Source organism: Pseudomonas izuensis, assembly GCF_009861505.1.
Classification (GTDB): domain Bacteria; phylum Pseudomonadota; class Gammaproteobacteria; order Pseudomonadales; family Pseudomonadaceae; genus Aquipseudomonas; species Aquipseudomonas izuensis.
The window spans coordinates 1-97,644 of sequence record NZ_WTFT01000050.1; the positions used below are offsets into that span (position 1 = coordinate 1).

91 protein-coding genes, 2 tRNA genes, 3 pseudogenes and 1 riboswitch are annotated in these 97,644 nt (G+C 59.4%); of the genes and pseudogenes, 50 read left to right on the forward strand and 46 right to left on the reverse strand.

The window, feature by feature from the left end; all coding sequences use genetic code 11:
• The first annotated feature begins 119 nt into the window (after positions 1-119).
• From GPL81_RS29125 to GPL81_RS29135, 3 genes are read left to right on the forward strand one after another with little or no spacing between them, the layout of a single operon-like run.
• Positions 120-779: a paraquat-inducible protein A gene (locus tag GPL81_RS29125; RefSeq protein WP_160109543.1), complete on the forward strand. Its 660-nt coding sequence runs from the start codon at positions 120-122 to the stop codon at positions 777-779.
• Complete coding sequence (locus GPL81_RS29130; protein WP_096515193.1) at positions 766-1,389, forward strand: paraquat-inducible protein A; 624 nt, start codon at positions 766-768, stop codon at positions 1,387-1,389. Before GPL81_RS29125 ends, GPL81_RS29130 begins: the two co-directional genes overlap by 14 nt.
• Positions 1,382-3,685 carry a PqiB family protein gene (locus tag GPL81_RS29135; protein WP_160109544.1) on the forward strand — a complete coding sequence of 768 codons (2,304 nt, stop codon included), beginning with the start codon at positions 1,382-1,384 and terminating at the stop codon, positions 3,683-3,685. The genes GPL81_RS29130 and GPL81_RS29135 overlap by 8 nt, the downstream gene beginning before the upstream one ends.
• Positions 3,686-3,899: 214 nt before the next feature.
• On the opposite strand, the gene mksF is transcribed toward GPL81_RS29135, so the two are convergent.
• The 3 genes from mksF to mksB are packed head-to-tail and all read right to left on the reverse strand — an operon-like array spanning position 3,900 to position 8,705.
• On the reverse strand, positions 3,900-6,740 hold the full coding sequence (mksF, locus tag GPL81_RS29140; RefSeq protein WP_160109545.1) for an Mks condensin complex protein MksF: 2,841 nt from the start codon (positions 6,738-6,740) through the stop codon (positions 3,900-3,902).
• On the reverse strand, positions 6,737-7,438 hold the full coding sequence (gene mksE, locus GPL81_RS29145; RefSeq protein WP_137803715.1) for an Mks condensin complex protein MksE: 702 nt from the start codon (positions 7,436-7,438) through the stop codon (positions 6,737-6,739). The genes mksF and mksE overlap by 4 nt, the downstream gene beginning before the upstream one ends.
• Positions 7,428-8,705 (reverse strand): Mks condensin complex protein MksB, encoded by a 1,278-nt coding sequence (gene mksB, locus GPL81_RS29150; protein WP_178122636.1) that lies wholly within the window; start codon positions 8,703-8,705, stop codon positions 7,428-7,430. Before mksB ends, mksE begins: the two co-directional genes overlap by 11 nt.
• Positions 8,706-8,924: 219 nt before the next feature.
• Here mksB and GPL81_RS29155 point away from each other — a divergent pair, with 219 nt between their 5' ends.
• Together GPL81_RS29155 and rimI are read left to right on the forward strand one after the other, a co-directional pair.
• Positions 8,925-9,671 carry a P-loop NTPase family protein gene (locus tag GPL81_RS29155; RefSeq protein ID WP_160109609.1) on the forward strand — a complete coding sequence of 249 codons (747 nt, stop codon included), beginning with the start codon at positions 8,925-8,927 and terminating at the stop codon, positions 9,669-9,671.
• Positions 9,664-10,116 (forward strand): ribosomal protein S18-alanine N-acetyltransferase, encoded by a 453-nt coding sequence (gene rimI / locus GPL81_RS29160; protein WP_007978046.1) that lies wholly within the window; start codon positions 9,664-9,666, stop codon positions 10,114-10,116. The genes GPL81_RS29155 and rimI overlap by 8 nt, the downstream gene beginning before the upstream one ends.
• A 110-nt stretch (positions 10,117-10,226) precedes the next feature.
• On the opposite strand, the gene GPL81_RS29165 is transcribed toward rimI, so the two are convergent.
• A complete protein-coding gene (locus tag GPL81_RS29165; RefSeq protein ID WP_160109547.1) occupies positions 10,227-10,631 on the reverse strand; it encodes a serine kinase/phosphatase in 405 nt (134 codons plus the stop codon).
• 155 nt (positions 10,632-10,786) lie between these two features.
• On the opposite strand from GPL81_RS29165, the gene can reads away from it, so the two are divergent.
• Positions 10,787-11,431 (forward strand): carbonate dehydratase, encoded by a 645-nt coding sequence (gene can, locus GPL81_RS29170; RefSeq protein ID WP_096509071.1) that lies wholly within the window; start codon positions 10,787-10,789, stop codon positions 11,429-11,431.
• Positions 11,432-11,522: 91 nt separating this feature from the next.
• On the opposite strand, the gene GPL81_RS29175 is transcribed toward can, so the two are convergent.
• The 3 genes from GPL81_RS29175 to GPL81_RS29185 all read right to left on the reverse strand — a co-directional run bounded on the left by GPL81_RS29175 (position 11,523) and on the right by GPL81_RS29185 (position 14,870).
• Positions 11,523-12,038 (reverse strand): SET domain-containing protein-lysine N-methyltransferase, encoded by a 516-nt coding sequence (locus GPL81_RS29175; RefSeq protein ID WP_160109548.1) that lies wholly within the window; start codon positions 12,036-12,038, stop codon positions 11,523-11,525.
• Positions 12,039-12,182: 144 nt separating this feature from the next.
• A complete protein-coding gene (locus tag GPL81_RS29180) occupies positions 12,183-13,355 on the reverse strand; it encodes a hypothetical protein (protein ID WP_160109549.1) in 1,173 nt (390 codons plus the stop codon).
• Positions 13,356-13,451: 96 nt separating this feature from the next.
• Positions 13,452-14,870: a short-chain fatty acid transporter gene (locus GPL81_RS29185; RefSeq protein WP_160109550.1), complete on the reverse strand. Its 1,419-nt coding sequence runs from the start codon at positions 14,868-14,870 to the stop codon at positions 13,452-13,454.
• A gap of 200 nt (positions 14,871-15,070) precedes the next feature.
• Between GPL81_RS29185 and GPL81_RS29190 the strand changes: the two genes are divergently transcribed.
• The 6 genes and pseudogenes from GPL81_RS29190 (at position 15,071) to GPL81_RS29210 (ending at position 20,247) form a co-directional block, all read left to right on the forward strand.
• Positions 15,071-16,384: an MFS transporter gene (locus tag GPL81_RS29190; RefSeq protein ID WP_160109551.1), complete on the forward strand. Its 1,314-nt coding sequence runs from the start codon at positions 15,071-15,073 to the stop codon at positions 16,382-16,384.
• Positions 16,385-16,604: 220 nt separating this feature from the next.
• A pseudogene (locus GPL81_RS32110) lies at positions 16,605-17,243 on the forward strand (PAS domain-containing protein); the annotation flags it as partial.
• Positions 17,244-17,396: 153 nt separating this feature from the next.
• Positions 17,397-17,831: pseudogene (locus GPL81_RS32115) on the forward strand (methyl-accepting chemotaxis protein); the annotation flags it as partial.
• A gap of 160 nt (positions 17,832-17,991) precedes the next feature.
• Positions 17,992-18,591, forward strand: coding sequence for a flavin reductase family protein (locus tag GPL81_RS29200; RefSeq protein WP_160109553.1), 600 nt, complete (start codon positions 17,992-17,994; stop codon positions 18,589-18,591).
• Positions 18,592-18,638: 47 nt separating this feature from the next.
• Positions 18,639-19,733 carry a D-alanine--D-alanine ligase gene (gene ddlA, locus GPL81_RS29205; RefSeq protein WP_160109554.1) on the forward strand — a complete coding sequence of 365 codons (1,095 nt, stop codon included), beginning with the start codon at positions 18,639-18,641 and terminating at the stop codon, positions 19,731-19,733.
• An 85-nt stretch (positions 19,734-19,818) separates the two neighbouring features.
• Positions 19,819-20,247 carry a TOBE domain-containing protein gene (locus tag GPL81_RS29210; protein WP_096509079.1) on the forward strand — a complete coding sequence of 143 codons (429 nt, stop codon included), beginning with the start codon at positions 19,819-19,821 and terminating at the stop codon, positions 20,245-20,247.
• Positions 20,248-20,271: 24 nt separating this feature from the next.
• On the opposite strand, the gene GPL81_RS29215 is transcribed toward GPL81_RS29210, so the two are convergent.
• Both GPL81_RS29215 and ggt read right to left on the reverse strand, forming a co-directional pair.
• On the reverse strand, positions 20,272-20,643 hold the full coding sequence (locus GPL81_RS29215) for a helix-turn-helix domain-containing protein (protein WP_160109555.1): 372 nt from the start codon (positions 20,641-20,643) through the stop codon (positions 20,272-20,274).
• A 231-nt stretch (positions 20,644-20,874) separates the two neighbouring features.
• On the reverse strand, positions 20,875-22,719 hold the full coding sequence (ggt, locus tag GPL81_RS29220; RefSeq protein ID WP_160109556.1) for a gamma-glutamyltransferase: 1,845 nt from the start codon (positions 22,717-22,719) through the stop codon (positions 20,875-20,877).
• A gap of 166 nt (positions 22,720-22,885) precedes the next feature.
• On the opposite strand from ggt, the gene GPL81_RS29225 reads away from it, so the two are divergent.
• Complete coding sequence (locus GPL81_RS29225; RefSeq protein WP_160109557.1) at positions 22,886-23,995, forward strand: DUF2817 domain-containing protein; 1,110 nt, start codon at positions 22,886-22,888, stop codon at positions 23,993-23,995.
• Between the two features lie 168 nt (positions 23,996-24,163).
• Here GPL81_RS29225 and GPL81_RS29230 read toward each other — a convergent pair.
• The 6 genes from GPL81_RS29230 to GPL81_RS29255 form a co-directional block, all read right to left on the reverse strand.
• Positions 24,164-24,240, reverse strand: a tRNA-Met gene (locus tag GPL81_RS29230).
• An 80-nt stretch (positions 24,241-24,320) separates the two neighbouring features.
• Positions 24,321-25,781, reverse strand: a complete 1,461-nt coding sequence (locus GPL81_RS29235; protein WP_160109558.1) for an amidase — start codon at positions 25,779-25,781, stop codon at positions 24,321-24,323.
• Between the two features lie 60 nt (positions 25,782-25,841).
• The gene (locus tag GPL81_RS29240) at positions 25,842-26,876 is read right to left on the reverse strand and encodes an ABC transporter substrate-binding protein (protein WP_160109559.1); all 1,035 of its coding nucleotides are present in this window, start codon (positions 26,874-26,876) and stop codon (positions 25,842-25,844) included.
• A 27-nt stretch (positions 26,877-26,903) separates the two neighbouring features.
• Entirely contained in the window at positions 26,904-27,713 is an 810-nt protein-coding gene (locus GPL81_RS29245) for an ABC transporter permease (RefSeq protein ID WP_160109560.1), read from the reverse strand.
• Complete coding sequence (locus GPL81_RS29250) at positions 27,710-28,630, reverse strand: ABC transporter permease (RefSeq protein WP_160109561.1); 921 nt, start codon at positions 28,628-28,630, stop codon at positions 27,710-27,712. The genes GPL81_RS29245 and GPL81_RS29250 overlap by 4 nt, the downstream gene beginning before the upstream one ends.
• A 15-nt stretch (positions 28,631-28,645) precedes the next feature.
• A complete protein-coding gene (locus GPL81_RS29255) occupies positions 28,646-29,764 on the reverse strand; it encodes an ABC transporter ATP-binding protein (RefSeq protein ID WP_160109562.1) in 1,119 nt (372 codons plus the stop codon).
• Positions 29,765-29,990: 226 nt separating this feature from the next.
• On the opposite strand from GPL81_RS29255, the gene GPL81_RS29260 reads away from it, so the two are divergent.
• Positions 29,991-30,890: a LysR substrate-binding domain-containing protein gene (locus tag GPL81_RS29260; protein ID WP_160109563.1), complete on the forward strand. Its 900-nt coding sequence runs from the start codon at positions 29,991-29,993 to the stop codon at positions 30,888-30,890.
• 167 nt (positions 30,891-31,057) lie between these two features.
• Here GPL81_RS29260 and GPL81_RS29265 read toward each other — a convergent pair whose 3' ends face one another.
• Complete coding sequence (locus GPL81_RS29265) at positions 31,058-33,115, reverse strand: methyl-accepting chemotaxis protein (RefSeq protein ID WP_160109564.1); 2,058 nt, start codon at positions 33,113-33,115, stop codon at positions 31,058-31,060.
• A gap of 334 nt (positions 33,116-33,449) precedes the next feature.
• Here GPL81_RS29265 and GPL81_RS29270 point away from each other — a divergent pair, with 334 nt between their 5' ends.
• Complete coding sequence (locus GPL81_RS29270; protein ID WP_160109565.1) at positions 33,450-34,655, forward strand: MFS transporter; 1,206 nt, start codon at positions 33,450-33,452, stop codon at positions 34,653-34,655.
• Positions 34,656-34,845: 190 nt separating this feature from the next.
• Here GPL81_RS29270 and ychF read toward each other — a convergent pair whose 3' ends face one another.
• The 8 genes from ychF to GPL81_RS29310 form a co-directional block, all read right to left on the reverse strand.
• Positions 34,846-35,946, reverse strand: coding sequence for a redox-regulated ATPase YchF (ychF, locus tag GPL81_RS29275; protein WP_160109566.1), 1,101 nt, complete (start codon positions 35,944-35,946; stop codon positions 34,846-34,848).
• A gap of 22 nt (positions 35,947-35,968) precedes the next feature.
• On the reverse strand, positions 35,969-36,553 hold the full coding sequence (gene pth, locus GPL81_RS29280) for an aminoacyl-tRNA hydrolase (protein ID WP_007973893.1): 585 nt from the start codon (positions 36,551-36,553) through the stop codon (positions 35,969-35,971).
• Between the two features lie 169 nt (positions 36,554-36,722).
• On the reverse strand, positions 36,723-37,322 hold the full coding sequence (locus tag GPL81_RS29285) for a 50S ribosomal protein L25/general stress protein Ctc (RefSeq protein WP_160109567.1): 600 nt from the start codon (positions 37,320-37,322) through the stop codon (positions 36,723-36,725).
• A gap of 141 nt (positions 37,323-37,463) precedes the next feature.
• Positions 37,464-38,405: a ribose-phosphate pyrophosphokinase gene (locus GPL81_RS29290; protein ID WP_003171603.1), complete on the reverse strand. Its 942-nt coding sequence runs from the start codon at positions 38,403-38,405 to the stop codon at positions 37,464-37,466.
• Positions 38,406-38,451: 46 nt separating this feature from the next.
• Positions 38,452-38,526: transfer RNA gene (locus GPL81_RS29295), tRNA-Gln, on the reverse strand.
• A gap of 36 nt (positions 38,527-38,562) precedes the next feature.
• On the reverse strand, positions 38,563-39,414 hold the full coding sequence (gene ispE, locus GPL81_RS29300) for a 4-(cytidine 5'-diphospho)-2-C-methyl-D-erythritol kinase (RefSeq protein WP_160109568.1): 852 nt from the start codon (positions 39,412-39,414) through the stop codon (positions 38,563-38,565).
• 1 nt (position 39,415) lies between these two features.
• Positions 39,416-40,033, reverse strand: a complete 618-nt coding sequence (gene lolB, locus GPL81_RS29305; RefSeq protein ID WP_160109569.1) for a lipoprotein insertase outer membrane protein LolB — start codon at positions 40,031-40,033, stop codon at positions 39,416-39,418.
• 4 nt (positions 40,034-40,037) lie between these two features.
• A complete protein-coding gene (locus tag GPL81_RS29310) occupies positions 40,038-41,762 on the reverse strand; it encodes a tetratricopeptide repeat protein (RefSeq protein ID WP_160109570.1) in 1,725 nt (574 codons plus the stop codon).
• A gap of 326 nt (positions 41,763-42,088) precedes the next feature.
• Between GPL81_RS29310 and hemA the strand changes: the two genes are divergently transcribed.
• The 6 genes from hemA (at position 42,089) to GPL81_RS29340 (ending at position 47,460) form a co-directional block, all read left to right on the forward strand.
• Entirely contained in the window at positions 42,089-43,378 is a 1,290-nt protein-coding gene (gene hemA, locus GPL81_RS29315) for a glutamyl-tRNA reductase (protein ID WP_160109571.1), read from the forward strand.
• Positions 43,375-44,457 (forward strand): peptide chain release factor 1, encoded by a 1,083-nt coding sequence (prfA, locus tag GPL81_RS29320; RefSeq protein WP_090325132.1) that lies wholly within the window; start codon positions 43,375-43,377, stop codon positions 44,455-44,457. Before hemA ends, prfA begins: the two co-directional genes overlap by 4 nt.
• A complete protein-coding gene (gene prmC, locus GPL81_RS29325; protein ID WP_160109572.1) occupies positions 44,458-45,288 on the forward strand; it encodes a peptide chain release factor N(5)-glutamine methyltransferase in 831 nt (276 codons plus the stop codon).
• Entirely contained in the window at positions 45,282-46,037 is a 756-nt protein-coding gene (locus tag GPL81_RS29330; RefSeq protein ID WP_160109573.1) for a molybdopterin-synthase adenylyltransferase MoeB, read from the forward strand. Before prmC ends, GPL81_RS29330 begins: the two co-directional genes overlap by 7 nt.
• Positions 46,030-46,821: a glutamate racemase gene (gene murI / locus GPL81_RS29335; protein WP_160109574.1), complete on the forward strand. Its 792-nt coding sequence runs from the start codon at positions 46,030-46,032 to the stop codon at positions 46,819-46,821. Before GPL81_RS29330 ends, murI begins: the two co-directional genes overlap by 8 nt.
• 120 nt (positions 46,822-46,941) lie before the next feature.
• A complete protein-coding gene (locus GPL81_RS29340; protein WP_160109575.1) occupies positions 46,942-47,460 on the forward strand; it encodes an acyloxyacyl hydrolase in 519 nt (172 codons plus the stop codon).
• 121 nt (positions 47,461-47,581) lie between these two features.
• Here the strand turns inward: GPL81_RS29340 and GPL81_RS29345 are convergent, their stop codons facing one another.
• From GPL81_RS29345 to GPL81_RS29370, 6 genes are all read right to left on the reverse strand, one after another.
• Positions 47,582-47,887 (reverse strand): YkgJ family cysteine cluster protein, encoded by a 306-nt coding sequence (locus tag GPL81_RS29345; RefSeq protein WP_096509102.1) that lies wholly within the window; start codon positions 47,885-47,887, stop codon positions 47,582-47,584.
• A 106-nt stretch (positions 47,888-47,993) separates the two neighbouring features.
• Positions 47,994-48,770, reverse strand: a complete 777-nt coding sequence (locus tag GPL81_RS29350) for an SDR family NAD(P)-dependent oxidoreductase (RefSeq protein ID WP_160109576.1) — start codon at positions 48,768-48,770, stop codon at positions 47,994-47,996.
• A gap of 42 nt (positions 48,771-48,812) precedes the next feature.
• Positions 48,813-50,258 carry a deoxyribodipyrimidine photo-lyase gene (gene phrB / locus GPL81_RS29355; RefSeq protein WP_160109577.1) on the reverse strand — a complete coding sequence of 482 codons (1,446 nt, stop codon included), beginning with the start codon at positions 50,256-50,258 and terminating at the stop codon, positions 48,813-48,815.
• An 11-nt stretch (positions 50,259-50,269) separates the two neighbouring features.
• Entirely contained in the window at positions 50,270-51,211 is a 942-nt protein-coding gene (locus GPL81_RS29360; RefSeq protein ID WP_160109578.1) for a MerR family transcriptional regulator, read from the reverse strand.
• Complete coding sequence (locus GPL81_RS29365) at positions 51,211-52,170, reverse strand: YbgA family protein (protein WP_160109579.1); 960 nt, start codon at positions 52,168-52,170, stop codon at positions 51,211-51,213. Before GPL81_RS29365 ends, GPL81_RS29360 begins: the two co-directional genes overlap by 1 nt.
• Positions 52,171-52,351: 181 nt before the next feature.
• Positions 52,352-53,338 carry an NAD(P)/FAD-dependent oxidoreductase gene (locus GPL81_RS29370; protein WP_096509106.1) on the reverse strand — a complete coding sequence of 329 codons (987 nt, stop codon included), beginning with the start codon at positions 53,336-53,338 and terminating at the stop codon, positions 52,352-52,354.
• 197 nt (positions 53,339-53,535) lie between these two features.
• Here GPL81_RS29370 and GPL81_RS29375 point away from each other — a divergent pair, with 197 nt between their 5' ends.
• Both GPL81_RS29375 and hemH read left to right on the forward strand, forming a co-directional pair.
• Positions 53,536-54,438 carry a TIGR01777 family oxidoreductase gene (locus GPL81_RS29375; protein WP_160109580.1) on the forward strand — a complete coding sequence of 301 codons (903 nt, stop codon included), beginning with the start codon at positions 53,536-53,538 and terminating at the stop codon, positions 54,436-54,438.
• A 13-nt stretch (positions 54,439-54,451) separates the two neighbouring features.
• Entirely contained in the window at positions 54,452-55,474 is a 1,023-nt protein-coding gene (gene hemH / locus GPL81_RS29380) for a ferrochelatase (RefSeq protein WP_160109581.1), read from the forward strand.
• 142 nt (positions 55,475-55,616) lie between these two features.
• On the opposite strand, the gene GPL81_RS29385 is transcribed toward hemH, so the two are convergent.
• Both GPL81_RS29385 and upp read right to left on the reverse strand, forming a co-directional pair.
• Positions 55,617-56,891, reverse strand: a complete 1,275-nt coding sequence (locus GPL81_RS29385; protein ID WP_160109582.1) for a uracil-xanthine permease family protein — start codon at positions 56,889-56,891, stop codon at positions 55,617-55,619.
• Positions 56,892-56,893: 2 nt separating this feature from the next.
• Positions 56,894-57,532 carry a uracil phosphoribosyltransferase gene (gene upp / locus GPL81_RS29390; protein ID WP_096509110.1) on the reverse strand — a complete coding sequence of 213 codons (639 nt, stop codon included), beginning with the start codon at positions 57,530-57,532 and terminating at the stop codon, positions 56,894-56,896.
• A 165-nt stretch (positions 57,533-57,697) separates the two neighbouring features.
• Here upp and GPL81_RS29395 point away from each other — a divergent pair, with 165 nt between their 5' ends.
• The 3 genes from GPL81_RS29395 to GPL81_RS29405 all read left to right on the forward strand — a co-directional run bounded on the left by GPL81_RS29395 (position 57,698) and on the right by GPL81_RS29405 (position 59,243).
• Positions 57,698-58,255 (forward strand): hypoxanthine-guanine phosphoribosyltransferase, encoded by a 558-nt coding sequence (locus GPL81_RS29395; RefSeq protein ID WP_095192937.1) that lies wholly within the window; start codon positions 57,698-57,700, stop codon positions 58,253-58,255.
• Between the two features lie 151 nt (positions 58,256-58,406).
• Positions 58,407-58,892 carry a hypothetical protein gene (locus tag GPL81_RS29400; RefSeq protein WP_160109583.1) on the forward strand — a complete coding sequence of 162 codons (486 nt, stop codon included), beginning with the start codon at positions 58,407-58,409 and terminating at the stop codon, positions 58,890-58,892.
• A gap of 63 nt (positions 58,893-58,955) precedes the next feature.
• Positions 58,956-59,243, forward strand: coding sequence for a PA4642 family protein (locus GPL81_RS29405; RefSeq protein ID WP_160109584.1), 288 nt, complete (start codon positions 58,956-58,958; stop codon positions 59,241-59,243).
• A gap of 136 nt (positions 59,244-59,379) precedes the next feature.
• Here the strand turns inward: GPL81_RS29405 and mqo are convergent, their stop codons facing one another.
• Both mqo and GPL81_RS29415 read right to left on the reverse strand, forming a co-directional pair.
• Complete coding sequence (gene mqo / locus GPL81_RS29410) at positions 59,380-60,888, reverse strand: malate dehydrogenase (quinone) (RefSeq protein ID WP_160109585.1); 1,509 nt, start codon at positions 60,886-60,888, stop codon at positions 59,380-59,382.
• Between the two features lie 736 nt (positions 60,889-61,624).
• The gene (locus GPL81_RS29415) at positions 61,625-61,864 is read right to left on the reverse strand and encodes a hypothetical protein (RefSeq protein ID WP_096509115.1); all 240 of its coding nucleotides are present in this window, start codon (positions 61,862-61,864) and stop codon (positions 61,625-61,627) included.
• Between the two features lie 204 nt (positions 61,865-62,068).
• On the opposite strand from GPL81_RS29415, the gene GPL81_RS29420 reads away from it, so the two are divergent.
• Entirely contained in the window at positions 62,069-62,653 is a 585-nt protein-coding gene (locus GPL81_RS29420; RefSeq protein ID WP_160109586.1) for a YajG family lipoprotein, read from the forward strand.
• 180 nt (positions 62,654-62,833) lie between these two features.
• On the opposite strand, the gene GPL81_RS29425 is transcribed toward GPL81_RS29420, so the two are convergent.
• Positions 62,834-63,040 (reverse strand): hypothetical protein, encoded by a 207-nt coding sequence (locus GPL81_RS29425; protein ID WP_160109587.1) that lies wholly within the window; start codon positions 63,038-63,040, stop codon positions 62,834-62,836.
• A 193-nt stretch (positions 63,041-63,233) separates the two neighbouring features.
• Between GPL81_RS29425 and GPL81_RS29430 the strand changes: the two genes are divergently transcribed.
• The gene (locus GPL81_RS29430) at positions 63,234-63,512 is read left to right on the forward strand and encodes a hypothetical protein (RefSeq protein WP_096509118.1); all 279 of its coding nucleotides are present in this window, start codon (positions 63,234-63,236) and stop codon (positions 63,510-63,512) included.
• Between the two features lie 120 nt (positions 63,513-63,632).
• Here the strand turns inward: GPL81_RS29430 and GPL81_RS29435 are convergent, their stop codons facing one another.
• Positions 63,633-64,799, reverse strand: a complete 1,167-nt coding sequence (locus GPL81_RS29435; protein WP_160109588.1) for a 1-acyl-sn-glycerol-3-phosphate acyltransferase — start codon at positions 64,797-64,799, stop codon at positions 63,633-63,635.
• A 138-nt stretch (positions 64,800-64,937) separates the two neighbouring features.
• Here GPL81_RS29435 and GPL81_RS29440 point away from each other — a divergent pair, with 138 nt between their 5' ends.
• From GPL81_RS29440 to GPL81_RS29450, 3 genes are read left to right on the forward strand one after another with little or no spacing between them, the layout of a single operon-like run.
• A complete protein-coding gene (locus GPL81_RS29440; protein WP_096509120.1) occupies positions 64,938-65,120 on the forward strand; it encodes a CPXCG motif-containing cysteine-rich protein in 183 nt (60 codons plus the stop codon).
• Positions 65,121-65,128: 8 nt separating this feature from the next.
• On the forward strand, positions 65,129-65,389 hold the full coding sequence (locus GPL81_RS29445; protein ID WP_096509121.1) for a putative signal transducing protein: 261 nt from the start codon (positions 65,129-65,131) through the stop codon (positions 65,387-65,389).
• A 36-nt stretch (positions 65,390-65,425) separates the two neighbouring features.
• Entirely contained in the window at positions 65,426-66,049 is a 624-nt protein-coding gene (locus GPL81_RS29450) for an SOS response-associated peptidase (protein WP_160109589.1), read from the forward strand.
• A 136-nt stretch (positions 66,050-66,185) separates the two neighbouring features.
• Here GPL81_RS29450 and GPL81_RS32120 read toward each other — a convergent pair whose 3' ends face one another.
• Together GPL81_RS32120 and GPL81_RS32125 are read right to left on the reverse strand one after the other, a co-directional pair.
• Positions 66,186-67,028 carry a methyl-accepting chemotaxis protein gene (locus GPL81_RS32120; protein ID WP_372237753.1) on the reverse strand — a complete coding sequence of 281 codons (843 nt, stop codon included), beginning with the start codon at positions 67,026-67,028 and terminating at the stop codon, positions 66,186-66,188.
• A gap of 15 nt (positions 67,029-67,043) precedes the next feature.
• Positions 67,044-68,327 (reverse strand): annotated as a pseudogene (locus GPL81_RS32125) (methyl-accepting chemotaxis protein); the annotation flags it as partial.
• Between the two features lie 271 nt (positions 68,328-68,598).
• On the opposite strand from GPL81_RS32125, the gene GPL81_RS29460 reads away from it, so the two are divergent.
• Positions 68,599-69,414, forward strand: a complete 816-nt coding sequence (locus GPL81_RS29460) for a M48 family metallopeptidase (protein ID WP_160109591.1) — start codon at positions 68,599-68,601, stop codon at positions 69,412-69,414.
• A gap of 120 nt (positions 69,415-69,534) precedes the next feature.
• On the opposite strand, the gene GPL81_RS29465 is transcribed toward GPL81_RS29460, so the two are convergent.
• The 3 genes from GPL81_RS29465 to GPL81_RS29475 form a co-directional block, all read right to left on the reverse strand.
• Complete coding sequence (locus GPL81_RS29465; RefSeq protein ID WP_160109592.1) at positions 69,535-70,119, reverse strand: TMEM165/GDT1 family protein; 585 nt, start codon at positions 70,117-70,119, stop codon at positions 69,535-69,537.
• Positions 70,120-70,208: 89 nt separating this feature from the next.
• Positions 70,209-70,333, reverse strand: a riboswitch (yybP-ykoY riboswitch).
• A 39-nt stretch (positions 70,334-70,372) separates the two neighbouring features.
• Positions 70,373-71,371 (reverse strand): methyltransferase, encoded by a 999-nt coding sequence (locus GPL81_RS29470; protein ID WP_160109593.1) that lies wholly within the window; start codon positions 71,369-71,371, stop codon positions 70,373-70,375.
• Positions 71,372-71,403: 32 nt separating this feature from the next.
• Positions 71,404-72,369 carry a 2-hydroxyacid dehydrogenase gene (locus GPL81_RS29475; RefSeq protein WP_160109594.1) on the reverse strand — a complete coding sequence of 322 codons (966 nt, stop codon included), beginning with the start codon at positions 72,367-72,369 and terminating at the stop codon, positions 71,404-71,406.
• A 91-nt stretch (positions 72,370-72,460) separates the two neighbouring features.
• Between GPL81_RS29475 and GPL81_RS29480 the strand changes: the two genes are divergently transcribed.
• Positions 72,461-73,090 (forward strand): LysE family translocator, encoded by a 630-nt coding sequence (locus tag GPL81_RS29480; RefSeq protein WP_160109595.1) that lies wholly within the window; start codon positions 72,461-72,463, stop codon positions 73,088-73,090.
• A 49-nt stretch (positions 73,091-73,139) separates the two neighbouring features.
• Here the strand turns inward: GPL81_RS29480 and GPL81_RS29485 are convergent, their stop codons facing one another.
• On the reverse strand, positions 73,140-73,778 hold the full coding sequence (locus GPL81_RS29485) for a CatB-related O-acetyltransferase (protein ID WP_160109596.1): 639 nt from the start codon (positions 73,776-73,778) through the stop codon (positions 73,140-73,142).
• Positions 73,779-73,817: 39 nt separating this feature from the next.
• Positions 73,818-74,711 (reverse strand): glycosyltransferase family 2 protein, encoded by an 894-nt coding sequence (locus GPL81_RS29490; RefSeq protein ID WP_160109597.1) that lies wholly within the window; start codon positions 74,709-74,711, stop codon positions 73,818-73,820.
• Positions 74,712-75,070: 359 nt separating this feature from the next.
• Between GPL81_RS29490 and GPL81_RS29495 the strand changes: the two genes are divergently transcribed.
• From GPL81_RS29495 to GPL81_RS29520, 6 genes are all read left to right on the forward strand, one after another.
• Complete coding sequence (locus tag GPL81_RS29495; protein WP_160109598.1) at positions 75,071-76,753, forward strand: fatty acid--CoA ligase; 1,683 nt, start codon at positions 75,071-75,073, stop codon at positions 76,751-76,753.
• Between the two features lie 340 nt (positions 76,754-77,093).
• Positions 77,094-78,980, forward strand: coding sequence for a DUF1302 domain-containing protein (locus GPL81_RS29500; RefSeq protein ID WP_160109599.1), 1,887 nt, complete (start codon positions 77,094-77,096; stop codon positions 78,978-78,980).
• Positions 78,981-79,008: 28 nt separating this feature from the next.
• The gene (locus GPL81_RS29505) at positions 79,009-80,373 is read left to right on the forward strand and encodes a DUF1329 domain-containing protein (protein ID WP_160109600.1); all 1,365 of its coding nucleotides are present in this window, start codon (positions 79,009-79,011) and stop codon (positions 80,371-80,373) included.
• A gap of 300 nt (positions 80,374-80,673) precedes the next feature.
• Positions 80,674-83,412, forward strand: coding sequence for a winged helix-turn-helix domain-containing protein (locus tag GPL81_RS29510; protein WP_160109601.1), 2,739 nt, complete (start codon positions 80,674-80,676; stop codon positions 83,410-83,412).
• An 86-nt stretch (positions 83,413-83,498) separates the two neighbouring features.
• Complete coding sequence (locus tag GPL81_RS29515; RefSeq protein ID WP_160109602.1) at positions 83,499-84,140, forward strand: MBL fold metallo-hydrolase; 642 nt, start codon at positions 83,499-83,501, stop codon at positions 84,138-84,140.
• Between the two features lie 104 nt (positions 84,141-84,244).
• On the forward strand, positions 84,245-84,958 hold the full coding sequence (locus tag GPL81_RS29520) for a YiaD family glycine zipper/OmpA-like lipoprotein (RefSeq protein ID WP_096509134.1): 714 nt from the start codon (positions 84,245-84,247) through the stop codon (positions 84,956-84,958).
• Positions 84,959-85,069: 111 nt separating this feature from the next.
• On the opposite strand, the gene GPL81_RS29525 is transcribed toward GPL81_RS29520, so the two are convergent.
• Positions 85,070-85,504, reverse strand: a complete 435-nt coding sequence (locus GPL81_RS29525) for a Z-ring associated ZapG family protein (protein WP_096509135.1) — start codon at positions 85,502-85,504, stop codon at positions 85,070-85,072.
• Between the two features lie 144 nt (positions 85,505-85,648).
• Between GPL81_RS29525 and GPL81_RS29530 the strand changes: the two genes are divergently transcribed.
• The 3 genes from GPL81_RS29530 to zapE all read left to right on the forward strand — a co-directional run bounded on the left by GPL81_RS29530 (position 85,649) and on the right by zapE (position 88,843).
• A complete protein-coding gene (locus GPL81_RS29530; RefSeq protein WP_160109603.1) occupies positions 85,649-86,278 on the forward strand; it encodes an alpha/beta hydrolase in 630 nt (209 codons plus the stop codon).
• A gap of 24 nt (positions 86,279-86,302) precedes the next feature.
• Positions 86,303-87,658, forward strand: coding sequence for a tryptophan--tRNA ligase (locus GPL81_RS29535; RefSeq protein WP_160109604.1), 1,356 nt, complete (start codon positions 86,303-86,305; stop codon positions 87,656-87,658).
• Between the two features lie 90 nt (positions 87,659-87,748).
• Positions 87,749-88,843: a cell division protein ZapE gene (gene zapE, locus GPL81_RS29540; RefSeq protein ID WP_160109605.1), complete on the forward strand. Its 1,095-nt coding sequence runs from the start codon at positions 87,749-87,751 to the stop codon at positions 88,841-88,843.
• A gap of 178 nt (positions 88,844-89,021) precedes the next feature.
• On the opposite strand, the gene GPL81_RS29545 is transcribed toward zapE, so the two are convergent.
• Complete coding sequence (locus GPL81_RS29545; protein ID WP_172901650.1) at positions 89,022-89,942, reverse strand: GlxA family transcriptional regulator; 921 nt, start codon at positions 89,940-89,942, stop codon at positions 89,022-89,024.
• A 220-nt stretch (positions 89,943-90,162) separates the two neighbouring features.
• Here GPL81_RS29545 and GPL81_RS29550 point away from each other — a divergent pair, with 220 nt between their 5' ends.
• Positions 90,163-91,299: an acyl-CoA dehydrogenase family protein gene (locus GPL81_RS29550; protein WP_096509140.1), complete on the forward strand. Its 1,137-nt coding sequence runs from the start codon at positions 90,163-90,165 to the stop codon at positions 91,297-91,299.
• Positions 91,300-91,402: 103 nt separating this feature from the next.
• Here GPL81_RS29550 and GPL81_RS29555 read toward each other — a convergent pair whose 3' ends face one another.
• Positions 91,403-92,443 carry an NADP(H)-dependent aldo-keto reductase gene (locus GPL81_RS29555; protein WP_160109606.1) on the reverse strand — a complete coding sequence of 347 codons (1,041 nt, stop codon included), beginning with the start codon at positions 92,441-92,443 and terminating at the stop codon, positions 91,403-91,405.
• A gap of 246 nt (positions 92,444-92,689) precedes the next feature.
• Here GPL81_RS29555 and rplM point away from each other — a divergent pair, with 246 nt between their 5' ends.
• The 7 genes from rplM to GPL81_RS29590 all read left to right on the forward strand — a co-directional run bounded on the left by rplM (position 92,690) and on the right by GPL81_RS29590 (position 97,576).
• Positions 92,690-93,118: a 50S ribosomal protein L13 gene (rplM, locus tag GPL81_RS29560; RefSeq protein ID WP_003228062.1), complete on the forward strand. Its 429-nt coding sequence runs from the start codon at positions 92,690-92,692 to the stop codon at positions 93,116-93,118.
• Positions 93,119-93,132: 14 nt separating this feature from the next.
• Positions 93,133-93,525 carry a 30S ribosomal protein S9 gene (gene rpsI / locus GPL81_RS29565; RefSeq protein WP_003228056.1) on the forward strand — a complete coding sequence of 131 codons (393 nt, stop codon included), beginning with the start codon at positions 93,133-93,135 and terminating at the stop codon, positions 93,523-93,525.
• A gap of 267 nt (positions 93,526-93,792) precedes the next feature.
• Positions 93,793-94,386, forward strand: a complete 594-nt coding sequence (gene petA, locus GPL81_RS29570; protein WP_096509142.1) for a ubiquinol-cytochrome c reductase iron-sulfur subunit — start codon at positions 93,793-93,795, stop codon at positions 94,384-94,386.
• Positions 94,386-95,597 (forward strand): cytochrome b, encoded by a 1,212-nt coding sequence (locus GPL81_RS29575; protein ID WP_160109607.1) that lies wholly within the window; start codon positions 94,386-94,388, stop codon positions 95,595-95,597. The genes petA and GPL81_RS29575 overlap by 1 nt, the downstream gene beginning before the upstream one ends.
• The gene (locus tag GPL81_RS29580) at positions 95,597-96,379 is read left to right on the forward strand and encodes a cytochrome c1 (RefSeq protein ID WP_160109608.1); all 783 of its coding nucleotides are present in this window, start codon (positions 95,597-95,599) and stop codon (positions 96,377-96,379) included. The genes GPL81_RS29575 and GPL81_RS29580 overlap by 1 nt, the downstream gene beginning before the upstream one ends.
• Before the next feature lie 149 nt (positions 96,380-96,528).
• Entirely contained in the window at positions 96,529-97,146 is a 618-nt protein-coding gene (locus GPL81_RS29585) for a glutathione S-transferase N-terminal domain-containing protein (protein ID WP_007989864.1), read from the forward strand.
• Between the two features lie 16 nt (positions 97,147-97,162).
• On the forward strand, positions 97,163-97,576 hold the full coding sequence (locus GPL81_RS29590; RefSeq protein ID WP_096509145.1) for a ClpXP protease specificity-enhancing factor: 414 nt from the start codon (positions 97,163-97,165) through the stop codon (positions 97,574-97,576).
• Positions 97,577-97,644 lie beyond the last annotated feature (68 nt).

The window sequence follows — 97,644 nt, forward strand, 5'->3', positions numbered from 1 at the left end:
CAGGTAGGGGTTTTGTTTTGCGCGCTAGAAAAGCACGATGTAGCTACGGACAAATTTGCACAGTTATTTTCGATTCAGGACACTAGAATAGGTCCAACTTTTTCGGAGCCAGAGCCTTTATGCCAGATCCGGTTGACACCCCTGGGCTGTCAGAATTACCACTGGACGATTTGGTGGCGTGTCACGAGTGCGACTTGCTGATGAGCAAGCCCGTGCTCGCCCATGGCGAGAAAGCTCTATGTCCGCGCTGCGGTTACGAGCTCTATGCCCATCGATACAATGTCGTGCAGCGCAGTCTCGCCTTAGTGATTGCGGCACTCTTGTTGTATGTGCCGGCGAACTTTTTACCCATCATGCAGCTCAATCTACTCGGGCAGTCATCACAAGATACTGTCTGGAGCGGTGTTGTCGGTCTTTTCAATTCGGACATGCAAAGCGTTTCCGTGATTGTGTTCCTGTGCAGCATGGGCATCCCGTTGCTCAAACTGCTCTGCCAACTCGTCGTCCTGCTGAGTATCCGTTTTGATATTGGACGCAGCTACGGCTTGCTGCTCTACCGTATTTATCACCATTTGCGAGACTGGGGGATGCTTGAGGTTTACCTCATGGGCGTACTGGTGGCGATCGTCAAACTGGCCGATATGGCAGCCATGACCGTAGGCCTCGGGCTGGCCTGCTTCATAGGATTGTTATTGGTTCAGGTATTGCTGGAGGTTGTGATGTCGCCTCACCAGATCTGGCAGGCATTATCAGGAGAGGATGTCCATGCGGGCGATTGATGCGGGCATTCTGATTTGTACGGAATGCCATGAGTTGAACAGGCAGGAAGCCGATACCGACGAGCAGGTCTGCACTCGCTGTGGGGCACTGGTCCATGCCCGCCGCCCAAACAGTCTGATACGCACCTGGGCGTTGCTGATCACCGCGGCGATTCTCTACATACCGGCTAATGTGCTGCCGATCATGACGGTGAGCTCCCTGGGCAAAGGTGATCCGAGCACCATTATGTCCGGAGTGATTCAGCTGGTTCAGCACGGCATGTTTCCCATTGCGGCCGTGGTGTTCATCGCCAGTATCCTGGTGCCCACCTTCAAACTGGTAGGCATCGCACTGTTGTTGTATTCCGTGCAGCGTCGCCAGCCACTCTCGGCCCGGCAGCGCATCTGGATGTACCGCTTTATCGAGTTCATCGGCCGTTGGTCGATGCTCGATATCTTTGTGATCGCCATCCTGGTGGCGGTCGTGAATTTTGGACGGCTCGCCAGTGTCGAAGCCGATCTGGGTGCCATTGCGTTTGCCAGTGTGGTGATTTTGACGATGCTTGCCGCAGTAACTTTCGATCCCCGACTGATTTGGGATAACACGGAGTCGGACGACGACCATGACTGATTTGCCTGTAGCGAAAACCCGACCGGCCTCGAACTGGTCTGCCATCTGGGTGTTGCCCCTGATCGCGTTGATCATCGGCGGCTGGCTTGGCTGGCGTGCATACAACGAGACCGGCATCGAAATTCAAGTGCGCTTCGAAAGCGGCGAAGGCATTCAGGCCAACAAGACCGAAGTGGTCTACAAAGGCATGTCAGTTGGCAAGGTGAAGGCGCTCAAGTTGGATGACGAAGGCGCCTCCAAAGGTGTGATTGCGACCATCGAAATGAACAAGGATGTGGAGCAGTACCTACGCACCAGCACGCGTTTCTGGCTGGTCAAGCCGAGCGTGAGCCTGGCCGGTATCACGGGGCTGGAGACGCTGGTCTCGGGCAACTACGTGGCGATCAGTCCGGGCGAAGGCGAGCCTACCCGCAAGTTCAAAGCGCTCGCTCAAGAACCTCCACTGTCCGACGCCCAGCCCGGTCTGCACCTGACGATCAAAGCCGATCGACTGGGTTCGCTCAACCGTGGCAGCCCGGTGTTCTACAAGCAAATCAAGGTCGGCCAGATCAAGAGCTACGTGCTGTCCGAGGACCAAAGCACTGTTGAGCTCAAGGTGTTCATCGAGCCGACCTACGCCAAATTGGTGCGCAAGCACACGCGTTTCTGGAACGCCAGCGGCATCAGCATCGATGCCAATCTGTCAGGCGTGAAAGTCCGCAGTGAGTCCCTGGCGAGTATCGTTGCCGGGGGTATTGCGTTCGCCACACCGGAAAACCGCAAGGACAGTCCGCCCACCGACCCGAGCCTGCCGTTCCGACTTTACGAAGACTTCGATGCGGCCGCCGCCGGGATCAAGGTCAAGGTCAAGCTCAGTGACTTCGAAGGCTTGCAGGCTGGTCGCACACCGGTGATGTACAAAGGCATCCAGGTGGGTACGCTCAAGGCGCTCAAGATCGACCCGGATCTATCCGCCGCCAGTGCGGAGTTGACGCTGGACCCGCTGGCCGAAGACTACCTGGTCGAGGGCACCCAGTTCTGGGTGGTCAAACCTTCGATCTCCCTTGCCGGCATTACGGGTCTTGAGGCGCTGGTCAAAGGTAACTACATCGCCGTGCGTCCCGGAGACAAAGGCGCAGCGCCGCAACGGGAATTCGTGGCACGGCCCAAGGCGCCACCGTTGGATCTGCGCTCGCCGGGCCTGCACCTGGTGTTGTTCACCGAAAACCTCGGCTCGTTGGAGGTCGGCAGCCCGGTTCTCTACAAGCAGGTCAAGGTGGGCTCGGTTCAGAGCTATCAGTTTTCGCGCAAGAGAAACCAATTGGTCATCGGTGTTCACATCGAGAAGGAATACGAAAACCTGGTCAACGCCTCGACACGGTTTTGGAACGCCAGCGGCATCACGCTGACAGGTGGGCTGACCGGCGGGATTCAAGTCAAGAGTGAGTCGTTGCAAAGCCTGATGGCGGGTGGCATTGCTTTCGAGACACCAGAAGCCAAGGCACCCTTGCAAAAGCGCATTCCTCGTTTCCGGTTGTTCGCCAGCCATGAAGACGCCACACAAAAAGGCGCAGTGATCACGATCAAGGTTGATCGCGCTGACGGCTTGCGCGCCGGAACGCCGATTCGCTTCAAGGGGTTGGATGTCGGCAAGATTGAAAACGTGGATCTCAGCGATGACTTGCAATCGGTACTGCTGACAGCACGCATCACTGAAGTGCCTGAGCGTATTGCGCGGGTCGGCAGCGAGTTCTGGGTGGTCAAGCCGGAGTTGGGGCTGATCAAGACGTCGAACCTTGAGACATTGGTGACCGGGCAATACATCGAAGTGCAGCCCGCATCGAAGAACCTGGGGCCGCAGAAGAACTTTGTCGCGCTGGCCAATCCTCCAGAAGCTGCAAAACAGGAAGCCGGGTTGAGCCTGGTCTTGAGCGCTCCCCGCCGGGGCTCACTGAAGGCCGGGGTGCCGGTAACCTATCGCGAAATCACCGTGGGCAAGGTGACCGGATATGAGCTGGGCCAGACCGCGGACCGGGTGTTGATCCGCATTTTGATCGAACCGAAATATGCGCCCCTGGTGCGTAGCGGTACCCGCTTCTGGAACACCAGTGGTTTTGACTTTGATGTCGGCCTGTTCAAGGGCGCGACGATGCGTACCGAATCGCTGGAAACCATGATTCAGGGCGGCGTAGCGTTTGCCACACCGGACGGCGATCGCATGGGCAGTGCGGCACGGCCGGAGCAGACGTTCCCGTTGTTCGACAAGTTCGAAGAGGAATGGCTGACCTGGGCGCCGAAGATCTCCCTGGGTAAATAGCCGGACATTGAGGCTGTCTGTGACGACGCCTTCGCGGGCAAGCCAGCTCCCACAGTGATCTGGGTGAATCACAGTCTTGTGATCAACCTGGAACCCTGTGGGAGCGAGCTTGCCCGCGAATGGGCCATTCAACTCACTGAAAATCTAAAGCCCACAAAAAAGGCCGCGATCCCTATTGGATCGCGGCCTTTTTGTTGCCATCAACTAAAGCCAATCAAACCGCATCCAGCTCCGGTTCGTCCGCTTCGACATTGACCGTCGCCTTCACCAGGTCGTGACGACGAATGTACTTCCAGTCTGCTTCGTCGATGTAGATGCCGGCCGGGCCGCTGCCGCCTTCCAGGTCGATGGCGACACTGGCGCAGACTTGCGGCTTCACACTGGCCAGGATCGGCACGAAGCCCAGTTGAAGACTGGTTTCCAGCAGGGCTGCCTGGTTCTTTTCGTCGATGTCCGCCGCTTCGTCGAGGTAGTACGGCAAGCGCACACGCCCGGCCAGGTCGCGATCCATCAAGTGCAGCAACAAGTACATGTTGGTCAGTGCCTTGATGGTCATGGTGGTGCCGTTGGACGCCGCGCCATCAATGTCGGTATGGATCACCGGCTGACCGTTGACCTTGGTGATCTCGAACGCCAGTTCGAACAAGTCCTTGAGGCCGAGCTGGTTGTGGTTGGCGGCCACCAGCCGCGCCAGATATTCCTTGGCCTCTTCGTTCTTGTTGTCCTGCTCCGCGCTCTGACTCAGGTCGAACACCGACAGGGTTTCGCCTTCCTCGTACTGGCCGGCGCTGTGGATGATCTGGTCGATGTGCTTGAGCGCTTCCTTGTTCGGTGCAAGGACGATGCGGAAACTCTGCAGGTTGGACACCTGACGCTTGTTGATCTCGCGGTTGAACAGCGCCAGTTGGTGTTCGAGGCTGTCGTAGTCGCTGCGGATGTTGCGCAGGGTCCGGGCGATGTCGGTCACGGCCGCACGACGGGCCTTGCCCAGGGTCAGGGCTTCATCGGTACGGTGTGCGTAAGCGTTGATCAGCAGTTGCAGGCGACGCTCCATGTCGTCTTCGCTGTCGAACTTGGCTACGCCCTTGAGGCGCACCTGTACGTACAGCGCTTCGATCTGGCCGTCGGCACGCAGCAGGCCTTGCCAGCTGTCCTGATAGTCGTTGAGCAGCGGCAGCAGGTTGTCCATGGAGTCGTCGACCGGGTCCATGAACGGCGTGCCGAACGGCAGGTCCGCCGGCAGCAGTTGACGGCGGCGCAGGGCGTCGTCGAGGGTGCGTTGCTTGGCTTCCATGTCGGCGATCTGCCGGCCGACCAGTTGCAGTTTGGCCGACAGTTGCTGGACGCGCTCGGTGAACGCATCGCTGGAACGCTTCAATTCTTCCTGCGCGGCTTCGATCTGCGCTAATTGTTCCAGCTTGTCGCCTTCCTCGGCGCTCAATGTTTGCGTGCGACGGAAATCCTCCAGCGCCTTCTGTGCATCCAGCACTTGTTGGTACAGCGCTTCAGTCTGGGTCTTGCTCGCGGCGCGGTCGGCGGCGACGGCTTGCTGGGTTTTCAGTTGCTTGAGTTCTTTGTCCAGACGCTCTTTCTGATCGCGCAACGCCGCACGATCAGCCAAGGCTTGCAGGGCTGGCGGTTCGATGTGCGAGAGGTCGATGGACAGGCCCGGCACTTCGAAGCGCTCGCCCTTGAAGCCGTCGAGAATCAGCTCCACGGATTTGACCCAGTCGCCGTTGTCGTCCAGCGCGATGCCATGCTCGCCCAGGGGCAGGCTGAACAGCGCGCTGTTGAACAGGCGCATCAGGCGCTCGACGTCCTGCTGCGAGAACTCTTCGCGCAAACGGGCATAGCTGTTGTTGTCGGCGTGATCGAGTTGCTGCTTGACCGACTTCAGGCGTTTTTCCAAGTCCCGCAGGCGCTCTTCGAGGTCTTCGGCGCTGAACTGGCGCGACTGGGCCAAGGCACCGGCCAGTTCATCGTGGGCGTCCTTGGCGGCAAGCAGTTGTTGCTCCAGCACCTTGACGTCATCGACCAGGGCGAAACGATGCTTGAGCACCGACAACTCGCCGAGCCAGCGCTGAATGCCGGTGATTTCCCGCTCCAGGCGCATCAGTTCCTGGGTGCCGCCACGCTGATCGTTTTGCAGGTCGTCCTGCTCGCGACGGTAGTGTTCGGCCTGAATGGTCAGCTCTTCCTTGCGTGCACTGGCGTAGTCTGACCAGGTGCCGAGCAGCGAGTCGAGCAGCGGCGACAGGCGATGCAGCTTGCCGCGCAGTACGTCACGTTGCTTCACGCCGTTGGCCAGTGCTTCGACCAATGGGCCGGCAGCGACCAGCGAGTTGTAGTCCTGCTCCATGCGTCGTACGTCACGGAAGGCTTCTTCGCACGCGGCGATGTAATCCACGCTACCGGAACGCAGGCTGTGCTCGAACGCATCGAGGAACAGCTGCTTGAGTTTGGCTGCGGTGATCTCGCGCATGTGCAACAGGTTGATGAACAACGCGCGGAAGGTTTTCAGGCTCTGTTCGCTGGTGGAGCGCAGCGGGATCAGCGTCAGGTCCAGCGGAATCGAGGTGTGACCACCGACCAGCAGGCGGCGTAGTTCGTCCGGCTTCAGTTCATAGGCTTTCAGGCCTTCGCGTTCGAGATTGGTGAACAACTCTTTCTGGCGCAGGCAGGTGTCGTTTTTCTGGTAGTGGGCCAGGTCCAGTTTGCCGGCGTAGGCAAAGAACTGGTGACCGAAGCCGCCGCCGGGGCCGCGACCGACCACGCCGATCACGTGTGGGCCGTGAGGCAGCGAGACCTCCACCAGGATGTAGCTGGTGTCCGAGGCAAAGTAGAAACGCCGGGATTGCTCCAGGCTGTACTTGCCGAAGCTCATGTCCGACATGCGTGCCAGGATCGGGAACTGCAAGGCGTTGATCGAAGCGGATTTACCGAGGTTGTTCGCGCCGTAGACCGACAGTGGTTCTTCAAGCGGGAACAGGCCGAGGCTGTAGCCGGCGGTGTTCAATAGGGCAAAGCGGCGGATGCCGTAGCGTTCCTTGCTCATGCGTCGAGCTCCTGTTCTTCGGCAATGGCACGGGCCAGGGCGTCTTCTTCGCTTTCACCTTCAAATTCACTCAGGTCCAGCGGGTCGTCGGTCTGCAGCAGTTTTTCGTCGCTGTCCTCGTCGATCAGCACCGGCGCCGGTAGCGGCAAGACGCTGTGCAGGCTGGCGGCGAGGTCGCGGTCCTGCTGAACCGACAGGCAGACATCGAGGAAGCGGTGCATCGGCGGCAGGAAGCGGTAGACGCCGTTTTCCTCGCTGGCAAAACCGAGCTGGGTCATGCGGCGCATGATCTTTTCTTCCAACTCATCCTGGGTCTGCACTTCGGCCTGGATGAACAGGTCGCGGTACTTTTCCAGCAGCGACGGCAACTCATCGCGACCAAGGCTGCCACCGTCCAGCACTGCAATTGGGTCGCGGCCCTGGTCGGCCAGATGCTCGACGAGGATGAAGGTGAACAGTGCCAGGCGCTGGGCAGTTTTGTTCACTGCGGCCGCAGCGAGGTCCGGCACGAAGTAGTAGAAACCACGGGTGTCGCATACCAGTTCAAAGCCCAAGGCTTTGAACAACGTGCGGTATTGGTCCTGAAAGTTCGACAACTGTGCGTACAGCTCCGGATCACGGCGGCTGACGTGGTAACCCTTGAACAGCTCGCGAAAGATCGGTGCCAGCTGGGACAGTTCGGATAGATCAAGATGCATGTGGTGTGCTCGCAGAATTCTCGGTGGCGTCATCGCCGGCCGAGAGCAGGGCGAAGGAGCGCAGGCTGACCTGGTGCTCGTGTGTGAAGTAGTCGCGACGTTCCAGGCGCTCGCGCTTGAAGCGTTTTTCCCGGGACAGGCGCGAGAACCAGTACAGCAATTCGTCGGTGGCGCCGTCCGGCTCCTGTTCCAGCAGCCAGGTCATCAGGTCTGGCATCGGCAGGGCGTCTTCGCAACGGTCGAGCATCTCCCGCACCGTGCGTGGCGCGCGCGGGGCTTCGCCTTTCTGGGTCTTGTGGGCCTTGGGGAAGCGTGCCGGTTTCGGTTCGAAACGGGCCAGGGCGTAAACGTAGGCCTCGACCTGACTGGCACTGCCGAGAAAGGTGCTTTGCGGCCGGGTGAACATGGGCATGGCCGCCTGTGGTACGGCATCGATGCCCTTGCGACGAATCATCGACAGCGCCAGCGCCGCACCACGAGTCACGGCGTTGTGCCGGCGCGCTTCTTCACGCAGCGGCAGCAGCAGTTCGCGGGCGTGACGCAGGGTCAGTTGGGCGCTGGTCTGCATCTCAAGGATGCGCGCGTGGGTGCGCAACAGCATGTCGTCATCGACCAGATGGCCGAGGCGCTGTTGTTCGCTGAGCATCTTCAGCAGTACCGTTTCGACCTTGCGCACGCCTTGCTCGAAGGCGCCGTCGGCGTTGACCAGGTCAATCATCGGTTCGACGTATTCATCCCAGGTCGCCAACACTTCAGCGTAACGCTGGCGCAAGGGGATCTGCCGGTCGCTGGTCTTGGCCCGTTCGGCCACGGCCACCAGCGCCTGTTCGTCATTATCGAGTTTTTTCAGTACGTCACGTACGCGCATGTCGAGCAGGCGCAACTGGCGGGCCAGATCGTTGCCGTCGCGGATATCGAACGCGTCCTGGATATAACCGGCCAAGCGCTCGAGATGGCGCAGGTAGGCTTCGATTTCCAGGCACAGGCCCAAGCGGTGTTCACGGCGCAGATAGGCGAGGAAGTCGTGAATCTGCGCATTGAGCTCGAAACGGTTCGGGCTTTTCGCCACGGGAACCAGAATGTCGAGGCGAATCCACACGTCAAGCAGGCTGGTGATGTCCTGTGGCGTACTGTCCAGTTGCTGGGCGGCCAACTGTGAACGCAATTCGTTGAGGCTCAGGGTGCCTTGGTCGAAGTGCTCGCACAGAGGCTCCAGAAGTGCCCAGTGTTCAGCGAGGGCGCGCAAGACGCGCTTGGGTTCGATCATCGGAATGGCCGGCTGGTTGGCGATTAAAAGCCGCGATTGTACTGCATCACGCAGGATGCGATTCACTCTCGGGACGGGCAGTCGCTTTTCTTTAGGTCAAGTCTATCGATCAACAGCGGGCGATCTTGAGCGAAGGGCGGTAGAATCTCCGCACTTTAGTTATCCACAAGTGGCTGACCTTTGCTTATCGAGTCCCGTCGCCGCGCCTATCTGAGCGCCATGCAGGTAGTCAACTGGCTGCCGCGCACCGAATTGCCCTTTGCTGCGCCGTCGCGGCCCGAGCTGCTGGAGCCGCCCGAGCCCTTGGTCGTCGCACCGGTGGCCCCGGCGCCTGTGGTCGATGCACCCGTGCAACCGGTGGTCAAGCCGACCGAACGGGTGAAGGTCGAGGTGCCGCGGCCATCGCTGGCAAGCACGCGTACTGGCGCCAAGCCTGCGGATGAGGCCGAAGAGGCACCGGTCGTCGCCAGGGTCGCACCGGTGCCACCACCGCGTTTTGCCTTGCAATTGCTGCGCGCCGGGCGTTGCCTGGTGCTGGTGGAGTTACCCACAGGCGAAGCCTTCCAGACCCGCGATCCCGCTTATTTACTGCTCAAGGACATGTTGCGCACCGCCGGTCTGCCGGACAGCCCGCAAATTGTCGGCGAGCCGGTGCGCTGGCCGCTGCTGGTCCGAGGCACCATGGATCAAGGTCCGGAAGCCGCCCGCGACTTCGTGCAGGGATTTCTCTCGGCCCGGCTGGAAGATGCGCCGTGCGTCTGCCTGTGGCTGATCGGCCTGCCGGCGGTGCGTTTTGCCGGTGAGGCAAATGCCGAATCGTTTAATCGCGAACTCCAGGTCGAAGGCCTGGGTTCGGTCTGGGCCTTGCCGGGCCTGGAATTATTAATGGAAGAGCCACAGCGTAAAGCTGATGTCTGGCAAGCCATGCGTCGGCTGATGGCGCGCTGGAAAGAATCGAATGAGTGACGCTGTATCGTTCCGCCCGATGACCGAGGCGGACCTGGAAACCGTACTGAAAATCGAATACGCCGCCTATAGCCACCCCTGGACCCGCGGAATTTTTCTCGATGGCCTGGGCAAGTACCAGATCTGGTTGATGTTCGAAGGCCAGCAGCAGGTCGGTCACGGCGTGGTTCAGATTATTCTCGATGAAGCACATCTGCTGAACATCACCGTGAAACCGGAAAATCAGGGCCGTGGCCTGGGTCTAACGCTGTTGGAGCATTTGATGTCGATTGCCTATAAGGCCGATGCCCGGGAGTGTTTCCTGGAAGTGCGCGACAGCAATACCGCAGCGTTCAAGCTGTATGAGCGCTATGGCTTTAATGAGATCGGCCGGCGACGGGATTACTACCCGGCGGTGGGTGGGCGTGAAGATGCGGTGGTCATGGCCTGCACCTTGGTGGATTGAGGCCAAAAAGCTTCGCGGGCAAGCCCCGCTCCTACAGGGTTTTGTCGTACATACGTGTTGTGTTCGACACCAATCCTGTAGGCGCGAGGCTTGCCCGCGAAGGACGACAATCAACGCTTTTTGTCGAGAGGATCGCGCTGCGCCAGTTCCGCTTCATCCAGCCCCTTGCCGCCTCCGATATCCTCTTCATCGACAATGCTCAGGTCCCAGTCAGCCCGACTGTCCGCACCGGCTTCATGGGCATCCCGTGCACCATCCTCACGGATCAGGGTTTCAGGGCTCATATCGTCGTCAGTGGATTCATGGTCAGCCGTTGAACCACCGGTCATGCCCGCTTTACGAACACGCTCACGCGGCATCAATTGTTTGCGTTCATGCTTGGGCAGCTCATCGCCGATTTTTGCGCCGGGCTGTTCGTCGTCGAAATCCAGCTCATGCACCGAACCCATGCGGTCTTCGTTATCATCGATGGGCTCCGGTTGCACCGCATCGTATGGGCGTCGTGAATCAGTCATGGCCATTCCTCATGCTGTAGGCCTCATACTGTGGGCCTTACTACAGTGGACCCACCGGGCACACGAGAATTCCAACAAAGGCACCTGCGATTCTTTGGTGACCCCGACGGGCGGTTGTCTGTCAAAGCAGCGAATCATTCTTGAGGCTTCCCAGCATGCACGACTTACAAGACCTGATTGATAACAACGAACGTTGGGCTGACGCGATCACCAAGGAAGATCCGGACTTCTTCGCCAAGCTGGCACGCCAACAGACGCCGGAGTACTTGTGGATCGGCTGTTCCGATGCGCGGGTGCCGGCCAACGAAATCGTCGGCATGTTGCCGGGCGACCTGTTCGTACACCGCAACGTGGCCAACGTGGTGCTGCACACTGACCTCAACTGCCTGTCAGTGATTCAGTACGCGGTCGACGTGCTCAAGGTCAAACATATCCTTGTCACCGGCCACTATGGCTGCGGCGGTGTGCGCGCCTCGATGCAGGATCGCCAGTTCGGCCTGATCGATGGCTGGCTGCGGTCGATTCGCGATCTTTATTACGAAAAACGCGAAGAACTCGCCCTGTTGGCCACCGAAGAAGAGCGGGTCGACCGCCTCTGCGAACTCAACGTGATCCAGCAAGTGGCTAACGTCGGCCACACCAGCATTGTGCAAAACGCCTGGCATCGCGGGCAGAGCCTCTCGATTCATGGCTGCATCTACGGCATCAAGGACGGCCGCTGGAAAAGCCTGAACACCACCATCAGCGGCTTTGAACAATTGCCGCCGCAGTATCGCTTGCGTCCGTTCGAGCCGTTGTAAGGCTTGTAGGCGCTGAGCGTGCTCGCGATAGCGGTCAACCATTCACTGGATAGGGTGATAGAGCGTCCGCCATCGCGAGCTAGCTTTGCTCCTACAGTCGACGCCAGTGTTGTAAAAAACGCTGGCCGTCGGCGTTCGGGGGTTCATCGTGGCCGGTGATCCAGCCCCGGCAGTTGTGCGAGCCGCAGCGACAGGCGAACTGACGCAGCAGTTTGTCTTCGCTGACGGTGTAATCCATTGTCAGCCGGTCGCCTTTCTGAATGTCTTTCAGCGCCCATAAACACAGATCGCCGAAATCGAGGTAGACATTGGGGTCGCAGGAATGCCACAGCAATCCGCAGAAATTCGGGTCGTAGGCGTGTACGCCGGGCGCGAGTTGCCGGGTATGTCGGCAGCGATAAGTCAACAAATGCCCTGAAACCCGACAGATTCGGCTGATTCGGGGAAACTCCCGTCGCGCTATGACAGCTACCGGCGTGCCCTCGTTGTTCGTGAGGATCTCGAAGTCGGCGAGGGAGGGAAATCCGCGCTGAAGAGACAATCGGGCAAAGGGATAAACACCCGCAGGTGGTGCAGCAAGAGGCTTGCGCCATGCATTGGCTTTCATAACGATCCTTGTCGGCTGGGTGCTGCGACGTCCATCGGCTGACGATCCTGTCAGCGCTGCAGCACATGGGGGCAGTACAAGCCTCTCGCAGATGGAACGGGTGGTCCACTGTCATATTTGACAGTACGACACCCGTTCATCGTTTTATAGCGGTGGCACGGGAGTCGCGGTGGCAGGTGCTGGCGCCTTCAGTTGTTTGAGCTGGGGCGCGATCGCCGCTGACGCGCATTTGCCCACGGCCTGTGCGGGCGTCAGGTTGCGGATCGAGGTGTAGAACAGCTCGCAGGTTTTCTCTTTCTGGGCAACTTGCCAGGTTTGCGTGCAAGTCTTCAGCTCAATGTCGGGATTGCTGTCCGGTTGACGGCCCATGGCGGCCTGCCAGCAGGCGACACTCAAGTCCTGACCCATGACTTTCAGGCCCGCAGAATCGGCCTTGGCTTTTGCATCGTTGCCGGAATAGTTGGCCGGATCGGCGGCGTACCAGATGTAGCTCGGATGGTTGGAGCCCAGCACTGGCACTTTTACCCCGGCATCAGGGCTGATGTTGACCAGGCTCAACACATTCACGGTCGGCCCGTATTGCCGTTTGACCCAGTCACGCACCGGTGCACCGAAAGCGACCATCGGCAACGCATCACCACTGGCCGTCAGACTGACGTTCTTGACCATGGCGGTCTGGTAGTCCTTGAAGTAGTCGTAGACACCTTCCAGGTCCTTGCCGGCGTTGGACGGGGCGGCAATCGGGGCGATGTCGATGATCGTCTGGTAGCCCGGCGTCTGTTCGGCCGGGATGCCGTTGACGGTCAGCAGCGAGGCCCAGCGATCGGTCGTGGCGGACCTCAGGTAATCCTGGGCCTGGGTCAACGAATAGTCTGGCGGGAAGTGCAGCAGCTCGACGCTTTTACGGTTCTCCAGCGCCATGCCCAGCGGCAGGAACAGGTACCAGCTAAAGGCCCATTTGCCATCGGCATTCAGTTTGCTGGCGCCGTTGTAGGCCAGATCGCCCGCATCGAGCAGCGCGACCAGCGGCTTTTCATAACCGTTGGGCACCCCGCTAATTTTCGTGAAGAGCTGGCCGTTATCGGTTTTGACCAGCACCTTCGCATCGCTGTAGCCGTCGCGCTGCACGCTTTGGGTCAGGTAATGCTCGACGGTTTGCTCCAGCGTCCAGTTGCGAAAGCAAATCACGTTGCAGTTGTTCGGATAGGAAAACAGGCGGGTGAGGCGTTCAGTGTTGCCCAGCACCAGGCTGACGTCCGCATGGGCAGTGGCACTCAGGGTAAGGGCCGCGAGGGCAAGTCCAGCAAGTTTGAGCATGCTCAGGTCCTTTTCAGCGTGTAGGTCCAATACCTATTGAAGCAGACATGATCAGACAACGAGTGGGGCCGATAAAAATATCGGCCCCTTTTGGTTCTACGGCATCACCGGTGCCGTATAGGCGAGTGTCGTCCCCAGTGCCCACAGCAAGAACAGCACCACTGGCGTATGCACCAGCAGTTGCACGAACGAAAATCCGATCAAGTCCCGCGCCTTCAGCCCCAGCACGCCCAGCAGCGGCAGCATGTAGAACGGGTTGATCAGGTTGGGCAAGGCTTCGGCGGCGTTATAGATCTGCACGGCCCAACCCAGGTGATATTTCAGGTCGTTGGCCACTTGCATCACGTACGGTGCTTCGATGATCCACTTGCCGCCACCGGACGGAATGAAGAAGCCGAGAATCGCCGAATACACACCCATCAACAGCGCATAGGTGTCGTGGGAGGCGATGCTGACGAAAAAGGTGGATATGTGATGGGCCAGGGTCTGCGCATCGGCGCCTTTGACCGTGGTCATCAACGCGGCGATCGAGCCATACAGCGGGAACTGGATCAGCACGCCAGTGGTAGTCGGTACTGCACGGGCCACGGCATCGAGGAAGCTGCGCGGACGCCAGTGCAGCAAAGCTCCGAGCATGATGAACAGGAAGTTGTAGGTGTTCAGGCCGGAAATCGCGCTGATCGCCGGTTTGGTCGAGAACTCATGGAACAGCCATCCGGCAGCCAGCAGCACCAGCAGGATGATCAGTAGCGGGCTGTGCTCCAGCCACTCGCCGGGACGGGTGCGCGGTTGCAAGGGTGGCAGGTTAAAACTCGGGTCGACACCGCAAGCCTTGGCATCTCGTGCCGAATTCGGGCCCGGGGCGGTGGCGTAGGCAATGATCAGTGAGATAACGATCAATGCCAGCAACATCGCACCGGACTGCCAGAGAAAGATCGTCTGGGTGAACGGAATCACCCCGGTGATCGACAGAATCGACGGTGGCAGACTCGCCGGGTTGGCCTGCAATTGTGCCGCCGACGACGACAGGCCCAACGCCCACACCGCCCCCAGCCCAAGGTAAGCCGCTGCGCCAGCAGCGCGGTAATCCATCTTCAGATCGGTACGGCGGGCGAGGGCGCGCACCAGCAAACCGCCGAAAACCAGCGACAAGCCCCAGTTCAGCAGCGACGCGACCATGGAAATCAACGCGACCCAGGCCACGGCGGAGCGGCCGTTTTTCGGCAGTTTCGCCAAGCGATCGATCAGCTTCACCGCCGGTGGCGAGCTGGCGACCACATAACCGCCGATCACCACGAAAGCCATCTGCATGGTGAACGGGATCAGGCTCCAGAAACCATCCCCAAACGCCATGGCGGCATCGGTGGGTTTGGCGCCCATGACCATGGTAGCCACGGCGACGATAATCACCGCCAGGGCGGCAAACACCCAGGAGTCGGGGAACCAGCGTTCGGCAAAGTTTGAACAGCGCAGGGCAAAGCGGGCGGAGCGGCTATCTTCGATATCAGCGGCCACGGGACTACCTCGAATTTTTATGTTTGTTGTGGTCTTCGGGGCGGCAGAGGCCCGTCTGGACAGGCGTTAACAGTAAATCAAGCGGAGGTTTTTTGCGGGGCTGTTTTGCGGCTATGGGACTTTGGTCTAACGGGTTGTCCGCAGGCGCGTTTGCGTAGACCATGGGCGCCTTGGTTTTTGCCTGTGCCAGAGTTCTTTTCATGACTGTCGATATCGATTCGCGCCCGGCGCCGTTCAGCCGCTCGGACTACAAGACCCTCGGGCTCGCGGCCCTCGGCGGGGCGCTGGAAATCTACGATTTCATCATTTTCGTATTTTTTGCGCTGACCTTGAGCCAGCTGTTCTTCCCGCCGGAAATGCCCGAATGGCTTCGATTGTTGCAAAGCTTCGGCATCTTCGTCACCGGATACCTGGCGCGACCGCTTGGCGGAATCCTGATGGCGCATTTCGCTGACAGGCTGGGGCGCAAGAGAGTCTTCAGCCTGAGCATCCTGATGATGGCACTGCCGTGTCTGCTGATCGGGATCATGCCGACCTACGCGCAGATCGGCTATTTCGCACCGCTGTTGCTGTTGCTGCTGCGCGTCCTGCAGGGCGCGGCGGTAGGCGGCGAGGTGCCGAGCGCCTGGGTATTCGTTGCCGAGCATGCGCCGGTGGGGCATCGCGGTTACGCCCTGGGCTTTTTGCAGGCGGGATTGACCTTTGGCTACCTGCTCGGTGCCTTGACGGCAACGTTCCTCGCCCAGGCCTTTACCCCGGCGGAAATCCTCGATTACGCCTGGCGTTACCCGTTCCTGCTGGGCGGTGTGTTCGGTGTGATTGGCGTCTGGCTGCGTCGCTGGCTCAGCGAAACCCCGGTGTTCATGGCCATGCAGGCCCGACGCGAGGAGGCGGTCGAGTTGCCACTGCGGGCGGTCTTGCGTGAACATCGGCTGGCCATGCTGCCGGCGATGATTCTGACCTGCGTGCTGACCTCGGCGGTGGTGGTATTCGTGGTCATCACGCCGACCATGATGCAGAAAACCTTCGGCATGACCGCCAGCCACACGTTTGCCTTGAGTGCACTGGGTATCGTGTTTCTGAACATTGGCTGCGTACTCGCCGGATTGCTGGTCGACCGCATCGGCGCCTGGCGCACTGTCATGCTGTACAGCCTGTTGCTGCCGCTGGGAGTTGGCGTGCTCTATGCCTGCCTGATCGGTGGCGGTAACTGGATCGGCCTGGCCTATTCTGTGGCCGGCCTCGCCTGTGGTGTAGTCGGCGCGGTGCCGTCGGTGATGGTCAGTTTGTTCCCGGCGCGGATTCGCGTTTCGGGCATTTCCTTTACCTACAACATTGCCTACGCCGCCTGGGCGAGTATCACACCGTTGCTGTTGATCGGTCTGATGCCGTGGAGCCCCTGGATCTGCGTGATGTTCTGCGCGGTGATGGGCGCGGTGGGCGTCACCAGCGCGGCATATTTCGGCGCGCGGATGCCGAGAATGGCCAATTGCTCGGCTGCTGGCGCGATGTAAGCAAAAGGGGCCCGCTGGCGCGCCGCAATTATTTTTGTAGGACAAAGCTGAAAGGCTCTTCAGAAAAGACTCAAGGGGCCGATGGTTAGGCTGCATATCGCTTTCTATCCCAGCCCATCGGTGCGTCCCCATGTTCAATAAACGCTTGAAGCAAGAGCTGTCGGCTCTTCGCGAAGAACTTTCCAGCCTTCAGCAAGTGAAGGAAAGTCTGGAAAGCGAGATGCTCGTGCTGACCCTTGATGCTGATGGGCGGGTTCAATCGGTCAATCAGAACTTTCTCAGCGAGATGCACTACAAGAGCAACGAGCTGATCGGACGGCACATCGAAGACATCGTCCCGGATCATGTGAAAACGGACGAATTCCAGCTGCGTTTCAAAACTGCAATGAATCGTGGCGAGCACTTTGCGGGTGCTTTACGCCTGTTGCGGGGCACAGGTCAGGAGGCATGGTTGCGCTCGATCTTGCAGCCTGTGCGCTCGGCAGACGGCCGGATCAAGCAATTCTCGATTTTCTCCAGCGACCTGACCCGTACCATCGAAGCCTCCCGCGAACATGAAAACCTGATCGGTGCCCTGGTGCGCTCGACCGCGGTTATCGAATTCGACCTCAATGGCAACGTACTGACCGCCAATGATCGCTTTCTCTCAGGCATGGGTTACAGCCTGGCGCAGATCAAGGGCAAGCATCACCGCACCTTCTGCCTGCCGGAAGAGGCCAACAGTGCCGAGTACCAGAATTTCTGGCGCCGTCTGAACGCGGGTGAGTACGTGGCCGACCGTTTCAAACGTATCGATAGCCATGGTCGTACGGTTTGGCTGGAGGCTTCCTACAACCCGGTACTCGATGCCAACAACAAACTCTACAAAGTGGTGAAGTTCGCCACGGTGATCACCGATCAGGTCAATCAGGAACAAGCCGTTGCCGAAGCGGCGAATATCGCCTACGGCACTTCCCAGCAGACCGACCAAAGCGCCCAGCGTGGCAATGCCGTGGTGACGCAGGCGGTGGATGTGATGCGAAATCTGGCCAAGCACATGCAAACCGCCGGGGATGGCATCGAAGCCCTGAACGAGCAGTCGCTGGTGATCGGTACCATTGTCAAAACCATTAGCGGCATTGCCGAACAAACCAATCTGCTGGCGCTGAACGCCGCCATCGAAGCGGCCCGCGCCGGTGAGCAGGGGCGGGGTTTTGCCGTGGTGGCGGACGAGGTCCGGCAGCTGGCCTCGCGCACCAGCCAGGCTACCGATGAGATCGTGTTGGTGGTGCGTCAAAACCAGGACATGGCCCGCAATGCCGTGGCCCTGATGACCGACGGCAAGCTCCAGGCCGAACAGGGCCTGGCGCTCGCGGCGGAGGCGGGCACGGTCATCGTCGAGATCCAGGACGGTGCCCAGAAGGTGGTGAACGCCGTGGGACAATTCGCCAACCAGCTATCGACCTGAGGCGCTCCCCTGTAGGCGCGAGCTTGCTCGCGATGGTCTTCAACGATAACGCGAGCGGCCTGGATGCCCGCGTACTCCAAACGCCTATCGCGAGCAAGCATCGCTCCTACAGGTGGAAGGACCCGCTACAATCGGCTCCTTTCCCCAGGAGCAGACACCCATGAGCGTTTCCCACCGCCGTCCGGTCCCGTTGCCCAAGGCTTATCGTTTGCTCAATCACGGGCCGACCGTGCTGGTCAGCGCAGCCCATGGTGGCGAGCGCAATATCATGGCAGCGGCCTGGGCCATGCCGCTGGATTTCGAACCGCCGAAAATCGCCGTGGTACTGGATAAGTCCACCTGGACCCGGCAACTGCTGGAAGCCTCGGGCACCTTCGTGCTGAACGTTCCCTGTGTCGCGCAGGCCGATATCGTGCAAACCGTCGGTACGACGTCCGGGCTGGAACTGACTCGGGAACAGGGGCGTGACAAGTTCCAGATCTATGGCCTGCCGACCTTCGATGCCGAGTTGATCGACGCACCGATGCTCGATGGCTGCGTCGCCTGGCTGGAATGTCGATTGCTGCCGGAGCCCGATAACCATCAACAGTACGACCTGTTTTTGGCTGAAGTGATTGCCGCCCAGGCCGACGAGCGCGTGTTCAGTGATGGGCGTTGGCACTTCGAAGGCCAGGACGCGTTGCGCACCTTGCATCATGTGGCGGGTGGGCACTTTTTAACCATCGGCGAGCCGGTGGACGGCAAGACCTTGCAGCCGTAAGGTGGCGACTACGCGAGCCATAAGCACATTCACATTGGGGCCAGGCAATGAGCAAATTGCGTGTAGGAATTATCTTTGGGGGCCGTTCGGCAGAGCATGAAGTGTCGCTGCAGTCGGCGAAAAACATCGTCGATGCCCTGGATCGTTCGCGTTTCGAACCGGTGCTGATCGGCATCGACAAACAAGGCCACTGGCACCTTAACGACCCTTCGAATTTCCTGTTGAACCAGGAAAATCCGGCCCTGATCGCGCTCAATCAATCCAATCGCGAGTTGGCGGTCGTGCCGGGCAAGGCCAGCCAGCAGTTAGTGGAAACCTCCAGTCAGGAGCTGTTGGGACATGTCGATGTCATTTTCCCGATTGTCCACGGCACTCTCGGTGAGGACGGTTGCCTGCAAGGCCTGTTGCGCATGGCGGATCTGCCGTTTGTCGGTTCCGATGTGCTCGGATCGGCAGTGTGCATGGACAAGGACATCAGCAAGCGCCTGCTGAGGGATGCGGGGCTGGCGGTCACGCCGTTCGTAACCCTGACCCGCACCAGCGCGGCGCGCAGCCGGTTCGACGAAGTGGTGGGGAAATTGGGATTGCCACTCTTCGTCAAACCGGCGAACCAGGGTTCATCCGTAGGTGTAAGCAAAGTCACCGACGAAGCCGAATACTTGGCAGCGATCGAGCTGGCACTGGGGTTCGATGAAAAAGTCCTGGTCGAGTCCGCCGTCAGTGGCCGCGAGATCGAATGCGCGGTGCTCGGCAATGACAGCGCCATTGCCAGTGGTTGTGGCGAGATCGTGGTGCACAGCGGGTTTTATTCCTACGACAGCAAGTACATCGATGACAAGGCCGCTGAGGTGGTGGTGCCGGCCAACATCAGCGTCGAGGCCAGCGAGCGCATCCGTGCCATGGCGGTCGAAGCGTTTCAGGTGCTGGGGTGTTCCGGTCTGGCACGAGTCGATGTGTTTCTGACCGACAGTGGCGAAGTGCTGATCAACGAAATCAACTCCCTGCCGGGGTTCACCCGCATCAGCATGTACCCGAAACTGTGGCAAGCCACCGGAATGACCTACAGTGAACTGGTCACGCGGCTGATCGAACTGGCCTTGGAAAAACACCAGGCTCGACGGGCGCTGAAAATCAGTCGATAGGCGGGTGCGACATTGCGTCATGCCCGCTCGGACAGAATGATGCTGTAGGTTGTATACAAAAATAACCATCAGAGGCTACAAACCAATGAAAGTCAGCGCCCGCAACGTGTTCAAAGGCACCATCAGCCAAGTGCAGTCCGGTGCCGTCAACGCGGAAATATCCCTGAAACTGCCCGGTGGCAATGAACTGGTGGCGGTGGTCACGATGGAAAGTGTGAAGAACCTTGGCCTGGCGGTCGGCAAGGAAGCGGTCGCGCTGGTCAAGGCACCTTGGGTCATGCTGATGACCGATTCCAGCGACATTCGCCTGTCGGCGCGCAACTGCCTTGAAGGCAAGGTCACCCACGTCACCGATGGCGCGGTGAACGCCGAGGTTGTCATCCAGCTCGACGGCGGCACCGAGGTCTACTCGATCGTCACCCGCGATGCCGTGGCTGAACTGGGCCTGGCTCCCGGCGTGAGTGCAACGGCGGTGATCAAGGCGTCGCACATCATTTTGGGTGTGCCGGCCTGATTTCAAAAGTCAGCGGGCACCTGATCAGGCCTGTTTCATAGGCTTGATCAGGCTTTGCGCCGGTATGCCAAATAGCTCATGGAGTTTCCAGATCATCGGCAGGGTTAATGCGCGTTTGCCATTGAGTACTTCATAGACTCGATTGGTACGACCAATAGCCGGCGCAAGATCAGCAGCAGACAGCCCGGATTGCTCCATCCGAAATTTTATCGCGTCGATCGGATTGGGCAGGTCCACCGGAAAATGTTTCGATTCATACGCTTCGATAAGCGTAATCATTATTTCGAAGTAGTCACCTTCAGGGGTGCCGGGTTCGGGTTCGTTGTCGAACTGCGCTGACACATTTTTCAGGGCTTCACGGTAGTCCTCGTCGGTGCGAATCGGACGAATGTCCATGGGTTACTCCATCTCGACGGTGTCAGCGTCGATTGCGTCGTATTGATGCTCAATAGATTCCGACAGCAGACTTGACGGGTTAAAGCTATCAGTGATTGCGAGTGGCAAACTCTACATAAATTGCTATGTCTTGCGGGTAGGACCGGGCTGGGTTTGAGAGCGATCAGGATCTGATGTTCATAAAAAAAGGGCCTACCTCCCGGTAAGCCCTTTCTCACGCTTGCGTACGACTCAATCCCCCAGCGCTTCCCCCTCGCGCCGAGGGTCCGCGCCGCCAGCCAATGACGCTTTGCCCTGCGCATCCTTGACCCGAACGATTGCCTGGGTACCGCTGGTCATGTCGATCTCGCTCACGCTGTGCCCCTTGTCCTTCAACGCCTGGATCAGTGCCGGGCTGAACTGCCCTCGTTCCAGTTCGGTGGGGCCGTTGCGGCTGCCGAAATTCGGCAGGTTGATGGCCGCTTGCGCATCCAGGTCCCAGTCGAGCAGGCCGACGGTGGTTTTGGCGACGTATTCGATGATTTGCGAGCCGCCGGGTGAGCCGACGCTGGCGACGAATTCACCGCTTTGGCGGTCGAAGATCAGCGTGGGGGCCATGGATGAGCGTGGGCGCTTGCCCGGCTCGACGCGATTGGCCACTTTTTTCCCGTTCTCTTCGGGGATGAACGAGAAGTCGGTCATCTCGTTATTGAGCAGGAAGCCCTGAACCATCAGATGCGAGCCGAAGGCGGATTCGATGGTGGTGGTCATGGACACGGCGCCACCCTGGTCATCGACAGCCACCACTTGCGAGGTAGAGATTCGCAGCGGTGAACGATCCGTCGCGTAAGCCACCTGAATGCCCGGTGGCGTACCCGGTTGGGCCGTGCCCATGCTGCGCTTTCCGATCAGGGCGGCGCGGCTGGCCAGGTAGGCCGGATCCACCAGGCCTTTGACGGGCACAGGCACGAAGTCCGTATCGGCCACGTATTGGGCGCGGTCGGCATAGGCCAGGCGTTCGGCTTCCGAAATCAGGTGCACAGCGTCGGGAGACGGTTCGATGCCGGCGGGGGCGTTGGTCTTGACCGGTTTCATCGGCGCCAGGGCAAAGCGTTTGTCGCGTGTTTCCAGGGCCTGCAGGGTACCGAGGATCTGCGCCACGGCAATCCCGCCCGATGAGGGTGGCGGCATGCCGCAAACCTGCCAGCGTTTGTAGTCGGTGCACAGGGGCGCGCGCTCCTTGGCGCTATAGCCGGCAAGGTCGTTCACCGACAGGCTGCCCGGGTTGGCGTGGCCCTGGACCTTGGCCACGATCTCTTGGGCGATGGCGCCTTTGTACAGGGCATCCGGCCCTTCTTTGGCGATGCGCTGGAACACCGCAGCCAGCGCCGGGTTCTTCAGGCGTGTGCCAATGGCTTTCGGGCTGCCATCGGCATTCAGGAAGTACGCGGCCATGTCGGGTGAAGTGCGCAAGGAAGAATCCGAGGCGATCAACCCATACAGGCGCGGCGAAATGGCGAAGCCTTGCGAGGCGAGTTCGATGGCCGGTTCGAACAGTTGCGCCCAAGGCAGGCGTCCGTGCTTTTGATGGGCCAGCTCAAGGGCGCGCAATACGCCTGGCGTCCCCACCGAGCGCCCGCCAATCTGCGCCTGGGTGAATGGCATCGGTTGCCCGTCGGCTTGCAGGAAAAGTCGCTCGGTGGCGCCGGCCGGTGCCGTTTCTCGACCATCGTACGTGCGCACGGACTTGCCATCCCAGAGCACGATCAACGCGCCACCACCGATGCCCGAGGATTGCGGCTCGACCAGCGTCAGCACCGCCTGCATCGCAATCGCCGCATCGATGGCCGAGCCGCCGCGCCGCAGCATCTCCCGTCCGGCCTCAGCCGCCAGTGGGTTGGCGGCAGCCGCCATGTGTTGCGTGGCGTGTCGGGTCTGCAGATCGGTGCGATAACCGGAAGCGCTTTCCGGTGCGAGCGGCAGCGTCGACTGCGAAGGTGAAGAGGGCGGGGCGTTGCAGGCAGCCAACGTCAAGGCAGTGGCGATCAGCGACAACGCTGTCAGGCGAAAGCGGCTCAAGTGGAAGGCTGAAAGCACGTTGGGCACTCCGTCCGTTGGATAACGATTCAGCGGACTTTATCGACCACCACGCAGTGACGCAAACCGGCGCGCGTGACAAAGACGTTTTTGCGCTTCATGAATGGGCGGAATGTCTGTAGGGTCGTTGCCAACAACCAGGCCAGAAAATCAACAAGAGGCAATCATGCACACCGAGTTCCCGACCCAGCCAAGCTACCGCTCCCAGCGTGAACAATTCCTCGCGGTGGCGACCGCGGCCGGGGCGACGCTCACCGAGTACCCACACCCGCTCAAGGGGCCGTTCGGCGAGCACTTGAGCACCGACGTGGCGGTTCTGGGCGATCCTGCCGCCAAACGCCTGCTGATTGCACTGAGCGGCACCCATGGCGTCGAGGGCTACTATGGCTCGGGTTGTCAGATCAAATGGCTGCAGGAACTGGGCAAGCGCTCGTTGCCGGTGGATGTTGCCGTGGTGATGATCCATTCGATCAATCCCTGGGGCATGGCTTGGTTGCGCCGGGTCAATGAAGACAATATCGACCTGAACCGCAATCACCTGAACTTCGACAGTCCGTTGCCGGACAACCAGGCCTATGACGCGCTGCACGAAATCTATGGGTGCTCACAGTTTCAAGGTCCCGAGCGTGATCGCGCGGATGCGCTGCTCGACGAGCAAGTCCGCCAACATGGCTGGCCGGCGGTGATGTCGATTGTCGAAGGCGGTCAGCACCGGCATCCAGACGGATTGTTTTATGGCGGGCTGGCGCCGAGCTGGTCGAACCGAACGTTGCATCAGATCATTCAGACGCATGTATCTCATGCCGATGTCGCCCTGTGCTTCGACCTGCATACCGGTGCCGGCGAGTACGGTCATCCGATGTTGCTGACGATTACTGAAGCGGCCTATCCGGCGCTGGCCGATGCCCAGGCGATTTATGGCCCGTGGCTCTACACCTTGCAGACCGGAGCGCAGACATTCAGTGAAACCGGCGTGGCCGCCACAGCTACCGGCTACACCTCCCAGGCATTGATCGATGCGCTGCCCCAGGTGCGGTTGATGCCGTTCGTCATCGAATGCGGGACCTATCCGGGGGCGGATGTGCATCGCCATCTGCGCGATGACCACTGGCTGCATTTGCATGGCAATCCGAGTGATGCCGTGGGGCGTGAAATCAAACTGAATCTGCTTGAACAGTTCTATCCGGCTGATAGCGATTGGCAGGCGATGGTCTGGCTGCGGACCTGGCAGATCTGGGAGCGGGCATTGTCGGCGCTGCCAACCATTCGCACCTGATACCTGTAGGAGCGAGCCTGCTCGCGATGAACGAAAGGACGCCGTGGGGCATCAGGCTGCCAGCGTCATCGTTCACGACCATCGCGAGCAGGCTCGCTCCTACAATGCGGTCGCTTTTCTCGAGGCATAAAAAAACGGCCTACCTTTCGGTAAGCCGTTTTTAGTACTTGGTGGCTACACAGGGACTTGAACCCCGGACCCCAGCATTATGAATGCTATGCTCTAACCAACTGAGCTATGTAGCCAAGTGGCGCGCATTATTCACTGGGAATGCAGATGCGTCAAGCGTAAATCTAAAATATTTCTCTACACTATCAACCGTTTATCAAAATACCTCGTTCAACAGCGGTGAAGGGCAGCGCTGAAACCAGCGAGTCGCCTGTTCGTAAGCGTGGGCCAATTGCAGGACGGCGAAGTCGGCCTGGTGCCTGCCGATGATTTGCAGGCCCATTGGCAAACCGTTCGCGTTGAAGCCTGCCTGCACGTTTGCCACCGGACAGCCGGACAAGGTGCCGGGGATCACCACCTCCATCCAGCGGTGATAGGTGTCCATGGTCACGCCTTCAATCGATGTGGGCCAAGGCCGGGTTTTATCGAATGGGAACACCTGGGCACTGGGCAGCAGCAGATAATCGAAGTCTTCAAACAGCCGGGAGATCGCCCGGTACCAGTTACTGCGATCCACGGAGGCGGCAAACACGTCGCTGGCCGACAATTTCAAGCCGTGTTCGATTTCCCAGCAGGCTTCCGGCTTCAGCAGCGCACGTTTTTGCGGGTCGGCATAGGTCGCCCCCCAAGAGCCGGCGACCATCCAGTGACGCAGGGTCCGCCAACTGCTCCACAACTGTTGCGGGGCGAATTCGGGCTGCACCGCTTCGATATGACAACCGAGGCTCTCGAAGTCGGCGAAAGTCTTTTCGCACAGTTCGAGAATGCCTTTCTCCATCGGCAGATAGCCGTTGAAATCCCCCAGCCAGCCCAGGCGAGTACCTTTGAAGTCGCGCTCCAGCGGTGCCGCGAAGGCGCTGCCGGATTCGGCGATGGACAGCGGCGCCCGGGCGTCGGCACCCGCCTGCACGGACAGCAGTAACGCGGCGTCGCGCACGCTGCGGCCCATAGGGCCCTCGTAGCCGAGTTGATCGATGAACAGATCGGCGCTGTCATCGAAGGGTACCCGCCCCTGGGATGGGCGGAAACCGAAGATGTTGTTGAAGGCAGCCGGGTTGCGCAACGAGCCCATCATGTCGCTACCGTCGGCGACGGGCACCAGGTGCATGGCCAGCGCCGCCGCCGCGCCACCGCTGCTTCCGCCGGCGGTCTTGCTCGGGTCATAGGCGCAACCGGTGGCGCCGAACAGCGGGTTGTAACTCTGCGAGCCGAGGCCGAATTCCGGGGTATTGCTCTTGCCGATGATGATCGCGCCGGCCGCCTTGAGCCGCTCTACCATGATCCCGTCGCGTTCGGGGATAAAGTCCTTGTACAGCGGCGAACCCAGTGTCGTGCGGATGCCGCGGGTCAGCGACAGGTCTTTGACCGCATGGGGCAGGCCATGCATCCAGCCGCGGTAGTCGCCCCTTGCCAGTTCGGCATCGCGCAGGTCGGCCTGAGCCAGTAAATCTACCGGCGCTTGCAGGCTGATCAGCGCATTGACCCGCGGGTTGAATCGGTCGATATGGGCCAGGTAAGTCTGCATGACTTCCCGGCAGGAAACCTGGCGCAAGCGAATGCGCTCGGCGAGTTCATGGGCCTGCAGCAGGACCAGTTCGCTGATGTTATTAGAAGTCATTGCAACGCTGCCTTTCGGACGGCTGGAGAAACACCCCGTCACCGGACGGGGCGGTAGAAATCAACGCATCAGGCTGGTCCAGAGACGGTCGGCGAGGCGGATCGCACCTTCGCCACAGGTCTTGCTGAACACCACCTGGGTGCCTTCGGGAATGTGCAGCTCCGGGGCGTCCTTGAGGCTGGCGTCGAGGAACGGTTCCACACCCTTGATCGGGCTTTGGTGCTTGAGGAAGTTCTGGGTCATGGCGGCATTTTCAGGCTGGCTCAGGAACGCGATGAACGCCTTGGCATTTGCCGGGTTCTTGCTGCCCGTCGGAATCACCATGTTGTCGACCCAGGCCAGTACGCCTTCTTTCGGGTAGAGGTATTTGAGGCCGGGTTTCATTTCCCGGGCGCGCATCGACGAACCGCCCCAGAACATCGACATGTCGACTTCACCCGCGGCCAGGTTCTCGCGGATCGAGCCGGCCTTGGAGCTGTAGGTCTTGACGAACGGTTTCTGCGCCTTGAGCAGGCTCAGCACTTGCTGCATCTGCTTGGGGTCTTCACTGCACAGCGGGATGTTCAGGTACAGGCTGGCCATGTCGATCTCATCGCTGGCCGAATCGAACATGTTGATCCGCCCCTGCAACTCGGCCGGTGGCTCGTAAAGCACCTTGTAGCTGTCGGCCGGGCCCTTGTAGCGTTCGGTGTTCAGCACCACGCTGGTGGTGCCCCAGATGAACGGCACGGAATAGGCGCCTTCCGGGTCCCAGGAGGGTTTTTTCAGGTTATCGACGACGCTGGCGTAGTAGGGCTCTTTGGCCGGGTCAAAACGTTCCAGCAGGTTTTCCTTGATCAGGATCGGAATGAACTGGTGCGACGGAATGGCCACGTCGTAACCCGCGCCGCCCTGTTTCAGCTTGGCCAGCAAGGTTTCGTTGGAGTCGTAGGAATCCACCGTGACTTCGATGCCTGTCTGTTTCTGGAACTTGGCAAGGATCTCCGGCGAAAAGTAACCGCTCCAGCTCACCACATTGAGTTTTTCCGCAGCCTGAACGCTGCCGGCCAAGGTCAACAACAACGAGGTCCCGATGCTTGCAATCAACTTGCTCATGCTATTTCCCCACGGTACGTAGAAGGTTCAGGTGTTCTTTTTGCCCAGCAGCCAGGAGAGGCTGACGAACAGCACCGAGACGCCCAGGATCAGGGTCGACACGGCGTTGACGTCGGGTGTCACGCCCATGCGCAACAGGCCGAAGATGAAGATCGGCAGGGTGGTGGTGCCGGCCTGGGAGACCATCATCGAGATCACGAAGTTATCCAGCGACACGATGAAGGCCAGCATCAGCCCGGAGAAAATCCCCGGCATCAGCAGCGGCAGGGTGACCTTGCGAAAGGTCCGCCACGGGCCGGCGTAGAGGTCGGCCGAGGCTTGCTCCAGCGACAGGTCCATGTCGTTGAGCCGCGCCCGAATCGGCAAGTAGGCAAACGGGATGCAAAACACGGTGTGGGCGATGATCAGGTTGCCGTAGCCCAGGGACAGGCCGAGGGTGGAAAACAGTGCCAGCGTGGCGACGCCCACCACGATTTCCGGCAGCACCAAGGGCAGCATGATTGCGCCCATCGACAGTTGCAGGCCCTTGAATTTCGCACCACGGGACGTGCCGAGGGCAGCAAGAGTGGCAATCGCCGTGGCGATCATGCTGGCGCACACGGCAATCAACAGGCTGTTGCCGGCGGCCTGGCGCAAGGCCTGATTGGCGAACGCCGCGCGGTACCAGTCCAGGCTGAACCCGGTCCACACCGTGGCGGACTGGTTGGCGTTGAACGAGAACACCACCAGCACCACGATCGGCGCGTAGAGGTACAGGTAGAACAGGAAACTGAAGCCACCGAAGCCCGGAAAATCCTGCACACCCAGGCCGTTTCGTTTGAATAGACGCAGCATCATGCACCTCCCTTGGCAATGCGTTGACGTTCGGCGCGCAAGGCATACACCGTCAGGACCAGCATCACCGCAGCCATCAGCACCAGCGACAGCGCCGCGCCGAAAGGCCAGTTCCGTGCATCGCTGAACTGCCGGAAGATCAGGTTGCCGAGCATCATGCGGGTGCCGCCGCCCAGCAGTTCCGGGGCGATCATCGCGCCCAGGCACGGCACGAAGGTGAGGATCGCGCCGGCGAGAATTCCCGGTCTGGCAATCGGCAGCACCACCTTGCGCAAGGTACGTACACGTCCGGCGTAGAGATCCTGAGCAGCCTCCAGCAGGCGGATGTCCATCTTTTCCAGGGTCGCGTAAATCGGCAGCACCACGAAGGGCGCGTAGGTGTAGACCAGCCCCAGCAACACCGCGCCGTCGGTGTAGAGCAACTGCAACGGCTGGTCGATGATGCCAAGGCCTATCAGGCTGTTGTTGATCACGCCCGTGTTACGCAGCAACAGAATCCAGGCGTAGGTGCGGATCAAGAGGTTGGCCCAGAACGGCACCGTGATCAGAAAGATCAGCAAGCCGCGCCGATGTGCCGGTTGCATGGCGAGCCACACCGCCACCGGAAATCCGATCAGCAAGGTAATGAGCGTCGTCAGTCCGGCGATGCCGATGGAGCGCAGGGCGATCAGCAGGTAGGAATCGGCGAAGGCCAGGCTGTCATCCAGTTGCCGTTCGAACAGCAGCGAGGTGTAGGCGTCGCTGCTGAACACTTTGTTCACCCCGCCGTAGGGGTTGGCTTCCATCAATGAATAGGCGATGACAATCAGGATCGGCACGATCAGAAACAGGCCGATGGCGATCAGCGCCGGGCTGACCCCGAGAAAGCTCTGGAACGCCCGACGACGCTCCAGGGTATTGGCGATCGGTAACGCGTGCATGGCAAATCCTCGGGCTCAATCGTGCAGGACGCTGGCGCTGCCGCTGTCAAACAACAGGCCGGCCTGGGTGCCGACGGCGAAGCGCAGGTTGCGGTCGACGCAGTTGGGCGTACGCACGGTGAGGCGCGAGCCGTCACTGAGGCTGACTTGATATTGCAGGTCGGTGCCCAGGTAAATCTGAGCATCGACCCGGCAGGGCAGCGCGCCTTCGGTGCTGGCTGGCGTCAGGTGCAGGCGCTCGGGACGCACGGAGAGCGCAACGCTGGCGCCGACCTGAACATCGCTGCAGGGCTGCGCCGGCAGCGGATGCCCGGCGGGTCCGGCGAACCAGGCCAGGCCGTTTTCGATGCGAGTCACGGTGCCTTCGATGAAGTTGGTTTCGCCGATGAAGTCCGCCACGAAGCGATTGCGCGGGCGTTCGTAGATGTCTTCCGGGCGCCCGACCTGCTGCACTTCGCCTTCGGACAGCACGGCGATGCGGTCGGACATGGTCAGCGCTTCTTCCTGGTCATGGGTGACGAAGATGAAGGTGATGCCGGTCTTGGCCTGGATGGTTTTCAGCTCCTCGCGCATGGCCTGGCGCAGCTTGAGGTCGAGGGCCGAGAGTGGCTCATCGAGCAGCAAGACCTTGGGATGCGGCGCCAGCGCCCGTGCCAGTGCAATGCGCTGTTGCTGGCCGCCGGACAGTTGCGCCGGTTTGCGTGTGGCAAAGCGTTCCATCTGCACCAGCGCCAGCATTTCGCGTACGCGCTCGGCGACCTGGGCTTTGGTCATCACCTTGCCCATCGGGTGCGATTCGAGGCCGAAGGCCAGGTTTTCGGCGATGGTCATGTGCGGGAACAGCGCGTAATGCTGAAACACCGTGTTGACCGGGCGTTCGAAGGGCGGGCGATCGGCGATGTTTTCGCCGTAGAGCAGAATCTCGCCTTCGGTGGGAAATTCGAACCCGGCGATCATCCGCAGGAGGGTGGTTTTGCCGCAGCCGGAAGGGCCGAGGAGGGTGAAGAATTCGTTGTCGCGAATGTCCAGGTCGATGCTTTTCAGCGCCACCGGGCCGGTCTTCGGATCACCGTAGACTTTGCGCACCGAGCGGATGGACACCGCCAGTGTTTGCAGCGAATGCAGGGCATTCATGCGTTACCTCCGATTCCCCCATCGCCTGCGGATACGCTGAAGTCAGCTGTGCCGTCGGGCCATGGATATTATTTTTTTGGGCAGGATCGAGATGTGTTCAGGTGTATTGAGCCAGCTGTTTTTTGTTTTGCTGTGCGTCGATTATCAGTGAGGGGTTGCGGGGGCGAAACTTCAATTTTAACATACGAGCTGTTAAATAATTTAACAGCCAAGGGTGCCCGCAACCATGCCTGATCACCGTTTACCGCCGCTGAACGCGGTGCGTGCCTTTGACGCGGCGGCCCGTCTCGGCAGCTATGTCGAAGCCTCCAGGGCGCTGCACGTGACCCAGCCTGCAATCGGTCGGCATGTGAAATTGCTGGAGGAATGGCTGGGCACTCAACTGTTCGAGCGCACGTCCCGTGGCGTGACCCTGACGCTGGCAGGTGAGAAATATCACCGCAAGATTGCGACGGCCCTGCAGCTGATTATCGAGGCGGGCAAGGAGGCAAGGCCCAGGGACGCCGAGCGATGGCTGCGCATCATGGTGGTGCCGGGGTTTGCCAAGCGCTGGCTGATGCCGCGCATTGAGGTCATGCGTCATTTGCGGCCGGGCCTGAAGTTCGCCATCGAGCCCAACTCCACCTTCACCGATGTCGACGGTAAAAGTGCCGACCTCGGCATTGTCTACGGCCTGGACGGACAATATGCCCATTCCCGTGCGAGCCTGATCCGCCCGCGGGTGTTCCCGATCTGCACCCCGGGTTATCTGGCCGGCATCGCCCCCATCAACAGTCCCGCTGACCTGGTGAAACACAACCTGATTCACGTCGATGATGGCGAGTGGTGGAACCTGTGGTTTGCCGCCCATGATCTGGATGTGCACCTGAACTCGGACATGCTGTACGTCAACAATGACCACGCGCTGTCGGTGGCCGAAAGCGGGCAGGGCATCGCGTTGGCCAACGAAGTGCTGGTGCGTGAAGAGCTCAGGAGTGGCGCGCTGGTACGGGTGCTGGACGCGGAGGTCAAACTGGAAAGTTATCGCGTATTGACACCATCCGCCGAGCTCTCGGCGGATGTGTCGTGGTTTATCCAGTGGCTGAAGACCGAACTGGAGCAAGACTTTCCGGAAGCGGTGATCTGAAGGCCACCAGGCGTGAAGTTGCCTGGTTCCGCTTTTCCTGTAGGAGCAAAGCTTGCTCGCGATGGAGGTCCAGACCACGCGATCTTTAAGACAGGGCGCGTTATCGTTCACGACCATCGCGAGCAAGCATTGCTCCTACAGGGGAACAGGGCTTGCTCGCGATGGCTTCAACTCAAACGAAACCGCCCCGTGTTGTCGCTCAGGGCCTTGCTGCCCTGGCTCAAGGTATCGGCTGCCTGATTCACTGCCCGTGCGCCTTCGAGCAAGCGGACCGCTGCCTGATCCACCTGCTGGATATTGCCGCTGACTTCGTCGGCGGTGCTTGCCTGTTCGTCGACGGCCGTGGCGATTTGCGACAGGGTGTCGGTGACGCCCTGCACCGCAATGGCAATTTCCCCCAGGCGCTCACCGAGGCCGGTGACGGCTTGTGCATCGGACTGTGCCTGGCCACAGGCAGCCTCCATCAGGCTCACCGCTTCGTTCACCGTACTGCGCAGGCTGTCGACCGTGCCGGCGATTTGTGCGGTCGAGGTTTGGGTGCGTTGCGACAGGCTGCGCACCTCGTCGGCCACCACCGCGAATCCGCGACCCTGCTCGCCCGCGCGAGCGGCCTCAATGGCGGCGTTGAGCGCCAGCAGATTGGTTTGCTCGGCGACGCCACGAATGGTGTCGACCACCAGTTGAATCTGCTGTCCTTGCTCACTGACCCGACCCAGTGCGGCTGCGGTGTCATTCAAGCGTTGGTTGAGCTGCTGGATACTCGCCGTCGTGATCTGGCTGTCACGGCTGCTGTCGGCGGCTATGCGTTGGGTGTGCTGTGCGCTTCCGGAGGCCCGCTCGCAGCTTTCGGCCACCCCTTGGGAAGTGGCGGCCAATTGCGTCGCCGCTGCGGCGATCTGGCTGATTTGCAGCTGCTGGGCTTCCACCTCACCGAGGGCATCGCTGGAGTGATGATTGAGGGTTTTCACCGCGTTGCTCAATTGCGACGTCTCGTGATCGACATCCAGCAGGCTGGTGCGCAGTTGCACGACGGCGACATTGAGAGCGGTGCTGATGGCTGCCAGTTCGTCCCTACCTTGTACCGGTACTTGCAGACTCAGATTGCCATCGCGCAGGGCTTCGGCCAGCAGGGTGATGCCGCTGGCACTGCGGCGGATCGATGCCTGCAAACAGATGAACAGGTACAGCGCGGCCAGCAGCAGGCAGCCAAAAATGCTCGCCACGACGATGAACTGGCGAATCGCCGAACCCTGGTAGTCATCCAGGCGGTGATCAAGCGACACCAGCGACTGCTGACGCAGCGCGGCGAGGTCGGTGAGCAGGGCGTCGAGACTGCGCTCGAAATCTTCCGGCTTGAGGGTAATGCTGCCGCCGAACACACCGTCATCGATGACTTTCAAGCCTGAATCGAGGCGTTTCAGGCTTTCGTGGTACTGCCCGACCCAGGTTTGCAGGGCGCTGGGTAAACGCGATTCGAGCAGGCCAGCCGTTTTGACGAGCTGCTCCCGGGCATCGCCGATTCGACTGCGAAGGTCGCGCAATTGCAGACGGCTTTGCAGAGTAAATTGCCCTGATACCACGGATGCCTGGCCAACGGCTGCAAGGCGTCCGACCCGTTCGATCAGGTCCGGCGCATGCTGTGTGGAGATCTGTGTCAGCAGGTAGGTTTCCAGCCACGGTGCCAGCGTCAGGCGATTGTCCATGGCGATCTGCTCGCGCAAGGCTTGCAGGGCACTCAGGGCGCTGGTGAAGCGGTCGTAGCCGTCCGGCCACCAGCCGACGCTGCCCAGGCTCTTGGAGTCCAGACCGTTGAGGGCATTTTGCAGCGCCTGATAACGGGTCAGGGTTTGGCCCTCGGCGCCTTCCTGTTGCAGGGCGTTGTTCAAATCCGCGGTGGCCTGGGCGACCACAGGTTGAACGGCATCGAACGCGGCCATGGCGGCGAGGGTAGCGGGTGTCGGCTGGCGATTGGTTTCGGTCGCGCGCCAACGCGCTGCACGATCACGTTGCGCAGCCAGCAGGTTATCGAGCGCATCGAGGGCAAGGAGTTGACGAACCCCGGCACGTTCGCCGGAGATCAGATTCAATTTGTCACGATAGTCCTGACCGATCATCCACAGGCTGCCGGCCAGTGGCAGGATAAACAGCAAAAACAACAGCTGGAATTTACGCGCAAAACCAAAACGCCCCAGCAGTCCGATCCCCGGTGATAGAAAAGCCTGCATGCCCCATGACTCCTTTGGACACCACGCACTATCGGCGTGCATCAGGGTGCGTATGACCCCGAATTGTGCCCCTTTAAAAGGCCTCGAAAGTTCACCCTCGCCAGCTCTGTAGGCCGACTCTGTGGCGAAACTTCCCATTCTCGGTCCCCTTTGTAAGGGGGCCGCGTTGAAGCGGATAAGCAAGGCAAGATTCAGACCATGGCTATGCGCTATCACTTGTTCGGCGATGAACATCAAGGTCGTTAGCAGGCTAAGGGGATGGCGCGGCTGCACTGAAAAATGGCACATTGGCGAACCTGCCCGTGTGCACCCCCTCTGTTGTCCGGAATTTCTCATGACTATCAGCAACGTTCAGTCCGCGCCTGCCACTTTACAAAGCAGTCCGCTGGTCATGCGCATCATCGGCGCAGTGGCGCTGGCGCATTTGATTAACGACCTGATTCAATCGGTACTGCCCTCGATTTACCCGATGCTCAAGGCCAGTTATGGCCTGACGTTCACCCAGGTCGGCCTCATTACTCTGACCTTTCAGTTGACGGCCTCATTGCTGCAGCCCTGGGTCGGTTATCACACCGACCGCCATCCCAAGCCGTGGTTGTTGCCTGCCGGCACGATCTGCACATTGGTGGGGATTTTGATGATGTCGGTGGTGGGCAGCTTCCCGCTGATTCTTTTGGCGGCGGGGCTGATCGGCATCGGTTCCTCGACTTTTCACCCGGAAGCTTCTCGCGTGGCACGACTGGCCTCGGGCGGGCGTTTCGGGCTGGCGCAATCGACCTTCCAGGTCGGCGGCAACGCGGGTTCGGCTTTCGGTCCGTTGCTGGCGGCGGCGATCATCATTCCCTTTGGTCAGGGGCACGTGGCCTGGTTCGGCCTGTTTGCAGTTTTCGCACTGTTCGTGCTCTACCGGATCAGCCGCTGGTACGCCAACCACTTGAACCTGTTCAAGCTCAAGCAAGGCCAAGCGGCGACTCACGGCTTGTCCAAGGGGCGGGTAATCAGCGCACTGGTGGTGCTTGGGATGTTGGTGTTTTCCAAGTATTTCTACATGGCCAGTTTCACCAGCTACTTCACCTTTTACCTGATCGAAAAATTCGACCTGTCGGTGGCCAGTTCGCAGTTGCACCTGTTCCTGTTTCTCGGTGCGGTAGCGGCGGGGACCTTCTTTGGCGGGCCGATCGGCGACAAAATCGGGCGCAAGGCGGTGATCTGGTTCTCGATCCTCGGCGTCGCGCCGTTCACCCTGATTCTGCCGCACGTTGACCTGTTCTGGACCAGCATTCTCAGTGTGGTGATCGGTTTTATTCTGGCATCGGCGTTCTCGGCCATTGTGGTGTACGCCCAGGAACTGGTGCCGGGCAATGTCGGGATGATCGCCGGGGTGTTCTTCGGTCTGATGTTCGGCTTCGGCGGGATCGGGGCGGCACTGCTGGGCCATCTGGCGGACATTCACGGCATCGAATACGTGTACTTCCTGTGTTCGTTCCTGCCGTTGCTGGGCGTGCTGGCGATATTCCTGCCAAGAACCAAGAAAGCCTGACGATCCGCCACCCTGTAGGAGCAAAGCTTGCTCGCGATGGCCGTTACGCGTTTTGTCAGAAGCACCGCGTTATCGTTCATCGCGAGCAAGCTTTGCTCCTACAGGTTTGCATCATGTCTATTCATCAGGCACAAAAAAGCCGCGTATCAAACGCGGCTTTTTGTTGGGCGGGTGCTTCGTCCTGAAAAACTTACACGTTGAAGCGGAAGTGCATCACGTCGCCGTCTTTAACGATGTAGTCCTTGCCTTCCAGACGCCATTTACCGGCTTCCTTGGTACCGGCTTCGCCCTTGTACTGGATGAAGTCGTTGTAGGCGATCACTTCGGCGCGGATGAAGCCTTTTTCGAAGTCAGTGTGGATCACGCCTGCGGCTTGCGGTGCGGTGGCACCGACGCGGACGGTCCAGGCGCGGACTTCTTCGACACCGGCGGTGAAGTAGGTCTGCAGGTGCAGCATTTCGTAACCGGCGCGGATCACGCGGTTCAGGCCAGGCTCGTCGAGGCCCAGGGCTTCGAGGAACATGTCTTTCTCTTCGCCGTCATCCAGCTCGGCGATTTCCGCTTCGATCTTGTTGCAGACCGGCACAACCACGGCGCCTTCTTCTTCGGCGATGGCCTTGACCACGTCAAGGTGCGGGTTGTTTTCGAAACCGTCTTCAGCCACGTTGGCGATGTACATGACCGGTTTGGTGGTCAGCAGGTGGAAGCCCTTGATCACCGCTTTCTCGTCAGTGCCCATGTTCTTCATCAGGCTGCGCGCAGGCTTGCCTTCGGTGAAGTGAGCGATCAGTTGCTCCAGCAGGCCTTTCTGGACCACTGCATCCTTGTCGCCACCCTTGGCGTTACGCGCGACTTTCTGCAGTTGTTTCTCGCAGCTGTCGAGGTCGGCGAAGATCAGTTCCAGGTCGATGATTTCGATGTCGCGTTTCGGGTCGACGCTGTTGGAGACGTGAATCACGTTCTCGTCTTCGAAGCAGCGGACTACGTGGGCGATGGCATCGGTTTCACGGATGTTGGCCAGGAACTTGTTGCCCAGGCCTTCACCTTTCGACGCGCCGGCAACCAGGCCCGCGATGTCGACGAATTCCATGGTGGTCGGCAGGATGCGTTTTGGATTGACGATGGCAGCCAGGGCTTCCAGGCGCGGATCCGGCATCGGCACGATACCGCTGTTGGGCTCGATGGTGCAGAAGGGGAAGTTCTCGGCCGCGATACCGGATTTGGTCAGGGCGTTGAACAGGGTGGACTTGCCGACGTTAGGCAGGCCGACGATGCCGCAATTGAATCCCATGGTGTTTCCCCTCGGATAAGAGTCAGGCCTTCTGGCTGTGCAGGTTTTTCATCGCGCGGTTCCATTCACCGGCGAGGATATCCGGCAGCACGCCGAGGGCAAAGTCGATGCTGGCATCGAGTTTTTCCTGTTCGGCGCGTGGCGCACGACCCAGGACGAAATTTGAAACCATACTGGCAACGCCCGGGTGGCCAATGCCAAGCCGCAAGCGGTGAAAGGTATTCTGATTGCCCAGTTGCGCAATGATGTCGCGCAACCCGTTGTGACCGCCATGGCCACCGCCAACCTTGAGCTTGGCGACGCCCGGAGGCAGATCGAGTTCGTCGTGCGCCACGAGGATTTCTTCAGGCTTGATGCGGAAGAAACCGGCGAGTGCCGCCACGGCTTGGCCGCTGCGGTTCATGTACGTGGTGGGAATCAGCAGACGAACATCCTGACCCTGATGCGAATAGCGCCCGGTCAGGCCGAAATATTTGCGGTCCGCCACAAGGTTCACGCCTTGTGCGTTCGCGATGCGCTCAACAAAAAGGGCCCCTGCGTTATGCCGGGTCTGTTCGTATTCAGCGCCTGGATTTCCCAGGCCAACGATCAGTTTGATGGCAGTCACGATAGGGGCCCTTCATTGGAGTGGTGGAAAACATCGCCGCAATCAGGGAGAGCGGCGAAAGTGGACGAAAATTGCTCATTTACCATGATGTAAACTCCGCGTTCTCGCCCGCTTTCTCGCTACGCTCTAGTCCGCGATGTTTCCGGTCACTCCGGCAGCGCAGAGTAAATTACTCTGCAGCGCCTTCTGCAGCTTCTGGAGCAACACGTGGAGCGTGGACGTTGGCAACAGCCTTGTCATCGCCGTGAGCCAGAGCAACGAACTCAACGCCGTTAGGAGCTTTGAGGTCGGACAGGTGAATGATCGAACCGATTTCGGCGTTAGCCAGGTCGACTTCGATGAATTCAGGCAGGTCTTTTGGCAGGCAGGAAACTTCGATCTCAGCAACAACGTGCGAGATTTCGCCGCCTTTCTTGACCGGTGCTTCTTCGTTGATGAAGTGCACTGGAACGATAGCGGTCAGTTTCTGGCCAGCGACTACGCGTACGAAGTCAGCGTGCATCACGTGGCCTTTGGCCGGGTGACGTTGCAGGGCTTTGATCACGACGTTCTGCTTGGTGCCACCAACGTTCAGCTCGATGATGTGGCTGTAAGCCGCTTCGTTTTCGAGCAGTTTGGCAACTTCTTTAGCCAGCATGCTGATGGATTCAGGGGCTTTGTCGCCACCGTAAACTACAGCTGGAACCAGGCTTGCGAGACGACGCAGGCGGCGGCTCGCACCTTTCCCCAGGTCGGAACGCACTTCAGCATTCAGAGTAAAATCGTTCATGTTGTATCTCCAAAATAGCCATGACCGAGTGGCGTTTGCGACCAGCGCCGAACACGGTATGGGCAAAAAAGCCCCGCCCCGACAGGAATGCCGGGGCGGGGCGCTTTTCGTCAACGAGACATTTCGAAAAGGGCAGGGCCCTTAGCGGAACATCGCGCTGATCGATTCTTCATTGCTGATGCGGCGAACCGCCTCGGCAACTACCGGTGCGATATCCAGTTGACGGATACGCGCACAGGCTTGTGCTGCAGCGGACAGCGGGATGGTGTTGGTCACCACCAGCTCGTCCAGCACGGAATTTTCGATGTTTTCGATCGCCCGACCCGACAGCACTGGGTGCGTGCAGTAGGCGAAAACCTTGGCAGCGCCATGCTCTTTCAAGGCCTTGGCCGCATGGCACAGGGTGCCGGCGGTATCGACCATGTCATCGACCAGAATGCAGGTACGCCCTTCGACATCACCGATGATATGCATCACTTCAGAGTGATTGGCTTTCTCACGGCGTTTGTCGATGATCCCGAGATCCACGCCCAGGGATTTGGCAACGGCACGTGCACGCACGACGCCACCAATGTCCGGGGACACGATCATCAGGTTTTCGAAGCGCTGATCTTCAATATCATCCACCAGTACCGGGGAGCCGTAGATGTTATCTACCGGAATATCGAAGAAACCCTGAATCTGGTCAGCATGCAGATCAACCGTGAGAACACGGTCGATGCCGACTACGGTAAGCATGTCAGCAACGACTTTCGCGCTGATAGCCACACGTGCGGAACGCGGACGGCGATCCTGACGGGCATAACCAAAGTAAGGAATAACAGCAGTGATACGAGTAGCCGAGGAGCGGCGGAAGGCATCAGCCATCACTACCAGTTCCATCAGGTTATCGTTGGTCGGAGCGCAAGTCGGCTGAATAATGAAGACGTCTTTACCACGAACGTTTTCATTGATCTCGGCTGTAATTTCGCCGTCGGAGAATTTACCGACAGAGATGTCACCGAGAGGGATATGCAGCTGACGTACGACACGCCGAGCCAGATCGGGGTTAGCGTTCCCCGTAAAGACCATCATCTTGGACACGCGCAGTACCTGAAGGCTGAGGGTAACCTGGATGAGTATAGGAAAATGGCAGGGGCGGCTGGATTCGAACCAACGCATGGCAGGATCAAAACCTGCTGCCTTACCGCTTGGCGACGCCCCTGTATCTGTTGCAACGATTACCCTGTAATCGGTTCCTTTAGAGCAGACTTCGCAGCTTGCGATGCAACATCGAAATGTTGCTTCCTTTTGCTACAAACCCTGTAAGGGTCTCTGTAAGAAGGGCCGAGACTTTATCAGCTTCAGCTTTGCTTGGGAAGCCCCCAAACACACAACTTCCAGTTCCGGTGAGTTTTGCTTCGGTAAATTTACCTAACAAATTCAAAGCGTTACGTACCTCTGGATAACGCCTTGTTACCACCGGCAAGCAGTCATTACGACTGTTTCCCTTGGGAACGGGGCGCACTTTAATGGGAGGAGTGTTACGTGTCAACAACGGATCTGAAAAAATTTCTGCCGTACTTACAGAGACTTGCGGTACCAGCACGACATACCACGGTTCTTCGGGGTCAACCGGCGTCAGTTTCTCTCCCACACCCTCCGCAAAAGCCGCGTGGCCACGCACGAAAACCGGGACATCGGCGCCCAGGGTCAGGCCCAGAGTGGCGAGTCGATCGGCGTCCCAGCCCAGTTGCCAGAGATGATTCAGACCGAGCAGGGTTGTCGCGGCATTCGAACTTCCGCCGCCGATCCCGCCGCCCATGGGCAGGATCTTGTCGATCCAGATATCGATACCGAGCGCGCAGCCGGATTGCGCCTGAAGTTTTTTGGCGGCTTTTACGATCAAATTGCTGTCGTGGGGGACGCCTTCGAACTCGGTATGCAGACGAATGACGCCGTCATCGCGCACGGCGAAAGTGATTTCGTCGCCGTAATCGAGAAACTGAAAAAGCGTCTGCAGCTCATGGTAGCCATCTTCACGGCGACCGAGAATGTGCAGCATCAAGTTGAGTTTGGCCGGGGAGGGCAACGTCAGGCGGTTGGCGTCCATGTCACATCCCCAGTTTGCGCGGTTGCCAGGCTTTGATCACCAGCGTGACATCAAGGTCAGTGCCATGGAGCTTGATTCGCTCGGGCAACCAGTAACCGTTTTGCTCGGTATACGCGGTGTATTCGACCTGCCAGCCGTCCTGTTCGAGCGTGGCCAGGCGACTGTCGCCATCGAGCGTCAAACGGCTTTTGCTATCTGGTGCCGGGAGCCCGCGGACCCACCAGGTCAGATTGGAAACGGGGAGTTTCCAGCCCAACTGCTCTTCAAGCAGCGCATCCGGAGACGGTGCTTCGTAGCGTCCCTGGTTGGCGACTTCCAGGGACACCTTGCCGGGCCGGCCGGTCAAGCGTGCGGCGCCGCGGCCAAGGGGGCCGGAGAGGCGAATGTCGTAGTAATCCTGGCGCTGCAACCAGAACAGCGTGCCGCTGCCCGAATCCTTTGGCGCTCGAATGCCGATCTTGCCGTCGATCTGCCAGCCGTCGAGGTTGGTGAGCTGCTGTTTGTGTTCGCGCCATTGGGCGGGGTTGCCCTGGCCTTCGAGCGATTCACGGGCGCCAAAACCCGCGCAACCGGCGAGCAGGGCGATGAAACTGAAAACAATGAGGTGGCGCAAAAACATAATCTTATAGAGTCTCTGATCCGGTCAGGCGCTTGACGGTACTGCGCAGGGTAGGGCTGTCAGGTTGTTCCTTGAGGAACTTGCCCCAGATTTGTCTGGCTTCGCGTTGCTTGCCATTGGCCCACAGGACTTCGCCCAGGTGAGCGGCGACTTCCTGGTCGGGAAAACGCTCCAGCGCCTGGCGCAGCAGGCGTTCCGCTTCGTCCAGATTGCCCATGCGGAAATTCACCCAGCCGAGGCTGTCCAGTACCGCCGGGTCTTCCGGATTGATCTGGTGAGCCTGTTCGATCAGGGCCTTGGCCTCGGCATAACGCGTCGTCCGGTCCGAGAGGGTGTAGCCGAGGGCGTTCAGTGCCATTGCATTGTCAGGGTCGCGTTTTATGATCGTTCGCAGGTCTTTTTCCATCTGCGCCAGGTCATTACGCTTTTCCGCCAGCATGGCCCGGGTGTAAAGCAGGTTGAGATCGTCCGGGTATTGCTGCAGGGCTTTTTCCAGGACATTCCAGGCTTTGTCGCCCTGTTTGTTGGCAGACAGGGCTTCGGCTTCAATCAGGTACAGCTGGATCGCGTAGTCAGGTTGTTCGTCACGTTCGGCCGCGAGTTTGCGCTGGGCTTCGGCGGTCTTGCCGTTGTTCATCAGGATATCGGCCTGACGCAGTTGTGCCGGCAGGTAGTCGTTACCCGGACCGACCTGGCCGTACTCGATCAACGCGCCTTGCGGATCGTTGCGCTCTTCGGCGATGCGCCCCAGGTTCAGGTGGGCCGAATCGACATGGCTTTCGCGGGCGATCAGGTCCTCCAGATAGCCTTTGGCTTCATTCCAGGCCTTGGCTTCCAGGCAGACCAGCGCCAGGGAATAACGCAGTTCGTCGTCTTCCGGGTATTGCTGGACCAGGCTTGAGAATTCGGCCTTGGCGTCGCCCATGCGGTCCTGTTCAACCAGCATGCGCGCGTAGGTCAGGCGCAGGCGCTTGTCGTCCGGGTATTTCTTGATGCTTTTTTGCAGTAGCGGCAGGGCTTCATCGCCACGATCAAGGGTTTGCAGCAGGCGCGCGCGAAGCAGGATCGGAGCGATTTCGCCGTCGTCCGGGGGATTGTCTTCCAGCAGTTTCAGCGCGCCTCGGGAATCCCCATCCTGTTGCAGCAACAAGGCTTTGCCGAAAATCAGCTGGCCATTGTTCGGATGGCGCTGCAGCAAGCGGTCGAAACTCTTCATCAAGCCGTTGCGTGTGTCTTGATCGGTGTCAGCCGCGGACAGGGCGAGGAAGTCGAAATGGGTGTCGCCCTTGCCTTGCAGGACTTTTTCCATATAGGCCATGGAGTCGTCATAGCGTCCGGCGCGCGCCAATTGCACGGCTGCGGCCCGTTGCGCCTCGAGGTCGTCCGGAGCGTTTTTCGCCCAGATCAGCGCGGTGTCCAGGGCTGCCTGATCGGCGCCCAGGTATTCGGCGATGCGGAATGCCCGTTCGGAGATGCCCGGATCCTGGGTATTGATGGCCTGGGTCACATAGTTATCCAGGGCAATGTCGAAACGATTGCGCTGGCCAGCCAGTTCGGCGCTCAACAGGCTGAAGATGGTGTCTTCACTGAATGAGCTGTAAACCTTGGGCTTTTCAGGTGCCGGGGTGCTGTCTTCGGCCGGCGGCGTACCGTCCGACGACCTCGGCATCAAAGCCTGGCAGCCGCTGAGGAAGACAAAAGCGAGAAGCAACGCGGAAGATCTATTCATATAGGAAGAGGACGACTAACCTGCGGTCGGATCATCATGACACAAGCCTTCGGCCAAACATAACCGGCCGGCCATTTTCCGGTTTATAGCCCCCTCTGTAGGAGCTGGCTTGCCAGCGATGAATTCAAAGGCGCCGCGTTTAACCGGTAAGAACGCATCATCGTTAACGGGCATCGCTGGCAAGCCAGCTCCTACAGGGCAGAGTGTAAACGAGAACCGCTCGCAAACCCGGGTGTCGCCTACCGAGCCAATAGATATCGAGTAGTTGTTCTGAATCTGACGAAGTAGGACAATTGCCGGCTTCACGTCACCATCAGCGACTTTGAATGGCCTTCCTCGCACTCGGTATTAACCACAAGACTGCTTCAGTAGACGTCCGCGAGCGCGTGGCCTTTACCCCTGAGCAGCTGGTTGAGGCCCTGCAGCAGCTCTGCCGACTCACCGACAGCCGCGAAGCTGCGATCCTCTCCACCTGCAATCGCAGTGAACTCTATATAGAACAGGATCACCTGTCGGCGGATATCGTGCTGCGCTGGCTGGCCGAATATCATCATTTGAGCCTCGATGAACTGCGCGCGAGCAGTTATGTGCATGAAGACGATGCGGCAGTTCGTCACATGATGCGCGTCGCTTCAGGGCTCGATTCGCTGGTGTTGGGTGAGCCACAGATTCTCGGCCAGATGAAGTCGGCCTACGCCGTGGCTCGCGAGGCGGGCACCATCGGTCCATTGCTCGGGCGGCTGTTCCAGGCCACGTTCAACGCGGCCAAGCAAGTGCGCACCGACACCGCCATCGGCGAGAACCCGGTGTCCGTGGCGTTTGCCGCGGTCAGCCTGGCAAAACAGATTTTCAGCGACCTGCAACGCAGTCAGGCCTTGTTGATCGGCGCCGGTGAGACCATCACCCTGGTCGCCCGTCACCTGCATGATTTGGGGGTCAAGCGCATCGTGGTGGCCAATCGCACGCTGGAGCGCGCGAGCACCCTGGCCGAACAGTTCGGCGCTCACGCGGTGCTGCTGTCGGATATTCCGGCCGAACTGGTGCGCAGTGACATCGTCATCAGTTCCACCGCCAGCCAATTGCCGATCCTCGGCAAGGGCGCCGTGGAAAGTGCCCTGAAGCTGCGCAAGCACAAGCCGATTTTCATGGTGGATATCGCCGTTCCGCGGGATATCGAGCCCGAAGTCGGTGAGTTGGACGACGTTTACCTGTATAGCGTTGACGATCTCCACGAAGTGGTCGCCGAGAACCTCAAGAGCCGTCAGGGCGCCGCACAAGCAGCGGAAGAGATGGTCTCGATCGGTGCCGAGGATTTCATGGTCCGCCTGCGCGAACTGGCGGCAGTGGACGTGCTCAAGGCCTATCGTCAACAAAGCGAGCGTTTGCGCGACGAAGAATTGCAAAAAGCCCAGCGCATGCTGGCCAACGGCGGCAGCGCCGAAGAAGTGCTGGTGCAACTGGCCCGTGGTTTGACCAACAAACTGTTGCACGCACCGAGCGTGCAGTTGAAAAAGCTCTCTGCCGAAGGTCGCCTCGATGCGCTGGCGATGGCCCAGGAACTCTTTGCCCTCAATGAGGGCTCATCGGAAAGCTTTTCGGATAAGAAACCGCAATGAAAGCGTCACTGCTCAATAAGCTGGACATCCTCCAGGACCGTTTCGAGGAATTGACCGCCTTGCTTGGCGATGGCGAGGTCATTTCCGATCAAAACAAATTCCGCACCTATTCCAAGGAGTACGCGGAAGTCGAGCCGATTGTCGACACCTATAAACAGTTGCTCAAGGTCCAGGGCGACCTCGAAGGCGCCCAGGCCTTGCTCAAGGACAGCGACCCGGACATGCGTGAAATGGCCGTGGAAGAAGTCCGCGAAGCCAAGGAACGCCTGGTCGAACTGGAAGCCAGCCTGCAACGCATGCTGCTGCCCAAGGACCCGAACGACGGACGCAACGTGTTCCTCGAAATCCGCGCCGGCACCGGTGGTGACGAGGCGGCGATCTTCTCCGGCGACCTGTTCCGCATGTATTCGCGTTACGCCGAGCGTCGTGGCTGGCGGGTGGAGATCCTTTCGGAAAACGAGGGTGAACACGGTGGCTATAAAGAAGTCATCGCTCGGGTCGAAGGTGACAATGTCTACGGCAAGTTGAAATTCGAATCCGGTGCCCACCGCGTACAGCGGGTGCCGGCGACAGAATCCCAAGGGCGTATCCACACCTCGGCCTGTACCGTGGCGGTATTGCCCGAGCCGGACGAGCAGGAAGCGATCGAAATCAACCCGGCGGACTTGCGGATCGACACCTACCGTTCCTCCGGTGCCGGCGGCCAGCACGTCAACAAGACTGACTCGGCGATCCGTATCACCCACTTGCCGTCCGGAATCGTGGTCGAGTGTCAGGAAGAACGTTCGCAGCACAAGAACCGTGCGCGGGCGATGTCCTGGTTGTCGGCCAAGCTCAACGACCAGCAAACCAGCGCTGCCGCCAATGCCATCGCCAGCGAGCGCAAGCTGCTGGTCGGCTCCGGTGATCGCTCCGAGCGCATCCGTACCTACAACTTTGCCCAGGGACGGGTGACCGATCACCGGGTCAACCTGACGCTGTACTCCCTCGACGAAATCCTCGCCGGTGGTGTCGATGCGGTGATCGAGCCGCTGCTGGCCGAATACCAGGCCGATCAATTGGCAGCGATAGGTGAGTAAATGACGATCATTGCCAGTTTGTTGCGCGCCGCCGATTTGCCCGACTCGCCCACGGCGCGCCTGGATGCCGAATTGTTGCTGGCGGCGGCGTTGGGCAAGTCCCGCAGCTTTTTGCACACCTGGCCGGAGCGCATCGTCCCGAGCGAAGCGGCGTTGACGTTCGCCGAGTATTTGCAGCGTCGTCGCAGCGGTGAACCGGTGGCCTACATTCTCGGTCAGCAAGGTTTCTGGAAGCTCGACCTGGAAGTGGCGCCACACACGTTGATCCCGCGCCCCGACACCGAGTTGCTGGTGGAAACCGCACTCGAACTGTTGCCGGCCACACCCGCAAAGGTGCTGGACCTTGGCACCGGCAGTGGCGCCATCGCCCTCGCTTTGGCCAGCGAACGTCCGGCGTGGAAGGTCACTGCGGTGGACCGTGTGCTCGAAGCCGTGGCCCTGGCCGAGCGCAATCGCCAACGCCTGCATTTGAACAACGCCACCGTGCTGAGCAGTCACTGGTTCAGCGCTCTGCAAAGCCAGCGCTTTGAACTGATCATCAGCAATCCGCCCTACATCGCAGCAACCGATCCGCACCTGGTGGAAGGCGATGTGCGCTTCGAGCCTGCCAGTGCATTGGTAGCCGGTATCGACGGGCTCGACGATCTGCGCTTGATCGTCGCCCAGGCACCGGATCATCTGGAAGCCGGTGGCTGGTTGATGCTTGAACACGGTTACGATCAAGCCGAGGCCGTGCGCGATCTGCTGCTGACCCGTGGTTTTGAAGATGTCCACAGCCGCACGGATCTGGGCGGTCACCAACGCATCAGTCTGGGGCGCCTGCCATGCTGAATGATCAGGAATTGCTGCGCTATAGCCGCCAGATTCTGTTGCACCACGTCGACATCGACGGGCAACTGCGTTTGAAGCAAAGCCGCGTGCTGATCGTCGGTCTTGGCGGTCTCGGTGCGCCGGTGGCGCTGTACCTCGCGGCGGCGGGTATCGGCGAGTTGCATCTGGCAGACTTTGATACGGTCGATTTGACCAACCTGCAACGCCAGATTATTCACGACACCGACAGCGTCGGCATGAGCAAGGTCGATTCGGCGATCAAGCGCCTGACGGCCATCAATCCCGAGATTCAGCTTGTCGCCCATCGCGCAGCACTGGACGAAGACTCCCTGGCTGCTGCCGTGGCCGGGGTGGATCTGGTCCTCGACTGCTCCGACAATTTTGCCACCCGTGAAGCGGTCAATGCCGCTTGCGTAGAGGCCGCAAAGCCGTTGGTCAGCGGCGCGGCGATTCGTCTCGAAGGGCAGTTATCGGTCTTTGACCCGCGCCGTCCGGAGAGCCCGTGCTACCACTGTTTATACGGGCACGGCAGTGAAGCCGAGTTGACCTGCAGCGAGGCCGGTGTAGTCGGTCCGTTGGTGGGGCTGGTTGGCAGCTTGCAGGCACTCGAAGCGCTGAAGCTGTTGGCGGGATTTGGCGAACCCCTGGTCGGACGCCTGTTGTTGGTCGATGCATTGGGCTCGCGCTTCCGTGAGTTGCGGGTCAAGCGTGATCCGGGTTGCAGCGTCTGTGGGTCGAAGCATGCGTGAAGCGCCGATTGGCGTGTTCGACTCCGGTGTCGGTGGGTTATCGGTGCTGGCCGAGATCCGGCGTTTATTGCCCAACGAATCTCTTTTATACGTCGCCGATTGCGGGAATATTCCCTACGGCGAGAAGACTCCGGGATTTATCCAACAGCGTTGCAGTGTCATGGCCGAGTTTTTTCAACAACAGGGCGCCAAGGCCTTGGTGCTGGCCTGCAATACAGCAACCGTCGCCGGCGTTGCAGACCTGCGGCACGATTACCCCGAATGGCCCATCGTCGGCATGGAGCCCGCGGTCAAACCGGCAGCGGCCGCTACCCGCAGTGGCGTGGTTGGGGTGCTGGCCACGACCGGCACCTTGCAGAGTGCCAAGTTCGCGGCGTTACTCGACCGCTTCGCCACCGATGTGCGGGTGATTACCCAGCCATGCCCCGGGTTGGTGGAGTTGATCGAGGGGGGCGATCTGCACAGTCCCGCCCTGCGCCAGCTACTGGAAAGTTACGTTGGGCCGCTGCTTGGTGCTGGCGCTGACACCATTATTCTCGGGTGCACCCATTACCCCTTCCTCAAGCCACTGCTCAAGCAGATGATCCCTGACGACATCAGCCTGATCGACACTGGCGCTGCGGTCGCACGACAACTTCAACGTTTGCTGGCAGAGCGTGAACTGCTCGCCGAAGGACCTGCCTGTTCGGCGCAGTTCTGGACCAGTGCCGATCCGGAGCATTTCAGAAATATATTGCCGATTTTGTGGAATAACGCTGGCGTTGTGCGAAGCTTTGAAAGGTAATCAAATCCCGGGGGCGTTGTAACAATTGGGGTGAACTTCTGATAAATCGCCGACTTCTATCGCTGTGTACGTCGAGCAACAAAAATTCCAATTGAAATCGTTTGGAAAAGGAAGTTTCTAATGAAGCGACTATTTTGCTTGGCCGCGATTGCGGCCGCACTTTTGGGGCACAGCTTTACCGCACAGGCGGCAGGCGTGGAGTTCGGGATCGGCCAGACCAGCGATTCGACCATGACTTATCGACTGGGCATGCAATTCGATTGGGACAAGAGCTGGTGGCAGACAGACGTCGGTCGTTTGACCGGTTACTGGAGCGGCGCTTACACCTATTGGCAGGGTGATAAAACTTCCAGCGATCACAGCCTGTCCTTTTCGCCGGTGTTTGTTTACGAGTTCGCCGGCCAGAACGTCAAGCCGTACGTCGAGCTGGGCGTTGGCGTGGCGTTATTTTCCAGCACCGAAACCGAAAGCAACGATCTGGGCAGCGCATTTCAGTTCGAAGACCGCCTGGGTTTCGGCCTGCGCTTTGCGGGTGGACATGAAGTCGGAATTCGGGCGACGCACTATTCCAACGCGGGGATGACCACGCCTAACGACGGTACGGAAAGTTACGCGCTTCACTACACGATGCCGTTGTAATCAACACTGCTCGGCAAGTTGCCAATGCCCCCCCTGTAGGAGCGAGCTTGCTCGCGATGTTGGACTTGAGATCGCTATCACGATCAAGCTCGCTCCTACAGGGGGAGAGGTGTTCTCGGGCTTAGCGATACGCCGTCGAAATACCCTGGCGCTCATCAATGCATTCCGGCGCGCCCATCTCGAACTCCCGGCAAATCAATGGGCGTTTTTCATAGATGGTGCACATCATCGTGTCGCGATCCAGCGCGGCACACCAGCCATCATCCAGGCGTAACATGACTTCCCCGCCCCAATCATCGGTATCGATATACCGTTCGGGCACGCCTGTGTCGGTGATCAACATGACTTCGAGCTGGCAGCAGCAGGCGGCACAGGTCGAGCACGTGACGGCGGTCTCGGCGATTTGCAGATGGGGGATGGTTTTCATGGCGCGCAGTGTAAGGCAGTCGCCCGGTGCTGTGTAAAAGCCCGGACGGACGCTTTACCCCAATTGCCAGGTTCGAATCGATCGCTCGTCATCGTCATGCGCCTGGTCAATCCATGTTCGGTGGACTGCTGCGCACTATGGGCTTGCCGATTGCCAACTTTACCTGGTCGGGCATTTGCGAGAGCGGCCATAAGGCAGCCATGAACAGCCCCGAAAAGGCGATTTCCAGCGGACGCTCATTGAGCTTGGCAAAAATGTGCCGTGCGGCTTTATCAGCCGGCCAACTGAGCGGCATCTTGAAATCGCTTTCCTCCATCAATGGCGTGTTGACGAACCCCGGGCCGACGACGGTAACTTCGATACCGTCTGGTGCCAGTGCAATGCGCTGGGACTCGAAAAGACTTCGCATCCCGGCCTTCGAGGTGCCATAGGCTTCAGCCCGGGGCAGTGGCAGGTAGGTCACCGAACTGGCCATGCCAACCAGATGCGGGGCGATGCCGGCCCGCAAGAGCGGCAAGGCGGCGTCGATGCAGTAGCTGCTGGCGAGCAGGTTGGTGCGCACCACGTGCTCGATGATCGAGGCGTCGAACTGCTTGGCATCCACGTATTCACAGGTGCCGGCATTCAGGATCAAGGTGTCCAGAGAGCCCCATTGCTCGGCTATCTGTTCACCGATTTCGCGCACGGTCTGACTGTTGGTCAGGTCACCGGCCACCACCAGTACCTGACCCGGGTAGCGCTGCGACAAGATTTTCAGCGGCGCCACCGAGCGTGAACTCACGGCGAGGTGGGCTCCGGTTTTCAGTATTTCTTCAGCCAAAGCCGCGCCAATGCCACTGCCGGCACCTGTCAGCCAATATCGTCGTGGAGGCGTAAGGCTCATTCCATTCTCCCTTTCAGCCAGAAATTCGTCCGGCTCAGCCAACTACTCATGGTCGCCCTCGGCGCTTTGCCGCGGTCGCAGGTTCTTGAACGCGGCGAGGGCCCGTGCACGTGAAGTGTGCAGGTCGACAATCGGGGACGGATAATCCGCCACGCCGAACAGCCCACCGAGACTCGCCGGGTTGTGCACTTCTTTTTTATTCAGGCCTGCCAATTCCGGCAACCAGTGTTTGATGAACACGCCCTCGGCGTCGAATTTTTCCGACTGGCTCAGCGGATTGAAAATCCGGAAGTAGGGCGCTGAGTCCGTTCCGGTGGATGAACTCCATTGCCAGCCGCCATTGTTTGCTGCCAGGTCGCCATCGATCAGGTGGCGCATGAAAAAACGCTCGCCTTCGCGCCAGTCGATCAACAGGTTTTTGCTCAAAAACATTGCAACAACCATGCGCAAGCGGTTGTGCATCCAGCCGGTTTCCAACAGTTGACGCATGGCGGCGTCGATGATCGGCAAACCGGTGCGGGCCTGTTGCCAGGCGGCGAGTTCGTCGGGTGCATCGCGCCAGGCCAGTGCTTCGGTTTCCGCACGGAAAGCGCGGTGGCGGCAAACCCTCGGGTAGCCCACCAGGATGTGTTTATAGAACTCGCGCCACAGCAGTTCATTGATCCAGGTCACGGCGCCGACCTTGCCACTGTCGAATTCCCCCTGATTGCTTTGCAGCGCAGCGTGCAGGCATTGGCGAGGGGAAATCACCCCGGCTGCGAGGTAGGCCGAAAGTTGGCTGGTTCCGGGTTTCGCCGGGAAGTCCCGTTCGCCTTGGTAATAATCGATTTGTACATCGGTGAAGGTGTCGAGGCGGCGCCGTGCTTCGGCTTCTCCGGCCGGCCACAGTGCGCGCAAATGCCCGGTGGGTGGGGCGAAGCCCTCGATGTGGGTCGGGATCTCGTCGCTGGCGATGCCCAATGGCGCTTGCGCCATGGGGGTGCTGACCAGGCGGGGCAACGAACGGTAAAGGCGTTCATGACAGACCTTGCGGAACTGACTGAAGACCTGGAAATACATGCCGGTTTTGGTCAGTACGCTTCCAGGCTTGAACAGCAACTGATCCAGGTAACTATGAACCTCGATTCCCTTGGCCTTCAATGTTTCGGCCACCGCTGCATCCCGGCGGGTTTCATGAATGCCGTATTCCTCATTGAGGTGCATGGCGTTGATGTTCAGCCGTTGGCAAATATCCAGTAGCACATTGGGCGCATCATCCCAGCGCGGAGCATGGCGGACCAGCAGGGGAATGTTCAGTTCGCCCAGTGCCTGTTTCAGTTCATGAAGGTTGCGCAGCCAGAAGTCCACCTTGCACGGCGCATCATCGTGTTCCAGCCATTGCCGCGGGCTCAACAAATACACCGCCACACTCGGGCCAGCCGCCATGGCGGCGCAGAGGGCGGTGTTGTCGTTTACGCGCAAGTCACTGCGCAGCCAGATCAATTGCATATTGATGCCCATTAAATCAGCCCGCGCTGAACGAGTGCCTGGTGTGCCAACAGCGGATCTTCGGCCAGGTACAAATCAGCGATGACGAAGGTTCTTGCGGACAACTCGGCGTTGTGAATGCGCACCGCTGGCCCGACCATCATTTTTGGGCAACTGACGCCGTTCAAAAGTTTCGTCAGCTGCGAAAGGTTTATGGCGTTGCTGGAATACAGCAGTACGCCCCGGGGTTGCAGATAATCGACCGCCAGCGCCAGTTCGCCGGCAGGCAGCGGCCAGTCGAACACGTGCACCGGACAATCGGCACTGCTGATCAGCCACGCGGTAAGCCACAGATAAGGTTCCAGTGGCACGTCCGAGTGATTGATCAACAGCAGTGGCGCGGTGTGCAGCTGACGGTTGTTATGGTAGATGCGCGCGCCGAATTTGCTGCGTAGCCAGGAATAAAAAAACACTCGCTCCATGTGTGCACCGAATTGGCCCTGCCAGCGTAGCTCCAGTTCAGTCAACAATGGCATTAGCAGTTGCTCGCACAAGGTCCGTGGCGGGTACAGCGCCATGGCCTGATTGACAGTGTCGTCCAGCGTGCGCTCGTTCAGTAATGCGACCGCCTGAAGCAGTCTCTGGCATAGCGGTTGCCAGTCGTTTTCCACCGGTTCGCTAAAGGCCTGCGGGGTTTCGAGCAATTGTTTGATCTGGCTGACGGCAACACCGCGGTTCAGCCAGGTGAGGATCGTCAGGATTCGTTGCACATGCTCGGCCGAGAACAGTCGATGCCCCTTGGGCGTGCGTTGCGGCACGATAAGGCCATAGCGCCGTTCCCAGGCGCGCAACGTAATGGCATTGACGCCGGTCTGCCGGGCCACTTCGCGAATCGGCAGCCAGCCCTCGTCAAGGGCTTTGCTGAAGTCCGTGCCGAGTCCTTCGCTGGCGCTGCTGTCGAGATGGGCTTTCATCAGATGGCGTTTCGCAAGCTGAGATTTTCCGGGTGCGGTTGCAGGTAAACCTGTTGCGCAATGTAAGGGTGGGGGTGCTGGCGAAAGTGATGCTTGAGCAACGTCAGTGGCACCACCAGAGGCACGATGCCGTGGCGATACTGGCCGATAACCTGTTGCACTTCCTGCTTGTCTTCGGCGCTGATCGCCTGTTTGAGATAACCACTGAGGTGCTGCAAGACGTTGGTATGGGTGCGGCGCGTGGCGCATTTTTTCAGGGCGGTCATCAGTTCACGAAAATAACGCGGGCCGAGTTCCCTGGGATCGGTGCGGCCCATATTGCCCAGCAGGGTGCCCAGGGTTTTGTATTGCACCGGGTTGTGAGCCATCAGCAGGTACTTGTAGCGCGAATGAAAATCCGTCAGGCCGCGCCGGCTCAGGCCTTCTTGCAGCAGTTGTTGCCAGGCGCTGTAGACGAATACGCGGGCGAGAAAGTTTTCCCGCAGCACCGGGTCATGGAGCCGACCGTCTTCTTCCACGGGCAAATCAGGGTGCAAGGCGCAGAACGCCCGGGCATAAATGCCCTGGCCGCCGCCGTCCACTGGTGCGCCGTTGGCGTGGTAGACCTTGACGCGCTCCAGGCCACAGGACGGAGACTTCTGCATAAAAATGTAGCCACAGATATCGACCAGATCCGCCGCCATCTGCTGGCCATACTCGGTCAGTGGCCGGGTGACGTCGAGCTGGTGATTGACCGTGCCGACGGCTTGGGGCTGATCCGGATCGCCAACCAGCCGGATCGGTTCGCGAGGAATGCCCAGGCCAATGGCGACTTCCGGGCAGACCGGCAGGAAATCGAAGTACTCGGCAAGAACGAGGCTGCACAGTCGTGATGCCTTGTGCCCGCCGTTGTAGCGCACCTGCTCACCCATCAGGCAAGCGCTGATGGCGATTTTCGGTTTGGTGGCGAGCGGAAGCATCGGAGCACCTCGAATCGGAACCTGTACAAAAATTAAAATCTGTACAACATGGGTTCATCTTAGATCCAAAGGTGTACAAGTCAATTTTTTTGTATAGGACTTATCGGTAGAGCGGAACAGAATCCTGCGGGTGGGCTGCTGCCCAATTCGACAGCAGCAATTTTGCTCGGATGGATGCGATTCACTGCAAGTGTGCATGCAGGCGGCGGGCGGCTTCCTGACCGCTGAGCCAAGCCCCTTCGACACGTCCGGACAGGCACCAGTCGCCACAGGCATACAGCCCCAGGTCGGCATCGGCCAGCGTGCCCCATTCATGACTGCTGTTCGGGCGGGCATAGAGCCAGCGGTGGGCGAGGCTGAAGCTCGGCGCGGGCATGGAATCGTGCAACAGTTCGGCGAAGGCACCGTGCAATTGCTCGATGACCGCTTCCTTGGGCAAGTCGATGTGCTGCCGGCTCCAGGCGCTGGTGGCGTGCAATACCCAGGTGTCGAGCGTGTTGTCGCGCCCCGGTTTACTGCGGTTGCGTGCCAGCCAGTCCAGCGGACTGTCTTGCACGAAGCAGCCTTCCATGGGCGTATCCAGTGGGGTTTCGAAACCCAGTGCGACCGCCCAGGTAGGGTCCATTTTCACGCCGGCGGCGGCACCGGCGAGCTTCGGTGCAGAAGCCAATAATGCGGTTGCTTGCGGCGCCGGTGTGGCAATCACCACGTGACTGAATGGCCCATGGGTGAAGCCTTCGGCGTCCTGCAGGTGCCAGTGCTCTTCACCGCGATAGACCTCGGTGATCCGGCAGGCGAAATGCACTTCGAGGTCGCCGATCAAGGCGCGGGTAATGGCACTCATGCGAGGCGTGCCCACCCAGCGCGTCTGCTCGTCCGGCGACATGCTGAGCTGGCCGCCATGGTAGGTGTACAACTGCGGGGTCCATTCGGCGACCCAGCCGTTGGCTTGCCAGCGCTGGACTTCGGTGACGAAGCGGCGGTCGCGGGCCGTGAAATATTGCGCGCCCATGTCCAAGGCACCCGCATCGCTGCGTTTGCTCGACATGCGTCCGCCACTGCCGCGGCTTTTATCGAAAAGTTGCACGACATGCCCCGCATCTGTCAGGGCTTGTGCGGCTGAGAGTCCGGCAATGCCGGTGCCGATGATTGCGATAGGTACAGTCATAAGGGCCTCGTTTACCTTTCTGTACAGACTACGCCGGGGTTGAAACCTGTACAATATTGTTTTTTGGTACAACTTTTAGCGTTCTTGTTCCGACAGCTTGGCCTATTGTTAAACACAGAGCCTGCCCGATATCAAAGATCCCTTGCTTATAAAAATAGACTAGTGATCAGGGTAAAACGCCACGCGAGGAAGAAGTCATGCACATATTGCTGACCGGCGGTACTGGTTTGATAGGACGTCAGCTCTGCCGGCACTGGTTGAGTCAGGGGCATCGCCTGACGGTCTGGAGCCGGACACCTGCAAAAGTCGCCAAAGTCTGCGGTGCTCAAGTGCGTGGTATCGCTCGTCTCGAAGACGTGGGACAGGAGCCCGTCGATGCCATCGTCAATCTCGCCGGTGCACCGATCGCCGATCGCCCCTGGACCTCCAGACGCAAAGCACTGCTCTGGAGCAGTCGCATCACCCTGACTGAAACCCTGCTCGCCTGGCTCGAAAGTCGCGAGCAGAAACCGCAGGTCATGATTTCCGGTTCTGCGGTCGGTTGGTACGGTGACGGCGGCGAGCGCGAGCTGACCGAAGACTCGCCACCGGTTATCGATGATTTTGCCAGCCAGTTGTGCATCGCCTGGGAGGAAACCGCCCAACGCGCTGAAGCCCTGGGCATTCGGGTGATACTCATCCGTACCGGGCTGGTGTTGTCTGCCGAGGGCGGCTTTTTGTCGCGGCTATTGCTGCCGTTCAAATGTGGGCTGGGCGGGCCTATCGGCAATGGCCGGCAGTGGATGCCGTGGATCCATATCAACGATCAAATCACCCTGATTGATTTTCTTCTGCATCGCAATGAAGCCAGCGGTCCATATAATGCCTGCGCGCCGAAGCCGGTGCGCAATCGCGACTTTGCCAAAACGTTGGGCAGCGTGTTGCACCGCCCGGCGTTCATGCCGATGCCGGCACTGGTGTTGAAGGTCGGCCTGGGCGAATTGTCATTGTTGCTGCTGGGTGGCCAGCGGGCCATGCCGGCTCGTTTGCTTGATGCGGGTTTCACTTTCCAGTTCACTGATTTGCGCGCGGCCCTGGACGATTTGTCCGGCCGCCTCTGAAATAGGACGTTGCATGACCGATCACGCGTTGCTTCTGGTCAACCTGGGCTCACCTGCTTCCACCTCGGTGGCGGATGTGCGCAGTTACCTCAATCAGTTTCTGATGGACCCGTATGTGATCGACCTGCCATGGCCGGTGCGGCGTCTGTTGGTGTCTTTGATTCTGATCAAGCGCCCTGAACAGTCGGCCCATGCCTATGCCTCGATCTGGTGGGAGGAGGGCTCGCCCCTGGTGGTGCTCAGTCGACGCCTGCAACAGGCCATGACTTCCCGATGGCATCACGGCCCGGTGGAGCTGGCGATGCGTTACGGCCAACCATCCATTGAGTCGGCACTGCTGCGCCTGGTAGCCCAGGGCTACAAGCGGATCACCCTGGCGCCGCTTTATCCACAATTCGCCGACAGCACGACGACGACGGTGATTGAAGAAGCCAGGCGCGTACTGCGCGAAAAGAAACTCGACGTCCAGCTGTCGGTGCTCCAGCCTTTTTACGATCAGCCGGAATACCTCGATGCCCTGGTAGCGACGGCCAAACCCTACCTGCAACAGGATTACGATCACTTGTTGCTGAGCTTCCACGGACTGCCGGAACGGCATTTGAAGAAACTCAACCCCGGCCACAGCTTCGAAGGCGGCGGCGATTGCTGCGCCGATGCGCCACCGGAAGTCGTGGCGACCTGTTATCGCGGTCAGTGCCTGCGTACCGCAAAGGAGTTTGCCAAGCGCATGGGCTTGCCGGATGGCAAGTGGTCGGTGTCGTTCCAGTCGCGTCTGGGCCGCGCCAAATGGATAGAACCCTACACCGAGGCACGCCTCGATGAACTGGCCAAAAGCGGGGTGAAGAAAGTATTGGTGATGTGCCCGGCATTCGTTGCCGATTGCATCGAGACACTGGAAGAGATTGGTGATCGCGGGCTGGAGCAGTTCCGCGAAGCGGGGGGCGAGGAACTGGTGCTGGTGCCGTGCCTTAACGATGATCCGCAGTGGGTGCGGGCGTTGAGCACTTTATGTGAAAGGGCACCGTTGGCCCTTTAAAAGCATCGCGGGCAAGTCGAATCGTCGCACCGCTTGCTCCCACAGGTCTCGCGTCGTTCCACAATGGTGAGATCGACACGAGCCTGTGGGAGCAAGCGGTGCGACGATTCGACTTGCCCGCGATGGCGTCTTGGAGACCGGCTTAGATCAGCGGCTCTTCCGCCTTCTTGTGCTTCCAGCTGTCATTGCCCGGCAGGATCAGGTTCAGCGCAATCGCTACCACTGCGCACAGCGCGATACCTTTGAGGCCGAAGTCATCGGGGCCGGTGCCGGTACCGACGAGTACACCGCCAATCCCGAACACCAGGGTCACCGATACGATCACCAGATTGCGCGCTTCACCCAGATCGATCTTGTGGCGAATCAGCGTGTTCATGCCGACTGCCGCGATCGAACCGAACAACAGGCAGAGAATCCCGCCCATCACCGGCACCGGAATGCTTTGCAGCAGCGCGCCGAACTTGCCGATAAACGCCAGGCTGATGGCGAAAATCGCCGCCCAGGTCATGATTTTCGGGTTGTAGTTTTTGGTCAGCATCACCGCGCCGGTCACTTCGGCGTAGGTGGTGTTGGGCGGGCCACCGAACAGGCCGGCTGCGGTCGTGGCAATACCATCGCCCAGCAAGGTGCGGTGCAGGCCGGGTTTCTTCAGGTAATCGCGACCGGTCACGCTACCCACGGCAATCACGCCGCCGATGTGCTCGATGGCTGGCGCCAGCGCCACCGGAACGATGAACAGAATCGCCTGCCAGTTGAATTCCGGCGCAGTGAAGTTCGGGATGGCGAACCAGGGGGCGGCGGCAATCTTCGCCGTGTCGACCACACCGAAGTAGAACGACATGCCAAAACCCACCAGCACGCCGGAAATGATCGGTACCAGGCGGAAAATGCCTTTACCGAACACGGCGACGATCAAAGTGGTCAGCAATGCCGGCATCGAGATCATCATCGCCGTCTGGTAGTGAATCAGCTCGGAGCCGTCGCCAGCCTTGCCCATCGCCATGTTGGCGGCAATCGGCGCCATGGCCAGGCCGATGGAAATAATCACCGGGCCGATCACCACCGGCGGCAGCAGACGGTCGATGAAACCGGTGCCTTTGATCTTCACCGCAAGGCCGAGGAAGGTGTAGACGAAGCCGGCCGCCATCACGCCGCCCATGGTCGCGGCCAGGCCGAACTGACCCTTGGCGAGAATGATCGGGGTGATGAAGGCGAAACTCGACGCCAGGAACACCGGCACCTGACGGCCGGTGACGATCTGGAACAGAATCGTCCCCAGACCTGCGGTGAACAGCGCCACGTTCGGGTCGAGGCCGGTAATCAGCGGCATCAACACCAGGGCGCCGAAGGCCACGAACAGCATCTGTGCGCCAGACAGCACCGTGCGCCAGAGCGGATCGTTGAACTCATCCTGCATGGTCACGCGTCCTTCTGCTTGGTGCCGAAGATCTTGTCACCGGCATCGCCCAGGCCCGGGATGATGTAACCGTGTTCGTTGAGTTTTTGATCGATGGAAGCGGTGTAGATGGTCACGTCCGGGTGAGCTTTCTCGACCACGGCAATACCTTCAGGCGCGGCGACCAGCACCATGGCGCGGATGTCCTTGCAGCCGGCTTTCTTCAACAGGTCGATGGTGGCGACCATCGAACCGCCGGTGGCGAGCATCGGGTCGATGATCATCGCCAGGCGTTCGTCGATTTCCGGCACCAGTTTTTCAAGGTAAGTGTGGGCTTCGAGGGTCTCCTCGTTGCGGGCCACGCCCACGGCGCTGACCTTGGCACCCGGGATCAGGCTGAGTACGCCTTCGAGCATGCCGATACCGGCACGCAGGATCGGCACGACAGTGATCTTCTTGCCGGCGATTTTTTCCACCGACACGGTGCCGCACCAACCTTCGATATCGTAGGTTTCCAACGGCAGGTCTTTGGTGGCTTCATAGGTCAGCAGGGCGCCGACTTCCTGAGCGAGCTCACGGAAATTCTTGGTGCTGATGTCTGCGCGGCGCATAAGGCCGAGTTTGTGGCGGATCAGCGGATGGCGGATCTCGAGGATGGGCATGGGGAAAGGCTCCGGCGGCGGGCAAAAAAACCGGCCTAGATTAATCTATCCGAGGGTGTTGTCCTATAGACATAGAGTACGTTAGTCCACAAACGCTTGATCTGGCCGTGCGGGATGCGTACCTTTGCCCGCTTTTCCGAAACCGACACCCCCCTGGAGAGCGCCATGTCCGCTGATCTCGAGCATATCCGTCAAATCATGCGAGAGGCTGACTGCCTGTACACCGAAGCTGAAGTCGAGGCGGCCATCGCCCGCGTCGGTGCACAAATCAACGATCAACTGGCGGACAGCAACCCGGTGGTGTTCTGTGTGATGAACGGCGGGTTGATTTTCTCCGGCAAACTGCTGACCCATCTGCACTTCCCGCTGGAAGCGTCCTACCTGCACGCCACCCGCTATCGCAACGAAACCAGTGGCGGCGAGCTGTTCTGGAAAGCCAAGCCGGAAGTGTCGTTCATCGACCGTGACGTGCTGATCATCGACGACATCCTCGATGAGGGTCACACCCTGGGCGCGATCATCGATTTCTGCAAGCACGCCGGCGCGCGCAAGGTGCACACCGCCGTGTTGATCGACAAAGACCATGACCGCAAGGCTCGCCCGGACCTGAAGGCCGACTTCGTCGGTTTGCCGTGCATCGATCGTTACATCTTCGGTTACGGCATGGACTACAAAGGCTACTGGCGCAACGCCAACGGGATCTTTGCCGTTAAAGGCATGTAATCCCAACGACCTATCCCCTGTGGGAGCAAAGCTTGCTCGCGATTGCGTCAGCACATTCACGATCAGTGAGTCAGACAGTCCGCCATCGCGAGCAAGCTATGCTCCCACAGCTCCCATGCTAGAGTGCTCGGCCCCGTTTCCGGAGCCTGTCATGAGCCTGTTGATTCGCAGCTGCGCCGCCCTGTTACTGACCCTCAGCCTGCCCTTGGCCGCCGCCCCGGCGCCAATGCACGCCCAGTTCCTGCCGCCGGATGACCTGACCCTGCGTGACGCGGAACCCGAGCAACAGCAATTGCTGCAAGTCACCGAGTATTCGGTGGTGGTCGGCAGTCAGCGACAGTCCAACCAGCAGCCGATCCCGGTCACTTCGCCGCTGTTGATCCGCCTCAAGGGCAAAGCCCTGAACAAGGGTGCGACGATCAATCAGGTGCTGGTCAATTTCGATGGCGAAAGCAAAAGCCTGAAAAAACCGGTCTACGACGACCAGAGCAAAACCCTGACGCTTTATTACCCGTTGGTTCAGTACCGGGTGGTGATCGACTTGTTGCGCAATGACACGGTGTATTGCCAGTTCCTCAGCTTCGCCAACGGCCATGTCTGGGCCGATCTGCACACCGGCAGCGTTCGTCCGCGTTGAGTGCCGGGCCTGCGCAGGGGTAAACTGCCTGCCCCGTGAAATGTCTGCGAGCTGGAGTCGGCAATGCGTAAAGATAAGAAACAAGTGATTGGTGACGAAATTGGCGACGAGCAGATCAAGTTGTTCCTCGATTTCGAACCGGTCGACGCCACTTCGCCTTCGTTGCACAAGCTGATCAAGGCCTATCGTGGCCTGCGTATCGACGATTTCGAGCGTTTCCTGACGTTCTTCGTCGAGGCCGGTTACGACCTGAGTGGCAAGGATGAGCACGGCAATGACTTCGTTGCCCTGATCCAGGATCAACGCAATGCGCCGGATTACATCGAGCTGATCCAGAAGGCTCGCGGTTAATCCCGTTTCTGTGGGAGCAAAGCTTGCTCGCGATGGCGTCCTTGAAATCGCCATCGCGAGCAAGCTTTGCTCCTACAGAAAGGCAAAAGAAACGCCCCGCCCTCAATGAGGGCGGGGCGTTTTTATTGGCGCTGGATCAAGCGTAGCTTTCGGTTTCGCTACTGGCTTCAACCAGTTCCAGTGCGACGTTGTTCTGCGCATTGATCTTGCGATACAGCGCAGCGTCGGTTTCCAGGACTTTCTCCCGAGCCGGGAAGATTTCCGCCAGTTTGGCGGCCCATTCGCCTTTGGCCTTGCCCGGGAAGCATTTTTCGATCAGTTCCAGCATGATCGAAACGGTCACCGACGCACCTGGCGACGCACCCAGCAGGGCGGCAAGGGAGCCGTCCTTGGCCGCGACCAATTCGGTACCGAACTGCAGGACGCCGCCTTTTTTCGGGTCTTTCTTGATGATCTGCACCCGTTGGCCGGCCACTTCCAGGCGCCAGTCTTCGGCTTTCGCTTGCGGGTAGAAGCGACGCAGGGATTCCAGGCGTTGCTCCATCGATTGCATCACTTCGCTGACCAGGTATTTGGTCAGGTCCATGTTGTTTTTCGCCACGGCCAGCATCGGGCCGATGTTGCCGGCGCGAACCGACATCGGCAGGTCCATGAAGGAGCCGTGCTTGAGGAACTTGGTGGTGAAGCCCGCATAGGGTCCGAACAGCAGGGATTTCTTGCCGTCGACGACGCGGGTGTCCAGGTGCGGTACGGACATCGGTGGCGAACCGACGGCAGCCTGGCTGTACACCTTGGCCTGGTGATGCTTGACCACTTCCGGGTTGTCGCAACGCAGCCACTGACCACTGATCGGGAAGCCGCCGAAGCCTTTGCTCTCCTCGATGCCCGAAGCCTGCAGCAGCGGCAAAGCCGCGCCGCCAGCGCCGAGGAAGACGAATTTGGCATCTACTTCGCGGGTGTTGCCGCTGTTGACGTCCTTGATGCTGACGGTCCAGCCGCCGTTGCTGCGCTTCAGGCCGGTCACGCGCTTGCAGTACTTGACCTGGGCATCGGGTGCGCTGGTCAGGTGCTTGAGCAACTGGTTGGTCAGGGCGCCGAAATTGACGTCGGTACCATTGATCACGCGGGTGGCCGCGAGGGTTTCGCCAGGATCGCGCCCCGGCATCATCAGAGGCATCCACTCGGCCATCTTGGCCTTGTCTTCGGTGTATTCCATGTCGGCGAAGGCGTGGTGCTTATGCAGCACGTTGAAGCGTTCCTTGAGGAAGGACACGCCGCTGTCGCCCTGCACGAAACTCAGGTGTGGCACCGGACTGATAAACGATTTGCACGAGCCGAACGTGCCTTTCTTGGTCAGGTACGACCAGAACTGCTTCGACACCTCGAACTGGGTGTTGATGTGCACGGCTTTCTTGATGTCGACGGTGCCATTGGCAGCCTGCGGCGTGTAATTCAGCTCACACAGGCCGGCGTGACCGGTACCGGCGTTGTTCCATGGGTTGGAACTCTCCGCGGCACCGGAATCCATCAGCTCGACGACTTCCAGCTTGATCGCGGGGTCGAGCTCTTTGAGCAGTACGGCGAGGGTGGCGCTCATGATGCCGGCCCCTACCAGTACTACGTCGACTGCTTCGTTATGCGCCATTTAACGCGTCTCCAAAATCTGCAGCACCAAATTGACGGCATGGCTGCCAGGCGTTCCGGGGCGTGTCTGTAATGCCCAGGTACCCATGGCAGGATCGCCATGTCCGAATCTTCGCAATTTATCGCAACTTCGACGGACGCTACCTGCCGGGCCTATGAGCCATATGAACTCATTTCAGCGCGCGGGAGGCAATTCGACTTATGGTCGATACATCCGTTTGTGCAACCAAATCCGTAGCGGACAGGCTTCAGGCTCCGGTGTTCGAGGAATACTCGGTCCTGTGTCGTCGGGCTGTTGTAGACGCTAATGGTGCATGTTCAGACGCAAAACTATTCATTTGCTCGCCACACTCTTGTGAAGTTGTGAAAACCCGTTTTTTTCACGCTCTTTTGAAGACGTGAACCTCAAAAAGGGCTGTCCCAGCCTGGCACCGTGCCCGGATGGATTGCCGCCATGGGATACAGGGCAGGCAAAACGGGCAAACAGCTCAGTGACCGAGCGTAATGACAGCTCTGCAGATTCGCGAAAAGTGGAGGTTTTGCTCAACAAAACAGCAAGCGCGCCAGCTTCACTCGATCTGTGTGGGCGGCTCTCTGTGGGCGGTGCGGGGTGTCAATACAAGCGCATTGACGATGCTGCGAGGCCCGATCAGGAGACGTCCTTATAATCGGGGGGAGATTGTATCTAAGAAACGCAGGGAAATGGTCGTGTTTAATGACTTTTATTAGGTGTTTGGTCAGGTCGTCATCAGCTGTTGTGCGCGCGAGCGTGGCTGATGCTGCTGCGAAACAACGCGGGCACCGGCCGGCAGCGGCTGATTCAGCCAATTCAGGCAGATCTCTTCGATCTCGACCCAGCCATCGCCCATGGGCTGCAGGCTGCATTGCCTGAAGGCCTGGCAGTGGCCGTTGCGGTCGAGCAGGGCGAAGCAGCGGTGCAGCGGGCGTGGTGCGAACAGAGAGATCAGATGACGCATGGTGACGTACCGTGTGAGTGACTGCCGAAAAGATTGCCTGCAGGCCATGACGTACACGTGTATGAGCGGTGACATCTGTGTGACAGGAACCGCATTGCCAAGGGTTTGTCAGAGATTTCATCAAACACTGTGCGGTGCTGGTTACCCGCAGTGGCGCACCGCTATACTGCCGGCCTGTTTGTGCCTGATTCTGGAGAGAAGAGCATGTTGCAACGCCTGTTGTTCGGTTTGATCACTGTGACCAGTTTGACGCTGGTTGGCTGCGCCCACAGCCCGCAACAACTGAACCCGGAACCCAAGCTGACGGCGCAACTGGCACCGGTAGGTCACGGTCAGCCGGTGGTGGTGCGCGTTGTAGACGGTCGTCCATCGCCAACCCTGGGTACCCGTGGTGGCCTGTATCCGGAGACCAGCGCGATTACCGTACAGGGCGCGCAGATCCTGCCGAAGCTGCAGGCCCAGGCTGAAGCAGCCGTGCGTCTGTTGGGCTTCACCCCGACAGCCAATGCGATGAACGCTCCACAATTGACGGTGACCCTGGCCGAGCTGAAGTATCAGTCGCCTAAAGAAGGCATGTATGTGACCGAAGCGACCATCGGCGCGACATTCCGCTCCGATGTACAGAATGCCAACCGTCGCTACAGCGGTCGTTACGGCTCGTCCCTGGACCAGCGCTTCGGCATGGCGCCGAACCAGGAAACCAACACCAAGCTGGTCAGCGACGTATTGAGCGATGCGCTGACCCGTCTGTTCAAAGACCCGACCGTGGGTCAGATTCTCGGCGAATAACCCTTCGCGAGATGCAAAAAAGCCCGGTGCCAGCAATGGCTCCGGGCTTTTTCATGTCTATTCAACTGTAGGAGCGAGCCTGCTCGCGATGGTCGTTAACGATTACGCGGGGTATCTGATACCCCGTGGTGTTTTCAAGTCCATCGCGAGCAGGCTCGCTCCTACAAGGGGTCGTATGTATCAGGCGGCTTCGCAGTAAAAATCCAGCACACTCACGCCCGTCAGCAAATCCGCTTCCGGCAAATCCGCGTGTTGATGACCGCCTAGCGCGCAATACACCAGCCAATGACGGTCCTGAACGTTGAAGGCGAGACTGTCGACGAGGATTTGTTGTTCGTCGCTGTGATTGATCAGATAGAGGCGATCCTGGTTTTCGGCGTGGAGCATGACGTAGTCCCTGTCGGTTTCGAGGGGCGACAGACTGGCGCATTCAGATGACGACGCCGTGACGCAGGACAGTCATTGGTCAATTGCTGCGTTTTTTGTCGGAAAGGGAGGGCATGCAGGGAAGCTTTCGGTAGAATCCGCGCCGCGGTCGTCGGTTCGGCGTCTGCCACACCTGTTTTGTCTGAGGCTAGTGATGTCGCTGCATTTGATGACGCTGTTAACCGCCCATCCCGCCAAATTGATCAACCTGCTGGCCTTGTTCTTTGCCTTCCCGGGCGGCTGGTTGCTGCACGCGACCCGGCGTCGCGAACAACGCGCGATGGCCAGCCTCCAGGCGCAGCGCCAGAGCAGCCCCAGCGTAGAGCCCACACTGGATTGGGCGACCTTGCGCATGAACCGGTTTTTCTACCGCTTCGGCTTTGCCTGCCTCGGCTTGGCACTGCTCGTATCCTGGATCAGCACGCGCGTCTGACGGTAGACCTGTAGGAGCCGGCTTGCTGGCGATGACGGCGCATCAAGCAACATTGATTGCGCCTGACATACCGCTATCGCCAGCAAGCCGGCTCCTACAGAGTCACTCGTGCATTTCAAATTAAAGCGGCAGACCCGCCTTGACCCGATACTGATTGCGCACCGGCGTCGCATATTGCAGCACCAGGAACGGGCGATGTTCTTCAGGGCAGGCGTCCAGGCGTTGCTGCCACTGCTCCTGGGCCTTGGCCAGTTCGTCGGCCGCGAACAGCTCGGCGGCGCTTGGCACCTGCAATAGTGGGTCGGCGTCTTTCCACTGCGCGTAAGCCAGGTAATGCACCGGGAACAGGCGGTAGCCGCCAAGAATCTGCCTGTCCATCTCGACCGCCAATTGCTTGGTATCTTCGAACAGTTCAGTAATCGGCGCGGCAAAGTTCACGTGCACCCGACCTTTATAGCCGGTGATGCCCTTGGCGATGCTCACGTCGTCTTCGCCGGGTGCCTTGGTGTAGCTGCCGGTGGTGGCGCGGATGTAGAGTTCGCGGGCCTTGGCCTGGTCGCACGGGTCGTATTCGTAGCTGATCGACACCGGTGTCAGGTTCAGCGAACGGATGACGTCGCCGAACGGCTCGTCCTTGCGGCTCATGTGGAACATCTTGAGAATCGCCGACTCGGTACGGTCATCGCCGTCCTTGGCCCGGCCTTCGGCCTGGGCGATCCAGATCGAGGCGCAATCGTTGCGGATCGAATGGTTGATGTAGGCCGAAAGCAACTGATAAGCGGCCATTTTTTCGCGGCGTCCGGTAATCGAACGGTGCACGATAAAGCTCTTGTTCAGGCGCATCAGGTCGCTGACGAAGGGCTTTTGCAGCAGGTTGTCGCCGATGGCGATGCGCGGGGTCGGCAGGCCGGCGTGGTACACGGCGTAGTTGACGAAGGCCGGGTCCATCACGATGTCGCGGTGATTGGCGATGAACAGATAGGCGCTGCCGGACTTGAATTGCTCGACACCGGTGTAGGTCACCCCATCCGTGGCCCGCTCGATGGTGTGGTCGACGTAATACTCGACTTTGTCCTGCAAGGTGGCCACCGACGTGATGCCGGCGAACTCACGACGCAGACGATGAGCTATAAGAGGTTTGAGCGCCCAGCCTAAAGCGCCGGCAAAGCGCGGGAAGCGGAAGTGGGTGAGGATATCTAGAAACGCCTTGTCGCCGAGCAGTCTTGCCAGCACCGCTGGGACTTCGCTGTCGTCGTAAGGTCGGATGGCATCGAATTCGCCCATCATGCTCTCTTGTTAGAAACGGCTAGGGTAAGTAAAGGTTCGGATCGAAAACCGGCAGGGTACGGTCTGAAAAAGTAGCCAGACAAAATAGCCCTGCAAATAGACCGGCGATTATACGCACAAGTCACCTGGGAGACCGCGATGCTGGAAGCCGCAGTGTATGAATGTCCGTATTGTGGAGAGGAAGTCGAGACCACTGTGGATCTGTCCGGTGGGGATCAGACCTATATTGAAGACTGCCAGGTGTGCTGCAAGCCGATAACCTTTGTTTTGCAGGTTCATGAACAAGAATGGCATCTCGAAGTGTTCAGTGAGAACGATTGAGGGCATCCATGCAGCGAATCTACGAACCGGAAAACCTCATGGAAGGCGAGTTACTGCAAAGCATGCTCGCCAGCGAGGGCATCGAGGCGCATCTGGTGGGGCGCGATCTGCTGGGCGGGACGGGAGAGCTGCCGATTTTCGGCCTGCTGGGTCTGTCTGTGGATAACGACCAGGCCGAATACGCCCGCGAGCTGATCAGTGCGTACAATGCCGCGCTGCCGCTTTCGGGCGATGAACCGGAAAGCTTTCCCGGTACGCTGGTCTGTTAGGCTGGCCGTTCGTTTGATCAAGAGTTGTGCTGCCCCATGTGTGGACGTTATGCCCTGTTTCGCTGGAATCCCGCCTTCGCGGCCCTGCCTGGCTTTCCCGCCGATCAGCAGGCCCAGTGGAATATTTCCCCCAATGATTCGGTGTTGATGCTGCGTGCCGGTGCGGACGGTCAGCGCGAGTTGGCGCGTGCGCGCTGGGGCCTGACGCCGCCGTGGCTGACCGATCTTTCGCGCACGCCCGCCCATGCCCGGGCCGAAACCGTGGCCGAACAGCCGATGTTTCGCCAGGCCCTTCGCGAACGGCGCTGTTTGTTGCCGGCCAACGGTTTCTACGAATGGCGCGGCACCACGCGCAAGCGCCCGTACTGGCTGACGCCGGGGGAGGGCTCTTCGCTGTTTTTCGCGGCGATCTGGGAAGCGTATCCGGTGCAGGAGCAGGTGTGGCTGAGCACGGCGGTCATCACCCAGCCGGCGGCCAGTCAGCGTCGACCGTTGATTCTCGATGCGGCGGGGCAGGAGGTATGGCTCAATCCGGATACGCCGTTGCATGCCTTGCAAGCCCTGCTCGCCAGTGAGCCCGCTGCGTTGCGCGAGCGGGTATTGGCCAATATGGTCAATGATCCGAAGCTCAATGGGCCGGAGTGCCTGACTCCGGGTTGATAGGTTGTCTGGGATGACGCCATCGCGAGCAAGCTTTGCTCCCACAGTGTTGAGGCAACTCCCGATGGGGTGCCAGACGCTATCCTGTGGGAGCAAGGCTTGCCCGCGATAAGGTCCGAAGGACCTTCCGGCGATCCTAAACCTTGAACTGATTGATCAACCGCCGCTGCTGTTCGGCCAACTTGGTCAAATCCGCACTGGCCGCACTCGATTCATCCGCGCCGCCCGCCACTTCATTGGCCACTTGCCCGATATTGATCACGTTGCGGTTGATATCGTCCGCCACCGCACTTTGCTCCTCGGCGGCGCTGGCGATCTGGGTGTTCATGTCGTTGATCACCGACACCGCCTGGGTGATGGTTTCCAGGGCCTCGGCCGCCTTGGCTGCATGCTGCACGCTTTCGTCGGTGCGGTTCTGGCTGTCTTCCATGACCCGCACCACATCCCGCGTGCCTTGTTGCAGCTGTTGAATCATGGTCTGGATTTCTTCCGTGGCCTTCTGGGTCTTCTGTGCCAGGTTGCGCACCTCGTCGGCCACCACTGCAAAACCGCGACCCTGTTCACCGGCCCGCGCCGCTTCGATGGCCGCGTTCAATGCCAGCAGGTTGGTCTGTTCGGCAATCCCGCGAATGGCGGTGAGGATCGCATTGATGTTTTCGCTGTCCTTGGCCAGGGTTTGCACCACGCCGACGGCGCGACCGATTTCCACGGCCAGGGCACCGATGGCGTTCGAGGTGTCATGGACAATCTGTTTGCCCTGGCTGGCCGCCTGGTCGGCATGGCTGGCGGCTTGCGCAGCCTGGGTCGCGTTGCGGGCCACGTCCTGGGCGGTGGCGGTCATTTCCTGCACGGCCGTGGCCACTTGATCGATTTCAGCCATTTGCTTGTGCACGCCGGTGTTGGTGCGAATGGCGATGTCGGCGGTGTGCTCCGATGAATCGCTGACGCTCTGCACCGAGGTCACCACCTGGGTGATCATCACCTGCAACTTGGCCAGGAAGGTGTTGAAACCCTTGGCGATCGAGCCCAGTTCGTCGGAGCGGTCGCTGCTCAGGCGACGGGTCAGGTCGCCTTCACCTTGAGCGATGTCGTCGAGCATGGCGACCATCTGCTTCAGCGGGCGGGCAATGCCGTGGCCTACCAGCCAGATCACCAGCAAGCCGATACCGGCGATTAACAGACCCACCATAGCCATGCCAAACGTGTCCGATTTGCGCTGGCTGTTCAGGTCGGCCTGAAGCTTTTGCAGGTCGGCCATCACCGCGTTCAGCGGCAGTTGAAGCATCAAGGTCCAGCGAGCGTCCGTCTGGCCGATGCCGAAAGGCAAGTACAGCTCGATCCGGCCCTGGGCCTTGTCGACGGTGTAGGTGACTTCGCCGCGCTTGAGATTGGCCATATTGGCAATCTGCTTGCTGTCGAGGATATCGCTGACCTTTTCACCGAATTTGCTTGGGTCTTTGGTGTACGCAACGATCCGGCCATTACCGCCGATCAGGGCCATTTCCCCGGCGCCGCTGTAGAGTTTCTGGTTGGCGCCCAGGAGCATTTCCTGGATGAAGTTCACCGACAGGTCGGCGCCGACAATGCCCTGGAAGGTGCCGTTGAGCATGATCGGTTCAATAAAGGAGGCGAGCATGACGATTTTGTCGCCGACCTTGTAGGGCGCCGGATCGATCACGCAGGATTTTTTGGTCTCTTTCGAGCAAAGGTAGTACTCGCTGGCGCGCACACCCGTGGACAAGGTTTTCTGGTCATCCACGTCCACCAGTTTGTCCAGTCCGAGGCTGCCGTCTTCGTTGCGGAACCACCAGGGCAGGAAGCGCCCGTTACTGGCGTCGATGCCCACTACTTTCGTGCCGATGTAGGCCGCATCGTTGTGATCCAGTGCGTCTTTTTCCCAGCCGATGTAAGTGCCGAGAATTTTCGGGTTCCTGGCCACGTTTTCCTTGATCAGGCCGATCAATTGCTCGCGGCTGAGGCTCAGCGCAGGCTGGCCATCGGTCCCCGGAGTGCCGATCAGCGCGTTGACCCGTACCAGGCCCCCGGCAATCAGCAGCGGTGCTTCGAGTTCGCGTTGAATCTGGCTGACCTGGGTTTGCGCCAGGGACGTCAGGCGCTGTTCGATGACCTGCTCGAATTGCGTCTGGGTCCGCTCCTGAACCATGTCTTGCGTCCGTGCGCCGGAAAACAGTGCGTAGACCACCAGGGCTGCCACCACACTGAGCACGATGGCGCCGGCCAGGGCCGCCACGGAAAACTGGATTGATTTGAATTTCATGGGCACTCCGCACGCAAAAGGACGTCTGCGGAGGTGTATCGGCAAGGCCCCCGATGGGCATGAGCGGGTGCCGAAGAAATGATTGTTTTTAAGGGATTGATGTCGTAATTGAATCAGCGCAGGCCGTTATCGATCGAGGCTCGCCGTGGTTTGTGAATTTTTTTCTACGGCGATGAGAGCTTTATCCGAATTGTACGTCTTACGCTCGTTGTATCTGGCACCGATGCATTTCCACGCCTAGGATACGCACATGTTTTGAGGGAGTTTTTTGATGAACAAGATATTGGTTTTATGTGGGCTGAGTGCAAGTTTGCTGCTCGCCGGCTGCCAATCGGTCAATACCACCAGCGGTGGCGCTGTAGGTGTTGAGCGCAAACAGTACATGTTCAGTATGTTGTCCTCGCAAGAGGTCGACCAGATGTATGCCCAGTCCTATCAGAAGACAGTGGGCGAAGCGTCCAGCAAAGGCGTGCTGGACAAGTCCAGCAGTGAAGCCAAACGGGTTCAGGCGATTGCCGACCGGCTGATTGCCCAGGCACCGAACTTCCGTCCGGACGCGGCCCAGTGGAAGTGGGAAGTCAATCTGATCAAGAGCGATGAGCTCAACGCCAACTGCGGGCCGGGTGGCAAGATCATTTTTTACACCGGGCTGATTGACAAGCTGCAACTGACCGACGATGAAATCGCCGCTGTCATGGGCCATGAGATTGCCCACGCCCTGCGCGAGCACGGTCGCGAGGCGATGTCCAAGGCTTACGGCATGGAGATGGCCAAGCAGGGCGCCGGTGCCTTGTTTGGGTTGGGTCAGGACACCATGGCCCTGGCCGATACCGTGGCCAACTACGGCATGACGTTGCCCAACAGTCGTGAAAACGAAAACGAAGCGGACCTGATCGGTCTTGAACTGGCGGCCCGCGCCGGTTACAACCCGAATGCCGCGATCACCCTGTGGAACAAGATGAGCAAGGCCTCGGAAGGTGCACCACCGGAGTTCATGAGTACTCACCCGAACTCGTCGAGCCGCATTGCTTCGTTGCAGGCGGCAATTCCGAAGGTGATGCCGCTGTACGAGCAGGCCAAGAAGTAGTCATGTGGCGTAGCTGCTGACGCCATCGCGAGCAGGCTCGCTCCCACATTGGAACGCGGTCAAATGTGGGAGCGAGCCTGCTCGCGATGAACGATAACGCGGTCTTACCGAATTACCGCATCAAACCCACCCACTGCTCTGCATCGCCTTGTACACCGCGACAATCGCCAGAATGAAGAACGCCGACGCCGCCAGTCGACGGATCAGCGTGAGTGGCAATTTATCCGCCGCAAAGTTGCCCGCCAGAACCACCGGTACGTTGGCAATCAGCATCCCGGCGGTAGTGCCAATGATCACCAGCCACAACTCCGGATACTGTGCAGCAAGCATCACGGTTGCGATCTGGGTCTTGTCGCCGATTTCCGCCAGGAAAAACGCGATCAGCGTGGTCACGAACGGCCCGAACTTGCGAGCGGTGCTGGCTTCGTCGTCATCCATCTTGTCCGGCACCAGGGTCCACAGTGCTGTCGCGGCGAAGCTCGCGGCGAGGATCCAGTGCAGCATCGTGTCCGAGAAGAAACTGCCGACCCAGGCGCCGACTGCACCAGCTGCCGCGTGGTTGGCCAGGGTCGCGGCAACGATGCCGGCGATGATCGGCCACGGCTTGCGGAAACGGGCAGCGAGAATGAGCGCGAGCAGCTGCGTCTTGTCGCCGATTTCGGCCAAGGCAACGATTGCGGTGGGAACGAGTAATGAATCCAGCATCAGGGGTTTTCCTAAGGGGCGGGTCGACACGGCTATGACACGTACAGCCTTCCCGCCCCGGGTAAGGTGTTCGTGTCATAGGTCTTGTCAAACCCTGCGATCCATCTGATGTGGATGCTTGGGTCGCATGCGCCATGGTCTGAGGACCAAGTATGTTGACGCATGCCGGACGAGCATGGCGCTCGTGGGAGACTACTCCCCTAGGACGGAGCGGATTCTGCCTACGCAAACCCGTTTGAGCAAGAACAAATTTTCAGCCGCGTTTAGCCCTGTAGATCCGAAAACCCTGTCCTTCTGCCTTGATGGTGCACGCGCCCAAGTGCTCCTCGATGAGCGGTTGATACTTCAGGAAGCTGTTGGCCACCAGGCGAAGTTCGCCGCCGTTTTTCAGATGTTTGGCTGCTTTTCTCAGCAAGTTCTCGGTCGCGTAATAGTCGGTATGCACCCCGACATGGAACGGTGGATTGCTCAAAATCGCATTCAAACCCATGGGGGCGGCGTCGATACCGTCACCGGTAATGACCTCGGCTTCCAGACCGTTGGCAGCCAGGGTCAAACGGCTGCTGGCGGCGGCAAACGCATCAACGTCCAGCAAGGTGACCTGGTTGTGCGGGTAGCGACGTTTGACCGCAGCCCCCAACACCCCGGCACCGCAACCGAAGTCCAGCAAATGACCGCTTGGCAGTTTGTCCAGATGCTCCAGCAACAGCGCGCTACCGCGATCCAGTCGGCCATGGCTGAACACGCCCGGCAGGCTGATCACTTTGAGCGGGCCTTCGGCAAGCGGCAGCTCGTATTCCTGGGCCAGGCTTTCCAGCGATTTGGCTTGTGGCGCGTTCGCCACGGTGACTTGCCAGAGCTGGCAATGCCGCGCGCTGTCGAGCTTTCGCGGCTTGCCGAAGGGATTCAGTTGCTTGGCGGCGCCTTCGATGCCGCTTTTCTTCTCACCGACCAGGTACACCTCACGGCCTTCCAGGCGTGACGCCACGGCGTTGAGGATGTAATCGGTCAGATCCCTGGATTTGGGCAGAAACACCACGGCGGATTCGAACGCGAACTCAGGTGCATTCACGCCAAAATCGCTGCGGCCGGCAAAGCGTGCATCCAGCGCGGCTTGATCGCCGGCATGCCAGCACCAACCGCGAGCGTCGGGCAGGCGGCCGAGCAGGTCATCGGCGGGCAAACCGGCCAACAACACTGGACCCTGGAATAATTCAGCCTGACGAAGCAGTACTTCACTGCGCGGATCCATAACTGCTCCTGTGAAAAAAGTGCCGCAGTTTATCAACTGACGACCCGCAGCGCCTTACCGCTGAAGTATCCCAAGGCGTTTTCGGTGACCTGGCCAACGATTCGCTGCCGCGCTTCGCGACTGCCCCAGGCGTTGTGCGGGGTGACGATCAGCCGAGGGATGTCGTGGGCCAGCAACGGGTTGCCGTTCACCGGTGGTTCCACACTCAGCACGTCAGTGGCGGCACCGCCCAGATGCCCGTTGCGCAAGGCATCGGCCAGCGCTTGTTCATCGATCAGGCCGCCACGGGCGGTGTTGACCACAAACGCGCCGGGTTTCATCGAGGCCAGTTCACGGGCGCCGATGAAATGTCGGGTGTGTTCGTTCAGCGGGCAGTGCAAGGTCAATGCGTCGATTTGCGGCAGCAGTTCGTCCAGCGGCAGACGGTCGGGCCGGGTAGGGCGGCCCGGGATCTGGCCCAACAGTACGCGCATGCCAAACGCTTCGGCCAGCCGCGCGACCGCGCCGCCCAGTTCGCCGTGGCCGAGCAACCCCAGGGTTTTTCCTTCCAGCTCGACAATCGGGTAATCCAACAGGCAAAACTGCTTTGCCTGCTGCCAGCGCCCTTCGCCAACGGCTTTCTGATAATCAGCCAGGCGCGTCGCCAGGTTGAGCAGCAGCATGATCGTGTGTTGCGCCACGGACGGTGTGCCGTAACCCTGGCAGTTGCACACGGTAACGCCGTGGGCACGAGCGGCCACGAGGTCGACATTGTTGGTGCCGGTGGCGGTGATCAGGATCAGCTTCAGCTCTGGGCTGGCAGCGATGGCGGCGGCGTCGATCTGGATCTTGTTGGTGATGGCAACCGTGGCGCCCTTGAGGTGTTCGATCACTTGATCAGGCAAGGTCTGTGCGAACAGCTGCAATTCGCTGAAGCACCCGCGTAGCGGGCCGAGGTCGAGATCACCCAGATCCAGGGACGGGTGGTCGAGGAAAACGGCGCGGCGAATGTTCGTCATCAACTGTACCTTTTGTGCAATGAACTGAAGGCGTAATCTGCCGAGCCTACCAGATGAAATGAATCGTTACGCTTGGCCTAAAGGAGCCCTCATGTACTGGACAGAGTTCTTGACCGTTGCCCTGATTCACCTGCTGGCCGTCGCCAGCCCTGGCCCGGACTTTGCCGTGGTGGTGCGTGAGAGCGTGACCCACGGTCGTCGCGCCGGCACCTGGACGGCGTTGGGCGTCGGCACGGCGATTTTCCTGCATGTTGGCTATTCGCTGCTGGGCATCGGCCTGATCGTGTCCCAGTCGATCGTGTTGTTCAACGCCTTGAAATGGGCCGCCGCCGCTTACTTGCTGTACATCGGTTTCAAGGCGCTGCGGGCGCAACCGGCCAAGGCGGTGGCGGACGATCTGCACAAGGAGGCGGGAGAGCGCACGGCACGCGGTGCATTCACCTCGGGGTTCGTGACCAATGGCCTGAACCCGAAGGCCACACTGTTCTTCCTGTCATTGTTCACGGTGGTAATCAATCCGCATACACCGCTAGCGGTGCAGGCCGGCTACGGGATTTACCTCGCGGCAGCCACGGCAACCTGGTTCTGCCTGGTGGCCATGCTGTTCAGCCAGCAGCGCGTTCGCGCCGGGTTCGCCCGAATGGGGCACTGGTTCGACCGGACCATGGGCGCAGTACTGATCGCGATCGGCGTGAAGCTCGCGTTTACCGAGATGCACTAAGGCGTCCCGGAGGTGGCCGCGCAGGACAAGCAGCGGCCAAAACGCTGATTTATGTGGCGTCGACGCTGGAGGCCTGGCGTTGACGGGCATAGTCCAGAAAGCCGTCCATATCGTCACTGCTCAACAGCCTCGACAATGCTTTGACTTCTTCCAGTGGCCAGTCCCACCAAGCCGACGCCAGCAGGTCCTGACGCACGTCCTCGGCAAAACGCCAGCGAATGTGGCGGCATGGATTGCCGCCCACAATCGCATAGGGTTCGACATCGCGAGTCACAATGGCGCCGGCCGCGACTACCGCGCCGTGGCCAATGGTCACGCCGGACAAAATCATGACGTTGGCACAAATCCAGCAATCGCTGCCGATCACTACATCGCCCTTGGTCGGACTGCAGCCGGGAATGTCCCGGGCTTCATCAATCATCAGTGGAAACGGGTAGGTGCTGACCCAGTCGGTTCGGTGGCCACCGCCCAGTAAAATCTTCACGCCTTCGGCAATCGAGGTGTAGGAACCCACTTTTAAAATGGTGTCGTCGCCGAACTCCAGGACCTCCGGGATGCCATAGGTGCCCACCCCGACTTCGTACCCGGGATAGCGTAAACGGATTTTTTCCGGTGCCCTTTCCAGTTTCTCCAGGCGTTTGAGATGCTTTCTGGTTTTTCGATGTTTGAGTTTTTCGATGAAATTCATGCATGGGGCCTGGGGAGCGATGGGTATAAACGTTGTCGTCTAGCGATGCAGCACCAGGCGTTTCAGGCGTCTGAAGCTGGTTCGGTTCAAGTGTCGCCAGGGGATCGAGCGCAACAATTGCCAGGCTTCTTTCTTGTCTTCGACCACGGCGTATTTGAGAGCCTTGTTCACCAGGTGAGAGCGGGCGCGCTGGTAGGCGGGATGGTCTATGTACGGTGCGATGGCTTCAAGATCAGCCTGCAGCAGCACCCGATACTTTCTCGACAAGTTGTTGGGATGACGGCGATAGCGGGTTGTGTAAACGGGTATTTCATGGATCTCATACCCCAGGTGGGCAACGCGCAAGGTCATCTGGAAGTCCTGAACGCGCAAGTGCGGGGCGTAGAAGCCGGCACGTCGCATCGCGCTCATTCGGTAAAGTGCGACCGGGGCACCTATCACGATGGCACTGCTGAGGATTTGATCGAAGTCGTAGACGCGTGTGCTGTCGCGTTTCTGCTGCTTAATTGTGTTGCCATCGCTATCCATGTAGGTGATCAGAGCCCCCACGCAGCCGACGTTCGGGTTCCTGTCCAGATAGTCGGCACGAATGCGCACCGACTCTGGAAGCATGATGTCGTCCAGGTCAGGCGTCGACACATAGACGCCTTTTGCGTACCGCAAGCCGTGGTTGAGCGCGGCACTCACTCCCTGGTTCGGCTGTGAATACAGCTGAAATTCATAGGATTGCTGCAATCGCTTGAGCATTTCGACGCTGTTGTCGCTGGACCCGTCGTCAACGATGATGACTTCGAAATTCGGGTAATCCTGGGCAAAGATGCTCTTGATGGCCTCTTCCAGGTACTTTTCCGCGTTGTAGCAAGGCGCCACGATAGAAACCAGAGGGGCTTGTGTCGAGGCGCAAGCCTGGGGAGCGGTCGCTTCAGTGCTCATTGTTATACATACCGTTTTGACAACGTAGGTTTGATGTAAAGCTTCCGCCTGGAAATCCGTGTAGCAGGTTTGACAGCGCTTGGCTCACGCATCGATCGGCATTCTGTATCAATAATTGTACGTATGTGCATGCTCGCCTGTCATTTGCCTGAGAACAAGCTTTGCGTCAACGAAATTGCAATGTTTGCGGCGGGAATCCGGACTTGAGGTAAAGGACACGAATTGATGGCTCAACGCCACTATTGTGTGGCTCTATTGTGTGGCTCTGCAAATCATTCCTTTGGCTGATTTGGCTGGCGAGCAGGGGCACTACAGTGCTTACTTTCAGCCACGACCGTGCAGTCAGAAAAGGGATTCTTATGTTGCAGACACGCGTTATCCCCCCAGCCGAAGGCGCTTACCAGTATCCGCTGCTGATCAAACGGCTTTTGATGTCCGGTACGCGTTATGAGAAAACCCGCGAAATCGTCTACCGCGACCAGTTGCGCTACAGCTATCCGACCCTGATCGAACGGGTCGCGCGGCTGGCCAACGTGTTGACGGCGGCCGGGGTCAAACCCGGCGACACCGTGGCGGTCATGGATTGGGACAGCCATCGTTATCTGGAATGCATGTTCGCCATTCCGATGATCGGCGCCGTGATCCACACCATCAACGTGCGCCTGTCGCCGGAGCAGATCCTCTACACCATGAATCATGCCGAGGACCGCTATGTGCTGGTCAACAGCGAATTCGTGGGGCTGTACAACGCGATTGCCGGGCACCTGACCACCGTCGAGAAAACCCTGCTGCTGACCGACCTGCCGGAAAAAACCGCCGACCTGCCGAATCTCGTCGGCGAGTACGAGCAGTTGCTGGCAGCCGCGAGCCCGCAGTACGACTTCCAGGACTTTGACGAGAACTCGGTCGCGACCACGTTCTACACCACCGGCACCACCGGTAATCCCAAGGGGGTGTATTTCACCCATCGGCAATTGGTCCTGCACACCATGGGCGTGTCGACCATCATGGGCGCGATCGACAGCGTGCGCCTGCTGGGCACCAACGACGTGTACATGCCGATCACCCCGATGTTTCACGTTCATGCCTGGGGGTTGCCGTATGTAGCGACCATGCTCGGGCTCAAGCAGGTTTATCCCGGTCGTTACGACCCGGAATTCCTGGTGGAGTTGTGGCGCAAGGAAAAGGTCTCCTTCTCTCACTGCGTGCCGACCATCCTGCAAATGGTCCTCAATTCCAAGGCAGCGCAAAACATCGACTTTGGTGGCTGGAAAATCGTCATCGGTGGCAGTGCGCTTAATCGTGCGCTGTACGAAGCCGCCAAGGCCAAAGGCATTCAGTTGACCGCCGCTTACGGCATGTCGGAAACCGGGCCGCTGGTATCGTGCGCGCACCTCAACGACGAGCTGATGGCCGGTACCGAAGATGAGCGGACCACCTACCGGATCAAGGCCGGCGTGCCGGGGCCATTGGTGGAGGCGGCAATCGTCGACACCGACGGCAACTTCCTCCCCGCCGACGGTGAGACTCAGGGTGAACTGGTGCTGCGTGCGCCGTGGCTCACCGAGGGTTACTTCAACGAGCCGCAAAAAGGCGCCGAACTCTGGGCCGGGGGCTGGTTGCACACCGGTGATGTCGCGACCCTGGACAGCATGGGCGTGATCGACATTCGTGACCGGATCAAGGATGTGATCAAGACCGGTGGCGAGTGGATCTCCTCCCTCGACCTCGAAGACCTGATCAGTCGCCATGTGGCGGTACGCGAAGTAGCAGTGGTAGGGATTGCCGATCCACAGTGGGGCGAGCGCCCGTTTGCCTTGCTGGTGCTGCGCGAAGGCCATGAGATTGGGGCCAGGGAACTCAAGGAACACCTCAAGCCGTTCGTGGAGCTGGGGCACCTGAGCAAGTGGGCCATCCCGAGCCAGATCGCCCTTGTTACTGAAATTCCCAAGACCAGTGTCGGTAAACTCGACAAGAAGAAAATTCGCGTCGACATCTCCGAATGGCAAGCCACCAACAGCACCTTCCTTTCGACGCTTTAAGCCCTCCTTTGGCGTGCCTGAAAGGGCACGCCAGCCCCACCAAGCAAGCGCTTGGCTTGTTAAATTCTGATTTTCAGCCATTCTTGCCGGGCCGACGGGTGTCGGACTGGCGAAAGGACTGTTCCAGAGTGGCTGGCAGGTGCAAATCACACTTTAGAGGGATCAAGCACTACTACCTGCTGGCTATAGTCCGCTCAAGGATTTTTAAGAACGGAGCAAACGCACAAACTGGGGCGATGCAACTTTGGAATGACTTTGGGATGCCTTGGCTCCCGGTTATCCACAGCGTTTTTAGAAGTGCTCACTGCCATAACAATAAAATGCACATGGAGTAGCGTCGATGACATCAGTAAACCAGTTCTGGCGCCGGGCTAAGTTACCCCTGGCCGTCAGCCTTGCCTCTACGCTCGCCGGACCTGCATTCGGCGTCAGTTTCAACGTTGGCGAAATCGAAGGTCAGTTCGACTCATCCCTGTCGATTGGTGCCAGTTGGTCTACCGAGCAGCCGAACAAGAACCTCATCGGCGTCAACAACGGCGGCCGCGGGCTGTCCCAGACTTCCGATGACGGTCACCTGAACTTCAAGAGCGGCGAAACCTTCTCGAAGATCTTCAAGGGCATTCACGACCTTGAATTGAAGTACGGCGACACCGGCGTTTTCGTCCGTGGCAAATACTGGTACGACTTTGAACTGAAAGACGAAAGCCGTCCGTTCAAGGACATCAGCGACGACGGCCGCAAGGAAGGCGCGAAGTCCGCCGGTTCCGAACTCCTCGATGCGTTCGTCTATCACAACTACTCCATCGCCGACTTGCCGGGTTCCGTGCGCTTGGGCAAGCAGGTAGTGAGCTGGGGTGAGAGTACCTTTATCGGCGGCGGCATCAACTCGATCAACCCGATCGATGTCTCCGCGTTCCGTCGTCCAGGTGCCGAGATCAAGGAAGGCCTGATCCCGGTCAACATGTTCTACATCTCCCAGAGCCTCACCGACAATCTGTCGGCCGACGCCTTCTACCAGCTGGAATGGGACCAGACCGTCGTCGACAACTGCGGCACCTTCTTCTCCCAGCCGGACATCATCGCCGACGGCTGCAACAACAACCTGCGCGTGCTGAACAGCCGTTCGACGATTCCTGCCGCTGCGTTGCCGACGCTGACCGCGTTGGGTGTCGATGCCAACAACGAAGGTGTGCTGGTGCGCCGTGGCCCTGACCGCGATGCGCGGGACAGCGGTCAGTGGGGGGCGTCCTTCAAATACATGTTCGACCCACTGGACACCGAATTCGGTGCCTATTTCATGAACTACCACAGCCGTGCGCCGATCTTCAGCGCCACGGGCGCGTCACAAGCGACTTTCGCCCGAGTGGCGGCCTTGCCAGCACAATTGCGCGCTCTGGCGCCGCTGATCGTCGCGGGTAATTCGAGCTACTTCGTCGAGTATCCGGAAGACATCCGCCTGTACGGCTTGAGCTTCTCCACCACCCTGCCTACCGGTACGGCGTGGAGCGGTGAAGTCAGCTACCGTCCGAATGCACCGGTGCAGCTCAACTCCACCGACATCCTGTTCGCCGGTGTCCGTCCTCTGGGCGGCGCGCTGACCAACGCTTCGCTGCTTTCCGGCGTGCCGGGCCAGGACTTGCACGGCTATCGCCGCAAGGAAGTCACCCAGTTCCAGACCACCCTGACGCACTTCTTCGATCAGGTCATGGGCGCCAGCCGTCTGACCCTGGTGGGCGAAGTGGGCGTAACCCACGTCGGCGGCCTGGAAAACTCTTCGGATGTCCGTTATGGCCGTGACCCGGTCTTCGGTCCAGGCGAGTTGCCTGCCACCGGCGGCCAAAACACTTGCGTGGCACTCAACAACAGCACCATCAACGGCGCCGGTCCGGGTTCACCGACCAACAACCTCAGCCGCAATTGCACCGACGAAGGCTTCACCACGGCGACCTCCTGGGGTTATCGCGGTCGTGCCATCTGGGAATACAACGACGTATTCGCCGGTGTGAACCTCAAGCCGAACGTGGCCTGGTCCCACGACGTGAGCGGCTACTCCCCGGGTCCTGGCGGCAACTTCGAGGAAGGCCGCAAGGCGGTCAGCCTGGGTGTCGACGCCGAGTACCAGAACACCTACACCGCAAGCCTGGCATACACCAACTTCTTCGACGGCAAGTACACCACCGTGGATGATCGCGACTTCGTTGCGCTCAGCTTCGGCGTGAACTTCTAAGCACTTTATTTTCAGGACGAGTACACACATGAAAATAACAAAGAGTCTGTTCCACGCCGGTGTCCTGGGTCTTTCGTTGCTGGCGACCAGCGTAATGGCGGCGGTCCCGGCGGCCGAAGCGGACAAGCTGGGCAAGAGCCTGACCCCGATGGGGGCCGAGATGGCGGGTAACGCCGACGGTTCGATTCCAGCCTGGAAGCCGATGCCGAAAAATGCCGGTACAGCCGACAGCAAGGGTTTCCTGTCCGATCCGTACGCCAGCGAAAAACCGCTGTTCATCATCACGGCGCAAAACGTCGAACAGTACAAGGACAAGCTCGCTCCGGGACAATATGCGATGTTCAAGCGCTACCCGGAAACCTTCAAGATGCCGGTTTACCCGTCCCATCGCGGTGCCACCGTGCCGGATGACGTGTTCGCCGCCATCAAGAAGAACGCCACCAACACGGAGCTGGTGTCCGGCGGCAACGGTCTGAAAAACTTTGATACCGCGGTACCGTTCCCAATCCCGAAAAACGGCGTGGAAGTCATCTGGAACCACATCACCCGTTATCGCGGTGGCAGCGTGACCCGTCTGGTGACCCAGGCCACGCCGCAGGCGAACGGTTCGTTCAGCCTGGTGTACTTCCAGGACCAGTTCGTATTCCGCGACAAGATGAAGGATTATGACGCGTCGAATCCAGGCAACATCCTGTTCTACTTCAAGCAGAAAGTGACCGCGCCCGCACGCCTGGCCGGTGGTGTGTTGCTGGTGCACGAGACTCTCGACCAGGTCGCGGAACCGCGTTCGGCGTGGGTCTACAACGCCGGTCAGCGTCGCGTGCGTCGTGCGCCTCAAGTGTCCTATGACGGCCCGGGTACCGCCGCCGACGGTCTGCGTACCTCCGACAACCTGGACATGTACAACGGTGCACCGGATCGTTACGACTGGAAGCTCGAAGGCAAGAAAGAGATGTACATCGCCTCCGATGCCTACAAGCTCGACGATCCGAAGCTCAAGTACGCCGACATCATCAAGGCCGGCCACATCAACCAGGACCTGGCTCGCTACGAGCTGCGCCGGGTCTGGCATGTGGTGGCAACCTTGAAGGAAGGTCAGCGCCACATCTACGCCAAACGTGACTTCTACATCGACGAGGACACCTGGCAGGCGGCGGTGATCGACCACTACGACGGTCGCAATCAACTCTGGCGTGTGGCGGAAGCTCACTCCCAGAACTACTACAACGTTCAGGTGCCGTGGTACACCCTGGAGGCCCTGTACGACCTGCAATCGGGCCGTTACCTGGCACTGGGCATGAAAAACGAAGAGAAGTCGGCGTATGACTTCGGCTTCACCGCCAGCACTGCGGACTTCACCCCGAACGCCTTGCGTCAGGATGGTATTCGCTAACTTCTGGAAAACCGAGGCCGCATCCTCAGAAAACGCCCCGACTGGTTCGGGGCGTTTTTTTTTGGTCGAAGCGGTCCCACTGTAGGAGCGAGCTTGCTCGCGATGGTCGCCAACGATAACGCGTAAAACCTGACACCCCGCGGCGCCCTCGGGTTTTTCGCGAGCAGGCTCGCTCCTGCAGTTGGCGGTTCGTAGACTTTTTGTAGCCATTTGTAGCAATTATCTTCATTCCCTCATCGTTTACCGCTAGTCTGCGGACATCTGCAACGCCGCCACCCGCAATTCAAACAAGAGCCGGCCATGACTGATCTGACCCCACCACCAGGTCCTGCAAGCGTCGCGATCACCGCGCTGGACGGGCGCTTTTTCCGACCGCCATTGCCCGACGGCCATGTGCTGCGCCCGCGACTGTGCGAGCGCCTGAGTGCGGGGCTCGGCGGCAGGCTGCTGTTGGTGAGCGCTCCAGCGGGGTTCGGCAAGAGTTCATTGGCGGTGGAGTTCTGTCAGGCGCTGCCGGCGCATTGGCAAAGTCTGTGGCTGGGCTTGAGTCCGAGGGACAGCGACCCGGGCCGATTCCTCGAGCGATTGCTCGAAGGCCTTCAGGATTTTTATCCACAACTGGGCAGGCAGTCTCTCGGGCTGCTGAAAATGCGTCAGCGCCATCAGCCCTTTGCCTTCGAAGAATGGCTGGACGGATTGCTCGACGAACTGGCCGTGCACCTGTCGACGGCGACGCCGCTGTTGCTGGTGCTCGATGACTATCATCTGGCCCAGGGACCGGTTTTGGATCGTTGCCTGCAATTTTTCCTCAACCACCTTCCCGATGGCCTGTTGGTGATGGTCACCAGTCGTCAGCGTCCTGATTGGCACCTGGCACGGCTTCGTCTGTCGCGGCAGCTGCTGGAATTGCACGAGCAAGACCTGCGCCTGACCCACGATGAAGCCTTGAGTCTGCTCGCCCGTCACAGTAGTTCCTTGCGCGGTGAGGCGCTGGAAAGCCTGATCCAGCGCAGCGAAGGCTGGGTGGCCGGGTTGCGTTTCTGGCTGTTGGCGGCGTCGGAAGCTGGCACGCAAGGCGCCTTGCCCCAGGCGCTTCACGGCGGGGAAGGCCTGATCCGCGATTACCTGCTTGAAGAAGTGATCGATTGCCTGCCCGCCGAGGTGCAGGCCTTTCTCTACGACACCGCGCCCCAGGAGCGTTTCTGCAGCGAACTGTGCGACGCCGTGCGAGACGCCCATGACAGTGCCGAGATCCTGCGCTTTCTGGCAGCCCACCAGGTGTTCCTGGTACCGCTGGACGAACATGGTCACTGGTATCGCTATCATCATCTGTTTTCCGACCTGCTGCGCTCGCGGCCCGCTATCCAGTCGATGGTGCCGGCCGCCAGCCTGCACCTGCGCGCCTGTCGCTGGTTCAATGCCCAGGGGTTACTCGATGAAGCGGTAGAGCAGGCGTTGCGTGCCGGACATCTGGACGTCGCGGCGAACCTGGTGCAAAACCTGTCGGAGGAACAACTGCTGGCCGAGCAGAACGTCGGTATGTTGCTGCGCTGGAAAATGGACTTGCCCGACAGCCTGCTGATCAGCACGCCACGGCTGATCGTGCTCTACAGCTGGGCGCTGGGGATGGCTTGTCAGCTGGATGCCGCCGAGGAACTGGCCAGTCATTTGAGCCGCTTCCTGCCCGCCCCGTCAGCCACTGCGCAAAAGTCGATGCTGGCGCAATGGCTGGCCTTGAGCGGGATCATCGCCCGTGGGCGTGGTAACCGTGAACTCACGTTGCGCTATTGCACCGAAGCGCTGGAAAGCCTTCCGTGTAAGCGTTACGGTCAGCGGCTTATGTGTCTCTCGACCCTGTCCAACCTGGCCATTGCCGACGGTGATTTGTGGCGTGCGCGTGGGCTGAACCGTGATTCACTGGAGCTGGCGCAACGGGTCGGCAATCCATTATTCGAAGCGCTGGCCCACTACGACCGCGCGCGAGTGCTGCAAGCACGAGGGGAAATCCTGCGTTCGCTGAATGAAGTCCGGCAGGGGCTGCAACGCTTGCAAGGGCTGTCACCGCAACGACTCTATGCCGTACGCGCACGCCTGACGTTGTACGAAGGTTTTCTGCTAGCGCTACGCCTGCAACCGCAAGCGGCTCGGGTGCGTTTGCAGGTTGGCTTGAGCGAGGCCAGAGCCTGTCGCGACATCAGCGTACTGATCGGCCACTGTGTCATCGCCCGACTTGAAGGCAGCAGCGGCGAATTCGCCAAGGCCTTTGCAGAGCTGGCCGAAGCCGAACGTCTGATGCATATCTGGGACGTGCCGCCCATTTATTATCTGGCGATGATCACCCTGGTCAAATGCGAACTCTGGCTGGCCCAGGGGCGTATCGATCTGGCCGAAGCCTGGCTGGCGCGACTGGGGCAGACCTATAACGGTGGACACCCGGCATCGCCCCCGGAGTTCCACCCGCAACTTCCCCTGCATATCGAACTGCAACAGGCCCTGCTGGAAGTCATTCAGGGACAACCGATGTTGGCCGAAGGGCGTTTGAATGCGCTGCTCGAACAGGGGCAGCAAACTGGCCGGCAGTTGCTCAGTGCGATGGCCCTGACTCAAAAAGTCTCTTTGTTGCTGGGCAACGGTCGCGAGCCCGAGGCGCGCAAGGCGCTGGCTCAGGCGCTGGATGCCGCTGCAGGGGGCGCGCTGCAACCGTTTGAAGGATTGTTGGCCGAACATCCGGACTGGCTTCGCGGACAACTGCAAAGCTGTGAGGCGACCACCGTTTCACAGGACCTTTCAGAAAAATTGCCGGCATTGGCAAATCGTCCGGCGCTGGAGCCTGCCCTGCCGGCTGAACAACTGAGTACCCGGGAAATGGCCGTTTTGCGTTTGATCGCCCAAGGTTGCTCGAACCAGGAAATCAGCGATCAGCTGTTCATCTCCCTGCACACCGTCAAAACCCATGCCAGCCACATCAACAGCAAGCTTGGCGTTGAACGGCGTACGCAGGCTGTAGCGCGGGCCAAGGAATTGGGGGTGTTGGGTTAAGGATTTTTCACGTTTCACCGCAGGGTAAATCGCGGAATACTCAATTGTGCGAAAATCCCTCGTCCCCGTTTATCGAGCAGGCCCCGATGTCCCAGCAGCCCACCCTCATTCGCGAAACCTTCCCCGTAGGCCCTTTGCAGTGCAACTGCACGATCATCGGCGATCCGGTGACGAAAAAGGCCATCGTCGTTGATCCGGGGGGCAATCACGAGCTGATCCTTGCCCGTCTCGATGCCTTGGGCTTGAAGGTCATCAGCATTATTCATACCCATGCGCACCTCGACCACTTCCTGGCGTCGGGTCAGCTGAAGGAAAAAACCGGCGCGACCCTGCACCTGCACAAGGAAGATCAATTCCTCTGGGATAACCTGGAGATGCAGTGCCAGATGTTTGGTGTTCCCTATACGCCGGTGCCGTCGCCGGATCGCTGGCTGGCTGACGATGAAGAGTTGGCTTGCGGTTGCGGTGTGGCATTGCACACACCAGGTCATACACCGGGTTCCATGAGCTTTTGGTTTTCAGAGGCTAAGCTGCTGATTGCCGGTGACACCCTGTTTCGTCGCGGGGTAGGGCGTACGGATTTGTGGGGTGGCGATCAGGCGACTATCGTGCGCTCGATCAAGCAGCGTCTGTATACGCTCGACGAAGAGGCGACGGTGGTGACCGGGCATGGTCCGGATACCCGTCTGGGTGATGAAATGCGCGAAAATCCTTTTGTTCGTGCCTGATTTGTAACACGTGGAATTTTCACCTGCGGAAACGATCCAACGCCCGCAAAGGTTCGATGCTTATGTCCGTTGCACCACAGAATGTAAAAAAGTAGGAGTTCTACATGTTCACCACGCGTCGTTTGATTATTGTCGCTACGGCTGTGGCCGTTTTATCCGGTTGCGCCTCGCCTAACCCATACGGCGGTGGCCAGGCCCAGGGCCAGGCGGATAGCGGCTCCGAAGGCATGAGCAAAACCGCCAAATACGGCGGCCTCGGCGCTCTGGCCGGCGCGTTGGCCGGTGCCGCCATCAACCATGATAACCGTGGCAAGGGCGCGCTGATCGGCGCTGCGGTAGTGGGTGCTTCCGCTGCCGGTTATGGCTACTACGCTGATCAGCAGGAGAAAAAACTGCGTGCCAGCATGGCCAACACCGGTGTTGAAGTGCAGCGTCAGGGCGATCAGATCAAGCTGATCATGCCGGGCAACATCACATTCGCCACCGATTCGGCGAATATCGCTTCCAGCTTCTACCAGCCGTTGAATAATCTGGCCGGTTCGCTGAAAGAGTTCAACCAGAACCAGATCGAAATCGTTGGCTACACCGACAGCACCGGCAGTCGTCAGCACAACATGGACCTGTCCCAGCGTCGGGCCCAGAGCGTTGCGACTTACCTGACCTCGCAAGGTGTGAGCGGTACGAACCTCAGCGCCCGTGGCGCCGGCCCGGACAGTCCGGTTGCCAGCAACGCAGACACCAACGGCCGGGCTCAGAACCGCCGTGTAGAGGTCAACCTCAAGGCGATTCCGGGCCAGCAATATGGCGCCCAGCAGTAAGGCACCGTGCAGCAGTACCCTTGATCGCCTGACTGAACCCCAGGTGTAAAAAAAACCGCCCGATCCTCAACAGATCGGGCGGTTTTTTTTGTGTTCCTAAAGGGGGCTTGCTTACTTCTTCAGGCCGTAGTGCTCATCGAGCATGCCTGGGGAGTTCGGGGCTTTTGGTGCGTAGTCGCGCGGCGGTTCCTGATTGCGCGGTGGCGTCAGGCGTTCCCGTGGAGCCTGCGCCGCGTCGGCGTGCAGGGAGGCCAGCAAGCGTTGGCGGGTCTGCTCGTCCAGGGCCAGGCGGTTGGCACCCTCGGCGAGATGATCCTGCACTTCCTGATAGCTCTGAGTCAGTTTCTTGACCAGTGTCGCAGTGCTGTTGAAGTGGGTCACCACCTCGTTCTGATAACTGTCGAAACGTTCCTGAATATCGTCCAGCTGACGTTGCGTGCTGCTAGGCGCGGCATTCGGCGCAAGGCGAGCGATCAGGAATCCAATGGCGACACCCACAACCAGGGCAAGAGTCGGTAACAACCAAACTAAGAGCGAGTGTTCCACGAGTCCTTCCTCTATAAACGGCTTTGCTTTACGTTAACGGCTCGAACCTGCGCTGTATACCGCGATTCACTCGCAATAGACAGCCACAGACAATTTGCTAGACGAGTCGACCCGATTCAAGGTCACGGAGTTCCTTCCTTGCTTATGCGCGAAACCCCTGTAGTGATTGACGGCCCGGCAGGCCAATTGGAAGCACTGTACCTGGACAGTGAGCAACCGCGCGGCCTCGCGCTCATCTGCCATCCAAACCCGGTACAGGGCGGCACCATGCTCAACAAAGTGGTGTCGACCCTGCAACGCACCGCTCGCGATGCCGGGTTGATCACCCTGCGTTTCAACTACCGTGGCGTCGGTGCCAGCGAAGGCACTCACGATATGGGCACCGGCGAAGTCGATGATGCCCAGGCCGTGGCTGAATGGTTTCGGGCCAGACACCCGGAGTTGCCCCTGACCCTGTTCGGTTTTTCCTTCGGCGGTTTTGTTGCAGCAAGTCTCGGCGGACGCCTGGAAGCGCAGGGCGAGGAGATCAAGCACCTGTTCATGGTCGCGCCGGCGGTCATGCGCCTGGGGGATCAGGATCAACTGCCGCAACATGGCGAACTGACCCTGATTCAGCCGGAAACCGACGAAGTCATCGATCCGCAAGTCGTTTATCAATGGTCCGACAAGCTCGAACGTCCCCATGAGCTGCTGAAAGTGGCAGAATGCGGACACTTTTTTCATGGCAAGCTGACCGATCTCAAGGATCTGATCCTGCCGCGTCTCTCGAATTGATTGCAGTCTGACAAGCGATTACCCATGACGACCCATACCCGTATCCTCACCGGCATCACCACCACCGGCACGCCGCACCTGGGCAACTACGCCGGTGCCATCCGCCCGGCGATCGTCGCCAGCCGTGACAGCAATGCCGATTCGTTCTATTTCCTGGCCGACTACCACGCCCTGATCAAATGCGATGACCCGCTGCGCATCCAGCGCTCGCGTCTGGAAATCGCCGCGACCTGGCTGGCCGGTGGGCTGGATGTGGACCGTGTGACCTTCTACCGCCAGTCCGATATCCCGGAGATCCCCGAGCTGACGTGGCTGCTGACCTGTGTGGCGGCCAAGGGCCTGCTCAACCGTGCCCATGCCTACAAGGCCTCGGTGGACAAGAACGTCGAGACCGGTGAAGACCCGGACGCCGGCATCACCATGGGCCTGTACAGCTACCCGGTGCTGATGGCCGCGGACATCTTGATGTTCAACGCACACAAGGTGCCGGTCGGTCGTGACCAGATCCAGCACGTGGAAATGGCGCGGGACATTGGCCAACGCTTCAACCATCTGTTTGGCCAGGGCAAAGAGTTCTTCACCATGCCCGAGGCACTGATCGAAGAAAGCGTCGCCACGCTGCCGGGCCTCGACGGCCGCAAGATGTCGAAGAGCTACGACAACACCATTCCTCTGTTCAGCAGCGCCAAAGAGATGAAGGACGCGATTTCGCGGATCGTCACCGACTCCCGCGCGCCGGGCGAAGCGAAGGATCCGGACAATTCCCACCTGTTCACCCTGTTCCAGGCGTTTGCTACCCCGGCGCAGTCCGACGAGTTCCGCAGCGAATTGTTGCAGGGCCTGGGTTGGGGCGAAGCGAAGAATCGCCTTTTCCAGCTGCTGGACAACGAACTGGGTGAATCCCGCGAGCGCTATCACCAGTTGATCGAGCGTCCGGCAGATCTGGAAGACATCCTGCAACACGGTGCGAAAAAGGCCCGTGCGGTGGCGACGCCGTTCCTTAACGAACTGCGTGAAGCAGTGGGTCTGCGTTCTTTCGTTGCACAGACGCAAGTGGCAACGACCACCAAGAAGAAAGCCGCGAAGGCTGCGCGTTTCGTCAGCTTCCGCGAAGACGACGGTAGTTTCCGTTTCCGTCTGCTGGCCGCCGATGGTGTGCAACTGTTGTTGTCGCGCAACTTTGCCGATGGCAAAACCGCAGGCCAGGTGACCAAGCAGCTGCAATCGGGTCAGGCGCTGGATGTGCGCAGTGAGGACCTGAGTTTCAGTGTCTGGCTGGAAGGCGAGTGCGTTGGGGACAGCCCGGCGTTCGCTGACAGCGCCGCCCGGGATGCTGCGATCGAGACTTTGCGGATCGCCCTGACGCCGGTTCAGGAATAATCAACGGATCGGTCATACCAAGGGCCGATTGCCATTCCCACGGGCCGTCGCTACAGTGACGGCCCGTTTTTGTTGCCTTGCTAACGAATTATGACGCCCCTAGAACGATATCAAGCTGATCTGAAACGCCCGGAATTCTTCCATGACGCTGCGCAGGAAACCGCGGTGCGTCATCTGCAGCGCCTGTACGACGACCTGGTCGCGGCCGAGCAGAACAAACCGGGCCTGCTGGGCAAACTGTTTGGCAAGAAGGATCAGACCCCGGTCAAGGGCCTGTACTTCTGGGGCGGCGTAGGTCGCGGCAAGACGTATCTGGTCGATACCTTCTTCGAAGCACTGCCGTTCAAGGAAAAGACCCGCACGCACTTCCACCGCTTCATGAAGCGTGTGCATGAAGAGATGAAGACCCTGGGTGGCGAGAAAAACCCGCTGACCATCATCGCCAAGCGTTTCTCCAACGAGTCGCGCGTGATCTGCTTCGATGAATTTTTCGTCTCCGACATCACCGACGCCATGATTCTCGGCACCCTGATGGAAGAACTGTTCAAAAACGGTGTGACCCTGGTCGCGACCTCGAACATCGTGCCCGACGGCCTCTATAAGGACGGCCTGCAACGCGCGCGTTTCTTGCCAGCCATCGCGCTGATCAAGCAGAACACCGAAATCGTTAACGTCGACAGCGGCGTCGATTATCGCCTGCGTCACCTCGAACAAGCCGAACTGTTCCACTTCCCGCTCGACGAAGCGTCCCACGAAAGCCTGCGCAAAAGCTTCCGTGCGCTGACACCGGAATGCACGGCAGCGGTCGAGAACGATGTGCTGATGATCGAGAACCGCGAAATCCGCGCCCTGCGCACCTGCGATGACGTGGCCTGGTTCGACTTCCGCGAACTGTGCGACGGCCCGCGCAGCCAGAACGACTACATCGAACTGGGCAAGATCTTCCACGCCGTGCTGCTCAGCGGCGTCGAGCAGATGAGTGTCACCACCGACGACATCGCCCGACGCTTCATCAACATGGTCGACGAATTCTACGACCGCAACGTGAAACTGATCATTTCTGCCGAAGTCGAGCTCAAGGACCTGTACACCGGTGGCCGCTTGAACTTCGAGTTCCAGCGCACCCTGAGCCGTTTGCTGGAAATGCAGTCCCACGAATTCCTGTCCCGGGCGCATAAGCCTTAACAGGATTCAGAAAATGAAAAAGGGCCTGCACATGCAGGCCCTTTTTTATGCGCTGAAGAACCCCTGTAGGAGCGCGCCTGCTCGCGATAGCGGTGTGTCAGTCGACATCTGCACTGAATTTTGAACTGCTATCGCGAGCAGGCTCGCTCCCACATTTGGTTGGTGCTTGGCTTTAAACCTACGCGGCTTGTTGAAACTGCTGCCGATACTGGTTCGGCGACAATTCGGTATGTTGGCGGAACAGTCGAGCAAAGAAGCTCGCATCGTCATAACCGACTTCGTAGCTGATGGTCTTGATGCTCTTGCGGCTGCCGGACAGCAGGCCCTTGGCAGTTTCGATGCGCAGGCGTTGCAGGTAGTGCAGCGGCTTGTCGCCGGTGGCGGTCTGGAAGCGGCGCATGAAGTTGCGGATGCTCATGCCGTGTTCGCGGGCGACGTCTTCGAAGCGGAATTTGTCGGCGAAGTGTTCTTCGAGCCAGTGCTGGATCTGCAGGATGATCACGTCCTGGTGCAGTTTCTGCCCGCCGAAGCCAATGCGTCCAGGGGAATAGCTGCGCTGCACTTCGTAGAGAATATCCCGAGCCACGGCCTGGGACACATTGGCGCCGCAGAACCGCTCGATCAGATAGATGTACAGATCGCAGGCGGAGGTGGTGCCGCCAGCGCAGTACAGGTTATCGGCGTCGGTCAGGTGTTTGTCCTGATTGAGGTAGACCCGCGGGAAACGTTCGGCGAAGGCATTGAAAAAGCGCCAGTAGGTGGTCGCCTCCTTACCGTCGAGCAGCCCAGCCTCCGCCAGCCAGAACACACCTGTGGCCTCGCCACACAGAACCGCGCCGCGCGCATGTTGCTGGCGCAGCCAGGGCAGGACTTGAGGGTAGCGGCGGCACAAGGATTCGAAGTCATCCCAGAATGCGGGGAGGACGATGATGTCGGCGTTTTCCAGTCCGCCGTCCACCGGCATGATGACATCGCTGAAACTGTTTACCGGTTTTCCGTCAGGACTGACCAGTCGGGTTTCGAACGCAGGGACCAGGCCGTGACCCAGTTGTTTGCCGTAGCGCAGGCTGGCGAGGTGGAAGAAATCCTTGGCTTGCATGAGGGTGGAAGCGAAAACCCGGTCGATAGCCAGGATGCTGACGCGCCGCAAGGGCGTGGAGGCTTGGTTAGACATAATTCAACTTTATTCTTATAGGGGAAAGTGGTCACCAGACGGCTGGATCGTCTTATTTTTTGTCGGATGTGTCCAGTGTCCTGTATCGGACGCGGGGCTTAGTCTCTGAAGGTCAATGACGACAAAAAACAACGACAGGTGCCGCATGATCCCCAGAACCTTGTTCAGTTCCGAGCACGAACTTTTCCGCGACAGCGTGCGAACGTTCCTCGAAAAAGAGGCCGTGCCGTTCCATGGACAATGGGAGAAACAAGGCTATATCGACCGCAAACTCTGGAACAAGGCGGGGGAGGCGGGGATGTTGTGCTCGCACCTGCCGGAAGAGTACGGCGGGCTGGGGGCGGACTTTCTCTACAGTGCGGTGGTGATCGAGGAGGTGGGTCGCCTGGGGCTGACCGGGATCGGTTTCTCGTTGCATTCGGACATCGTTGCGCCGTATATCCTGCATTACGGTAGTGAAACGCTGAAACACAAATACCTGCCGAAACTGGTCTCCGGAGAGATGGTCAGTGCCATCGCCATGACCGAGCCGGGTGCCGGCTCCGACTTGCAGGGGGTGAAGACCACGGCGGTGCTGGACGGTGACGAGTATGTGATCAACGGCTCTAAGACCTTCATCACCAACGGTTTTCTCGCTGACCTGGTGATTGTCGTGGCCAAGACCGATCCGAAGGCGGGCGCCAAGGGTACCAGCCTGTTTCTGGTGGAGGCCGATACGCCGGGCTTCGACAAGGGCAAGCGTCTGGAAAAGGTTGGTATGAAGGCCCAGGATACGTCGGAGCTGTTTTTTCAGGACGTCCGGGTGCCCAAGGAGAACCTGCTGGGCCAGGCCGGGATGGGGTTTGCCTACCTGATGCAGGAACTGCCTCAGGAGCGCCTCACCGTGGCCATCGGCGGCCTGGCTTCAGCCGAAGCAGCGTTGCAATGGACCCTGGATTACACCCGCGAACGCAAGGCGTTCGGCAAGGCGATTGCCGATTTCCAGAACACCCGTTTCAAACTGGCGGAGATGGCCACCGAAATTCAGATCGGCCGGGTTTTTGTCGACCGTTGCCTGGAGCTGCACCTGCAAGGCAAGCTCGACGTGCCCACGGCGGCGATGGCCAAGTACTGGGGTACTGACCTGCAATGCAAGGTTCTCGATGAGTGCGTGCAGTTGCACGGCGGCTACGGCTTCATGTGGGAATACCCGATCGCCCGGGCATGGGCCGATGCGCGGGTGCAGCGAATTTATGCGGGGACCAATGAAATCATGAAGGAGATTATTGCCAGATCTCTGTAGGAGCGAGCTTGCTCGCGATGGTCGCCAACGACAACGCTGATAGCCTGACACCCAGCGGTGTGCTCAGGTTTATCGCGAGCAGGCTCGCTCCTACAGGAGGGGGTTAAGGGGCAGGGTTCGGATGATCCTTGTGAATCGCCTCGATCCCTTCCAGCACTTCCTCCGACAGTTTCAGATCAAAACTGCCAATATTGCTCTCCAGTTGCTCAAGCGTCGTCGCCCCGATGATGTTGCTGGTCACGAACGGTTGTTGCGTGACGAATGCCAGGGCCATTTGCGCCGGGTCCAGACCGTGCGCACGGGCCAGTGCCACATAGCGGCTGCACGCTGCTTCCGACTGCGGGTTGAAGTAGCGGCTGAAGCGGCTGTAGAGGCTCAGGCGGCCTTTTGGGGGGCGGGCGCCACCTTCGTACTTGCCTGACAGGAAACCGAACGCCAGCGGCGAATAAGCCAGCAAGCCGCACTGTTCGCGAATGGCGATTTCCGCCAGGCCGACTTCGAAACTGCGGTTGAGCAGGTTGTAGGGGTTCTGGATCGACACCGCGCGCGGCCAGCCACGGGCTTCGGCGAGGGCGAGGAATCGCATGGTGCCCCATGGGGTTTCGTTGGACAGCCCGATGTGGCGGATCTTGCCGGCCTTGACCTGCTCATCGAGGGCTTCGAGCGTGTCCTCAAGCGGCGTCAGATTGGCTTCGATCTTGTGCTTGTAGCCCAATTGCCCGAAGAAATTGGTGCTGCGCTCCGGCCAGTGCAGTTGGTACAGGTCGATGTAATCGGTCTGCAAGCGCTGGAGGCTCGCATTCACGGCCTCGGTGATGTGCTGTCGATTGTGCCGCAGGTTTTTGTCGCGGATGTAGTCGATGGTGTTGCCGGGGCCGGCGATCTTGCTGGCCAGGATCCAGTCGGCACGATCGCCACGACTTTTGAAATAGTTGCCGATGTAGCGTTCGGTGGTGGCGTAGGTTTCGGCCTTGGGCGGCACTGGGTACATTTCGGCGGTATCGATGAAATTGATCCCGGCGCTCTTGGCCCGCTCAATCTGGGCGAAGGCTTCAGCCTCGCTATTTTGCTCACCCCAGGTCATGGTGCCGAGGCAGATTGCACTCACGTTCAGATTGGTCCGGCCTAGCTGGCGATACTCCATCGGGGAGCTCCTTGGGCAAAACAATCATAAAAGCAGGTTGAAATATTTTTCGCAATCTGCATAATTGCGCACCTCTTTCTGCAGTGGAAGTGATGCGCCGCCGCCGAAGAATCTTGCCGTTGAACGGACGCGCCGACCCGAGCCCCCGAAAGCGTCTGTATCCGGCTGCCTTTGACTTGTCAAAGTACGCACTATTCAGTAAGATCCGCCGTCTAATTTACAGGGCGGCCCCTGAGGCTATAAAGAATGAAAACTTTTACTGCTAAACCGGAAACAGTAAAGCGCGACTGGTTTGTCGTCGACGCTGCTGGTCAGACCCTGGGTCGTCTGGCCACCGAAATCGCGAGCCGTCTGCGTGGCAAGCACAAGCCTGAGTACACTCCTCACGTTGACACCGGCGACTACATCGTCGTTATCAATGCTGAGCAGATCCGTGTTACCGGTGCTAAAACCACTGACAAAATGTACTACTCCCACTCCGGTTTCCCGGGCGGCATCAAGTCGATCAACTTTGAAAAGCTGATCGCCAAGGCCCCTGAGCGCGTGATCGAGACCGCGGTCAAAGGCATGCTGCCTAAGAACCCGCTGGGTCGCGACATGTACCGTAAGCTGAAAGTCTATGCGGGCGCTGCACACCCTCATACTGCTCAGCAGCCCCAAGAACTGAAGATTTAACGGAATAGTTCATTATGTCGGCGACTCAAAATTACGGCACTGGCCGTCGCAAGACCGCAACCGCACGCGTTTTCCTGCGTCCGGGTACTGGTAACATCTCCATCAACAACCGTTCGCTGGATAATTTCTTCGGCCGCGAAACTGCCCGCATGGTAGTTCGTCAGCCGCTGGAATTGACTGAGACTGTCGAGAAGTTCGACATCTACGTCACCGTGATCGGCGGTGGTGTAAGTGGTCAAGCTGGCGCAATCCGCCACGGCATCACCCGCGCTCTGATGGACTACGACGAAACTCTGCGCAGCGCTCTGCGTAAAGCTGGCTTCGTAACCCGCGATGCACGTGAAGTTGAACGTAAGAAAGTTGGTCTGCGTAAAGCGCGTAAGCGTCCGCAGTACTCGAAGCGTTAATTCGCTTCCACGTTCAAAAAAGAACGCCCAGTTTCCTCACGGAGCTGGGCGTTTTTTTGTGCCTGCGATTTATCAAAGAATTGCGCTGTGACAACTTGCCACATCCGTAGAGGCCCTATACTACAAGGCTTGGGAGGAGCGCCCCAGGGTAATTACCTTGTCAGAATTGGGGCTTTTCATTACCATTCGGCAAAATTTTATAAGTACATAGTTTTATTTAGTAGATGCCTGATTTAACAGGCCACAAAGCTGATGGGAGAGGACTGAATGAGCAATGACGGCGTGAATGCAGGCCGGCGTCGCTTCTTGGTAGCAGCCACATCCGTGGTGGGTGCTGCAGGAGCGGTGGGGGCTGCGGTCCCGTTCGTGGGGTCATGGTTTCCCAGTGCCAAGGCGAAAGCCGCAGGTGCACCGGTGAAAGTGAATGTCAGCAAAATCGAGCCAGGCCAGCAGATGATTGCTGAGTGGCGCGGTCAGCCGGTGTTCATCGTCCGCCGTACACAGGAAATCCTGGGGAATCTGAAGAAGATCGAGGGCCAGTTGTCTGACCCGACCTCCAAGAACTCGACACAACCGACCTATGTCGATCCGCAAACCCGATCGATCAAACCTGAAGTTCTGCTGCTGATCGGTATCTGCACGCACCTGGGTTGCTCGCCGACATTCCGTCCCGAAGTCGCCCCCGCTGACTTGGGCAAGGACTGGGTAGGCGGTTATTTCTGCCCTTGCCACGGTTCCCACTACGACCTCGCTGGCCGCGTCTACAAGTCGCAACCTGCGCCTTTGAACCTGCCAGTTCCCCCGCATTCCTATGAGACCGATGAGATCATTGTCATCGGCGTCGATACGGAGAAAGCGTGATGAACAAGTTCATGGATTGGGTTGATGCACGCTTTCCCGCGACCAAAATGTGGGAAGACCATCTCAGCAAGTACTACGCCCCGAAGAACTTCAACTTCTTCTACTTCTTTGGATCCCTCGCGCTGCTCGTTCTGGTCAACCAGATCGTCACCGGTGTCTGGCTGACCATGAGCTACACCCCGTCGGCGGAAGAAGCCTTCGCTTCCGTCGAATACATCATGCGCGACGTCGAGTACGGCTCGATCCTGCGCCTGTTGCACTCCACCGGCGCTTCGGCGTTCTTCATCGTGGTCTATCTGCACATGTTCCGTGGCCTGCTCTACGGTTCGTATCAGAAACCCCGTGAGCTGGTGTGGGTCTTTGGCATGCTGATTTATCTGGCGCTGATGGCTGAAGCCTTCATGGGTTACCTGCTGCCGTGGGGGCAGATGTCCTACTGGGGTGCCCAGGTGATCATCTCCCTGTTCGGTGCGATCCCGGTCATCGGTAACGACCTGACTCAGTGGATCCGTGGTGACTACCTGATTTCCGGTATTACCCTGAACCGCTTCTTCGCGCTGCATGTGGTTGCCTTGCCGATCGTCATTCTCGGTCTGGTGGTGCTGCACATTCTGGCACTGCACGAAGTCGGTTCGAACAACCCGGACGGCGTGGATATCAAGAAGTACAAGGACGAAAACGGTGTACCGCTGGACGGCATTGCTTTCCACCCGTACTACACCGTGAAAGATATCGTCGGCGTGGTGGTGTTCCTGTTCATCTTCTGTTCCGTCGTGTTCTTCTTCCCGGAAATGGGTGGTTACTTCCTCGAGAAGCCGAACTTTGAAGTGGCAAACGCCTTCAAGACCCCAGAGCACATCGCTCCGGTCTGGTACTTCACTCCGTTCTACGCCATTTTGCGTGCGGTTCCGGACAAGCTCTTTGGTGTGATCGCCATGGGCGCAGCCATCGCTGTGCTGTTCGTCCTGCCATGGCTGGACCGCAGCCCGGTCAAGTCGATGCGCTACAAGGGTTGGCTGAGCAAGATCTGGCTCTGGGTGTTCTGCATCGCGTTCGTGATCCTGGGCGTGCTGGGCGTATTGGCCCCGACCCCTGAGCGTACGTTGTTGTCGCAGGTATGTACCTTCCTGTACTTCGCCTACTTCATTCTGATGCCGTTCTACACCAGGCTCGAGAAGACCAAACCGGTTCCGGAAAGGGTGACTGGCTGATGAAAAAACTATTTGCTGTATTGATGCTTGCTGCGCTGCCAGTGTTCGCTTTTGCTGCTGAGCACGGTAGCCCGGAACTGGAAAAAGTCGACATCGACGTTTCCGATAAAGCAGCCATGCAGGATGGCGCGCGTACGTTCGCCAACTATTGCATGGGCTGCCACAGCGCCAAGTTCCAGCGCTACGAGCGTGTGGCCGATGACCTGGGCATTCCCCACGAGCTGATGCTCGAGAAGCTGGTGTTCACCGGCGCCAAGATTGGCGACCACATGAGCATCGGCATGCAGCCGGCTGACGCCAAGACCTGGTTCGGTGCTGCACCGCCCGACCTGACTCTGGTTGCTCGCGTTCGTGGTACTGACTGGCTCTACGGTTACCTGAGGTCGTTCTATGAAGACCCTTCGCGCCCTTGGGGTGTGAACAACAAGGTCTTCCCGAACGTCGGCATGCCTAACGTCCTGGTCGGCCTGCAAGGTCGTCAGGTCGTCGGTTGCAAGCAGGTTCAGATCGTCGAGGACGGCAAGAAGCAATATGATCCGTTGACCGGTACGGCGCTGACTCATGAGGCGTGCGATCAGATGACCATCGTGCCGAAGAGCGGTTCTTTGACCGAAGAGCAGTTCGATGAGAAGGTCAAGAATCTGGTAACCTTCCTGGCTTACTCGGCTAACCCGGTTAAGCTGCAACATCAGCGCATCGGTACGTATGTATTGCTGTACCTGGCGTTCTTCTTCGTATTCGCTTACTTGCTCAAGCGTGAATACTGGAAAGACGTGCACTGATAAAGCTTCAAGCACTTGCTGTTAATCGCGCGCGCCCAAGGGCGTCTCTGAAGGTGTAACGAGCCTGGCTGGCCAGGCGTTACGGGAGGCGCCCTTTGGGCGCGCTCGTTTTCCGCTTTCGATAATGTCTACAAGCGAGGAGGATCGCCATGGGCGTGACCAATCGGTTGGCCTGTTACTCCGACCCCGCCGACCACTATTCCCACCGAGTGCGAATCGTACTGGCAGAGAAGGGTGTCAGCGCCGAGATCATCTATGTGGAAGCTGGCCGTCAGCCGCCTAAACTGATCGAAGTGAACCCTTACGGCAGTTTGCCCACCCTGGTCGATCGTGACCTGGCGTTGTGGGAATCTACAGTGGTGATGGAATACCTGGATGAGCGTTACCCGCACCCGCCGCTCCTGCCGGTTTATCCCGTGGCGCGTGCCAACAGTCGACTGCTGATGCATCGTATTCAGCGGGACTGGTGTGGGCTGGTGGATCTGATTCTGGATTCGCGAACCAAGGAAGCCGCTCGCGCGGTGGCGCGTAAAGAGTTGCGCGAAAGCCTGACCGGCGTCTCGCCTTTGTTCGCCGACAAGCCGTTTTTCCTCAGTGAGGAACAAAGCCTGGTGGATTGCTGCCTATTGCCAATACTCTGGCGATTGCCGATTCTGGGTATAGAACTGCCACGGCCTGCCAAGCCGTTGCTTGATTACATGGAGCGCCAGTTTGCGCGTGAGGCATTCCAGGCGAGTCTGTCTGGTGTCGAACGCGACATGCGCTAAGGCTTAAGGAGCCGCTATGAACTCCAGTCGACCTTATCTGGTCCGCGCGCTCTACGAGTGGATTGTGGACAACGATTGCACCCCGCACATGCTGGTCAATTCCGAATATCCATCGGTCCAGGTGCCGCAAGGTTTTGCCAGTGACGGGCAAATTGTATTGAACGTATCGCCACAAGCCGTGCGCCATTTGCACATGGATAACGAGGCTGTGAGCTTCGAAGGCCGCTTCGGTGGTGTGCCGCATACGCTGTATGTGCCTATCGCATCGATCCTGGGTATCTACGCCCGGGAGAATGGTCAGGGCATGGTGTTCGATCTGGAACCGCCGATGGGCGAGGATGAAGAGATCGAACCGGATGACGATCTTCCGCCACCGGACAGCGAGCCACCGCGCCCAAGCGGCCGGCCAAGTTTGAAAGTGGTGAAGTAATAAAAAAGGCGATCCGGATGGATCGCCTTTTTTATTACTGTAGGAGCCGGCTTGCCGGCGAAGGCGAT

Bases quoted from the DNA above. Each gene is read 5' to 3' on its own strand.
- GPL81_RS29125 (WP_160109543.1), top strand. From the start codon at position 120: ATGCCAGATCCGGTTGACACCCCTGGGCTGTCAGAATTACCACTGGAC.
- GPL81_RS29130 (WP_096515193.1), top strand. From the start codon at position 766: ATGCGGGCGATTGATGCGGGCATTCTGATTTGTACGGAATGCCATGAG.
- GPL81_RS29135 (WP_160109544.1), top strand. From the start codon at position 1,382: ATGACTGATTTGCCTGTAGCGAAAACCCGACCGGCCTCGAACTGGTCT.
- mksF (WP_160109545.1), bottom strand. From the start codon at position 6,740: ATGAGCAAGGAACGCTACGGCATCCGCCGCTTTGCCCTATTGAACACC.
- mksE (WP_137803715.1), bottom strand. From the start codon at position 7,438: ATGCATCTTGATCTATCCGAACTGTCCCAGCTGGCACCGATCTTTCGC.
- mksB (WP_178122636.1), bottom strand. From the start codon at position 8,705: ATGATCGAACCCAAGCGCGTCTTGCGCGCCCTCGCTGAACACTGGGCA.
- GPL81_RS29155 (WP_160109609.1), top strand. From the start codon at position 8,925: ATGCAGGTAGTCAACTGGCTGCCGCGCACCGAATTGCCCTTTGCTGCG.
- rimI (WP_007978046.1), top strand. From the start codon at position 9,664: ATGAGTGACGCTGTATCGTTCCGCCCGATGACCGAGGCGGACCTGGAA.
- GPL81_RS29165 (WP_160109547.1), bottom strand. From the start codon at position 10,631: ATGACTGATTCACGACGCCCATACGATGCGGTGCAACCGGAGCCCATC.
- can (WP_096509071.1), top strand. From the start codon at position 10,787: ATGCACGACTTACAAGACCTGATTGATAACAACGAACGTTGGGCTGAC.
- GPL81_RS29175 (WP_160109548.1), bottom strand. From the start codon at position 12,038: ATGAAAGCCAATGCATGGCGCAAGCCTCTTGCTGCACCACCTGCGGGT.
- GPL81_RS29180 (WP_160109549.1), bottom strand. From the start codon at position 13,355: ATGCTCAAACTTGCTGGACTTGCCCTCGCGGCCCTTACCCTGAGTGCC.
- GPL81_RS29190 (WP_160109551.1), top strand. From the start codon at position 15,071: ATGACTGTCGATATCGATTCGCGCCCGGCGCCGTTCAGCCGCTCGGAC.
- GPL81_RS29200 (WP_160109553.1), top strand. From the start codon at position 17,992: ATGAGCGTTTCCCACCGCCGTCCGGTCCCGTTGCCCAAGGCTTATCGT.
- ddlA (WP_160109554.1), top strand. From the start codon at position 18,639: ATGAGCAAATTGCGTGTAGGAATTATCTTTGGGGGCCGTTCGGCAGAG.
- GPL81_RS29210 (WP_096509079.1), top strand. From the start codon at position 19,819: ATGAAAGTCAGCGCCCGCAACGTGTTCAAAGGCACCATCAGCCAAGTG.
- GPL81_RS29215 (WP_160109555.1), bottom strand. From the start codon at position 20,643: ATGGACATTCGTCCGATTCGCACCGACGAGGACTACCGTGAAGCCCTG.
- GPL81_RS29225 (WP_160109557.1), top strand. From the start codon at position 22,886: ATGCACACCGAGTTCCCGACCCAGCCAAGCTACCGCTCCCAGCGTGAA.
- GPL81_RS29235 (WP_160109558.1), bottom strand. From the start codon at position 25,781: ATGACTTCTAATAACATCAGCGAACTGGTCCTGCTGCAGGCCCATGAA.
- GPL81_RS29240 (WP_160109559.1), bottom strand. From the start codon at position 26,876: ATGAGCAAGTTGATTGCAAGCATCGGGACCTCGTTGTTGTTGACCTTG.
- GPL81_RS29245 (WP_160109560.1), bottom strand. From the start codon at position 27,713: ATGATGCTGCGTCTATTCAAACGAAACGGCCTGGGTGTGCAGGATTTT.
- GPL81_RS29250 (WP_160109561.1), bottom strand. From the start codon at position 28,630: ATGCACGCGTTACCGATCGCCAATACCCTGGAGCGTCGTCGGGCGTTC.
- GPL81_RS29255 (WP_160109562.1), bottom strand. From the start codon at position 29,764: ATGAATGCCCTGCATTCGCTGCAAACACTGGCGGTGTCCATCCGCTCG.
- GPL81_RS29260 (WP_160109563.1), top strand. From the start codon at position 29,991: ATGCCTGATCACCGTTTACCGCCGCTGAACGCGGTGCGTGCCTTTGAC.
- GPL81_RS29265 (WP_160109564.1), bottom strand. From the start codon at position 33,115: ATGCAGGCTTTTCTATCACCGGGGATCGGACTGCTGGGGCGTTTTGGT.
- GPL81_RS29270 (WP_160109565.1), top strand. From the start codon at position 33,450: ATGACTATCAGCAACGTTCAGTCCGCGCCTGCCACTTTACAAAGCAGT.
- ychF (WP_160109566.1), bottom strand. From the start codon at position 35,946: ATGGGATTCAATTGCGGCATCGTCGGCCTGCCTAACGTCGGCAAGTCC.
- GPL81_RS29285 (WP_160109567.1), bottom strand. From the start codon at position 37,322: ATGAACGATTTTACTCTGAATGCTGAAGTGCGTTCCGACCTGGGGAAA.
- ispE (WP_160109568.1), bottom strand. From the start codon at position 39,414: ATGGACGCCAACCGCCTGACGTTGCCCTCCCCGGCCAAACTCAACTTG.
- lolB (WP_160109569.1), bottom strand. From the start codon at position 40,033: ATGTTTTTGCGCCACCTCATTGTTTTCAGTTTCATCGCCCTGCTCGCC.
- GPL81_RS29310 (WP_160109570.1), bottom strand. From the start codon at position 41,762: ATGAATAGATCTTCCGCGTTGCTTCTCGCTTTTGTCTTCCTCAGCGGC.
- hemA (WP_160109571.1), top strand. From the start codon at position 42,089: ATGGCCTTCCTCGCACTCGGTATTAACCACAAGACTGCTTCAGTAGAC.
- prfA (WP_090325132.1), top strand. From the start codon at position 43,375: ATGAAAGCGTCACTGCTCAATAAGCTGGACATCCTCCAGGACCGTTTC.
- prmC (WP_160109572.1), top strand. From the start codon at position 44,458: ATGACGATCATTGCCAGTTTGTTGCGCGCCGCCGATTTGCCCGACTCG.
- GPL81_RS29330 (WP_160109573.1), top strand. From the start codon at position 45,282: ATGCTGAATGATCAGGAATTGCTGCGCTATAGCCGCCAGATTCTGTTG.
- murI (WP_160109574.1), top strand. From the start codon at position 46,030: ATGCGTGAAGCGCCGATTGGCGTGTTCGACTCCGGTGTCGGTGGGTTA.
- GPL81_RS29340 (WP_160109575.1), top strand. From the start codon at position 46,942: ATGAAGCGACTATTTTGCTTGGCCGCGATTGCGGCCGCACTTTTGGGG.
- GPL81_RS29345 (WP_096509102.1), bottom strand. From the start codon at position 47,887: ATGAAAACCATCCCCCATCTGCAAATCGCCGAGACCGCCGTCACGTGC.
- GPL81_RS29350 (WP_160109576.1), bottom strand. From the start codon at position 48,770: ATGAGCCTTACGCCTCCACGACGATATTGGCTGACAGGTGCCGGCAGT.
- phrB (WP_160109577.1), bottom strand. From the start codon at position 50,258: ATGCAATTGATCTGGCTGCGCAGTGACTTGCGCGTAAACGACAACACC.
- GPL81_RS29360 (WP_160109578.1), bottom strand. From the start codon at position 51,211: ATGAAAGCCCATCTCGACAGCAGCGCCAGCGAAGGACTCGGCACGGAC.
- GPL81_RS29365 (WP_160109579.1), bottom strand. From the start codon at position 52,170: ATGCTTCCGCTCGCCACCAAACCGAAAATCGCCATCAGCGCTTGCCTG.
- GPL81_RS29370 (WP_096509106.1), bottom strand. From the start codon at position 53,338: ATGACTGTACCTATCGCAATCATCGGCACCGGCATTGCCGGACTCTCA.
- GPL81_RS29375 (WP_160109580.1), top strand. From the start codon at position 53,536: ATGCACATATTGCTGACCGGCGGTACTGGTTTGATAGGACGTCAGCTC.
- hemH (WP_160109581.1), top strand. From the start codon at position 54,452: ATGACCGATCACGCGTTGCTTCTGGTCAACCTGGGCTCACCTGCTTCC.
- GPL81_RS29385 (WP_160109582.1), bottom strand. From the start codon at position 56,891: ATGCAGGATGAGTTCAACGATCCGCTCTGGCGCACGGTGCTGTCTGGC.
- upp (WP_096509110.1), bottom strand. From the start codon at position 57,532: ATGCCCATCCTCGAGATCCGCCATCCGCTGATCCGCCACAAACTCGGC.
- GPL81_RS29395 (WP_095192937.1), top strand. From the start codon at position 57,698: ATGTCCGCTGATCTCGAGCATATCCGTCAAATCATGCGAGAGGCTGAC.
- GPL81_RS29400 (WP_160109583.1), top strand. From the start codon at position 58,407: ATGAGCCTGTTGATTCGCAGCTGCGCCGCCCTGTTACTGACCCTCAGC.
- GPL81_RS29405 (WP_160109584.1), top strand. From the start codon at position 58,956: ATGCGTAAAGATAAGAAACAAGTGATTGGTGACGAAATTGGCGACGAG.
- mqo (WP_160109585.1), bottom strand. From the start codon at position 60,888: ATGGCGCATAACGAAGCAGTCGACGTAGTACTGGTAGGGGCCGGCATC.
- GPL81_RS29415 (WP_096509115.1), bottom strand. From the start codon at position 61,864: ATGCGTCATCTGATCTCTCTGTTCGCACCACGCCCGCTGCACCGCTGC.
- GPL81_RS29420 (WP_160109586.1), top strand. From the start codon at position 62,069: ATGTTGCAACGCCTGTTGTTCGGTTTGATCACTGTGACCAGTTTGACG.
- GPL81_RS29425 (WP_160109587.1), bottom strand. From the start codon at position 63,040: ATGCTCCACGCCGAAAACCAGGATCGCCTCTATCTGATCAATCACAGC.
- GPL81_RS29430 (WP_096509118.1), top strand. From the start codon at position 63,234: ATGTCGCTGCATTTGATGACGCTGTTAACCGCCCATCCCGCCAAATTG.
- GPL81_RS29435 (WP_160109588.1), bottom strand. From the start codon at position 64,799: ATGATGGGCGAATTCGATGCCATCCGACCTTACGACGACAGCGAAGTC.
- GPL81_RS29440 (WP_096509120.1), top strand. From the start codon at position 64,938: ATGCTGGAAGCCGCAGTGTATGAATGTCCGTATTGTGGAGAGGAAGTC.
- GPL81_RS29445 (WP_096509121.1), top strand. From the start codon at position 65,129: ATGCAGCGAATCTACGAACCGGAAAACCTCATGGAAGGCGAGTTACTG.
- GPL81_RS29450 (WP_160109589.1), top strand. From the start codon at position 65,426: ATGTGTGGACGTTATGCCCTGTTTCGCTGGAATCCCGCCTTCGCGGCC.
- GPL81_RS32120 (WP_372237753.1), bottom strand. From the start codon at position 67,028: ATGATCACCCAGGTGGTGACCTCGGTGCAGAGCGTCAGCGATTCATCG.
- GPL81_RS29460 (WP_160109591.1), top strand. From the start codon at position 68,599: ATGAACAAGATATTGGTTTTATGTGGGCTGAGTGCAAGTTTGCTGCTC.
- GPL81_RS29465 (WP_160109592.1), bottom strand. From the start codon at position 70,119: ATGCTGGATTCATTACTCGTTCCCACCGCAATCGTTGCCTTGGCCGAA.
- GPL81_RS29470 (WP_160109593.1), bottom strand. From the start codon at position 71,371: ATGGATCCGCGCAGTGAAGTACTGCTTCGTCAGGCTGAATTATTCCAG.
- GPL81_RS29475 (WP_160109594.1), bottom strand. From the start codon at position 72,369: ATGACGAACATTCGCCGCGCCGTTTTCCTCGACCACCCGTCCCTGGAT.
- GPL81_RS29480 (WP_160109595.1), top strand. From the start codon at position 72,461: ATGTACTGGACAGAGTTCTTGACCGTTGCCCTGATTCACCTGCTGGCC.
- GPL81_RS29485 (WP_160109596.1), bottom strand. From the start codon at position 73,778: ATGAATTTCATCGAAAAACTCAAACATCGAAAAACCAGAAAGCATCTC.
- GPL81_RS29490 (WP_160109597.1), bottom strand. From the start codon at position 74,711: ATGAGCACTGAAGCGACCGCTCCCCAGGCTTGCGCCTCGACACAAGCC.
- GPL81_RS29495 (WP_160109598.1), top strand. From the start codon at position 75,071: ATGTTGCAGACACGCGTTATCCCCCCAGCCGAAGGCGCTTACCAGTAT.
- GPL81_RS29500 (WP_160109599.1), top strand. From the start codon at position 77,094: ATGACATCAGTAAACCAGTTCTGGCGCCGGGCTAAGTTACCCCTGGCC.
- GPL81_RS29505 (WP_160109600.1), top strand. From the start codon at position 79,009: ATGAAAATAACAAAGAGTCTGTTCCACGCCGGTGTCCTGGGTCTTTCG.
- GPL81_RS29510 (WP_160109601.1), top strand. From the start codon at position 80,674: ATGACTGATCTGACCCCACCACCAGGTCCTGCAAGCGTCGCGATCACC.
- GPL81_RS29515 (WP_160109602.1), top strand. From the start codon at position 83,499: ATGTCCCAGCAGCCCACCCTCATTCGCGAAACCTTCCCCGTAGGCCCT.
- GPL81_RS29520 (WP_096509134.1), top strand. From the start codon at position 84,245: ATGTTCACCACGCGTCGTTTGATTATTGTCGCTACGGCTGTGGCCGTT.
- GPL81_RS29530 (WP_160109603.1), top strand. From the start codon at position 85,649: ATGCGCGAAACCCCTGTAGTGATTGACGGCCCGGCAGGCCAATTGGAA.
- GPL81_RS29535 (WP_160109604.1), top strand. From the start codon at position 86,303: ATGACGACCCATACCCGTATCCTCACCGGCATCACCACCACCGGCACG.
- zapE (WP_160109605.1), top strand. From the start codon at position 87,749: ATGACGCCCCTAGAACGATATCAAGCTGATCTGAAACGCCCGGAATTC.
- GPL81_RS29545 (WP_172901650.1), bottom strand. From the start codon at position 89,942: ATGCAAGCCAAGGATTTCTTCCACCTCGCCAGCCTGCGCTACGGCAAA.
- GPL81_RS29550 (WP_096509140.1), top strand. From the start codon at position 90,163: ATGATCCCCAGAACCTTGTTCAGTTCCGAGCACGAACTTTTCCGCGAC.
- GPL81_RS29555 (WP_160109606.1), bottom strand. From the start codon at position 92,443: ATGGAGTATCGCCAGCTAGGCCGGACCAATCTGAACGTGAGTGCAATC.
- rplM (WP_003228062.1), top strand. From the start codon at position 92,690: ATGAAAACTTTTACTGCTAAACCGGAAACAGTAAAGCGCGACTGGTTT.
- rpsI (WP_003228056.1), top strand. From the start codon at position 93,133: ATGTCGGCGACTCAAAATTACGGCACTGGCCGTCGCAAGACCGCAACC.
- petA (WP_096509142.1), top strand. From the start codon at position 93,793: ATGAGCAATGACGGCGTGAATGCAGGCCGGCGTCGCTTCTTGGTAGCA.
- GPL81_RS29575 (WP_160109607.1), top strand. From the start codon at position 94,386: ATGAACAAGTTCATGGATTGGGTTGATGCACGCTTTCCCGCGACCAAA.
- GPL81_RS29580 (WP_160109608.1), top strand. From the start codon at position 95,597: ATGAAAAAACTATTTGCTGTATTGATGCTTGCTGCGCTGCCAGTGTTC.
- GPL81_RS29585 (WP_007989864.1), top strand. From the start codon at position 96,529: ATGGGCGTGACCAATCGGTTGGCCTGTTACTCCGACCCCGCCGACCAC.
- GPL81_RS29590 (WP_096509145.1), top strand. From the start codon at position 97,163: ATGAACTCCAGTCGACCTTATCTGGTCCGCGCGCTCTACGAGTGGATT.